The organism is Nitrogeniibacter aestuarii (assembly GCF_017309585.1).
In the GTDB taxonomy this organism is placed as follows: domain Bacteria; phylum Pseudomonadota; class Gammaproteobacteria; order Burkholderiales; family Rhodocyclaceae; genus Nitrogeniibacter; species Nitrogeniibacter aestuarii.
On the sequence record NZ_CP071321.1, the window covers coordinates 2,466,124 to 2,580,665 of the forward strand.

Here is a 114,542-nt window from a genome sequence, read left to right on the forward strand (position 1 = left end):
AACTACACCAATCAACGTCTTGAAGCGCCGACAACGAACGATCCCATCGCGCGGGTTGAGCGTGAGCGCGTGCTGGGCGCGTCACCGCGCTATCAGGTCGGGTTGAGATCATCGATGAATGTCGCCAGCGGGCAGAAATTCGACCTGCTGCTACGTCATGTCGCTAAGTTACGCCACGGCGACATTCCCGCGTACACAGCGGTGGACGCTGCCTATCACGTGGCCGTCAGCGAGGAACTTGAACTGAGCGTCATTGGCAAGAACCTGTTCGATGACCGTCATCCGGAGTTCAAGAATTCGGTGCCGGACACACCGACCGCGGAAATCGAACGCAGCGTTCACCTCATCGCCACGCTGTGCTTCTGAGCGCCCGCCGGAACCAATCGGCGCTCACCGCGATCACAACGGTAAAATCAGGCCCAGCCTGAATTGAAACCGGAGTCCGGATGCCCTCTTTCCTGAAGCAGATCTTTCAAGCCGTGACCGATCGGGAGTCGGCCGATTCAGCCCGCGAACTCAATCTGCAACTGGCAACGGCTGCTCTGCTTGTCGAGATGGTCCACGCCGATCACACGGTCGCGCCCGAGGAAGAAGCCGCCTTGCGAGGCGCCCTGGCCCATGAATTCGATCTGGACCAGACGGCGCTGGATTCACTCATTCGCGAAGCGGAGCGCGCCGCGAAAAACGCCCCGGGATTTTTCGCCTTTACCAAGGAAATCAACGCCACCTTGCCCATTGAGGACAAGGTTCGCATCATGGAATACCTGTGGCGGATTGCCCTGGCCGACGGTACCGTCGCCGCGCACGAAAATCATCTGATGCGCAAGCTGGCGGATCTGATTCACGTCGGTCATGGCGACTATCACGCCGCCAAGACGCGCGCCGCCGAGCACCTGGCGCGGCGCTGAGGCCTTGTCGCGACCGTCACACCGCCGGGCTTTCGACCAGCACGCGCCTGACCGGCGCATCCTTGGCACGGCAGACCGTATTGCGCCCGCTGTCCTTGGCTTCGTACAGCGCCTTGTCGGCACGATTGATGAGCGCATGCGCATCTTCTTCGTGATTCCACTCGGCGACGCCGAAGCTCGCGCTGACGGTACCGACCTGTTCGAAGGGGATGTCCGCGATCTTTGCCCGGACGGCCTCGGCAACCGCCATCGCCGCGTCGATGGGCGTCTCGCGCAGCAGAATCATGAATTCCTCACCGCCGAAGCGGGCGGCGCAGTCCGAACGGCGCAAGAGCTCACGAACGCGGATCGCCGTGTGCTTGAGCACCAGATCACCACTGTCGTGGCCGAAGGTGTCGTTGATGCGCTTGAAGAAGTCGATGTCGAACATCACCACTGAAAGACTGGTGTTGTGCACCCGGGCATCGGACATTTCGGATCCGAGTCGCTCAAAGAAGCGGCGGCGATTGACCAGATCGGTCAGGAAGTCCCGGGTGGCCAGATCTTCAAGCCGCCGGTTCAGGCGCGCCATGGGCTCGATCACCAGCGCGGACAAGGCAATATTCAGCCCCAGAAACATGAGACCGAAGATGATCAGCAGCGAGATCATGAAGGTATTGAAGGTGCTGCGTGCCTTTTCAAGCGGATACAGCATCGGCACCTTGACCACCTGCATGCCGATCGTCTGGCCGATGTTCCATCCGAAACCACCGGTCTTGCCGTAGAGCTTGACCATGCTGGCCGGCGCTGACTCGGGGCTGCCATGGCAACTGAGGCATGCCGGGTTCTGAATGGTGATGGGCCGGGCCACATACATGGAGCGCTTGATCCCGTCACCGACCGTCCCGGTGGCTTCGACCTGATCGTCGGTGCCGCTTTTCTGCAATGCCGTCAAGCGTTCGATGACGCCCCGCTCCCAGCCATTGGCGCGGTTTCGCGGGTTGGTCGGATCCAGTGTGGCCTCACGATATTCGTAGCCGGGATAGCGTTCGGAGAGCCGGCGCAGTGTCTCGACGGCGGCAAATGCCGGCACGGTCTGCGGCAGAAAACGATCGACGTTCAGTGGATCGAGGTGCGGTTTGACCTGGTCGGTGGTGTAGCCCCGGATCGCCAGCGCCGTCTCCATGAGCACCTCGGAATCGCGCCTCACATCATCGATGGCGCCTTTTTCCAGGAAACCGTAGTAATACACCCCGGCGCCAAGGAGACTGATGAGGAAAATCGAAATCAGAATGACGTTGAACTTCAGGCGCAGCGGAATGCCGACACAGGAATCGGACAAACTCATGGTCGTTGATCTCGTTGGTAGCGTCGCCCGATGGGGCGGCGACAGTTGTCGAGATGCTCTGACCGCCCCCGACACACTTTATTTAATTTTGCCGGGGATTCTCGCACGTCGTCAGCGATCAGCCAACGCGTTTTTCATAGCGTCGAGTTCGGGTCGGTCACACGCCAGTTCTCGGTCATCGTCAAGGTGGCCACGAAATGATGCAGGGTCACCGGCTCCGGCGCCCCCAGGTAGAAACCCTGACCGCGCGTTATCCCGGCACTGCTGACCCAGGCCGCAGTCTGCGCATCCTCGATCCACTCGGCCACGGTATCGATGCCGTAGGTCTGTGCAACCTGGACCACGGCACGCACGATGTTCTGGGCACCCTCGTCCTGCGCAACGCCGCGCACATAGGCACCATCGAGTTTGACGATGTCGACCGGCAGACGCCTCAGGCTGGCGAAACTGGCCACGCCGCTGCCCAGATCATCCAGGGCGATCAGAAAACCTGCGCCCCTCAGCTTGTCCATGAGCGACAGTGCCAGCTCGTGATCCGCCACGGCGGCCGTCTCGGTCAGCTCGATGCACACCTGATGCGGATTCACGCAGGCGCGGTCGAAACAGTCGATGATCCACTCGACCAGAGACGGATCCGAGATGGAACGGCCGGAAATATTGACCGAGGCATATCGGCCGCCACGGACGACGTCCTCGAAATGCAGGGCCACCTGCTCGATGATGTGGCGGTCCAGCCGGCCAATCAGGTCGTAGCGCTCTGCGGGCGGAATGAACTCACCTGCCCCCACGAGGCCGCCGGCCTCGTCACGCATGCGCGCCAGCACCTCGTAGCCACGACCGCGTGTCGCCTGCAGATCCACGATGGGCTGACGCCACAGTTCGATCCGGTTCTCTTCGATCGCGCGTTCAATGCGGTGGGCCCAGTGCGCGTCCGACGAGTGCCCCATGGCGTCGGGGCTGTGGTCGAACACCACGATACGGTTCTTGCCGGAGCGCTTGGCGCTGTACATCGCCGCATCGGCATCGGCCCGAACACGCTGCAGAGCGTCGCCTTCCGCGTAGGCGGAAACACCGATGGAGGCGCTGATCCGGAACGTTTCTCCGGTTTCGTTGAGATAGGCGTAGTCGGCAATGGCCATGCGTATCGCCTCGGCAATGCGCATGGCAATGTCCTCTGGGCAGTTGGGCAAGGCCACGAAGAATTCATCGCCCCCGATTCGAGCCAGAATGTCGGCGCGACGTACCTGCCGCCGCATGATGCTTGCCACCGCGGTCAGCACCTCGTCGCCTGCCGCGTGTCCGCAGGTGTCGTTGATGATCTTGAAGCGATCAAGATCAATACAGATCATCTGGCCGCCGCCCGAGTGATGGGACAGGGCCCGCTCGAATCCGGCACGATTGTGCAGCCCGGTGAGCGTGTCGTGCGTCGCCTCCCATTCGGCGCGGCGCATGTGTTCGATCTCGTGGCTCACGTCGTGCAGAACCAGCACCAGCGTATCGTCCGTGGCGCCCGCGCTCGTTGCTCCATCGAGACGCACGCAGGACCCCTTGACCATGGTGAGCGATTCCCGACGGGGCAGCTCGCAGGTGATCGGATCGATGCACACGGTCTGATCATGCTTGACCAGATCTGCCCACGACACCGGCTCGCCTCCGTTGGTGGTGAGCACCAGCAATTCGTTGAGCGCGATACCCGGCATGACCGATTCATCGACACCCGTCAGCAGCGCTGCCGCCGCATTGCCCTGGATCACCTCCAGGCTTGCTTCCGAGACGATCAGCACCGCATCCGACATGGCACGGACAACTTCGGCGTAGAGCTTGTCGCGTTGCTGCGCCAGGCGGGTATCGTCCGCCGCATTCATGATGTTGCCAATCCAGTTAGCGACGGCATTGATCATCACGGGTGCGAGCGTCTCCCGGTCAGAGCGGATGCCATCGACGATCAGCATTCGGCTCATTTCGGGCAAGCCACACGGAAGCGGGTACACCATGGTGACGGCTCGGCCCGCATTGACCTCGGCGGGACAGACCGTCTGTACCAGCTTGTCGAAGTCAAGCGCGTCCCGCATGGCCTCAAAGCGCTCGCCAAGCTCGGCACTGACGAGACCGAAAGGCCCCACCGGCATGGCACCATTGATGACGCGACATTGATCGGCCAGACACTCGACAATCATCACGTGCGATGCTGACACGTACCGCACGAGCATTTCGAGGCAACCATTGATCCGCTTGATCTGCGGCAACGGTGCAGAAACGATGTCGGCCAGATCGGCTCGCCACCGCGCCAGTTCGAGGCGGCGGAATTCATCATCCGCGCTTTCGACCAGCAAGCCCGCCAGAAAGACACCGTAGTCGTCAGCCGGAATCAGGACGACATTGTCGACCTCATGCGCTTCGCGCCCGAGCACGGTTCGACCGATCCGCCTCGGCTCACCGCGCGAGGCCACGTCACGCACATGCTCAGCAAGGGCCGGGTTGTGCGGCCACAGCTGTGCCGCGTCGCTCAGCGATGGATTCGTTTCGCGAAATACCGGGCTGGCATCGACCACCCGTCCGGCCTTGATGTGGCACCAGTACGGATACATGCCGGCCATGCGCCGCGCAAGTACCGACATCTCAGTACATCCTCACCAGATCAAGCAGTTCGTCTTTGCGCCGCTTGGCCTCATCCATGAGGCCCCGCATGGCGTCACACATGGCACGCTGTCTGAAGCGATCAAGCTCATGGGTGGTCGACACGCAGCCGTGCGCTGTCCGGATCGCATCAGCGGCATCGCTGTAACCGTTGATGCCGTCGAGCTGGACGAGATCGGCCACGAACGTGTCGGGTACGCCCAGTTCTCGCGCCAGCTGTGCTGCTGTCGGCGCCGTGAAATTCGATGCTGCTGCCTGGATCGATTGCTCGTTTGCGAACGCCGTCGGGTTTGTCCGTGCGCTGTTGAGAAAGGCGAACACCGGCAGATCATGAAGCAACCCGAGCGTGTGGCAGTAGTCGGAGCGCAATCCGTGGCCGCGTCCGATCTGTTCAGCCAGACACGCGACCTCGACGGAATGCTCCCACACGCGCTCGGCCACGCTTCTGGCGGCGGCCGTCGGCAAGCCCTCGACGAGTTGGCGCATCACTACCTGTATGGCCACAACCCGTACCTGCGCGGTACCGATCATGGCGATCGCACGGTCCAGCTCGACGACCGGCTCATCGTGCATCAAGGCGGCTCCATTGGCCATGCGCAACAGCGCAGCACTGACCTCGGGCTCCACACGGATGGCGTTCGTGAGCGTCGACAAGTGCAGGGCCGGATCCATCAGCAGCTCTCGCACGACCTCCGCGACGCGAAGGCTCGTCACGAGCACGGGCGACTGATCAAGCGTTGTGTCCATCGGGTGTGGGGTGTCGTTATTATCATGAGCCTCTATCGGTCATTCGTCATATTTCTTTACATCAAATATGCCATTTACCCTACCCGGCTGACGCCGGATCACGGCGCAGCGTCCCTCAGGCGAGCCGGGCCCAATTTTCACGCATGCCCGTAAAGTCGGAACGGTTTGAGCCGTAATCTGAAAGACTGACCATTCACGGGGCGAACCATGGCCAACGGCAACGCCAAGCTCAGCATCTCCTTCGACTTCGACCTGACCGTCCCTGCAGGATTTTCGGAGGCAACTGAGGAACAGTTGCTCGCAAAACTGAAGGAGGCACTTGGCCCGACCGTGTTCGGCGGCATGCCGACCGTGACCAAGAAACAACTGGCAAAAGCAGGGATTGCGCTGGAGGGGCATTCGAGTCGCTGCCTCGTGACCAAGACCGGCGTCTGCGTACCGCCCGAGATGATCGCCAAAGCAGCCCCCCACCTGACCGACGAAGAACTGTCCAGAGTTGCTCAGCTGGCTGCGGCAAAGTTTCCACAGAAGCCGGCTGAACAAATGGCGCATCTGCGGCGTGTCGCACTCAAGTTTGCGAACGATTATCGCCTCGTTGACTGCCAGCTCACGCCGGAGCAAAGCATTGGCGGTCGGGTCGAGATGACCGCGCACCTGAACCTCACCAATGGTGGCGTGCTGGTCGATGACGCATTCAAGAAAATCAAGCTGAAGACGGATCAGGGCCCGATTGCAATCCGGGTGGCCGACACGGACGTGACATTGAATGCAACGCTTGGCGGCCACACGCTGGGTGGCCCGCTACTCGAAGTGAGCATCAACGACATTGCCGCGAACCGCACCCGCTTGATCGGGCGCTGGCAGACTGCACACGCCTGACAGGCCCTGCGGAATCACTGGCGCAGTGTGCCCGCCTTATTTCAGCCCGAAGCCTCGGTTGCGCAACGCCTCGACCAGTCGATCACGCCCCGAAAGCGTTTCGGGACCCGCAATCCGTTTGCTTGAATGCACGGCCCAAGTGCCTTTCACATGCATCTGCTGGGCTGTGTAGAAGCGGGCCATTGCCGCGTTATAGCGTTCGATCGCGGCGGCCTGGCCGTCCAGATCGTATCGCTCCTTGTGGAGCACCACGGCCTGCGGCGGACGCGGCTTGACGCTGGCCGGTTTCGAAACGTCTTCGATGCCCACACACATACCGAACACCGCCACCACCTTCGGCGGCAGCCCCAGCAGTTCAGCCACGGCTTCGGGCTTGTTGCGCATGCCACCGATGTAGACCGTTGACAGCCCCAGCGATTCGGCGGCGACCACGGCGTTCTGCGCCGCCAGTGCGGCATCGATCACCCCCACCAGAAACATCTCGGTGTAATCGAGCGCCTCATGGGGGCGGTCCAGTTGTTTTGCCAAGGATTCGAGCCGGGCCAGGTCGGCAAGCCACACCAGCTGAAGAGGCGCCTTGCGCACATGTGCCTGCCCGCCGGCGCACTCGGCGAGCGCGTCGCGTGTGGCCTGGTCGCGTACGGCAACCACACTCCATGCCTGCAGGTTGGATGAACTGGCCGCCGACTGGGCCGCGGCGATCATGGCGTCGAGCTGGGCGTCGGTAACTGGCGTATCGGTGTATGCCCGAACGGATTTGTGCGTCAGCAGCTGTTCAATGATCGCGTTCTGGCTCGCACCAACATCCATGCTCGCTTCACCGTACCGCGCCCGGTATTTGCCCTCGAATTCACTCATGATCTGCTCCAATGCTCAACGCGGCCATTCTACTCAAGCCATTCAATCCTTGACCGGAATCGGCGTGGCGCGATCGACCGTCACGGCAGTGACCGAATTCTTGGCGCTGCCACTGATGATCTTGTCGGTGTAGGTGAGATATACGAGCGTGTTGCGCTTGCGATCGACCATGCGAACCACATGGAGCGTCTTGAAGATGATCGAGCGTCGTTCGCTGAACGCGTCTTCCTGCAGGGGCACTGACTCCTTGAAGCGGATCGGCCCGACCTGGCGACAGGCAATCGACACATCCGAGACCTCCTCGGCCACGCCAAAGGCGCCCGCGATTCCGCCGCGCTCGGGCTTGCCCACAAAGCACGCCACACCTTCGACTTTCGGATCATCGAAGGCCTCGACCACCAGCTTGTGGGAGCCGGTGAGCTTCCATTCGGTATTCACCGAGCCGATCTCCTCGGCGTGGCTCGTCGCGGCCAGCGCGCACAGAAGACCAAGAGCAATAAAAAGATGTTTCATTGAATGCAGACCTGGGACATGGGTTCATGAATACTTGGGGGCGCTTGCACAGGATACAAGCCGACACGCACCCGGGGTGCGCCCGCGCAATCTCATGGGATACTTGGCGAACCCGAGTTCACCACGGCAACCATGAAGACCGAAACCAGAACGCTGAGTGTTGAATCCCTGCTGGACCGTCTGCTCGAGGCCGGCCAGATCACCAAGGCGGATCGCGACGAGGCCGCGACAACCCTGCGTATGCGCGGACGGAGCGAGTTGCATCCGCTGGCTGCCGTGGGCGAACGGCGCCTCAAACGCGCGGTACCGCCGCACGACACCTTGAATGTGGAAGCAGTCACCGAATGGCTGGCGGGCGAAGTCGACATGCCCTACTTCCACATCGATCCACTCAAGATCGATGTCACCGCCGTGTGCAACGTGGTCTCCCACGCTTACGCCACCCGTTTTCGCATCCTGCCGGTGGCAGTGCATGCCGACGAAGTGACCATCGCCACCTCGGAGCCGTACGACGCCGAGTGGCAGGACGTGCTGGAACAGGCCTTGCGGATCCGTATCAAGCGCGTGCTCGCCAACCCGACCGACATCATTCGCTATCTGGCGGAGTTCTACAGCCTCTCGCGCTCACTCAAGCAGGCGCTGGACCAGCACGAGGGCATGCAATCGGGCATTGGCAACTTCGAGCAGCTCGTCAAACTCGGTTCCAACAAGTCGCTCGACGCCAACGATCAGGCCGTCATCCACATCGTCGATTGGCTGCTGCAGTACGCCTTCGACCAGCGCGCCAGTGACATTCACATCGAACCGCGCCGCGAAGTATGCAATGTGCGCTTTCGCATCGATGGCGTGATGCATCTGGTGTATCAGACACCCGTTCCTGTCATGGCCGCGATCACCAACCGCATCAAACTCATGGGCCGTATGGATGTGGTGGAAAAGCGCCGCCCCCAGGACGGGCGCATCAAGACCCAGTCATCGAGCGGCGAGGAGATCGAACTTCGCTTGTCGACCATGCCGACTGCCTTCGGTGAAAAGCTGGTGCTCCGGATTTTCAATCCGGACGTGTTGCTCAAATCCTTCGGCGACCTGGGCTTTTCACGGGAAGAAGAAGGCCGCTGGCGCCGGCTCTTCGAGCAACCCAACGGGATCATCCTGGTGACGGGCCCCACTGGTTCGGGCAAGACCACAACGCTCTATTCGACACTCAAGGAGCTGGCCAAACCTGAAATCAACGTGTGCACTGTCGAAGATCCGATCGAGATGGTGTATCCGCACCTGAACCAGATGCAGGTACAGCCCAACATCGGGCTCGATTTTGCCTCCGGCGTGCGCACCCTCCTCCGCCAGGACCCGGACGTGATCATGGTGGGCGAGATCCGTGACCTGGAAACCGCGCAGATGGCCATCCAGGCCGCGCTGACCGGGCACCTGGTACTTTCCACCCTGCACACCAACGATGCGCCGTCCGCGCTCACACGACTGATGGATCTTGGTGTGCCCCCCTACCTCATCCGCTCAACGCTGCTGGGTGTGCTCGCGCAGCGTCTGGTACGCACCCTGTGCCCCCACTGCAAGAAACCCACCGAGATCGACGCCGGCGACTGGAAGGATCTGCTGACGCCCTGGAACTCCAGCGTGCCGCAGCACGCACATCGCCCGGAAGGGTGTCTTGAATGCCGGATGACCGGCTTCCAGGGTCGGGTAGGCCTCTACGAGATGATGGTCATGAACAGCGATTTGCGCGAACGGGTACGCCCCGACATGGACGGCACCCAGTTTCGCACGGTCGCCGTCAAGGAGGGCATGCAACCGCTCAGACTCGCCGGCGCCCGACACATCGCCGCGGGCATGACCACACTGGAAGAAGTCGCCCGGGCGACGCCGCCGGCCTCGGGTGAAGCAAGCGACTGACCGAAGGCTTTTTCAGGCGCCTTTGCGACTGACGCGCAAAACCCGGCCGCCGCCCTCGTCGAGCAGGTAGATGGCCCCATCGGGTCCATTGACCACGTCGCGGATACGTTGGGTGACCCCGTCGAGCAGGCGCTCTTCCTTGACGACGCGCTCGCCCTCCACGTCGAGGCGCACCAGCACGCCGAACTTGAGCGAGCCGACAAACAGATCGCCCTGCCATTCGGGAAACACGTCGCCGGTGTAGAACGCCATGCCCGACGGCGCGATCGAAGGCACCCAGTAATGCACCGGCAGCACGACGTCGTCGCGCACTTCACCTTCACCGATACGGAACCCGGTCACGTACTCACGCCCGTAGGTGATATCCGGCCAGCCATGATTGCGCCCCGGCGCCGGTATGTTGACCTCATCGCCACCTTGCGGCCCGTGCTCGTGCGCCCACAGTTTTCCGGATTGAGGATGAATTGCCGCGCCTTGCACGTTGCGATGCCCCCATGACCAGATTTCGCGGGCAAAACCGTCAGCCGTTGCAAACGGGTTGTCGGACGGGACCGAGCCGTCCGGTTTGATACGCACAATCTTGCCCAGGTGCGACTTGGGATACTGAGCATGCTCACGGTAGGCGTAGCGATCACCGAGCGTGACGAACAATGTGCCGTCGGGGGCAAAGGCCAGGCGCCCGCCGAAGTGTCCGCCCCCCGGTGGATCTTCGTTCTGCGCGAAGATCACCGTCACCTCGTCCAGGCGCATCGCCTCCCGATCGAGGCGTGCGCGCGCCACCGCGGTACGCGCGCCAGATTCAGTTGGCTGGGCGAATGCAAAATAGATGAGTGAGTCGGTACCGAAGGTCGGACTCAAGGAGACGCCCAGCAAGCCCCCCTGCCCTTGCGCGTGCACGTCGGGCAGGCCCGCGAGCGATGCACTGACCTCCCCGGTGGTAGTGACGATACGCATCCGGCCGGGGCGCTCGGTCACCAGCATGTCGCCCCCGGGGAGAAACGCCAGCGACCACGGCACATCAAGGCCACGAGCGACTTCACTCACCTCCAGGGCCGGCTCGGCTCGCGCCATTCCTGCCAGGCCGGCAACGAGTGTGACAATCATCAAGCATGAACGAAACAAAGAAGGTCGCACGCCAGATCTCCATGCAATCAATGGGTTTACGACTGACCCGCATCCGGACGAAGGGTTCGCGTTCGATGATCAAGGCGGCGATGGAGTAAGATCGGGGTCCTATACGCGTCCGGTCAATTCGCTTTGCCTTATACCGCTTCCCTGTCCGACCTCCTCGCCAACGCCTTGGCACATCGCAGCACGTTGCTCAGCCAGCTCGAGCTGGAACAGACTGACTGCTACCGTCTTTTTCACGGTAGCGTCGAAGGCGTCGCTGGACTGACCATCGACCGCTATGGCGATCTGATCCTGGTTCAGAGCTTTCACAAGCCCCTGACTGACGAAATCCTGACGATCATTCGCCGTTTCTACGCCGATGTGCACCCAAGGTTCGACCTCATCTACAACGACCGCTCGGCGAGAAATTCACGCATCACCAACCCCTTGCCGGATGACCAGGTCGCCGCCGCTTCAATGCCCAGAGTCGCCCTCGAAACAGGGGTCGCCTTTCGCATCCAGGCCCGCCACAGCGGCCAGGACCCATGGCTCTTTCTCGACCTGCGTGCAGCACGCCGTCGCGTCACGCAACTGGCCTCCGGGCGCAGCGTACTGAATCTGTTTGCCTGTACCTGTGGCGTCGGTATCGCCGCCGCGCACGCGGGTGCAACGTTTGTCATGAACGTGGATTTCGCGCAATCGAGCCTCGATGTGGGCAAGGAAAACGCCAAGCTCAACGCCTTGGGCATTCGCCCGCGATTCATCCAGAGTGACGTATTTCCGGCCATCCGCCAGCTGTCCGGGCTCGGGCAGGCCCAACGTGTCCGCGGGCGGCGCTTGCCGCCCTTTCCGACACTGGAGGCTCGACAGTTTGATCTGGTTTTCCTCGATCCACCCCGGTACGCCAAGAGTGCCTTTGGTGTGGTGGATCTGATCAACGACTATCCCGCCCTGTTCAAGCCCTCGCTGCTGGCGACGCGGCCGGGCGGCACGCTGATGTGCTGCAACAATGTGGCACAGGTCGAAGGCACTGCCTGGCTCGCTCAGCTGGAACGCAGTGCAGCCAAGGCAGGCCGACCGATCCGGGACGCCCAGTGGATTCGCCCCGATGCCGACTTCCCCAGCTTTGACGATAACCCGCCCCTCAAGGTACTTGAGCTGAGCGTCTGATCACGCCGCGGCACGCGGCGCAATGGGGGCAATCCAGTTGCACTTCGGGTAGCTGGAGCACCCCCAGTAGTCGCCATGGGTGCCATTGGCATGGACCATTTTCGATCCGCAGATGGGACAGGTGGGCGACTCGAAGTCACCCACGGTCGCCTCCTCGAGCAGTTGAGCTTGCTGGTCCTCCGGCAGGCGCTGAATCATGGCCAGCAGGACCCGTGCGTCGACGAGCACGATCTTGTGATGATGCCCCAGCACTTTGGCCTCGGGGGTGAACACCCCATTGGTCATGAAGAACGCGCGCTCGATGCGCTCGTGGGACATCACCCCAAGCAATTCGCGCACGCCCTGCACGCCAGTCGCCAGCGGACCGCGTGTGCGCACATGCACCACGGCCGTTGCTCGACGTACGCGCTCCTTGTCCTGGAACAGGTAGATGTCCATGCCACCGTTGGCCGCCAACGGAATGGCCACATGCTGGATGTCCTTGGCGCGATAGTAGCTGGTGCACAGCTGCTCGAACCGGCGCCATTCGAGCGACTGGAGCAGATCCAGCGTCCATGAGCGCTGCACCGGCCTCACCTGGGGGATGACGGGTAGCGGCTCATCCGACAGGACCGTATCGAGCGCACCCTCGCCGGCCTCATCGAACTGGGTGGGCGCCGAATGTGTCGTTGGCGGCACCTCTGACAGGCGAAGCTCGGTCAGCGAGGCCATCCCGTCGAATTCTTCGCGCGGCGCGGGCGCCCCGCGCACCAGCAGACCTGCCGCATACGCCCCGAGAATCACCGCCGCACCACCGCCGACGATCTGCGCCATGAGAACCGCCGGCTCGGTACCGCTCGATCCACCCAGCAATTGCGGAATGGCGTAGAGCCCGATGACGCCAAACAGAATGGCCAGCCAGAGCATGGCCTTCCATCCCAGCATCGTCCTGTCACTCGGGGCTTGCGCGGCGTAACTCATGGGCTGATCGTCCGGTGGAAGGCCAACCCGAACCCGGTTAGCCTTTGATTTGATGTGATTTCCGGAATCATGTCATACGACTTTAGGCGTGACAATCGCAAGATGACGATGTTCTAAAAAGGCGTGCGACTTTTCGCACGCCGTCAGGAAACTTGATCACCGATCTGCGCAATTCCCGACACCTTCTTTGCCTGCGCTGACCCAAACAGCGACAATGCAGGCTCGAAGTGAACTGTGCACGAGAAACGCCTCATGAAACTCGCGATGTCCATCGCCGCCCTGATCATTGCGGCTCTGGTACTCCCCATCTTTTTCATTCCAGACAGCGCCGACATGAGCAAGCGGCTGGAACTGCTTCCATGGAATATCGAAACGCGTGACGATGGCCATGCACGGGTGATGGGAATCACGCTGGGGCAAACGCCGCTCGAAGAGGCACGCCAGCTCTATGGTCCCGACATGGACGTGGCCATCGTTACGGCGCCTGACGAACCCGGCGCCATCGAAGCCTATGTGGCCAGTGCCAGGGCGGGCTACATCACGGGCAAACTCGTGATCGTGGTCGATGCGACACCTGAGATGGTGGCGGCGATGCGTGAACGCGCCAAGAAAACCGAGTACATGGAATCGACCACCCGGAAAGCAACACCGCTGCCCGCCGATCTGGCCACCATCTTCTCGTTGCCGGTGCGCTCTCTGGCCTTCATTCCGACCATAAATCTCGACCAGGACGCCATCGCCGAGCGCTTTGGCCCCGCCGCCGAGCGTATCCAGACCAATGATCACCAGACCCACCTGCTCTACCCGGAGAAGGGTCTCGACGTCATTCTCGACACCAAGGGCAAGGAGCTGCTGCAATACGTTTCGCCCAAGGATTTCGCGGTACTGACCGCCCCCCTCCATGCGCGTCGGGAAACACCCGAAGCCGCTCAGTAATGAGGCGGAATTTCGTCCTCAAGGCGCCGCTGCTGTTCGGGCATTCGTGACATGACCATGGATTTGAGCGCGGCCAGCTCCCGCTCGAGCCGTTCGATGCGTTGCTGCTGCCTGAATACCGTGCGGTTCAATTCATCCAGTTGATCCTCTGCATCCATCAATTTGCACTCAAGCGATTCCAGACGCGCTTCCAAATGACACCTCGTGTGTTTGAGCGAAATGCGAACACGCCTCTGTGTCCGAGACATGGTCTGCCCGAAGGGCGATTTACAAGAACAATGTCACATCAACACGCCACAGGCCGTTGAATCCACCATGGCATTGGTTAATATGGCGCCATTCCCTCGTCATTAATGACCCATGAAAACTTTCAAACTCGTTTTTTCAGGTGACATTCTGCCCGGTCACGAGCCCGAGCGGGTCAAAACGCAACTGGCCGCCATGCTCAAGGTGCCGCCTGAAAAATCAGCGCGACTTTTCTCAGGGAAGGATGTCATTCTCAAGACCGGCCTGGACGAAACACGCGTCGACGCCTATCGGCGAAAACTCGCCACGATGGGCGTGGGTGTCCGGGCGGTTGCCGAAACGGCACCTGAAAGCGCGGTCAAGACAGAAGCAAGCGCTCTCGTATCCCGTCCGGCTGACTCGGCCCCTGCAGCATCAACCATGGCGCTGTCGCCTGTGGCGCACGAGACGACGGACGCCGCCGCGTCTCCGCTTCAAGTCGAGCCGGTCAGTGAGCCCGTTCCTGAAACCCAGTGCCCGGAATGCGGCCACACCCAACCCAAGCGCACCCTGTGCGTGCAGTGCGGTGCCGACATGCCGCGCATTCGAGCCGCCCAGGCAGCTGCTGCTGAAGAAGCACGTCGGCCGCCTGTCCCCGGCCGTGGTATCCAAGAACCGGAATCGGACACCTCCCAGGAAGTCGAACGCCCCGGCTACCTTGGCTTGAGTTTCGAAGGTCGATTCGGCCGCCGCAGCTACTTCGTGGGCAACTTCCTCGTCATGCTGGTCGTCGCTCTACTGGGTTTTGCAAGCGCTCTCGCCGGAGGCGGCATCGGCTTTCTGCTCATGATCCCGGCGATCATCGTCGGGTTCATACTGATCCTGCGCGTCTCGGTACTGCGCTTTCACGATTTCAACTGGAGTGGTTGGTGGTCACTGCTGTTGTTCGTCCCCGGCGTCGGCGCCGTTGCCAGTCTGCTGTTGCTGTTCATGCCGGGCTCGACGAGCTCGAATGATTATGGCTACCGCCCATCGCCGACCCCATGGTTACACGCGGGTCTGCTCATCCTCGCAATGGTGGTGGCCACCGCCATGATGCTGCCGGTTGCCCACAAGTCTTACGCCACATACGTCGAGCGCGCCCAACAGGCGCAGTCCGCCGTACGCTGATCCCGACTCGTGGGAGCAGTCCAAACGGATTTCAATGATCGCCTTCAGCGTTTGACTGCTTCCAGATGCGCCAAAATGGGCTGCAGCATGGCGGCGCCCAGCCGCTTGCTGCGCGCGCCATTCCATCCGACCTGACCGTCCGGCATCAATGCGTTGTCCTTGAAGGGCATTTCGAGGGTCAGCGATACGCAGCCGAACCGGTGCGCCACCCACTTGGACGCCAGCGTCAGCATTTCTTCGCCAAAACGATCGGGTGAGTAGCCGTGCTCTCGCTGAAAATCGGGGCTCGCTGCCGCAAACACATCGAGAAAGGCTGCCTCCTGAGCGAGTGTCCCGGCGGGGAAGCCTGGAATCATCCCGGCACCATCCGTAAAAACGTAAGGCAAGGACTCGTCACCATGGATGTCGAGGAATAGCTCGCAACCGTGGGCTTCCATGGCATTGCGCACCCAATACACCTCGGGGCTGCGCGCCACACTCGGGTTCATCCATTCTCGATTGAGGTTGGCGCCGGCCGCGTTGGTGCGCAGATTGCCGAGGCTGGCGCCGTCCGGATTCATGCTCGGCACGACGTTCACGCATGCGCGCTCGCGAATGCGCCGCGCCACCGGGTCGGCCGCGTCAAGCAAGCGATCGAGCAACCCCTCGACGAACCACTCCGCCATGGATTCCCCGGGGTGCTGACGGGCAATGATCCAGACCGGTACCCGGTCATCCCGCACGCGCCCGACGCGCACCATATCGACTTCACGTCCCTGCAGCGTTGCCCCCAGCGAGCACACCTCGGCATACGGAGACAACTCGACACGCCCGAGCAGATCGAGGTGCCGCTCATGCGAGTAAGGCTCGAAGTAGGCGTAGTAGATGCTGTTGCGCTCAGGCGTGTGTTCGATCACCAGCTGCCCCGCGTCATACCGAGTGCCGTTGACCCGAAACCAGTGCTTGCGATCATAGGAAGCGACGGCGCGATAATCTGGCCAGCCGTCCGGATAGGCGGCCTCGGCGGCGTTCTCGAACACCATTTTCAAGGGCTGACCGGCCGCACCATGAACGCGGAAGTGAAACCACTGGCAGAACGTTGAGGCGTTGTCCGGCTTCAAGCGCAAGCGCACATGCGACGGATCACTTGCGTCCACCACATCGATGCTGCCGCTGTCGAAGCCGTGACTGATCTTGATTCCCATGAACCCTGCCCCGTCGGTCTTATTAATGGACTGATGAACCCGCTCAGGCGGATTTCCGTCGAAACACCCAGCGATCGCCGTCCGATGCGCCGTTGTCGAACTGGTAGCCGTCGACATCGAAATCCTTCAGTTCATCGACGGTGCGGGCCTTGCGGTCAATCGCATAGCGAACCATCAGACCCCGCGCCCGCTTGGCGTGGAAACTGATGATCTTGTATTGCCCGTTCTTCCAGTCTTCGAACACCGGGGTGACGATACGAGCCTTGAGTTCCGCAGGCTTGACGACCTTGAAGTACTCTTCCGAAGCCAGATTGACCAGCACGGGTGGCGTGTGATCGCTCAACACCTTGTTGAGCGCATCAGTGGGCGTCGAACCCCAGAACTCGTAGAGGTTCTTCCCCTTCGCATTATCGACGCGGGTCCCCATTTCGAGGCGGTACGCCTGCATCAGGTCCAGCGGCTTGAGCACACCATACAGTCCCGACAGGATGCGCAAGTGCTCCTGGGTATAGGCAATTCCGTCTTCGTCCAGCGACCCGGCGTCGAGCCCGTCATAGACATCACCATTGAAGGCAAACACGCAGGCTTTGGCATTTTTCCTGTTGAACGGACGCGACCATTCCTCGAACCGGGCAACGTTCAAGGCCGCGAGTTTGTCGGAAATCTTCATCAACTTGCCCAGCTGTGCGGGGGCGAACTGGCGCATCCTCTCGACCAGTTCGGCCGACTGATCGAGAAACGCAGGTTGAGTGGCCTTGTCCGTGGGCGCGGGGGTGTCGTAGTCAAGCGATTTGGCAGGTGAAATCACGAACAGCATGAGTCGGGCTCGCGGTTGGATTGAATGCCGACGATCTTAGCAAAAATGCCGGTGTCGACTTGCCCGTGCGCACGCGTCGCGCCGGTTTGACAGTCAGCCCGGCTTCCCGGACCATTGCCGGGTTCCATGCCACAAGCGTTCGAGAATCATGTCCGGCAAACCCCTGTTGGAGCGATCCCGCCAGGCCGTCTGGCATCCGTGCACCCAGATGAAATCGCACGAACAACTGCCCTTGGTCCCACTCAGTCGTGGCGAGGGCATCTGGCTCTATGACGAACACGGACGACGCCTCCTCGATGGGGTGAGTTCCTGGTGGGTCAATCTGTTCGGCCACTGCAATCCGCGCATCAACGACGCGATCAGCGAACAGCTCGAGACCCTTGAACACGCCATGCTCGCCGGCTTTACCCACGAGCCAGTGGTGCAGCTCTCGGAGCGTCTCTCCGCCCTCACCGGCCGCGCCCTGGGGCATGCGTTCTACGCCTCCGATGGTGCGTCGGCGACCGAAATCGCGCTCAAGATGAGCATGCACGCCTGGCGCAACCAGGGGCGCAGTGGCAAGACCCGATTCCTGAGTCTCAGTGGCAGTTATCACGGCGAGACGGTCGGCGCACTTGCCGTGACCGATGTTGCGCTGTTTCGGGATGCCTACGCTCCCCTAATTCAAGCCGGCGCGACCGTCATGTCGCCCGACGCCCGAGCCGCCGAAGAAGGCGAGAGTGCCGCAGATGTCGCGGAACGCGCGGCGCTCGAGCTTGAGCACTATCTCGACGAGCATCATGACGACATTGCCGCCTTCATCGTCGAGCCGCTGGTTCAGGGCGCCTGCGGCATGGCCATGTACGATCCGCACTATCTTCAACGAGTCCGCGAGTTGTGTAATCGCTATGAGGTGCATCTGATCGCCGACGAGATTGCGGTGGGTTGCGGCCGCACGGGCACTTTCTTTGCCTGCGAACAGGCCGATATCTGGCCTGATTTCATTTGCCTGTCCAAAGGCATTTCGGGGGGCTATCTGCCCTTGTCGCTGGTCCTGACAACCGACGACATCTACACCTGTTTCTACGATGACGACGTGCGCCGGGGCTTCCTGCACTCGCACTCTTACACCGGCAATGCCCTGGCGTGCCGCGCCGCCCTGGCCACCCTCGATATCTTCGACAAAGACAGCGTACTTGAGGCCAATCGCAGACGCGCCACCCTGCTTGGCAATGCCAGCCATGTAGCCTTTGCCAAGCATCCGCGGGTACGCCACCTCCGCCAGCGCGGCATGATCGTCGCCTTCGATGTGGCGGACGCCGACGCCGGGTTTTCAACCCGCTATTTCCAGAACGCCCTTGATCGCGAACTGCTGCTGAGGCCGCTGGGCAATACGGTGTATTTCATGCCGCCCTACATCGTCGAGAGCGATGACATTACGCACCTTGTCGATGGCGCGCTCAAGGCCCTGGACGCCACCCTCACCTCATGAACCAGCTCGACACCATCCGCGCCGCGCTCGCCGAGCGCGAGGCGCAATCGCTCCTGCGGGTGCGTCGCATCATCGAGACGCCTTGCGCGCCCCGGGTAACGGTCGATGGGCAAGCGATGCTGGCCTTCTGCAGCAACGATTATCTCGGTCTGGCCAGCGAGCCTGCCCTCGCCGCAGCTCTCGAAGCCGGCGCGCGCCGTTGGGGCACCGGCGCGGGCGCCTCCCATCTGGTCAGCGGCCACTATGCTGTACATGAGGCGCTCGAAGCGCGACTGGCGTCTTTCCTGGGGGTCGAAGCGGCGCTCTCGTTTTCGACGGGTTACATGGTCAATGCTGGCATTGCCGCCGCACTGGCTGGCCGGGGCGATGCCATTTTCGCCGACCGGCTCAATCACGCATCCTTGGTCGATGGCGCCATGCTTTCCCGCGCCGAGCATCACCGGTACGCCCATGGCGACGTTGCTGCGCTCGAGCGCCTGCTGAAAAGCAGCAATGCCAAGCGCAAAGTGATTCTCACCGACAGCGTTTTCAGCATGGATGGCGACATCGCGCCGCTCGAAGCCCTGCTGAACCTCGCCGAGGCGCACGATGCCTGGCTGGTGGTGGACGACGCCCACGGTTTTGGCGTGCTCGGCCCACAGGGACGCGGTGCGCTTGCCGAAGCCGGCCTCCAGAGCTGGCGTCTGATCTGCATTGGCACGCTGGGCAAAGCCGCTGGCGTTTCCGGCGCCTTTGCTGCGGGGCAGCGCGACGTGATCGAATTTCTGATGCAGCACATGCGCACCTACATCTTCACCACCGCCGCTTCACCTGCGATTGCACATGCCCTGCTCACCGCCATCGACCTGATCGAGTCGGGCGATGCCCGTCGCGCTCGCCTGCTCGACCTCGAAGCACAGCTGGCTGAAGGCCTCGGCGACAGCCGCTGGACACTGATGCCCTCGCGCACGCCGATCCAGCCCGTGCTGCTCGGCGACAACGACACCGCGCTTGGCGTGGCGAAACACCTGTGGTCTCAACAGATATGGGTCCCGGCGATTCGGCCGCCGACGGTCCCCAAAGACACCGCAAGACTGCGTGTCAGCCTTTGCGCCAAGCACACCGACGCAGACGTCGATCAATTGCTCGCGGCACTGAACACCATTCAGGTGCCGCAATGAACAGGCCACTGACCCTGATTCACGGCTGGGGCATGTCTCCAGCCGTCTGGACGTCGCTTCGCGCCGGTTTCGCAGCGACACGCGAGGTTTTCACACCGGCACTGCCCGGACACGACGCGCACGGCGATCGCGCCATCGATGAGGGCGATTGGGTCGCCAAGCTGGCTGACGCCATTCCCGACCAAAGCGCCGTCATCGGCTGGTCGCTCGGCGGACAACTGGCCATGCGGATCGCGATCGATCATCCGCACAAGGTGTCGCGACTCGTGCTCGTGGGCACCACCCCCTGTTTCGTGCAGCAGCCGGGATGGACCCACGCCCTGGACGCTGACACCGTCACCGGTTTCAGGAATGAGTTCGCGACTGATCCCTCGCAGACACTGAAGCGATTTGTCGCGCTCCAGGCCATGGGTGAGGCCGACCGCAAAGGCCTCTCCCGAGAACTCGGGAAGGCGCTAATTCCAGTGGATTCGGACAACGCCGGAACACTGGCCCGTGGACTCGATCTGCTCAGTACGATCGATCTGCGCAGCGAACTTTCGCGCATCGGCTGTCCGGTTCGCATCTTCCATGGATCGAAGGATGCCCTGATGCCGGAGGGCGCCGCTCATTGGCTGGCTGACCATATCGAAAGCGCTCAGCTGACCTGCTTCGACGACGCCGGTCACGCGCCTTTCCTTTCCCGACCCGAAGAATTCCGCCGCCTCGTTCGCCGTTTTCTCGATGGTTGACCCCACTCACCAGGCGCTGGTACGCGCCGCGTTCGATCGTGCGGCCACGACTTATGACGCTGCCGCGCAGGTCCAGCAGATCATCTGCGACGATTTGCTCGACGTCGCCCGCCAGGATCTGCCGCGTGTCACCCCGGCCTTCCTCGACGCGGGATGTGGCACCGGCCGTGGGGCCAACCGGATCGTCGCCGCCTTGAAACCACAACAGCACCTGGCGCTCGATTTCGCGCCCGGCATGCTCGCCACCATTGCCCCCGGCGGCGCCTGCCATCGTCTCTGTGCGGATATGCAGCGACTGCCCCTGGCCTCGCGCAGCATCAATGTCATCTGGTCCTCCCTGGCGATCCAGTGGTGTGAGCCGGCGCTCGCCCTCAAGGAATTCGCCCGGGTGATGGCGCCCGGTGCGCGCGCATGGATTGCGACCCTGGGCCCGCGTACCCTGTTCGAACTCAAGGCCGCCTTCGGTCAGGTCGATACGGCACGGCACGTCATTGAATTCCACGCCATGGACCACTGGCTGGCAACCGCCCGCCATGCGGGGCTGGAGGTGGTCATGGCCCGACAAGTCGACCGTGCCGCGACTGCGCCGACCCTGCGCACCCTGCTCAAGGACATCAAGGCCATCGGCGCCCACGCCGTGGGGGGCGGCCGTCGGACGACTCCCTTGGGCAAACGGGCATGGCGCGCGCTCGAAGCAGCCTACGAGACCCATCGACGGGCCGATGGCACACTGCCGGCCACCTACGATGCCCTGCTCCTTTCCTTGAGGAAATCGACATGACGCGAAGCTGGTTTGTTGCCGGTACCGATACCGAGATCGGCAAGACCTTTTGCACCGCCGCCCTCATTCACACTGCACGACGCCATGGCCTGGTCACGCTCGGCATGAAACCCATTGCCGCAGGTGCCGACATGATCGCCGGGGAACGTATCAATGAGGATGCCGCCAGTCTTCGCCGCGCCGGCAGCTTCGATCCGGGCCTGGAACTGCTCAACCCCATCTGCCTTTCATCCCCGATCGCACCGCACATCGCTGCAGCAGAAGAAGGCGTCGCAATCGATGAGGCGCTTGTCCTGAATGCGTACGCACAGTTGTGTTCGCGCGCCGACGCCGTCTTCGTGGAAGGTGTCGGGGGATTCCGGGTCCCCCTCGGACCGACACGGGATACGGCTGACCTGGCGGTTTCCTTCGGCCTGCCGGTGATTCTTGTTGTCGGAATGCGACTCGGCTGCATCAACCATGCCTTGCTGACCGCGGAAGCCATCCGCGCACGCGGACTCACGCTCGCCGGCTGGATCGCCAACCAGATCGATCCTCACATGCTGCGTTTTGATCAGAACGTGCAGGCCATCGAAACACGCATCGGGGCGCCACTGCTCGGCACGGTCGTGTTCCAGGCAGACGGCAATCCGGCATCTGTCGAGAGTCTCAGCATCCCCGATTGAGCACACGCGCCGGGCGTAATCCTCACTCAACTGTTTGAATCGGTGCTACTATTTGTGCAAAGCACAATTTTTCAACAAAACCCCAGCACTGATCGCCCGCGCTGATTGCGCATCGCAGCACCTTCCAAAGGAACTCCATCGCTGTTGTTTCGGCAGCCTGCCTTGCCAGGACGCGTTCGTGCCCGATCAACGGAGTTGCCCGTGTCACCCACGCTCACGCCTCAACAGATCAAGACCAACCTGCTCAGCGGCCTCACTGTCGCGCTTGCACTGGTGCCCGAAGCCATCGCCTTTGCGTTCGTCGCCGGCGTCCACCCCCTCACCGGGCTCTATGCTGCTTTCATGATGGGGCTCATTACTGCAGCCATCGGTGGTCGCCCGGGCATGATATCGGGCGCCACTGGCGCACTGGCCGTCGTGATGGTTGCGCTCGTGACCACCCATGGCGTGGAGTACCTGTTTGCCACGGTCGTGCTCATGGGCTGTCTCCAGATTGCCTTCGGCGCGCTCAAGCTGGGTAAATTCATCCGAATGGTGCCCCACCCTGTCATGCTTGGTTTCGTGAACGGGCTGGCCATCGTGATTTTCCTGGCGCAGTTCGGACACTTCCGGGTCGTGGCCGAAGACGGCACCAGTCAATGGCTTCAGGGCGACGCACTGATTATCATGGGCACACTCATCGTGATCACCATGGCAATCATCTACCTGTTGCCACGGCTGACAAAAGCCGTGCCTTCATCGCTTGCGGGCATCGTTGCCGTCTCGCTCGCCGTGATCTTTCTGGACATCGACACGCGCACGGTCGGTGACCTGGCATCGATTGAGGGCGGCTTGCCGAGTTTCCACCTGCCCATGGTGCCGTTGAACCTCGAAACGCTTCAGATTATTCTGCCCTACAGCGCCATTCTTGCGGCCATCGGCCTGATCGAATCGCTGCTCACGCTCAACCTGATCGACGAAATCACCGACACCCGCGGGCAACCGAACCGGGAGTGCGTCGGTCAGGGGGTCGCCAACGTTGTCACCGGCTTCTTCGGTGGCATGGGGGGCTGCGCCATGATTGGTCAGAGCATGATCAACATCAGCAATGGCGCACGCAGCAGGCTGTCCGGGATCGCAGCAGCCCTGTTTCTGCTCAGCTTCATCCTGTTCGCGTCGCCGCTGATCGAACAGATTCCGCTGGCCGCGCTGATTGCACTGATGTTCGTGGTGTCTGAAAAGACCTTCGAATGGGCCAGCTTGCGTGTCCTGCACAAGGTGCCGAAGCATGACGCCTTCGTCATCATTGCGGTCACCGTCGTGACGGTACTGACCGACCTGGCGATTGCCGTCCTTGTCGGGGTCATCATCTCGGCGCTGGCGTTCGCCTGGCAACACGCCAAAACGATCTACGCGAACACACGCACCGAAACCAACGGATGGAAGACCTACGATCTGCACGGATCGGTCTTCTTCGCCTCCACACAGAATTTCATGGCCTTGTTTTCGCCGCTCAGCGATCCGGACGACGTGATCGTCGATTTTGCCCATGCCCGCGTGATGGACCATTCCGGCCTTGAAGCCATCGACAGTCTTGCAGAGCGCTATCGTGCCGCCGGCAAACGGCTGCATCTACGCCACCTCAGCCCGGACTGTCTCGAGTTGCTGGGCAAGGCACGCGACATGGTGGAGGTCAACCTCATGGAAGACCCCCACTACCATCTCGCCGACAATCGCCTGGGCTGAGGCCCAAGCGATCTGGGTGCGTCAGATCACATCAAGGAGTTGTTTGGTCAGGTCCGGCAGACGCTTTTCTGCCTGACGCGACTCGTGCATACACCGCAGCCAGTCGGCGTAATGCTCGCGCAGTTCGGAGTGCGTGCTGCACGCTTTGACCGAGCGCATCAGATCCATCTTGGTGTATTGACCGTGGAAGTGCACCAGGGTGTTGATGATGAAGTTCTTCGCTTTCTCCAGATCGGCTGAATCACGATCGACCGGCAGGGACGCGAAGGGATCGGCTTGTGCTTCAGCTTCGGGCGCGCCCGCAGACTCGAGAGGAGCTTCAGCCGCACCGGCCAACTCAACCTTCTTGATGAAGCCCTGAGAGGTCAGATCGTCGAGCATTTTTTCGAGGCCCTCGAAGCTGAGCATCGATTTGAGTGACTCGAATGTGCGACGGCCGTCAATCAGGATGAGCACCCGGCGCAGCTTGGGGGACAAGCCGAAAGAACGGGATTCGATTTCCGCGAAGCCTTTGTCGGCTTTGGCGTAAGCAAGCATATGTCTTCTCCATCGGTGCTGTTTTTGTACCCGACGTTTGCGAACTCTTACGGTTCGTCTCCCTCGTCGGTAGGCCCTGTATCGAGCCCACACCGCTAATGTCCTCAAGACACGCCACTGCTTCGCGGAACTATGTCACACGTTTGATTTTATTGTGATTGTTTATGTCAGATGATGCGCACTGCGCTACGTTGATCAGCAGCTAAGGCGCTGGCGAACTTGCTCGAAGAGACACACCGCGGCAGCGGCGGCGACATTCAGTGATTCGATTCCGCCCGGCATCGGGATGGTCAACCGCCGGGTTGCCCGCGCGAGCAGCACGGGCGACAAGCCTGCCCCTTCGGCACCAAACAACCAGACCCCCTGCGGCGTGAGGTCGGCGTTGAACAGATCAGCTGCCCCTGCCCCCAGACACGTTGCGAACACTTCACCCTCGTAGGCGCTCAGCCATGCGTCCGCATCCAGGCCCTCGTGAATTTCGCACACGAAATGCGCTCCCATGGCGGCGCGAAGTGTCTTGGGCGACCAGGCCTGCGCACATCCTGGCGTGAGCAACACATGACGTATCCCTGCTGCCGTGGCACTGCGCATGAGTGTGCCGAGATTACCTGCATCCTGCACCTGGTCGAGCAAGATCGCGTCGCCACTGTCTGGCGGTAAAGAAGCCTCTGGCATCGGAACGATCGCCAATACACCGGCCGTGCTTGCGACAGGGCTGATCTGGTCCAGCAATGCAGCCGGCACCACCGACACCGGGCAATCCGTTTCGGCCCGCTCGACCACTGCTGCGATCGCAGGTCGAAGCAGGCCCTGATCAGAGACCACCACAGCCTCCGGCACACGGCCAGCTGCCAGCGCCGCACTCAGCAGATGATCACCGTCGAGTACGGTCTGACCAAACTTCTTGCGGTCACGGGTGCTGTTGGACAAGGCACGAATTCGCTTGATTAGCGGATTCTCGCGCGACGAGATCTGCTTCATCAGTACGGTTACTCGTCAAACAATGACGGGTTTTCCCAGATCGCGCGAACCGGGCCGAAACTCTTTCGGTAGAACGGTGCGATCCCGTGCACGCGGATTGCCGCCAGATGCGCGGCGGTCGGATAACCCTTGTGCCCTGCCAGCCCATACTGTGGAAAATCCCGATCCAGTGCACGCATCTGAGCATCCCGCTCGGTTTTGGCGAGAATTGATGCGGCCGAAATCGCCGGTTCGAGCAAATCGCCCTTCACCATGGCAGTGACCGGCAAAGCGATATCCGGACAGCGATTGCCATCCACCACCACACGATCCGGGCGCATCGACAGCGCTTCGACCGCTCGCTTCATCGCCAACATCGAGGCGTGCAGAATGTTGAGCTTATCGATTTCCTCGACCGTCGCCTCGGCAATCGCCCAGGAGAGCGCGCGCTCGCGAATGATGAGGGCCAGGTGCTCGCGTCGCTTCTCGGAGAGTTTCTTCGAGTCTGTCAGGCCCTCGATCGGACTGTCCGGATTCAGAATGACCGCGGCCGCAACCACGGACCCGCACAGAGGGCCACGCCCTGCCTCATCGACACCGCACAACAGCTCAGGATGCATCGTTCTCAACCCCGAGCAGGGGCAGCACGGCGTCAGCCGCCTTGCTTGCCGTGTCCTGACGCAGCATCTGGTGCAGATTCATGAAGCGCACCTCAAGCGTTTCCCGAGCCGCTTTGTCTTCCATCCACTGCACCACAGCATCGGCCAGACGCTCAGGCGTTGCATCGTCCTGTAGCAACTCGGGCACAAGCGTCTCATTGCATAGAATGTTCGGCAACCCGACCCACGGCAGATAAGCGAGCCGCTTCATCAGGCGGTACTGCAGCCCGCCCATCCGGTAGCTGATCACCATCGGTCTTTTGAGCAATGCAGCTTCAAGCGAAGCCGTGCCGCTGGCCACCACCACCACGTCAGCGGCAGTCATGGCATCGACCGCATGGCCGAAGAGCACATGCAGGTGTAATTCGGTTGCCTCGGCATCACGCAGGCACTGTTCAAAGATTTCCCGCGTCGTTCGGGTCGCAAGGGGAACAAGGAAGCGGGATTCTGGAAAGCGCTCCGCGATCAGTTTGGCGGCCGCAATGAAAAGCGGGGCCAGGTTGCGCACTTCGGAATCGCGACTGCCGGGCAACAACGCGAACACAGGCACCTGTTCCGGCTGACGCAGCCGCAAGCGTGCTGCCTCCCGGTCCGGATGCAGCGGAAATTCGTCGGCGAGCGGATGCCCGACGTAGGTGGCGGGCACCCCGGCACCATCGTAGATCGGCTTTTCGAAGGGAAACAGGCAGAGCATATGATCGACCGCCTGTTTGATCTTCTTGATACGACCGCCACGCCAGGCCCAGATTGACGGGCTGACAAAATGAACCGTCTTGATCCCCTTCTCGCGCAGCCGCTTTTCGAGCCAGAGACTGAAATCAGGCGCGTCGATACCGATGAAGAGGTCGGGGGGATCGGCGAGCAGGCGCTTGAGCAGGGTTCGCCGAATGGCGGACAGTTCTCGATAGCGCTTAAGTGCATCAACGTAGCCATGCACGGCCAGTCGATCGAATGGCCACCAGGCCTCGAATCCGCATTTCTCCATCTTGGGGCCGCCGATGCCATAACAGGCGAACTCCGGCAGACGGGATTTCAGCGCGGTCATCAGGTGGCTCGCCAGCATGTCGCCGGAGGCTTCGCCGGCGACCATGGCGATGCGAATGGGCTTCATGAACGCTTAGCGGACGAGTCCGCGATCGGTCTTGCTGATGAATTCGGAAAACAGGACGACGGCCGAATCCACCTGCGCGGCCTCGGCAATCGCGACTCGCGCGTCTTCGAGACTGAGCCCGTCACGGTAGAGACGCTTGTAGGCACGCTTGATGGCGCGGATATCGTCACCCGAAAAACCCCGGCGCTTGAGCCCTTCGCTATTGATACCCCGGGGACTGGCCGGGTTGCCTGAAACCGTGACGTAAGGAGGCAGATCCTGTAACAGTACGGTACCAACACCGCAGAACGAATGCGCGCCAACGCGTACGAACTGGTGAACGCCCGTAAAGCCCCCCAGAATCGCCCAGTCGCCGACGTGGACGTGACCGGCCAGCGTGGCATTGTTCGCGAAGATCGTGTTGTTGCCGACCTGGCAATCATGGGCCACGTGCACGTAGGCCATGATCCAGTTGTCGTTCCCGACCCGCGTGACTCCGGCGTCTTGCGACGTACCAACGTTGAAAGAACAGAATTCGCGAATCGTGTTTCGATCGCCGATCTCCAGACGCGTGTTTTCCCGATCGTATTTCTTGTCCTGCGGCTGGGCGCCAATCGAGCAGAACTGGAAAATCTCGTTGTCGCGTCCGATGCGGGTATGCCCTTCGATGACTACATGCGGGCCAACACGCGTTCCGGTGCCGATTTCAACATCGGGGCCGATGATGGAATAGGCCCCGACCTCGACGCCTGCCTCCAGACGCGCGGCCGGATCTACGATGGCAGTCGGATGAATCATCACAGGGACTTGAGCGCGCACATGAGATCAGCTTCAGCCGCCACTTCACCATCGACGCGTGCGACTCCATGGAACTTGTAGATGTTCCGTTTGTTGTTGGTAATTTCGACTTCCATCACCAATTGATCGCCCGGCGTCACCGGTCGCTTGAAGCGCACGTTGTCGATGCCCGCGAAATAGACCACCTGATCATCGTTGGGCATCACCCCCATGCTCTTGAATGAGAGGACAGCGGCTGCCTGTGCCATTGCTTCGACGATGAGGACGCCCGGCATGACCGGATGATGCGGGAAGTGACCGGGAAAAAACGGCTCGTTCATGGTCACGTTCTTGATCGCGACCACCCGCTTGTTGAGCTCCATCTCAAGGACACGATCGACCAGCAAGAACGGGTACCGGTGAGGCAGATATTTTGAAATTTCGTTGATATTCATGACGGTCACGACTCGTGTTCTCCCTTGTCAAGCCGTTTTTCGAGTTCCTTGAGGCTGTGTGCCATCGCATCCAGATGTCGCAGCCGAGAAAAATTACGCACCCAGTCCGCATGCGACTGAAGCGGTAGATTGGCGGTATACACCCCCGCCTTGGTGATGGATTTGGTGACCAACGTGCCCGCAGAGATCACCACATCATCGCCGATGGTCAGATGCCCAATGATGCCGGCCTGACCGCCTATCATGCAACGCTTGCCGATTTTCGTGCTGCCCGCGATGCCGACGCATCCGGCGATGGCGGTGTGATCACCGATTTCAACGTTGTGCCCGATCTGGATCTGGTTGTCGATCTTCACACCATTACCGATGATGGTGTCGCTCAGCGCGCCGCGGTCAATCGTCGTGTTCGCACCGATCTCCACATCGTCCCCGATGCTTACCGACCCGACCTGCGGAAACTTTTCCCAGGCATGATCATTCGTTCTGGCAAAACCGAACCCGTCCGCACCAATCACGACACCGGCGTGAACAAGGCATCGCCTGCCCAGACGGCAGCCGTCGTAGACGACCACATTGGCAACCAACCGGGAATGAGCCCCTACTAGCGCGCCCCGGCCTATAACGCAATTCGGCCCGATGACGGCCCCCGCCTCAACGACGGCGCCAATATCGACCACTGCGCCGGGACCAACGTACGCATCGGGATGAACATCTCCGGATACCACAGCTGAACTGCTGATCGACGCGGAGACTTCAGGCGCGGGATGAAGCAGGGCAACGGCTCGGGCGAAGTACAGATAGGGGTTGTCCGTACGAATAACCGTCAGACTCCCCGGCACTTCCGTGTGCTCATCCACGATCACTGCAGAAGCAGAAGTCGCTTGCAACGCGGGTCGGTACTTCGGATTCGCGAGAAAACTCAGGTCTCCTGACTGAGCATCTTCCAACGTAGCAACATGGCGGATTTCGATCGAGCCGTCCCCAGAGAAACGCCCGCCAAGGCGGGCGACGATTCTCTCGACAGTGAGGCGGGCCTCAGCGACCTGATCGTTACTTGCTGCCACCGAGTTCCTTGATCACCTTGTCGGTGATATCGATCGCCGGGCTGGCGTAAACGGCTTCCTGAAAAATGATGTCGTACTTCTCCCGCTCCGCGATCGTCTTGACCGCCTTGTTTGCGCGGTCAAGCACTGCGGCAAGTTCTTCATTGCGGCGCTGGTTGAGGTCTTCACGGAACTCACGCTGGCGCCGCTGAAAATCGCGATTCAGATCGCCGAAATCACGTTCTTTCTTGCGGCGGTCAGCTTCCGACATGGTCAGACCATTCTTCTCCAGATCCGACTGAATGGCCTGCAATTCCTTGGCCATGCTTTGCAACTCACTGTCGCGCCCTGCGAATTCCTTCTCGAGTCGACCCTGCGCCTGCACCGCAGCTGGCGCCTCACGCATGACACGATCCGAATTCACGAATCCGATCTTGCTCTCTGCGCACACGCCGGTCGAAATCAGTGCCAAGACGACGCCAAACGCCGAAGCGAAACTCGAAAACTTCACTCGAACCTCCGAAACCATGTGTGTTAAATCAGAACATCGTACCCAGCTGGAACTGGATTTTCTGTGTTTTGTCATCTTCTTCTTTCTTGAGCGGCTTAGCCACGCTCAACTTCAGCGGCCCGACTGGTGAGCTCCAGGCAAACCCGAGCCCGAAGCTGTAACGGAGTTCCGAAAATGCGAACGTCTTGTACCGCCCCTTGTAATCGTCATCTCCCCAGACCTGACCAGCGTCAAGGAAGGTTGACAGCCGGAAGGACTTGTCCTTGCCAGTCCCCGGGAACGGGAAGAAATATTCGGCATTCAACAATAGCCGACGATCACCACCGATGGAACTGATATCTCCGTCAGACGGGTCCACGACTTCCGGTCCGAGTGAGCTCTGTTCGAAACCACGAATGGTGCCAATCCCGCCAGCATAGAAGTTCTTGTAGAACGGAACCGTCTTGCCACCATAACCCTTCGCCCAACCGATTTCACCATTGAGCATCAACGCGGAGAGATCCCCGACCGGGAACCACTTCTGGTGCTGGTAAATCGCTTTGGCATAGCGCATTTCTGCTGGTGGGAGGGCAAATTCCAAGAAGGCCCGCTGGTAGGAGCCACTTCGTGGATAGAGCAGACTGTCCCTACTGTCACGTGACCAGGACACGGTGCCCAGCAGCGCGGTAGCACTGTTACCGAAGCGCTCTACGAAGCTGTTGTATTGCGGTGGAGAGTTTTCGTAGAGGGTGACCTTCGTCCGATCAAGTGCCAGCCCAAGATTGATCTGATCGAATTCAGAAATGGGGACACCGAATCGAATCCCCGCGCCGGTCGAAGACGTCTTGTAACGGGAGACGTCAAGGGAATTCGCGTCGTAGGTCCGATGATAGAGGTCGAAGCCCCGCGAAACACCATCGATGGTCCAGAACGGCTCTGTGTAGGACATCGAAATCGTACGGTTTGTCTTACTCGTGTTGATCCCGACGGACAACGCGTTTCCAGAGCCGAAGAGATTCTGCTGTGTGACCGACGCCGACAGCACAACGCTTTCTGAACTCGAAAAGCCAACACCCAGCGCCAAGTTACCCGTCTGACGCTCTTTGACCGTGTAGTTCACGTCAACCTGATCGGTCGTACCGGGGACCGCTGGCGTCTGGACAGCCACTTCATCAAAGAAACCCAATCGATCGAGCCGGACCTTTGAACGGTTGATTTTCGAACCGTCATACCAGGCGCCTTCCATCTGGCGCATTTCACGCCGAATGACTTCATCCCTGGTCCGATCATTCCCGGCCACGTTGATCCTGCGTACATACACACGTTTGCCAGGATCGACAAAGATATTGAACGCAACTTCGTGCTTGTCGCGATCAACTTCAGGTGCAGCGTTGACGTTGGCAAACGCATAACCGTCGTCCCCCAGCCTTTCTGTAATCGCCTTGTTGGATTCCGTCACCTTTTCGCGAGAGAAGATGTCACCGACCTTGAACTTCACCAGTTCGCGATAGGTTTCATCAGGCAGAATCAGATCACCTGTCAGGCGCACGCCCGAGATCTTGTAAATCTCACCTTCAGTGATGCTGATGGTGATATAGATGTCCCGCTTGTCAGGCGAGATCGATACCTGAGTCGAATCGATGCTGAAATCCAGGTAGCCCTGATTGAGGTAGAACGATCGCAGTGCTTCAAGATCGCCCGACAGCTTTTGGCGGGAATACTGGTCTGTTTTCGTATACCAGGTGAACCAGCCTGGGGTTGACTGCTCAAAGAGGTCAATCAACTCGTCCTGATCGAACGCTGAATTGCCAACAATCTTGATCTGCTGAATCTTCGCGGCATCCCCTTCCTGCACATCGAATCTAATCGCGACACGATTGCGTTCAAGCGGCGTGACCGTCGTCTGAACCGTTGCCGCGTATTTTCCGCGCGTGAGGTACTGCCGCTTGAGTTCCTGCTCGGCTTGCTCAAGCAAGGAGCGATCAAAGATCCGGGATTCGGCCAGCCCAAGCTCTTTGAGGGCCGCCTTCAGGTTGTCGGACTCGAACTCCTTGATACCCTGGAAATCGATCTGCGCAATCGCGGGACGCTCGTCAACGAAAACAACGAGCACATCGCCCTCGCTCTCGATTCTGACGTCATCAAAAAAACCCGTTCCGAACAGTGCTCTGATGGCTTCCTGCGCTTGCGCTTCGGTAAATCGGTCACCGACCTTCACCGGCAGATAATTGAACACGGTGCCGGCCTCGGTACGCTGGATACCTTCAACACGGATGTCCTTGACGACAAAGGGTTCAAATGCGAACACGGGCGAGGCTGCAAAAAGGGCAGCCAAAAACCCGGAAATCAGGGAACGTTTCATTGAGAATTAGCCGGAAATCAGGCGGTTGATATCGTTATAAAAGGCAAATGCCATGAGCATGACCAGCAACGCGAGGCCAACTTGCTGACCAATCTCCATCACGCGTTCGGGCACCGGTCCACCCCGGATGATTTCGATCACATAATACAGTAAATGCCCACCGTCCAGCACCGGGATGGGCAGCAGGTTCAGCACCCCCAGACTGATGCTGATCAGCGCGAGAAACTTGATGTAGTGATCAAGCCCCATCTTGGCAGACTGCCCCGCGTAGTCGGCAATCGTGACAGGGCCGCTGAGATTTTTCCAGGACAGATCCCCGGTGATCATCCGACCGATCATCTTGAGACTGAAAATACTCATATCCCAAGTCTGGACGGCCGCGAGCGACAAGGCCTCCAGGGGGGGATGGGTGACGACCACAAACATTGAGTCGGCACCTTCCTCGGTTCGCTGAACTCCGACGCCAATGCGGCCGACCATCTCGTCGTCGACCATCTCCGGACGCGGCGTGATGTCCAGCTCATGAACGCTTCCATCGCGTACCAGTTCGAAACGCATGCGCTCATCCGGGGATGCACTGACTTTCTGAACCAGTGTCATGAAATCATCGACGGTCTCTCCGTTGATTCGAAGCACCTCGTCGCCAGGCTGGACGCCTGCGATGGCCGCGGGTCCATCGTCCAGCACACTGCCAATGACCGGAGGAATTCTCGGCCTGAAAGGCCGAACGCCGATCTGGACCATCGGATCATCGCGGCCTTCATCCACAACCACCGACTGGAGAGGCAGCGACCGGACGACCGTCGAACCATCTTCGGTCCGCACCCGCACTTCCGCCTCGCCAGTATCCATGGTCGCCTTCAGCACGGCCCAGCGCCAGTCCTGCCAGGATCTGACTGCAACGCCATCGACGGAAAGGATTTCGTCCCGATCCTGAAATCCGGCCTGCGCAGCAACGGAATCTGGCGCAATGACGGCGACACGTGCTTTGAGCTCGTCGACGCCGGCAACAAAGACCACCCAATACAGCACAACGGCAAGCAAAAGGTTGGCAAGCGGTCCGGCAGCGACAATGGCGAACCGGCGCCAGACACTCTGGGTGTTGAAAGCTCGATGACGCAGCGCGGCGGGCACATCCCCTTCACGCTCGTCGAGCATCTTCACGTAGCCACCAAGCGGGAAGATTGCGAGCACCCACTCGGTCCGATCCTTACCCATTGTCCACTTGATCAGTGGCTTCCCGAATCCGACCGAGAAGCGCTGCACCTTGACGTTGCACCAGCGCGCAACCGAGTAGTGACCCAGCTCGTGAATGAGGATCAGCAGGCCGAGCCCGAAGACAAAAGGAATGAGGTAATCAAATAGCGCCATCAGGCGGCCTCCCGCTCCCGAATGAGCGCTTGCGACAGAACACGTGCTTCGGCATCGACTTGTTCGATTTGTTCCAGCGTTGTGTCCGTCGCGTCGTGCATCTTGTTCATCACCGACTCAATAAGCGTCGGAATGGTGAGGTATGGAATTCTGCCTGTCAGGAACGCATCAACCGCAACTTCGTTCGCTGCGTTCAGCACGGCGGGCAAGCCCCGGCCTGCGCGCAGCGCGTCAAAGGCGAGTTTGAGACAAGGAAACCGCCGGAAATCGGGTGCTTCAAAGTCAAGATGCGCGATCTTGAACATATCGAGTGGCGCGACGCCCGATTCGATCCGTGCCGGATAGGCCAGCGCGTGAGCGATGGGCGTTCGCATGTCCGGATTACCCAGCTGAGCCAGGACCGACCCGTCAGTGTATGCCACCATGGAATGGATGACACTCTGCTTGTGAACGACCACTTCGATCTGATCGGCCGAGACGCCGAACAACCAATGCGCCTCGATCACTTCAAGGCCCTTGTTCATCATCGTTGCGGAGTCCACAGAGATCTTCCGCCCCATTGACCAATTGGGGTGTGCGCACGCCTCTTCCGGCGTCACCGCATGCAGTGTCTCGGGAGCTCGGTCGCGAAACGGACCGCCGGATGCGGTGAGCAGTATCCGCGTCACGCCGTGCGCACCAGGATTCCGGTCGTAAGACGGTGGCAGTGCCTGAAAAACGGCATTGTGCTCGCTGTCGATCGGGAGCAGCGTCGCACCGTGATCACGGACCGCCGACATGAAAAGCGCACCGGACATGACAAGTGCCTCTTTGTTGGCAAGCAACACGCGCTTCCCGGCCCGGGCTGCAGCCAGGGTCGGTCGCATACCCGCAGCACCGACGATGGCGGCCATGACTGTATCGACATCGCCGGCCTCACTGACATCAATCAGGCCTTGTTCACCGACCAGAATCTCGAGCTCACCGCACTTGCCGTTCAGGCAACTCCGCAACTGACTGGCCGCCTCGGCATCCGCCACCACCGCGTATCGCGGGCTGAACACCCGGCATTGTTCTGCGAGACGTTCGATACGCGTGCGGCCGGTGAGCGCAAAAACGCGATAAAGATCGGGGTGCCGCGCCACGACATCGAGCGTGCTCTCGCCGATGGACCCTGTCGAACCAAGCACCGTGATATTTTGAATTTCGGACATGTCTTGTTGAAAGCTGCCGGGAGTCATGGCTCAAAGATCAGCACATGTTAGCGCTCGAATGGACGGTCGCCTAACGTACCAGAAAGACGAACAGGGCGACCATCGGCAAAGTGGACGTCAAGCTGTCTATACGGTCCAGAAAACCGCCGTGGCCGGGTAGCAGCTGGCTGCTATCCTTGATGCCAGCCTGCCGTTTGAGGAGAGACTCAAAAAGGTCTCCGGCCACGCTGATGCCGGTCAGAAGCAGCAGGGCAAAAACAATCAGCCCCCAGATCATGGGACTGAAGCGCGCCCCTGCCAGAACCAGCGTCGCCAGACCGTATATCACCACGGCAATCAGCGCACCGTAAACACCTTCCCAGCTCTTTCCCGGGCTGATGGAAGGGGCAAGCTTGCGTCGGCCGAAGGCCCGACCAGAAAAATACGCGGCAATATCGGCGATCGAGACAATCGCCATGGCGCCGAGCAACCACCAAGGGTCGATGCCACGAAGAAACATCATCGACAGCGAAGTCGGTAACAGCACGACCAATCCAACGATCATGCCCACACCGCCGCGCCCGAGACGCCATCCACGGGATAGCCAGAGAAATCCGATCAGCAGCCAGAAAGCGGCGGAGACGGCGAACGCCGCCAGGAATATCCAACGCCCAGACGCCACGTCATTGAGTGTGAGCGCACCGAGACCGAAGGAAAGCAAACCGCCAAGCATGCCGAAGGCAAGCCGCCCGCGCCGAGTCCAGCCGCACAGGCCGCCCCACTCCCACGCTGCAATCCCCATGACGAGGGAGACGAAAGCCGCCCAGCCGAGCGGCGGAAAGGTAAAGAGTGCGCTCGCAAATACCGCGAGCATGATTAACGCCGTAATGATGCGTGTTCTAAGCATGGCCCTTGTGCGAGCCAGCTCGCGCGCGCTCTTCAGGAGACAACTGTTCGCTTGTTCGGCCGAAGCGGCGTTCGCGGTCCGAGAACGAAGCCAAGGCCTTGTCAAAGGCGGTCTCGTCAAAGTCGGGCCACAATGTGTCCGTGAAGTACAACTCGGTGTACGCAAGCTGCCAGAGAAGGAAATTGCTGATGCGCTTTTCTCCACCTGTCCGAACAAAGAGATCGGGCTCGGGGGCAAAAGCCATCGACAAGAACGGCTGCAGAGTTTCTTCCGTCACCGGGCCATCGAGATCGCCCGACGCAATCAGAGCATTGGTCGCCTGCAGGATATCCCAGCGCCCGCCGTAGTTGGCAGCGATGGTCAGCTCCAACGCGGTGTTCCCGGCCGTCATCGCTTCGGCATCCCGAATCATGCGTACCAAGGCTTCGTCGAATCGACTCAGATCACCAATAACACGGAAGCGAATTCCATTCTCATGCATGCGTGCGATCTCTTTCTTGAGAGACCGCATGAACAACTGCATCAGGAAACCGACTTCGTCCGCGGGCCGACGCCAGTTTTCAGAGCTGAAGGCGAACAGCGTTAGATAGCCAACACCACGTTCGATACAGCGCGTGATGATCTTGCGTACAGACTCGACACCACGGGAATGCCCCGCGACACGTGGCATGAAGCGTTTGCGTGCCCAGCGGCCGTTGCCATCCATAATGATGGCCACGTGACGGGGCACGGTTCCGCCTGCAGGCACGTCGCAGGTCGAGCTGGTGAATTTTTGATCGGACATCGAGCCGACGCGTTCTGGCGCAGCGCGCTCAGACCTGCATCAGTTCCTGCTCCTTCTGTTCAAGGAGCTTGTCGATTTCTGCGATGAAACGGTCGGTCAACTTCTGGACATCTTCCTGAGCACGACGCTCGTCGTCCTCGGAGATTTCCTTGTCCTTGACAGCGTCTTTGAGCGAACTATTGGCGTCGCGGCGGTGGTTTCGAATCGCCACGCGGGCGCTTTCACCTTCCTGCTTGACGATCTTGGTCAGATCACGACGACGCTCTTCGGTCAGCGCAGGCATGGGAACACGAATCAACTCGCCCACTGACGCCGGATTCAGCCCCAGATCGGAGTCACGAATGGCCTTTTCGACCTTGCCAGCCATCGGCTTTTCCCACGGCTGGACGCCGATGGTTCGAGCGTCGATAAGGGTAATGTTGGCGACCTGGTTGATCGGCACCATGCTGCCGTAGTACTCAACCTCAACGTGATCGAGAATACCCGTGTGGGCCCGGCCCGTACGAATCTTCGCCAGGTCGGTTTTCAGCGCGTCGACGGAACGCTGCATCTTGCCTTCGGTCGTCTTCTTCAACTCGGGAATCATTCAGGGCATCTCCTCAGCAGTAGACCAGCGTGCCTTCATCTTCACCCATCACGACACGCTTGAGTGCGCCGGGCTTGAAGATGCTGAACACGTTGATCGGCAATTTCTGATCGCGACACAGCGCAAACGCAGTCGCATCGAGCACTTTGAGATCACGAGAGATGGCTTCATCAAAGCTGATCTTCGCAAATCGCTCTGCGGACGGATCCTTCTTCGGGTCCGCCGTATAGACGCCATCGACCTTTGTCGCCTTCAACACGATCTGGGCACCGATCTCGGCGCCGCGCAGGGCTGCGGCGGTATCGGTCGTAAAGAACGGGTTACCCGTCCCTGCGCCAAAAACCACAACGCGTCCTTCTTCAAGGTAGCGAATGGATTTTCCGCGAATGTAAGGCTCGACAACCTGATCGATACGCAGAGCGGACTGCACGCGAGCGTTGAGACCCGCCGCACGCATCGCATCAGCGAGCGCCATGGCGTTCATCACTGTTGCGAGCATACCCATGTAGTCCGCGGTCGCACGATCCATTCCGGAGGCAGCACCTGCCATCCCCCGGAAGATATTGCCACCACCAATGACCACGCCGACCTGCACCCCCAGACGGCTGACTTCGGCCACTTCGGCCACGATGCGGGCGACCACATCCTGGTTGATCCCATAGGCGTCGTCGCCCATGAGTGCTTCACCGGAGAGCTTGAGGAGAATGCGTTGATAAGCAGCGGTGGTCATGGTGATGGCTCCGCGTCGAATTACTTCTTGGCGGCAGCGGCCTGAGCGGCCACTTCTGCTGCAAAGTCATCCACCTTCTTCTCGATACCCTCACCCACGATGTAGAGCACGAAACGGGCGACAGACGCGCCCTTGGACTTGAGCAGGGCCTCGACGGTCTGCTTGTCGTCCTTCACGAAGGGCTGACCCAGCAGGGTGACTTCCTTCAGGAACTTGTTAACCGAACCGGTCACCATCTTTTCGACGATATCGGCCGGCTTGCCGGACTCGGCAGCCTTCTCAGTCGCCACGCGGCGCTCGGACTCGATCAGCTCTGCCGGCACCTGGTCGGCAGACAGCGCCTTGGGCTTGGAAGCGGCAATGTGCATGGCCAGGTCACGACCCAGCTCGTCATCGCCCCCCACCAGATCCACGAGCACACCGATCTTTGCGCCGCCGTGGATGTAGCTGTAGACCTGCCCCTGGGCTTCGATACGATCGAAACGGCGGATGGACATGTTCTCACCGATCTTGCCGACCAGCTCGGTACGCACCGCCTCAACCGTCTTGCCACCCAGCTCGAGGTCCGCCAACGCAGCAACATCGGCCGGGTTTTTGGTCGCGATCAGTTCAGCTGCGCTGGCACCCAGTGCCAGGAAGTCGTCGTTCTTGGCCACGAAATCGGTTTCGCAGTTGAGTTCAACCATCGAAGCCAGCTTGCCGTCGCCAGAAATATAGATGGCCACAACGCCTTCGGCCGTCACACGGGCAGCGGCCTTGGAGGCCTTGTTACCCAGCTTGACGCGAAGAATCTCTTCCGCCTTACCCAGATCGCCGTCAGCCTCGGTCAGCGCCTTCTTGCATTCCATCATGGGCGCATCGGTCTTCTCGCGCAGTTCCTTGACCATTCCTGCGGTAATTGCCGCCATGGTTACTCCTGAATTCTTGATTGATGACTAAAGTGGATCAGGCTTCGCCCTGCTCGGCTTCGCCGGCAACCTCTTCCTCGACTTCGACGAACTCGTCGGAACCGGCGGCCACGATTTCCTGGATGCTCTGGCTACGACCCTCGACAACCGCATCGGCCACGCCACGGGCGTACAGGCGAATCGCGCGACTGGAATCATCGTTGCCCGGGATCACGAAATCCACACCTTCGGGCGAGTGGTTGGTATCGACCACACCCACAACCGGAATACCCAGCTTCTTGGCTTCGGTCAGGGCAATCTTGTGATAGCCGACATCGATCACGAAGATCGCGTCCGGCAGGCCACCCATGTCCTTGATGCCGCCGATGCTCTTGGAGAGCTTTTCGATCTCGCGGGTGGTCATGAGGGCTTCTTTCTTGGACAGACGCTCGATGGAGCCGTCTTCGACCATGGCTTCCAGATCCTTGAGGCGCTTGATGGACTGCTTGACGGTCTTGAAGTTGGTCAGCATGCCGCCGAGCCAGCGCTCGTCAACAAAAGGCATACCGGCACGACGGGCTTCTTCGGCGATGATTTCGCGCGACTGGCGCTTGGTACCAACGAACATGACGGTGCCTTTGTTGGCCGCCAGCTTGCGCACGTAGTCCATGGCTTCGTGGTACTTCACCATCGTCTTTTCGAGGTTGACGATGTGAATCTTGTTACGCTGGCCAAAGATGTACTGGGCCATACGCGGGTTCCAGAAACGGGTCTGGTGACCAAAGTGAACGCCTGCTTCGAGCATCTGGCGCATCGTGACTTGAGACATGGTTTTCTCCTGAAAGGGTTAAGCCTCCGTCCGGCGCGATGAATCACCGCTTAACTACTCCCCCAAGGGAGCAGACCCTTTGTCTGAGCGCCGCACATGGCTTCAAATGCGCTCTTACAACGCTCGCACCTGGAAAGGCGCGATCCCGGACGTGTGGATTTACAAATCAAACAAAACTTGCCGATCACTCGATCAGGCAAGCTCGCGATTATAGCAGCGCAACATGACGAGCCTCAAGCCTTGGTTGGCAACCCGGATTGCTGTTCGACTGTCCATGCGATAGCCTTTCGCCTTTACCCCAACGGTCAAAAAGAAAAAGTGCAATGAGTATCAACCTGAAAACCCCGGAAGAGATTGAAGGTATGCGTGTGGCCGGCAAGCTCGCCAGCGAAGTGCTCGACTACATCACTCCCTTCGTCAAACCCGGCGTCACGACCGAAGAACTCGACAAGCTGTGCCATGACTACATGGTGGATCAGCAAGGTTGCATCCCTGCACCCCTGAACTACGCCCCGCCGGGCTACAGCCCATACCCCAAGTCGATCTGCACCTCGATCAATCATCAGGTTTGTCATGGTGTCCCCAGCGACAAGACGCTGAAGAACGGCGACATCGTCAACCTGGACATCACGGTCATCAAGGATGGTTTTCACGGCGATACGAGCCGAATGTTCCAGGTCGGCAACAAGGTTTCCATCCTTGCCAAGCGCCTTTGCCAGATCACATACGAGTGCATGTGGCTGGGCATTCACACTGTCAAACCGGGTGCCCGCCTTGGCGATATCGGCGCGGTCATACAGAAACACGCCGAAAGCAACGGTTTTTCAGTGGTACGGGAATTCTGCGGTCACGGGATCGGTCGAAACTTCCATGAAGATCCGCAAGTGCTCCATTATGGGCGCGCCGGGACCGGCATGATTCTCGAGCCGGGCATGACCTTTACGATCGAACCGATGATCAACGCCGGCAAGGCCGCCATTTCGGAATTACCGGATGGCTGGACGATCATCACCAAGGACCGCAGCCTTTCCGCGCAGTGGGAACATACGATTCTCGTCACTGACACCGGCTACGAGATCATGACCCAGTCCGACGGCACGCCCGAACGCCCCGCCATTATTGTCTGAACTCAGCCAGCCCCCTATGTCCGACACTTTTCGCCAAGACGTCAAGGCGATTCGAGAAGCGCTCAAGGCACGCGAAGCCACGCTGGCCAAAAGCTACGAAGCCCGCCCACTGACCCGCAATTATCTGCGAGGACGCGTCAAGGCGGTCGATGAAGCCATCGTTCGCCTGTGGCGCGCGTGTGCCCTCGACGATCGCTGCGCCCTTGTGGCCACCGGGGGGTATGGGCGTGGCGAGCTGTTTCCGCACTCCGATATCGATCTGCTCATATTGCTCCCCGCCCGGGGCAGCGGCGATTTCGACGCAGCCCTGACCCAGTTCGTCGGCGCGTTGTGGGACATCGGGCTGCATATCGGCCACAGTGTGCGCACAGTCGAAGAATGTGTATCGGTCGCTGCCGACGACATCACCATACAGACCAATCTGCTCGAAACCCGACTGCTATGCGGTGAAAACGATCTGCTCAAGGAAATGAGCACCCGCGTCCGGCTTGCCATGGACGTTGAACGTTTCTACCAGGCCAAGAAGCTTGAGCAGGAACAGCGGTACGCGCGCTACAACGACAGCCCGTATGCACTCGAGCCGAACTGCAAGGAAAGCCCGGGCGGTTTGCGCGACCTGCAGTTCATGGGCTGGATCAGCCGCTCGGCCGGTCTTGGCACCAGCTGGCGCGACCTGGCGCACCACCGTCTGATCACCGCCAATGAGGCCGGCGAACTTCGCGAAGCCGAGCGCTTCTTGCAGCATGTGCGGATTCGTCTGCACCTGCTTGTGGGTCGCGCCGAGGATCGGCTGCTGTTCGATCACCAGGAACGCCTGGCCAGCGCCTTCGGTGTCGAGCCAACGGCCGGCAAGCGGGCCTCGGAAGTGCTCATGCAGCGCTTCTATCTGTCGGCCAAGAAGGTCATGCAGCTCACGAGCATCCTGACCAAGAGTTACCGGACCGAATTTTCCAGCGAAAACAAGGCCGCGGCCATTGTCATCAATGACCGGTTCCAGACCGTGCGGGATCTGCTCGATATTCGGGAAGACAACCTGTTCAAGACGCACCCGGAGGCCATGTTCGAGGCCTTTCTGATCATGCAGGAGCGCTCTGAACTCACCGGCTTTACCGCACGCACCATGCGGTCGATGTGGATGAACCGTCGTCGCATCAACGCAGCGTTCCGTGCCGACGGCGTGAACAAGCAACGCTTCCTTCAGCTGCTTCAGGCCAAGCGCGGCATCGTGTCGACGTTCCGCCGCATGAACCAGTACGGCCTGCTGTCGAACTACCTCCCGCCCTGGCGGAAGATCTCGTGCCAGATGCAGCACGACCTCTTCCATGTGTACACGGTCGACTCGCATACGCTCATGGTGCTTCGCAATCTGCGTCGATTCACCATGGGAGAGCATGCCCACGAATACCCGCTCATGACACAACTCATGATGGGCATGGACAAACACTGGCTGCTCTACGTCGCCGCCCTGTATCACGACATTGCCAAGGGTCGGGGTGGAGATCACTCTAAGCTTGGCATGGTCGATGCACGCAAATTCTGCGAACAGCATGAGATGGAAGCGGCCGACACCGACCTGGTCGAGTGGCTGGTGGAAAACCATCTGGTCATGTCCCACGTCGCACAGAAAGAAGATATTTCAGATCCTGCCGTGGTTCAGCGCTTTGCCGACCAGATGGGTACGGAACGTCGGCTGACCGCCTTGTACCTGCTCTCCCATGCCGATATTCGCGGCACCAGCCCGAAGGTATGGAACGGCTGGAAGGCGCGCCTGCTCGAAGACCTGTTTCACGCGACCCGGCGCCTGCTGCGTGGCGCATCGCCCGAAGAGGCACTCGGGCTGGAAGATCGCCGTACGGACGCACAGAGGCTGCTGCGGTATTACGGGCTGCGTCCCGACGTGGAAAAGGCGCTCTGGAATACGCTCGACTCGGTCTATTTCATGCGCCATTCCGCCGAGGAGATCGCCTGGCATGCACGCCACCTCTATCACCGCCCCGAAAGCGTCGCGCCGGTTGTCCGCGCTCGCCTGAGCGAAGGTGGTGAGGGTATTCAGGTGATGGTGTTCGCGCGCGACCAGAAAGACCTGTTCATGCGCTTGTGCGGTTTCTTCGGCCGGCTTGGCTACAGCATTCTCGATGCCAAGATTCACACCACGCGACACGGGTACGCGCTGGATAGCTTCATGGTCCAGTACCCTGGCGAGGACACGCATTACCGCGAACACATCGCGCTCATCGAGCACGAGCTGCCGAAATTACTTGAATCCGAAGCACAGACCGACCGTCCGCCGGAGCCGCGCCTGTCTCGCCACGTCAAACACTTCCCCGTGCGCCCCGCAGTACGACTGCGAGCTGACGAAAGCGGCAAGCAATACATCCTGACGCTCACGGCAGCCGACCGCCCGGGACTCCTCTACGATGTAGCCAAGACACTGGCCAGTTTCAACGTCCAGCTGCATACCGCGAAGATCGCCACCCTCGGCGAACGCGTGGAGGATGCGTTTCTGGTCACCGGGCGCGGGCTGTCAAGTGACAGCCACGTGCTGCAGATCGAACGAGAGCTACTGAAAGAATTGCAGATCTGATCAAAAAAGGCGGCCGCTTGGCCGCCTTTCTCATTTCCCGCCGCACAACCCGTTCAGCAACACCCGCACGCGCGTCATCGATTCTTGCAGCACCAGTTCAATGCTGTCGAAGCTGATGCCGTGTTCGCTCGACGCGCGCCCTGCACCGAAATTGGCCACCACATTGATCGCCGCGTAGGGCAGATCGAGTTCTCGTGCCAGCGACGCTTCAGGCATCCCGGTCATCCCGACCACATCGGCGCCATCGCGCTCGAATCGATCGATTTCGGCCGCAGTCTCCAGCCGGGGGCCCTGCGTCGTTGCATACGTCCCGCCATCAAACAGCGCTTCACCGACGGCTTTTCCGGCCGCCAACAGGCGCTTGCGGAGTTTTTCATCGTACGGATGGGTGAAATCCACGTGGCGCACCGGACGATCGCCACCATCGAAGTAGGTGCTCTCGCGACCCCAGGTGTAATCCAGGATCTGATCGGGAACGAGCAGCGTCCCCGGGCCGAAATCCGCCCGGATTCCCCCCACGGAAGCCACGGAAATCACGCCTTCTGCGCCCACATGCTTGAGGGCCCACATGTTCGCCCTGTAATTCACCAGATGAGGCGGAATGGTGTGCCCATAGCCGTGACGAGCCATGAAGACGACATCCTGCTCACAGATGCGCCCGAAGGTCAGCGCGCCGGAAGGCTCACCGTAAGGGGTCCGAACCACCTCACGGCGCGTGACATCCAGCGAGGCCAGTTGGGTCAGCCCACTTCCACCGACGATGGCGAGCATGCAATTTCTCCAAGAATACCGTGCAAAAAGGCCGCCGATTTTATCACGCGGGCGACCAACAACTGGTCGGACGACATGTTGCAACGCGGGATCGCATGTTAGAATCCGCCCCTTTTCAAATACTTCCGGCGCATTCCATGTCTCGCTCCATTCGCAACATCGCCATCATCGCCCACGTCGACCACGGCAAGACGACCCTGGTTGACCAGCTACTTCGCCAGTCCGGCACCTTCCGTGACAACCAGCAGGTGGACGAACGCGTGATGGATTCGAACGATCTTGAAAAGGAGCGTGGCATCACGATTCTTTCCAAGAACTGTGCCATCCAGTACGGGGACACCCACATCAACGTGGTAGACACCCCGGGACACGCCGACTTCGGTGGCGAAGTGGAACGCGTGCTCTCCATGGTCGACGGCGTGCTGCTGCTCGTCGATGCCGTGGAAGGCCCGATGCCCCAGACGCGCTTCGTGACCCGCAAGGCGCTGGCAATGGGCCTCAAGCCGATCGTGGTGGTCAACAAGATTGATCGTCCTGGCTCGCGTCCGGACTGGGTGATCAACCAGACCTTCGACCTCTTCGACAAGCTCGGCGCGACCGAAGAGCAGCTCGATTTCCCGGTGGTGTTCGCCTCCGCGCTCAACGGTTTCGCGATGCTCGACGCCGACAAGCCGGGCACCGACATGAAGCCGCTTTACGATGCGATCATCGAGCACGTGCCGGCACCCGACGTCGACGAAAACGCGCCGCTCCAGTTCCAGATCTGCTCACTTGACTACTCCACCTACGTGGGCCAGTTGGGCATCGGCCGCATTCGTCGCGGCAAGATCAAGCCGAACCAGGAAGTCGTCGTCATGTACGGCGACGAAAACAAGGGCAAGGCCAAGATCGGTCAGATCCTCACGTTCACGGGCCTCGAGCGCAGTCAGGCCGAATCGGCCATGGCGGGTGACATCGTGCTTGTCTCGGGTATCGACCAGATCGGTATCGGTGTGACCCTGTGCGACCCCGAGAACCTCGACCCGATCAAGCCGATCGCGGTGGACGAACCGACCCTGACCATGAACTTCATGGTCAACACCTCGCCTCTGGCCGGACGCGAGGGCAAGTTCGTGACCAGCCGTCAGATTCGCGAGCGCCTTGAAAAAGAGCTGCTCAAGAACGTCGCACTGCGTGTGAACTACACCAGCGATTCGGAAACCTTCGAGGTCTCCGGCCGTGGCGAACTGCACCTGACCATTCTGCTCGAGAACATGCGCCGTGAAGGCTACGAGCTTGCGGTCGGCCGCCCGCGCGTCGTGTTCAAGGAAATCGATGGTCAGAAGTGCGAGCCGTACGAAATGCTGACGGTCGACGTGGAAGAAGACCACCAGGGCAGCGTCATGGAAGAACTGGGCCGCCGCCGCGGTGAGCTTCAGGACATGGCTCCGGATGGCAAAGGCCGTGTTCGCCTGGAATACCGTATCCCCGCCCGCGGCCTGATCGGCTTCCAGGGCGAATTTCTGACCATGACCCGCGGTACCGGTCTGGCCAGCCATGTGTTCGACGACTACGGCCCCATGGCCGGCGCCATGGCCGAACGTCGCAACGGTGTGCTGATCTCCCAGAACGACGGTGCCGCCGTGGCCTACGCCCTGTGGAACCTGCAGGACCGCGGCCGCATGTTCGTGAGCCCGGGTGAAGCCCTTTACGAGGGGATGATCATCGGTATTCACACCCGGGATAACGATCTGGTCGTGAATCCGATCAAGGGTAAGCAACTGACCAACGTGCGCGCCTCCGGCACCGATGAAGCCGTGCGCCTCGTCCCGCCGATCAAGCTCACCCTGGAGTCGGCCATCGAGTTCATTGCCGATGATGAAGTGGTGGAGATCACCCCGCAGTCCATCCGCCTGCGCAAACGCCTGCTCAAAGAGCACGAGCGCAAGCGTGCAGGTCGCGAAGGCAGTTAAGAAAACGGCGCCCTCGGGCGCCGTTTCTACATCTGCAAGCCGCCGAATATCATTCGGAGTCCGGATTGCTCTCCAATGAGCGTGCAGCCAGATATTCGGCAAACCCGTGCGCCACTTCAGCGTGACGCAGACCGAATTCGACGGTGGCCTTGAGGTACCCGAGCTTCGAGCCGCAGTCGTAGCGCACCCCCTCGTACTGATGCGCAAGCACAGCCTCTTCCTTGAGAAGTGAGGCAATGGCATCGGTCAGCTGAAGTTCGTTGCCCGCGCCCGGCTTCAGCTTGCGCAGGTGATCGAAGATACGGTGCGTGAGGATGTAACGCCCGACCACAGCCTGGGTGGTTGGTGCCTTGGCGGGCTCGGGTTTTTCCACGATCCCCGTCATGCGCTGCACCTTGCCCTCCTGACTCTCGGTACTGACAATGCCGTAGGCCTTGGTCTCTTCGCGCGGCACGTTCATCGTGCCCAGCACCGAACAGCGGTGGTAGTTGTAGACCTGCACCATCTGCTTGAGAACCGGATCGCCATCGCCGTTATCGAGCAGGTCATCCGCAAGCATGATGGCAAAGGGTTCTTCCCCGATGACCGGAGCCGCGCACAACACCGCATGCCCCAGGCCGAGGGCTTCGGGCTGGCGGATGTAGATGCAGTTCACATTCTTCGGGACGGTATTTCGAACAAGATCGAGCATGGCTGACTTGCCTCGTGCTTCGAGTTCGCTTTCAAGTTCATAGGCCTTGTCGAAGTGGTCCTCGATCGAGCGCTTGGTCCGGCCGGTAATGAAGATCAGGTCCGTGACACCCGCGGCCACGGCCTCTTCAACCGCGTACTGGATCAACGGCTTATCCACGATCGGCAACATTTCCTTCGGACTGGCCTTGGTCGCGGGCAGGAATCGGGTGCCCATGCCTGCAACAGGGAAGACCACCTTGGTCACGGATTTCATTCGTTTCTCCTCAAAACAGGTTTTTCTGGGGCGGGGCTTCATCGCTGGTGGCGTCGGTACTCACAGCATCCGAGACGAGCGCGCGAAGCCCCGCTTCGTCGAGAATGGTCACACCCAGTTGTTGCGCCTTGTCGAGCTTGCTGCCAGCGGCTTCGCCAGCGATCAGGTAGTCCGTCTTCTTTGAAACCGAACCGGCCACCTTGCCGCCCGCCGCTTCAATCATGGCCTTGGCATCGTCACGGGTCATGGCGGGCAGCGTTCCAGTCACAACAAGTGTCTTGCCAACCAGCGGCCCGTCCGGCGCCTGCGCCGGCTCATGCTCGGGCCAATCGACACCGGCGGCCCGCAACTGCTCGATCACCTCGCGGTTGTGGGGCTCGGCGAAAAAATCGTGGATGCTCTGCGCCACCACCGGTCCCACGTCGGGCACGGCCTGCAAGGCATCGAGTTCTGCCGTCATCACCGCATCCATGCTGCCGAAGTAGCGCGCCAGATCGCGCGCTGTCGCTTCACCCACGTTGCGGATGCCAAGTGCGAAGATGAAGCGCTGCAAGGTGGTGTGGCGGCTCTTCTCGATGGCAGCGACCACATTCGCCGCCGACTTTTCCGCCATGCGCTCCAGGCCGGCCAGCCCGAGCACGCCGAGCTTGTACAGATCGGCGGGCGTCTTGACGATGGCGTTGTCGACGAGCTGCTCGATCAACTTGTCGCCGAGCCCCTCGATATCCATCGCCTTGCGCCCCGCGAAGTGGATCAAGGCCTGCTTGCGCTGCGCCGGACAGAACAGGCCGCCCGAACAACGGGTGACCGCCTCGTCCTCGCCACGCACGGCATGCGAGCCGCAGATCGGGCATTCGGTGGGCATCACGAACTCGCACTCGCTTCCGTCGCGACGATCAGGCACGGAAGACACCACCTCCGGAATCACGTCGCCCGCCCGGCGCACGATCACCCAGTCGCCGATACGCACATCCTTGCGGCGTACCTCGTCCTCGTTGTGCAGGGTCGCGTTGGTGACGGTGACGCCGCCGACGAACACCGGCTGGAGACGTGCGACCGGTGTCAATGCGCCGGTGCGGCCCACCTGGATGTCGACGTCGAGCACACGGGTCATCTCTTCCTGGGCCGGATACTTGTGGGCGACTGCCCAGCGAGGCTCCCGGCTGACAAAGCCCAGTTCCTCCTGCAAGGCGAAATCGTTGACCTTGTACACCACCCCGTCGATGTCATAGGGCAAATCAGGGCGCAAGGCTTCAATCTTCGCGTGAAAGGCGATCAGCCCTTCGGGCCCTTCGGTCACGCATCGATGGGTGCATACGGGGAAACCGAAGCCTGCCAGGGCATCGAGCATGGCGGCATGACTGGACGGGCGTGTCCAGCCCTGGCTCTCACCAAGCCCGTACGCGAAGAACGAGAGCGGACGCTGGCGCGCGATGGTCGGATCCAGCTGACGAATTGCCCCGGCGGCCGTGTTGCGCGGGTTGACGAAGGTTTTGGCCCCCATGGATCGCTGACGCGCATTGAGACGCTCAAAGGCGTCTCGACGCATGTAGATTTCGCCGCGAACTTCGATCACCGGTGGCGAGTTGCCGAGGAGACGCAGTGGAATCTGATCAATGGTGCGCACGTTGTGCGTCACATCTTCGCCCGTCTGTCCGTCCCCGCGTGTCGCGGCCTGGACAAGCAGGCCGTGCTCATAGCGCAGGTTGATGGCCAGCCCGTCGAATTTCAGCTCTGCCGCGTACTCGACGGGCGGGTCGCTCTCATCCAGCCCGAGACTGCGACGGACACGCGCATCGAATGACAGTGCGCCCTGCGCGCTCTTGTCGGTCTCGGTGTTGATCGACAGCATCGGTACGCGATGCGTCACCGGCGACAGTTCGGACAACGCAGCGCCACCCACTCGCTGCGTGGGCGAATCGGGCGTCAACAGCTGCGGGTATTCGGCTTCCAGCGCCTGCAATTCCTGGAAGAGGCGATCGTACTCGGCGTCCGGCACGCTGGGCGCATCCAGCACGTAGTACTCACGGTTGTATCGGTCGAGCGTCTCGCGCAGGGCCTGAGCACGCTGCGCCTTATCCTGCGGCACATCCATGATCATGCGGTAAACAGGCGCAAGGCTAGCGGCGAGCCGGCCGGCATGCCGCACTCCTGCATTTGTCCCTGAAAATGTTTGATCTGCTGACGAATGAGCGCCGCGGCTTCAGGACCGAACGGCTGACGGTTATCGTCCACCACATGCGCGCCCAGTGCACTGGCCAGCTGCTTTGCCACCAACATCATGCGATCGAAGACCTGCGCACCGTTGGCGACGCGCGGCACATCAACGATCATGGTCAGCCCCTGGGTCTGCATATCGCGCAGACTTTCGGGCGAGAACAGGGTCGGCTCGAGATTCCCCAGGACAAACAGGCTGTTCCCGTTGTCGTCTTCGGCATGGAAAAGACCATCGGCGCGCAGGGCCAGCCCCTGGGCCTCGACCAGCCCCCGGAGCTTCGTGCCCAGGAAGGGCTCGGCACCGCTGACGAGATTCACGCCGATCTGCACGTCCACGCTGGCGCAGAACTGATCGAGCTGCCCTGCCCGTTCAATGGATTCTGCCCGCGCGGGCGCGGCGGTCGGAATCGCCATGAACTGATCCGCCGTGCGCCCGACGCCATCGACGAACCGGGAGAAGTCCGCATCGTTGATCGGGCCACGACGATCCACCAACTGCATGGCAGAACAGAACCAGTGGTAACGCTCGCCCGAATGCGGGCTGATCGGACGCCACTGATTCACAGACTCGTCAAGCGCGAACCATGCGACGGGCTTGGACAGCCCCTCCAGATGCTCCCGTTGCGTCTGCCACAATTGGCCAGCCAGGATCGGCTCGATGGATTCGAGCCGGATCACACAGTCGACGCGCTCGTCCACCTCGGGTGGAAGCGGCGGTGCCTTGCGACCGGCTTCTTCGGCAACTGCGCTGGGTGCAATCTCCGTGGGAATGTCGTCGGGCAACTGGGTGGGCAGCGCTTCCGGGATGTCGTCGTAGGCGCTCTCTCCTGGACGCTCGCTGGTCCCCGGCTCGAGCAGCACGTCGCGATGGTCGGAGCGAAACGTCTTCTCCGCATGCTTTTGCGCCTTGCGCTCCTGCCACTTGTTGTACGCGAGTACGCCGACGACGGCGATTGCGCCGGCACCGATCAAACCCATCTGCAATTCACTGATTGCCATCTTTACCTTGCTCTGTGATCACGCGGGGGCATTGTCCGCCATCCGCAGTGCCTCTTCCATGTCCACTTCCACCACGCGAGAAACGCCCTGCTCCTGCATGGTCACCCCGACAAGCTGCCGGGCAATCTCCATGGTGATCTTGTTATGACTGATGAACAGGAACTGGGTCTGCGATGACATTCGCTTGACCATTTCGCAGAATCGTCCCGTGTTCGTATCGTCCAATGGTGCATCCACCTCGTCAAGCATACAGAAGGGCGCCGGATTGAGCTGGAACAGCGAAAAAACCAGTGCAATCGCCGTCAGCGCCTTTTCCCCGCCCGACAACAGGTGAATGGATGCGTTCTTCTTGCCCGGTGGTTGAGCCACGATCTGGATGCCCGCATCGAGAATCTCCTCACCGGTCAGTTCAAGCTTGGCCTGCCCCCCGCCGAACAGCTGCGGGAACAGTGTCGAGAACTGACGACTGACCGTGTCGTATGTCGCTTGCAGTTGCTCGCGCGTTTCGCGATCAATGCGGCGAATCGCGTCTTCGAGCGTGCCGATGGCCTCGGTCAGGTCCTGATGCTGGGCATCAAGATAGCCCTTGCGCTCCTCGGCTTCTTTCAGTTCGTCGAGTGCCGCCAGGTTCACCGCGCCCAGCGAAGCGATGGCGCGCCCGAGTCGGGTCACGTCATGCTGCAGTGTCGATTCGCTGACGCCGTCGAGCAGCGGCGTCAGTGTGTCCTCATGGGCCTGCGCTTCATCGAGGCGCTCTTGCTGCTGAGATTCAGCCAACTCTGCCGCTTGCACGGCAAGGCGTAACTCGCCCACCCGGTCGCGCAGCGGTGCGGCACCCTGCTCGACCCGCAGACGCTGCTCTTCAATCGCCTTGAGGTTGGCAGTGGCCTCTGCCAAGGCATCACGACGGGCCGCCAAGGCCGCCTCCCGGGCGCCGCGCAGTTCAAGCGCCTCGTGCAGTGCGCTTTGTCCCGCCTCGGGATCGACCGCCGACAGTTCGGCGCGTCGCGCCTCCTGTTCAACCCGCAGACGCGCGGTCTGGTCAGTGGCCATGCTCAGGTTGCGCGCGATGTCGTCCAGCTTGCCCTGACACTCCCGCACCGAAAAGGTGGCCTCTTGCGCCTCTCGCGACAAGGTCTGAACCTGAGACTGAGCTTCGCGCAGCGCGGCCTCTCGCTCGCCGCGCACCTGGGTCGCGTGTTCGGCGCGCTCGCGCAACGCCTCGATCAGCGCCTCGCAACGGTCCAGTTCGGCTCCTGCTTCGGCCAGATGGTCCTTCTCGGTCGCCTCGTTCTTCAGCAGCTCTTCAAGGTCACCCGAGATGCGCGCCTGTTGCTCAAGCGCGCGCTCCTGGGCCTGGGTGAGCTTCAGCAAGGCCAGCTGCTGGTCATGCAACGCACTCTGGCGGGCCTGATGTTCACGTCGAATGTCAGTGAGTGCGCTCTGCCGTTCGCCCAGCAGGGCCTCTAGCCCCTCGACCTGACCGTGCGCAGTATCGAACCGCTCATCAAGGGCCGCGATCTGCGTCTCCAGTGCTTCGATTTCAGCCGCGCGCTCCATCACCCCCTGGGTTCGGGCATCACCACTCACATGCGCGAAACATTCGCGCGTCAGGCATTGCCCGAGCCGGTTGTACAGGCGCACCTGCGCGGGAAGTCGTTCGTGTTGATCCAGCCAGGGCGCCAGATCTTCAACCACATAGGCATGTTTCAGCCAGGCATGGACCGTCCCTTGCCAGGGCGATGCCACACTCACCTGATCGATCATCCGCGTCAGGCCGTCAAAAGAACTGGGGGCTTCATCGTTCGTGACCGGCCAGGCCAGAACCACGCTCGCCGGTGGCGGCGCATCCAGCGCTCTGCGCACGGCGTCACCTTCCACACCGGTCAATGCCGCCAGTTGCTCGCGCAAGGCGGACTCAAGTGCGGCACTCCAGCCATCGGCCACGCTGATCGATGCCCAAATGGGCTTCAGGCTGGCCAGCCCCTGGGTTTCGAGCCATTTGCCCAGTTCGCCTTGCTGCTGCACCTTGTGCTGCAACTGAACCAGCGCCTGCCGGCGAGCACGCAGTTCGGTCAGCTCGCGCTGAGCATCCCGCTCGACACTGATCGCGGCCTTGAGTTGCTCCTGCAGTGTCGGCACCGCCGCCTGAGCCTCGGCCAGCTGATCGGCGAGTGCGTTGAGGGCCTCTTCCTGCGCAGCGACTGCCATTTCAAGCTCGGCAAGCTTGTCCGCTTCCGGCGCGACGATGTTCCCGCCCTCACGCGTCAGTCGCTCGCGACGCTGGGTCAGCGCGTCCAGCGCACGTCGTGCACTGGCACATCGGGCCTCTTCCACCCGTGCCTGCTGTTCGGTCTGCGCCAACTCGCGCCGAGCCGCCGCCGCGGTGGCGTCAGCCGCCCTGAATTGTGCTTCTGCGTCCGGCACCTGATCGCTGGCGGCCTCCTGACGGGCCTGAGCCTGAGCCAGACGCAGCTCCGCGGCTTCCTGCAGATCGTGCCAGCGTGAGCGCTCGGTATTGAGCTCGACTTCCCGTGCCAGCCAGTGCGCCATTTCGGCATCAAGCTGTTCGATCCGGCTCGCCAGCCGCTGCTGATTTTCGACCAGATGTCTTGACTCAGCTTCGAGGCGACTGACTTCGGCCGCTGCGGCATACAGATCGTTCTGCGACACGTGCACATCGTCGGATGCCTTCAGATGTGCGTCGCGCGCCGCTTCAATCGATTCAGCCAGGCTTTGCAGCCGCGCGCTGTCCATCTCGAGCTGCCGGGTGGCTTCATTCAGGGCCTCGGCCGCCCGGCGCTTCTGCTCACGGGCCACATTGCGCTTGGACAACCACAGCAATTGCTGCTTTTGCTCATGCTCGTCATGCAGACTGCGATAACGCTCGGCAACCCGCGCCTGCTTCTCGAGCCGCGCAATGCGGTCACCCAACTCCATGGTGATGTCGTCGAGGCGCAGCAGGTTTTCACGTGCGTCCGACAGGCGCCCCTCCGTCTCCTTGCGCCGCTCGCGATATTTCGTCACACCGGCCGCTTCTTCGAGGAAGCCACGCACCTCTTCCGGTCGCGCCTCGATGATGCGGGAGATCATGCCCTGTTCGATGATGGCGTAGGCGCGTGGGCCGAGGCCGGTGCCCAGGAACAGATCCACCACGTCCTTGCGACGCACCAGCACGTTGTTGATGTAGTAGGAGGAGTTGCCGGTGCGGTCAAGAACGCGCTTGACCGAGATTTCCGCATACTGCCGCCATTGGCCGGCAGCCTTGCCCTCGGCGTTGTCGAACACCAGCTCGACGCTGGCGCGGGACACGGGCTTGCGTGTGGTGGAGCCGTTGAAGATCACGTCCTGCATAGACGCACCGCGCAGCGCAGAGGCGCGCGTTTCACCGAGCACCCAGCGCACGGCATCGATCACGTTCGACTTGCCGCAACCGTTCGGACCCACGATACCGACCAGGTCGCCCGGACACAGCACGGTTGTCGGATCGACAAAGGTCTTGAAACCGGCGAGTTTGAGTCGGGACAGTCTCACTTGAGCGCGATTCTGGTGGGTCTGAAATGTCCGGGGTGGTCACCGCAGAGGGCTCGCCTGACAGACGGCATCCGGTGCCAGCCATCCGGGCCGGAACAAGCGGGCTATGATAGCATCTTCGCCCATTCCAACCGCTGCCCTGCGCTGCAAGTCATTGCAACAAGACGTGGGGCCGAAGACGCCGTATTTCGCCGTGAATCCGTATCTCGACCGACTCCAGCCCTACCCGTTCGAAAAGCTGCGCGTGCTTTTCGAGGGGATTGAACCGCACCCCGAATTCAAGCCGATTCGCCTGTCGATTGGCGAGCCGCGCCATGCGACACCACAGATCGTACTGGATGCCATGGCAAACAATCTTGACGGCCTGGCGGTCTATCCCCCCACCGCAGGTTCAGACGCCCTGCGCCAGACCATCGCTGACTGGCTCAAGCGGCGCTACGGACTGGGCGCTGTGGACGCTGCCACCCAGGTTTTACCCGTCAACGGCTCACGGGAGGCGCTGTTCGCTTTCGGTCAATGTGTCGTCGACGGCACCCGGCCCGGCGCCAAGGTACTGAGCCCGAACCCCTTCTATCAGATCTACGAGGGTGCGGCGCTGCTAGCCGGCGCCGAACCGGTGTTTATCAACACGGTCGAGTCGAACAACTTTGCTTTCGATGTATCGAGCCTTGACACCGCAACCCTCGATGCCGTGCAACTGGTCTTTGTCTGTTCCCCCAGCAATCCGACCGGCCATGTGATGGATCAGGCGGAATGGAACCGGTTGTTCGAGTTGTCCGACAAGCACGAGTTCGTGATCGCTGCCGACGAGTGTTACTCCGAAATCTATTTCGACGAGGCCAACCCGCCCCTGGGTGCGCTTGAGGCTGCCTGGGCTGCAGGTCGCACGGATTTTCGCAATGTGGTGACGTTTTCGAGCCTCTCGAAGCGCTCCAATGTGCCGGGGCTGCGCTCCGGCTTCGTCGCCGGTGACGCCCGCGTGCTCAAGCAGTTCCTGCGCTATCGCACCTACCACGGCTGCGCCATGGGCCCCACCATGCAAATGGCGTCTATTGCCGCCTGGCAGGATGAAGCCCATGTGCAGGAAAACCGGCGGCTGTACCGTGAGAAGTTCGATCGCATCGTCCCGATGCTCTCACCCTGGCTTGGCATCCGGAAGCCAGACGCCGGCTTCTACCTGTGGGCACGCACGCCCGGGAGCGACACCGAGTTCGCCCGGGGCCTGCAGGCCGAATATAATGTGACTGTTTTGCCCGGCTCGTACCTGGCACGCGACACCACCAGCGGCAACCCGGGCGCCGGATTTGTCCGCATTGCGCTGGTGGCAGAACCCCAGGAATGCATCGAAGCGGCCGAGCGCATCGTTGCCTTCTGCAAGCAATCGACCTGATTTCCCATTCAAATAAAGAGACACTCCTCATGCAAGAGCTTCAGCAAATCATCGACGACGCCTTTGAGAACCGCGCCAGCCTGTCGCCCAGCGATGCGCCCGCACACATCCGCGACGCAGTTGAAAAGGTCATCGCCGGCCTCGACAACGGCAGCCTTCGCGTGGCCGAAAAGAAGGATGGCCAATGGGTCGTCAATCAGTGGATCAAGAAGGCCGTTCTGATTTCCTTCCGCCTGCGCGACAACAGCATCATGGCCGGTGGTGCCACCAACTACTACGACAAGGTCGCCACCAAGTTCGGCGACTACACCCCGGAACAGTTCCAGCAAGGCGGCTTCCGTGTGGTGCCGCCGGCAACGGCACGCAAGGGCAGCTTCATCGGCAAGAACGTGGTGCTGATGCCCTCTTACGTGAATATCGGCGCCTATGTCGATGACGGCACTATGGTCGACACCTGGGCCACCGTTGGCTCCTGCGCCCAGATCGGCAAGAACGTTCATCTCTCCGGTGGCGTCGGCATCGGTGGCGTGCTCGAACCGGTCCAGGCCGGCCCGGTGATCATCGAGGACAACGTCTTCGTGGGTGCCCGTTCAGAAATCGTGGAAGGCGTCGTTGTTGAAGAGAACGCTGTCATTTCCATGGGCGTCTATATCGGCATGAGCACCAAGATCTATGACCGGGAAACCGGCGAGGTCACCTACGGCCGCGTGCCGTCGGGCGCCGTGGTCGTGCCGGGCAGCCTGCCCTCCGCCGATGGGAAGTACAGCCTGTACTGCGCGGTCATCGTCAAACGCGTCGATGCGCAGACGCGCGCGAAAACAGGTATCAACGAGCTGCTGCGCGGCGCTTGATCGCACCATCTTTTCCGCGAACGAGCCTGCGACCAGCAGGCTCTTTTTCAAGGAGCTGAGGTCAGTGGAATCCAAGCCGATGATTCTGGACAAGTTGTTCACCCTGATGGCCGAGAAGAAAGCCTCGGACATCTTCATCACTGCCGGTGTGCCGATACACATCAAGATCGAGGGTGAATCCGTCCCGATCAACCAGCAGTCGATGGACCCGGCCATGATCCAGCGCATGGCGTTCGAGATCATGACGCCGGATCAGATCGCCCGATTCCAGCGCGACAAGGAGATGAACCTCTCCTTCGGTCGTCGTGACCTGGGCAACTTCCGGGTCAACCTCTTCTGGCAACGCAACAGCGTGGCCATCGTGGTGCGTTTCATCCAGGGCGTGATTCCGACACTCGAATCGCTGAGCCTGCCGATGGAACTGGGCAACGTGATCATGGAAAAACGGGGGCTTGTGCTGGTCGTCGGTGCCACCGGCTCGGGCAAGTCCACCACCCTGGCCTCGATGATCGATCACCGGAACCGACACCGCTCCGGCCATATCCTGACCATCGAAGATCCGATCGAATACCTCTTCAAGCACAAGAAGTCGATCATCAATCAGCGCGAAATCGGTATCGATACGCTGGACTGGCATCAGGCCCTGAAAAACGCCATGCGTCAGGCGCCCGATTGCATCCTGATCGGCGAGATTCGCGATCAGGAAACCATGCAGGCCGCCCTCGCGTACGCCCAGACCGGCCACCTCTGCCTCGGCACGCTGCACGCCAACAATGCCTACCATGCGCTGAACCGTATCGTGAATTTCTTCCCGATGGAAAACCGGCCGCTGCTCTATCTCGATCTGGCCGTTGCGCTCAAGACCATCATTTCGCAGCGTCTCGTGCGCCGCCCCGACGGGTCTCGCATGCCCACGGTCGAGCTGCTCATGAACACACGACATGTGGCCGAATTGATCGAGCGCGGAGAAATTTCCGCCATCAAGGAAGCCATGGAGCAATCGCTCGCCCCGGGCTCGCAAACCTTCGAACAGGATCTGTTCCGCCTCTATCGCGAAAAGATCATCACGCTGGAAGAGGCGCTGGCAAACGCAGATTCGCCGACGAACCTGTCCTGGCTCATCAATAACTCCAAGATGAGCAAACCGGGGAACGACAAGTCCATTGAAAAGAAGTCCTCCGACATCGTCGATTTCGAATCGACGCAGCCGGATGGGGCTTCATTCAGCGAATTCACGCTCAACCTCGACGACAACTGAGTCACGCCATACATGCCCCAACAAGCAGCATCCACCCAGGCGCTTGCAGAAGCACTGATTCGCCGCCAATCCGTTACGCCCGAAGATGCCGGCTGCCTCGATCTGATCGCTGAGCGACTGGCACCACTGGGTTTCACGTGCGAACGTATCGACCGCAACCAGACCTGCAACCTCTGGGCAGTTCGGGGTCAAAACGGCCCGATCGTCACCTTTGCCGGACACACCGACGTCGTCCCCACCGGCCCGGTGGAGCGCTGGCAATCCCCGCCGTTCGAGCCGAGCATCCGCGATGGTCACCTTTATGGACGCGGCGCAGCAGACATGAAGACCTCGCTCGCCGCCTTTGTGACAGCCATCGAAGCGTTCGTGGCTGCCCATCCAGATCACCCCGGGCGGATAGCACTATTGCTCACCTCCGACGAAGAAGGTGATGCGACGGACGGCACCATTGCCGTTGTCGAGGCCTTGAAGTCCCGTGGCCAGCGCCTCAACTACTGCATCGTTGGCGAGCCGACCTCGGTCGAGCGTCTGGGCGACATGGTCAAGAACGGACGTCGTGGCAGTCTTTCAGGCACGCTGACCGTCAAGGGCCAGCAAGGACACATCGCCTACCCGCACCTGGCTAAGAACCCGATTCATCTCGCCGCGCCCGCGCTGGCCGAGCTGGCCGTCACCCGCTGGGACGATGGCAACGAATATTTCCCGCCCACGAGTTGGCAGATGTCAAACATCCACGCGGGAACCGGTGCCAATAACGTCATCCCCGGCACCATGGAAGTAATGTTCAATTTCCGCTTCTCGTCAGAATGGACGGAAACCGGGCTGCGTGACCGCGTCCATGAACTGCTCGACCGCCACAAGCTCGACTACGACATCGATTGGCGCCTTTCCGGAAATCCCTATCTCACGCCGCGAGGCACTCTGGTTGAGGCAATCAGCCTGGCCATCGACAGCACCTGCGGCATGCGCCCGGAGATCTCCACCACCGGTGGCACCTCCGACGGCCGCTTCATCGCTGCCATCTGTGACGAAGTGGTCGAATTCGGGCCCGTCAACGCCACCATCCACAAGATTGATGAACGCATTGCGCTCGACGCCATCGAGCCGCTCAGCGCTGTCTATCGTCGTACCCTCGAAAACCTTTTGCTGGGCTGATCCATGAGCGAGCATCACCAGGACCATGACGGTCATCACGAACACGACGACCATGACCACAGTGGTCCACTCGTCGAACTGGTCACTCTGCGTGACTGGCTGCGGTACGCGGTGACCCAGTTCAATCGCAACCAGTTGTTTTTCGGGCATGGCAGCGACAACGCCTGGGACGAAGCTGTCTATCTGCTGCTTCATACCCTTTCACTGCCGCTCGATCGGCTCGAACCGTTTCTCGATGCCTGCATTCCGATCGAGGAGCGCATCGAACTGCTCGACATCATCGAAAAGCGCGTCAACACCCGTCAGCCGGCCGCTTACCTGACAGGTGAAGCGTGGCTGGGCCCCTATCGCTTCAAAGTCGATCCACGCGTCATCGTGCCTCGATCCTATTTTGCGAACATGCTCATGGACCGCCTTGCACCGTGGGTGGACGATCCGCTGGCCATCTTGCACGCAGCGGACATCTGCACAGGGTCGGGATGCCTTGCAATCCTGATGGCCGAGGCCTTCCCGCTGGCCAGCATCGACGCAGTGGACCTCTCCCACGAAGCCCTCGAAGTTGCGCAGGAAAACGTCGCGGACTACGGCATGGAGACACAGATTGCACTTCATCATGGCGACGCGCTTGAGCCACTCGCCGGACAGAAATACGATCTCATCCTGAGCAATCCGCCTTACGTGACGGATGCCGACATGGCATGCCTCCCGGACGAATACCACCACGAGCCGACCATGTCGCTCGGTGCCGGCAAGGATGGTCTCGACGTCGTACACAAACTCATCAGCAAGGCGAAACAGCATCTGACCACAAATGGCATGCTGCTCGTTGAAGTCGGCCACAACCGTCACCTGGTTGAGCAAGCCTATCCTGACCTGGCGATGACCTGGATCACCGACGAACACGCAGAAGACAAAATCTTCCTCGTGCACGCACGCGATCTGCCCTGACCGTAAACCCTGACCGCCGACGCAAGCTGTTGCAAAACAGCCCAAGCTTTTCTTGCCGGGCAACTTGGCACAGTGTATTTTCGTCAAAGGGCTCTGTTACAAATTGGACGAATGAGATCCAGCGACAGGGCTCGCTGAACGCGTGCCTCGAATACGCGTCAAGCAAGAGGTCACCGGCAGGCACAGAAAGAAATCGGGTCGATTCGACTCAATGACACCGAAGTTCTGCCGATAATAAAAATTCAGGCATATCGCCTTTGGTCAGGAACACTCCAACATGGCATCCGAGCGCCCGATTCTGCTCGTCGAAGATAATCCCGACGACGAAGCGCTGACACTGCGCGCGTTCAGCAAGAACGACATACCCAATCCCGTGATCGTCGCTCGCGATGGCGTCGAAGCGCTCGATTACCTCTTCGGTACCGGCACCCACGAAAAACGTGACATGAGTATCATGCCCGCCGTGGTGCTTCTCGACCTCAAGCTACCGCGCATTGATGGCCTGGAGGTTCTCAAACGCATCCGCGCCCACGAGCGTACCGCCCTGCTCCCGGTCGTTGTCCTGACGACATCGAAAGAGCAGCAGGACATCCTCGAAGCCTATCGACTCGGCGCCAACAGCTACATCCGGAAACCGGTTGATTTCGAGCGGTTCATCCAGGCAGTCGGCCAGCTGGGCGTCTATTGGCTTTCGCTCAACGAGCCTTCTGACCCTATCGCCAGCCTGCCTGACTGATCGATCCGGCATGTCCACGAAAAAGGCGCCTCGAAGGCGCCTTTTTTCATGCCAGTCGGTCGGGATTCAGCCGACCTCGTCGATCCAGGCCTGCTGAATGGCCTCAAGAATGCGCTCACCACATCGATCAGGATCATCATCAAATTCCGGTAATGCCTTCACCCAGTTCATGAGATCCACGAAATTGACGCGCGTCGGATCCACATCTTCATGGACATCGGCCAGCTGGATAGCGATTTCCTCAACGTCGGTCCACTTCATCAGTGCTTACCCTCACTCACCATGTTGATCGTGTATTTCGGAATTTCGACCACGAGCGGCTCCTCAGTCACCACCGCCTGACAGGACAGACGCGAGTTGGGCTCAAGCCCCCATGCCTTATCGAGCAGGTCTTCCTCGTCGTCAGTCGCCTCGTCAAGAGACGCAAAACCTTCGCGCACCACGACATGGCAGGTCGTGCACGCACAACTCTTCTCACAAGCGTGTTCTATCTCGATGTCGTTACGCAACAGCGCATCGCAGATCGTCTCGCCCGGATTGGCTTCAATCACAGCGCCATCAGGGCAAAGCTCCACGTGCGGCAGCACCACAATCTGAGTCATTTCAAACCTTTAGATCATTAACTTTCTGTCCGGCGAGTGCCGTCCGAATACTTTTGTCCATACGCCGCGCCGCAAACAGGTCCGTCTCGCGCCCCAGCTGATCGAGACATCGACGCAGCTCCTTGCCGTCGGTCTGCACCACTGCCGCCGCCAGCTCGGACATGGCACGATCTACGGTGGCGCGCTCGGTGTCAGTCAGCAACTCGCCGTCCGTCTGGAGCGCCTGACCAACAACTTCCAGCATCCGCTCGCCCTCGACCTGAAGCTCTCGTACAGCACGGGCTTGAGCATCTTCACCGGCGTGTTCAAAGCCCGCCTTCAACATGTCTGACACTTCCTCATCAGACAGTCCATAGGACGGTTTGACGGTGACGTGCGATTCCACACCAGACGACATTTCGCGAGCAGAGACGGCAAGCAAGCCATCCGCATCGACCTGAAACGTCACGCGAATACGTGCAGCCCCTGCCGTCATTGGCGGTATACCGCGCAGTTCGAACCGCGCCAGTGACCGACAATCGGAGACCAGTTCCCGCTCGCCCTGAACGACGTGAATCGCCATGGCCGTCTGTCCATCCTTGAAGGTGGTGAACTCCTGCGCTTTGGCGATTGGAATCGTCGAATTGCGCGGGATGACTTTCTCGACGAGCCCACCCATGGTTTCCAGGCCCAGCGACAGCGGAATCACATCCAGCAGCAGCCAGTCGTCGTCGGCGCTGCGATTGCCTGCCAGCACGTTCGCCTGCATGGCAGCCCCCAGGGCGACCACCTTGTCCGGATCGAGGTTGGTCAACGGGGTTTGACCGAAGTACTCGCCCACCGCACGCTGAACACTGAGCATGCGTGTGGAACCGCCCACCATGACCACCCCCTTGACGTCTTCGGGGCTCAGGTCGGCATCACGCAAGGCCTTGCGAACGGGCGCAAGCGTCTTGCCGACAAGCGTCTTGGTGATGTCATCAAACACATCACGCGTAAGTACAACGCTGACCTCTTCGCCGCTCTTGAGCGTCGCTTCGATCCTGGTCTGCTCATCGACACTGAGCTTCTCCTTGGCGCTCCGCGCCAGACTCAGAAGATGTCGGGCATCGGTGTCGGACAAAGGCGCAAGTTTTGACTGTTCGAGAATCCAGCAAAAGACGCGATGATCGAAGTCATCACCACCGAGCGATGCGTCACCGTTGGTGGCCATCACTTCGAACACGCCCTTGGTGAGCCGCAAGATCGAAATATCGAACGTGCCACCACCGAGATCGTAGATGGCGTAAACACCTTCGGCGGCGTTGTCCAAGCCATAGGCCACTGCTGCGGCAGTCGGTTCGTTCAGCAGTCGCAGCACATTGAGGCCCGCCAGACGTGCTGCATCCTTCGTGGCCTGTCGCTGTGCGTCATCAAAATAGGCCGGCACGGTGATCACGGCGCCGACCAGATCACCGCCAAGGCTCTCTTCAGCCCTCTCACGCAGGGACTTCAGAATCTCCGCGGAGATCTCGACGGGCGATTTTTCACCGGCGACCGTGCGCAACCGCAACATGCCTTCGCCATCTTTGAAGTCGTAGGGCATGGATTCGATGTGGGCCACATCCTTGATGCCCCGACCCATGAAGCGCTTGACCGAAACGATCGTGTTCTTCGGGTCGCTGAGCTGATGCGTCTGTGCCGCGCGCCCGACAAGGACCTGTCGGTCCGAACCGTAGTGCACCACCGAGGGCAGCATCGATCGACCATCGTGATCACTCAGGCAAACCGTCATGCCATTGCGCACGGTGGCCACAAGCGAGTTCGTGGTGCCCAGGTCGATGCCAACCGCGAGCCGATGCTCATGCGGCTCGGCCGACATGCCGGGTTCTGCAATTTGGAGTAATGCCATCAGTCTTCCAACGCGTCGATTGCGTCGTCGATATCCTGCTGAAGTTTTTCAATGAACATGAGCCGGCGCACGGTATCGGAGGCGCCATCGAGATCGCCCGGATCGCCGTCGAGCTGGCGTGCAAGCTCTTCGTTGACCTCGCGTGCATGCACGCTGAGACGACGATGAAGTTGTTCGAGTTCGGTCAGATCAGCCCCGATCCTTGCCTCCTCGACCGCCTCCCGCCATTCCATTTGCTCCATGAGGAACTCAGGTGCCATGACGGTGTTGGTCTCGGCGCCCACATCCTTGCCCGCAAGCTCGAGCATGTAACGTGCCCGGGCCATGGGTTTGCACAAGGTGCGATAGGCCTCGTTGACACGAGTGGCCCACTGCATGGCAATCCTTTTCTCCGAGTCCGAACGATGGGCATGGCGATCAGGATGCACCTGAGACTGGCGATCCAGATATGCCTGCTCAAGTCGCTCCATCTCGATGCCGAAGCGTCGTGGCAGACCGAACAGGGCAAAAAAGTCTTGCTGCAGCTCGCTGCCGACGCCCGACAGATCACTCATACGTTGAAACTCTCGCCGCAACCACACTCGTCCTTGACGTTCGGGTTGTTGAACTTGAAGCCCTCGTTGAGACCTTCGCGAACGAAATCGAGCTCGGTGCCATCGAGGTAAGGCAGGCTCTTCGGGTCGATAAGCACCTTAAGTCCATGGCTCTCGAACACGATGTCGTCGTCTTCCGCACTATCAGCGAACTCGAGCTTGTACGCCATGCCCGAGCAGCCAGACGTTCTCACGCCCAGACGAATACCGATACCCTTGCCGCGCTTCTCGATATAACGGGAAACGTGACCGGCGGCAGAATCAGACAGGGTGATAGCCATGATGCAACTCCTTACTCGCCTTCGCCTGAACGCTTCTTGTAGTCGGCGACAGCCGCCTTGATTGCGTCTTCGGCAAGGATGGAACAGTGAATTTTCACCGGCGGCAACGCCAGTTCTTCGGCGATGGCAGTGTTCTTGATTTCCAGCGCCTGGTCCAGGGTCTTGCCCTTGACCCATTCGGTCACCAGGGAGCTGGATGCAATCGCCGAACCGCAGCCATAGGTCTTGAACTTGGCGTCTTCAATCACGCCGTCCTTGCCGACCTTGATCTGCAGTTTCATCACGTCACCACAGGCCGGGGCGCCGACCATACCGGTGGCTACACCCTCTTCTTCCTTGTCAAAGGAACCCACGTTGCGCGGATTTTCGTAGTGGTCCAGAACTTTATCGCTATATGCCATGACTTTGACTCCTTGCTATCAGTGGGCGGCCCACTGAACCGTATTCAGATCGATGCCTTCCTGCACCATTTCCCAGAGCGGCGAGAGCTCACGCAGCTTGCCGATCTTCTGGTGCAGCAGCTCGATGGTGAAATCGACTTCCTCTTCCGTGGTAAAGCGGCCGATCGAAAAGCGGATGGAACTGTGCGCCAACTCGTCATTCCGCCCCAGCGCACGCAGCACATAGGACGGCTCGAGACTGGCTGATGTACAGGCCGAACCACTCGAAACGGCAATGTCCTTGATCGCCATGATCAGGGATTCACCTTCCACGTAATTGAAAGAGATATTCAGGTTGTGAGGCACACGGTGTTCGACATCACCATTGATGTAGGTTTCCTCGATTTCCGTCAGCCCGTTCATGAGACGGTCGCGAAGCATGCGCACACGCTCGTTCTCCACCGCCATTTCCTCGCGAGCAATGCGGAAGGCCTCACCCATGCCCACGATCTGATGCGTTGCCAGCGTACCTGAGCGCATCCCACGCTCATGACCACCGCCGTGCATCTGGGCGATCAGGCGCACACGCGGCTTGCGCCGAACATAGAGCGCACCGATGCCTTTCGGCCCGTACGTCTTGTGGGCGGAGAACGACATGAGATCAACCTTCAGTTTCTGGAGATCGATCTCCACCTTGCCGGTCGCCTGCGCAGCATCCACATGGAACACGATGCCACGTTCGCGACATAGCTCACCGATCTCTTCGATCGGCTGGATCACGCCGATTTCGTTATTCACGAACATCACCGAGATGACGGTGGTATCGGGGCGAATCGCTGCCTTGAGCGCGTCCATGTCGATCAGACCGTCTTCCTTGACATCCAGGTAGGTTGCTTCGAAGCCTTGGCGTTCGAGCTCCCGCACCGTATCGAGCACAGCCTTGTGCTCGGTCTTGACGGTGATGATGTGCTGGCCCTTGCTCTGATAGAACTGCGCAGCCCCCTTGATCGCCAGGTTGTTCGACTCGGTCGCACCGGAGGTCCAGACGATTTCCTTCGGATCGGCATTGACCAGGGCCGCAACTTCAGCCCGCGCCTCCTCGACCGCCTTGTCCGCCTCCCAGCCGTAGGCGTGCGAGCGACTCGCCGGATTGCCGAAGTGCTCCACGAGGTAGGGAATCATCTTGTCGGCAACGCGCGGGTCGACCGGCGTCGTGGCCGAGTAGTCGAGGTAAATCGGAAACTTCATCTTTTTCTCTCCAAAACGGCACCACCGGGCGCCCGTCAATTCATCAATTCTATTCAACCGTGACCGCTCTTAGGCCCCGAAGTGCATCCACTTGCACGCGCAGCACGTCGATAAAACGTGTCATGTCCGACCGAGTCGTACTCATGCCGGTACTCACCCGCACCGCGTTACGCGCCGTATTGGGCTCAACACCCATGGCAAGCAGCGTTTTCGACGGCTCAGGATCGGCACTCGAACAGGCAGACCCGCTCGCACATGCAAAACCCTCCCGATCCAGCTTGCCGACCAGGGTTTCACCGTCGATACCGGCAAAAGCAAAAAAAGTCGTCCCCGCAAGTCGAGGTGCAGCGCGACCGAAAATCGTAGCCCCGAGTGACGCGAGCGCATTGTCCAGTTCATCCCGAAGCACAGCCTGTCGCTGCATCTCGCTGTCGCGACGTGCCACGGCGAGTTCGCAGGCCTTGCCGAATCCAACGATGGCCGCCACGTTCTCGGTCCCTGAACGCAAACCCCGCTCCTGACCACCACCCGCGATCAACGGCGCCAGATCGACCCGCTTGTCCACAATCAGCGCGCCCGCACCCAGCGGCCCGTAAATCTTGTGGGCCGAGATGCTCATCGCATTCACACCCAGAGCACGAAAATCAACCGGCAACTTGCCGAGTGCCTGGACGGCGTCGGTATGCATCCATACGCCTGCTGCTCGTGCCGCAGCGGCAATCTCGTCAACCGGTTGAATCACACCCGTTTCATTGTTGGCGAGCATGACCGACACCATCCGCGGACCGGTGGCCAGTGCCCGCTCGACGTCAGACATATTGATGACACCCTGAGCGTCTACACCCACGGTTTCCATCGCCCAACCGGCTCTTGTCAGTTGTCGGGCCGGCTCGCGCACACAGGGGTGCTCAAGTCGGGAAATCACGACCACACCAGGTTTCGTCGTTGCAGCCACACCCTTCAGAAAAAGGTTGTTCGCCTCTGAGCCGCCACTGGTAAAAACGACTTCTGTCTTGTGAGCACCAACCGCCGCTGCCACCTGAGCGCGGGCAGCCTCAATGGCAGAGCGAGCCTGACGCCCGTACTCGTGACGGCTCGACGCATTGCCGAAGCGTCCATCCAGGTAAGGCAGCATCACTTCACGCACCGCAGGATCGAGCGGCGTCGTCGCGTTGTGATCGAGGTAGGTCGGCGCAAACACGAGCAATCCCTCAGGCGGCCACGGAAGCCCCGTCGGCACGGCTCTCACGCTTGTCCTTGAGGACAGCGATCTTCGAAGCCCGAGCATGCTGCTGCTCGACCAGACCCTTCAACGTCACTGAGTCGAGATACTCGAACATGCGCTTGTTCAGGTTGGTCCAAAGATCGTGCGTCATGCACACATGTTCGTCGTGGCAGTTGCCTTTGCCGCCGCACTGTGTGGCATCAAGTGGCTCATCCACCGCCACGATGATGTCGGCGACCGTGATGTCCGTCATACCCCGAGCCAGCGTGTAGCCACCACCCGGGCCGCGTACGCTTGACACAAGCTCATGGCGGCGCAGCTTGCCGAACAACTGCTCCAGGTAAGACAGGGAGATGCTCTGACGCTCTGCGATACCTGCCAAGGTCACGGGACCACCGTCTTGCCTGAGCGCAAGATCGATCATCGCTGTCACTGCAAAACGGCCTTTCGTGGTCAGTCTCATCGAGTACCCTCTCGTCAATACCTGAACAATTGACTCAACTATATAGTACCCGACTAAAGCAATCAACTATTCGCGTGATTGCGTGAGTCAATCCACCATCTTGCTCAGGCGCTCGGCATCAAGGTTGTCACAGCGCTTCTCTTCGTCATCAAGCGAAATGCCCGCCGCCTCAAGGCGACACAGCAATGCCTCAAGACGGCGATCGGTATCAACGGCATGATCGAGCAGACCGTGGAATGCCTTGGCCAGTGGATCATCCATGTCGCGCGTGACACCGTAGGCCGAGAACCCCATCTGCTCGGCTCTCTGGGCGCGCTCGTCATCTTTCGAACGATCCAGAACCCGCGCCGGGTTGCCCACCGCAGTGGCCCCTTCCGGCACCGGTTTGACCACCACGGCATTTGATCCCACCTTGGCACCGTCACCGACAGTGAAGCCCCCCAGCACCTTGGCGCCCGCGCCGATCACGACCCCACGCCCCAGCGTCGGATGGCGCTTTTCACCCCGATAGAGTGAAGTACCCCCCAGGGTTACCCCCTGGTAGATCGTGCAATCGTCCCCGACTTCTGCCGTCTCCCCGATCACGACACCAAAACCGTGGTCGATGAAAACACGCCGACCGATCACCGCACCCGGGTGAATCTCGATACCGGTGAGAAACCGGCTGACATGACTGATGAACCGACCGAGCCAGAACCAGCCGCGAGTCCATGCACCGTGGGCAAAGCGATGAAAGAAGAGCGCATGGATGCCTGGATAACAGGTGAGCACCTCCAGGGTCGAACGGGCGGCGGGGTCGCGGCTTCGAACACTGGCGATATCTTCACGCAAACGGCTGAACATTGAGGGCTCCGTATCGTTGTTCTTGTCCGGCACACGGCGGCCGGATAATTTCCGACTATTTTAATCGACTTTTTTATCCAGCGCACTGAGGATGCCGCGCAGAATCCCTACCTCTTCGCGCTCGAGTCGAACCCGTCCGAAGAGCCGCCGGATGCGCGTCATGAGCTTGCGCGGGTTGGCTGGATCATGGAAACCGCTGCGAACCATCGCAGCCTCCAGATGACCATAGAACCCTTCAACATCGTCAAAGCTTGCAGGCTGACCCAAACCATCGGGCGCTTCACCTCGTGAAGACAGCGCCATGCGCATCTCGTAGCACAGGATCTGAACGGCCGAAGCGAGATTCAGCGAGCTGTATTCCGGGTTGGTCGGAATCATCACCGGCAGGTGACACAAGGCCAGTTCTTCATTCGACAAGCCACTCGTTTCATTTCCGAATACGAGGGCAACATCACCGTGCTGTGCGTACTGCCCAACCTCGACAGCCGCCTCTCTGGACCACTGCATCGGAAGAGAAAGCTCTCGCCGGCGCGCGGTCATGGCAGCGGCAAAGACAGTGCCCTCGAGCGCCTCTTCAAGCGTTTCGACGACACGAGCGTTTTCGAGTACATCCGTCGCACCTGACGCCCGTGCGGTGGCAACTTCACTCGGGAAGGCATGAGGAGAGACCAACACCAGCTGACTCAGGCCCATAGTTTTCATGGCGCGGGCTGCGCCCCCGATATTGCCTGGATGGCTGGTGCGGGTCAGCACCACGCGAACGCGATCAAGCACAGTGGGGCCTTTCATATTAGAATTCGAGGTTTTCATTTTTCAGCGAACAGGCATGTCATCCTGTCGCATCGGACTGCAATGCACCCCACGCTCTCCATTGCCATCAAGGCAGCGCGCCGCGCCGGCAACACCATCAACCGCAACGCCAATGACGTGGACCGGATTCGCGTCGAGGCCAAAGCGGCCAACGACTTCGTCACCGAGGTGGATCGCGCCGCAGAAGCCGCGATCATCGAGACCTTACTCGACGCCTATCCGGGGCACGGCATTCTAGCAGAAGAGTCGGGCATCTCCGCCGGCAACCCGGACAGCGAATTCCAGTGGATTATCGACCCGCTCGATGGCACGACCAACTTCATCCACGGGTTTCCTCAGTACGCCGTGTCGATCGCGCTGACAAAAAACGGCGTGCTTGATCAGGCAGTGGTTTACGACCCCACGCGCAACGAGTTGTTCACCGCCTCGAAAGGCGCAGGGGCAACGCTCAACGAACGTCGCATTCGCGTCTCGCGCCGTACGAAACTCGCCGAGTCGCTGATCGCCACTGGCTTCCCGTTCCGCGAATTCGACCACGTGGACGCTTACCTGGCCATGTTCAAGGACATCTGTCAGAAAACGGCCGGCATTCGCCGTCCGGGCTCTGCCGCACTCGACCTGTGCTATGTCGCCTGCGGCCGTGTGGACGGCTTCTGGGAAATGGGCCTGTCGCCCTGGGACATGGCAGCGGGCGCGCTGATCATTCAGGAAGCGGGCGGACTGATCAGCGATCTTGCGGGCGAGTCGGACTACCTCAAGACCGGTAACTTGGTCGCCGGGACACCCAAGGTCTTCGGTCAGATGCTCCCCATCATCCAGTCGCACCGGCCCGAAGGCGTCACGGCCTGATTCTCGCCCGCTTATGACGAAATCCACCCTCCGACCACTCGATGGGCACACGCCCATGATGCAGCAGTACATCACGCTCAAGAACGAGTATCCAGAACTGCTGCTGTTCTACCGGATGGGCGATTTCTACGAACTGTTTTTTGAAGACGCCGAAAAAGCCGCACGCCTGCTCGACATCACGCTGACAACCCGCGGCAAGTCCGCTGGCGAACCGATCAAGATGGCCGGGGTGCCGCACCATGCTATCGAGCAGCACTTGGCGCGCTTGGTCAAGCTCGGCGAATCCGTCGTGATTGCTGAGCAAGTCGGCGAACCTGGTGCCACCAAAGGCCCCATGGAAAGGGCCGTTTCGCGCATCGTCACTCCCGGCACGCTCACCGACGCCGCCCTGCTCGACGACCGTCGCGATGCATTGCTGCTTGCGCTCCACCTCAATCGGGGCCGTCTCGGGCTGGCGTGGCTGAATCTGGCCAATGGCGATTTGCGCGCGCTCGAATGCGCCCCGGAGCAACTCCAGGCTCAAATTGAACGACTGCGACCGGCAGAAGTCCTGATTTCCGACGCCCTCAAGCTCCCGCTGATTCACACGCTCGCGCCGGCAACAAAAAAGTTGCCTGACTGGCAGTTCGACACCGACAACGGACGGCGCCAGCTGACCGAACACTTTGGCACGCGCGACCTGAGTGGCTTCAATGCCGACGAAATGACGGTGGCCCTGGCCGCACTCGACGCCCTGTATGGCTACGCGAGCAGCACCCAGCAGCAAAGCCTTGGCCATGTCACCGGGCTGCGTGTCGAGTCGGAGTCCGAGTTCATTCGTATCGACGCCGCCACCCGCCGCAATCTTGAGTTGACCGAGACACTTCGCGGCGAGGCCTCACCGACCCTGCTCTCCAGCCTCGACACCTGCGTGACCAGCATGGGTTCGCGCTGGTTGCGCCACGCCATTCACCATCCGCTGCGCAACCGTCAGCACGTGTCAGACCGCCACGCTGCGGTTGCGGAACTCCTGGGTGACGCGGGCGATGGAGTCGGCGGTGTCATCCGGTCGCACATGCGTGGCATCGCCGATGTCGAACGGATTACCGCTCGTATCGCACTGCGTTCGGCACGCCCGAGAGATCTGTCCTCGTTGCGCGATACGCTCAACACAGTGCCCCGGATCGTCGCCGAACTCGAACTGGCACAGGCCCCGCTGCTGGTGCAGCTTCGGGAAGCACTCATACCCCCCGCCGAGAGCATGTCGCTTCTGACGCGTGCCATTGCGCCCGAGCCGTCGACTGTCCTGCGCGACGGTGGCGTAATTGCAGAAGGCTACGACGAAGAACTCGACGAATTACGCAACATCCAGGCGAACTGCGGCGAATTCCTCATGGCGCTCGAGACCCGTGAGCGCGAGCGTACGGGGATCGCGACGCTGAAGGTCGAGTACAACCGGGTGCACGGCTTTTACATCGAGATCGGCAAGACCCATTCCGAGAAAGTACCGGACGACTACCGCCGACGTCAGACACTCAAGAACGCCGAGCGCTACATCACCCCGGAACTCAAGAGTTTCGAAGACAAAGCGCTATCAGCGCAGGAACGTGCCTTGAGCCGCGAGAAGCTGCTCTATGAGCAGATTCTCGACGTACTCGGCGCTGAGATTCCGCCACTCCAGCAAGTGGCGCGCGCACTGGCCACCCTCGACGGTCTTGCCGCGCTCAGCGAAGTAGCCGCGCGTCACGACTACCGATGCCCGGTACTTTCCGACCAGCCGGGCATTCGCATCGAAGGGGGTCGCCATCCGGTGGTCGAACGCCAGGTGGACGAGTTCATCGCCAACGGCTGCCGCCTCTCGCCAACCCGGCGCATGCTGATGATCACCGGCCCGAACATGGGCGGTAAATCGACCTTCATGCGCCAGGTGGCCCTGATTACGCTGATGGCCCACATCGGCAGTTTCGTCCCGGCCGATGAGGCTCACATCGGGCCGATCGACGCCATCTTCACCCGCATCGGCGCGTCCGACGACCTGGCCTCGGGCCGCTCGACCTTCATGGTCGAGATGACCGAAGCGGCGGCCATCCTCAACGGTGCCACCGAAAACTCGCTGGTGCTCATGGACGAAATCGGCCGTGGCACCTCGACGTTCGATGGTCTCGCACTGGCCTTTGCCATTGCGCGCCACCTGCTCGAAAAGACCCGCAGCCTGACGCTGTTCGCCACCCACTACTTCGAACTGACACGCCTGAACGGCGACTACCCCGAATGCGCAAACGTCCATCTCGATGCCGTCGAGCATGGCCATCGCATCGTGTTTCTGCATGCACTTGAAGAGGGCCCTGCCAGTCAGAGCTACGGGATCGAAGTGGCGGCACTCGCCGGCATCCCGGCTGCGGTTGTTCGCGATGCTCGCCGCCGTCTTCGTGCCCTGGAAAATCGCGAGGTCGGCAGCGACTCCCAGCCTGATCTGTTTGCAGCACTGCCCGTCGAAGAGCCTGAGGCACCTGCCCACCCGGCCGTTGCTGCCCTGGCCGACCTGGACCCGGATGACATGAGCCCGCGCGAAGCGCTTGAGCAACTGTACGCGCTCAAGCGTCTCGTCAAGATGTAATGGGCCGCGCGCTCTTTCTTGCCGTTGTCACCTGCTGGACCCTGACGGCCAATGCGTGGCATTTCGATCTCATCGGCGACACGCCCTACTCCGACTTCGAACGCACACACCTGCCGTCGATGCTCGCCGAGATCAGCGCCGATGACCCCGCGTTTGTCGTTCATGTGGGCGATATCAAGGCCGGTAGCGCGCGCTGTGACACTTCATTGTTCGAAGACCGGCGATCACTCTTCGACACGCTCAACCGCCCTTTAATCTATCTGCCCGGTGACAACGACTGGACCGACTGCCGTCGCAAGAACAACGGGGCCTACGACCCGATGGAGCGCCTTGAGGTTTTACGCCACATCTTCTTCGACGCATCACGCCCGCTTGGCGGTCAAACCCTCAATGCCGAGTCTCAACAGGGCTTTCCAGAGAACCGCCGCTGGCAGAAGGACGGCATCGTGTTTGTCACGGTGCATCTGGTGGGCAGTTACGACAACTATGACTCACCTCGAGAACACCGCAAGCGGAGCAACGCCGGCCGCACCTGGCTGAACGCGGCGGCAACACTCGCCAATGACCGGCAGGCGCGGGCTCTGGTCATTTTTGCCCATGGCGACCCGCACTTCAAAGCGTACGCCGCCGGGAAGGCCAACAAAGCCTATCTCCCGTTTCTGAACCTGCTGCGCGCCATCGCCGGGCAGGCCAGCCATCAGGTGATCTTCGTGCATGGCGACAGCCACAACCAGATGATTGACCAACCGCTGCTCCGCGCCGACGGTACCCCGATCGACAACTTCACCCGGGTGCAAAGCTTCGGCTACCCATTCATGGGCTGGGTGCGATTCTCGGTCACGGATGATCCCGCGCACCCCCTGCAGATCGAGCCTCGCGTGTGGGCACCCGACGACGATTTCTGAACTGAGATTTATGGACAACCCCATCGACATTCGCGAAGAAGGTGGCGTGCGCTACCTGCATTTCGGCACTGACTGGGTGCAGGGCGCGATGCGCATTCGCACGCCATTCGCGCTCGAACTGGCTTATACCCGCGAAATGCTCACGGCACTCTTGCTGCATGATGGCCCATGGCCCCGCCGCATTCTGTCGATCGGCCTCGGCGCCGGATCACTGGCGAAATTCATCTACCGCAAACTGCCCGATTCACATCACACCATCGTCGAAATCGAACCACGGGTCGCCGCAATTGCGCAAAGCTGTTTCAATCTGCCACGCCCGGACAGCCGCATGGCACTGGAGATCGAGGACGGCCTCGCGTTCATGGAACACACCACCGATCAGTGGGATCTGGTGCTTCTCGACGCCTACGATCACGACGTCAAGACAGGACCATTTACGTCGATTGATTTCTACCGCACAGTGAAATCCAGGCTGAGTGACCAGGGCGTCTTGTCGATCAACCTGTTCAACCGGGCGCGGCGCTATGAAAGCACCACGTCCCGACTGGGTTACGCGTTCGATGACCGGGCCATTCATTTTCCCTCCACCGACGAAGGAAACTACATCGGCCTGGCGTTCAACGGCGAACGGGTGCAGAGCGACGAAGCCACCCTTCGGACGCGCGCCGAGGTGCTCAAGGAAGACACCGGACTGGATCTGCGCCCGGTGATTGCGCGCCTGCTCAGTGCCGGCAACGCGCGCCACGGAAAACTGGATCTGTAGACTATTCGGCGGGAGCCTCTGCAGGCTCCGGGAGTAACCACATGCACGCCCCTTTTGTGGCCTTGGCGATCTCGGACAGCACGTCGTTGTGTGCCTGCAATTCGTCATCCGACGCACGAACGACGCGCAAGGGCGCACGATTACTCAGATCGACACCACCGGCCACGTTGTCGGCCGGACCGTCATCGTCATCAAGCCCGATGATGAGACTCTCCTGCCCGCGCGTCATCGCCAGATAGACTTCCGCCAGCAACTCGGCATCGAGCAAAGCGCCGTGTAGCGTACGCCGCGCATTGTCGATTTCGTAGCGATCGCACAAGGCGTCGAGGGTGGCCTTTTTACCCGGGTTCATCTCCTTGGCCATCTTGAGCGTATCGATCACCCCGCCACAAATGACGTTCAGTCGATCGCGATTGAGCAGCCCAAGCTCGTTATCAAGAAAACCCACGTCAAAGGCCGCGTTGTGGATCACCAACTCGCCATCGCGAACGAAATCCTCAAACTCCGCCACGACATCCTTGAAGCGCGGTTTGTCTGCGAGAAATTCGTTGGTGATGCCATGCACCTCGATCGCGCCAATGTCGATTTCGCGATCCGGGTTGATGTAGACGTGATAGTGGCGCCCGGTCAGCTTGCGATCGACCAGCTCCACACAGCCGATCTCGATGACGCGATCACCATTGCGCCACTCCAGCCCCGTCGTTTCCGTATCCAGTACGATTTGTCTCATTGCAGCCTGTCCAATCCTTTTCAGGCGCGCGACTTTGCGCGAATGTCATCGACGCCCTGACGCGCCAGCGCGTCGGCGCGCTCGTTTTCCACATGTCCGGCGTGGCCCTTGACCCAGACCCACTCCACTTCGTGAGCCGCCTGAGCCTCATCCAGTGCTTTCCACAGATCGGCATTCTTCACCGGTTTTCTGGCCGCCGTCATCCAGCCCTTTTTCTTCCAGCCGTGAATCCACTCGGAAATCCCTTTTTGCACGTACTGGCTGTCGGTATGGACACGTGCCTTTACCGGTCGTTTGAGCGTCTCGAGCGCGCGGATGACCGCGAGCAGTTCCATGCGGTTGTTGGTGGTATCGGGCTCGCCACCGTACAAGGTCTTTTCATGTTCGCCCGAACGCAGGATCGCCCCCCAGCCCCCCGGACCGGGATTGCCGCTGCACGCACCATCGGTAAATATTTCGACCAGTTCAGTCATTCATGTTCCTGTAACCATTGACGACCCGGCGCCCTCGCTGGGTCACGGGCGCAAGCGCCTTGACGGCCGCCTTCTTCGTTCGCCACTTGGGCTGTATGAGTCGCATTCCATGCACGCGCTTGATGGCGTGCATCATGTAAACACCGCCACATACCGGCCACCATCGTTGCCCGGCCTTGTCCATGAAGCGGAATCGTTCAATCCACTTGGCCTGCGCCATGGGCGGCGCATAGACGCCAAAACGTCCACTTCGTGCGTCGAAGCTCAACAACTCGAGCCAATCCTTGAGCCGCCCCACCGACAGGTAATGCCCGCGCCATGGAAAGTGAATGCGCTGACGTTTGGTGAGTCGGCGCAAGCCCCACAGGCTCGCCGGATTGAAACCAGAGATGATCAGCTGCCCTTCAGGCACCAGTATTCGCTCGACCTCACGCAACACCTGATGCGGATTGGCCGAAAAACCGAGCACATGCGGCAACAGAACCAGATCCACACTGCCGGACTCGAAAGGAAGTGCTTCGGGCAAGGCAAAAACGTCGCCTTCCTTGGCCGCACCGTGCCCGGGCGCCGCACACATGTGATGGGCCGGGATGCGATTGTTGCGCAGAAAATCGAATTGGGTCATGCCCACCTGCACGGCGTGGTAACCGAACATATCGGATACCATGTCGTCAAAACACGCGGCCTCCCAGCCCATGACGTACTGGCCGACAGGCGATTCGAGCCATCGGTCGAGGTCCTGGACTTGCTCGGCAGGTGTCAGTGGACGTTTTTGAGGAGACATGATGATGCAGATAGTTCCGATCCCGGCTTTCAACGACAACTATATCTGGTTGATGCACGATGGACGCAACGCGCTCATGGTCGATCCGGGCGACGCGAAGCCCGTGCAGGATTTTATCGTGCAAAACGATCTGACGCTCCGCGCAATTCTCATCACCCATCATCACATGGACCACACCGGTGGATTGCCGGCGTTCGCACAACAGTGCCCGGTGTTCGGCCCAAGCACCGAAATGATCACCGGCGTCACGCAACCGGTTCATGAAGGTGATGAAATCCGGATACCTCACATGGAGGTCACATTCAGGGTACTCGACATGCCCGGACATACGCTCGGTCACGTGGCGTACGTCGGGCCGGATCTGGTGTTCTGTGGCGACACGCTTTTCAGTGCCGGCTGCGGGCGCCTATTCGAAGGGTCTCCCGCCCAGATGCGCGACTCGCTCACCAAACTGGCACAGCTGCCGCCGTCGACGCGAGTGTTCTGCACCCATGAATACACCCTGGCCAATCTCGCCTTTTCGCAAGCGGCCGAACCGGATAACCCGGACAGGGACGAATGGCTTGCCCGGTGCCAGCGGCTCAGAGCGGAAGGCAAACCGACCCTGCCGACAACAATCGGCCTTGAGCGCAAGATCAATCCGTTCCTGCGCGTCCAGGAGCCGAGCCTGATCGAAGGCCTCAGCGGCTATGTCGGCCACGTGCCGAAAGATCCGGCTCATGCCTTTGCCGCGCTGAGGGAATGGAAAAACAATTTCTGAACGACCGTTGAGCGCCGGCAGAGGTTTGATAACCCTCGGGCACCCGCCCCGTTTCAGCGATCGGCGCTCTTGATTGCAAACTGCGCGGCCGGTTTGAGCTGCGCCACGCTGATCCGGTTGCGACCACCCTTCTTCGCTTCATACAGGGCCTGGTCGGCGCAATCGAGCAGCCAGCCTTCGCTCAACTCATCGTCTTCTGGCCCGGGGTAAGCCGTCGCCACACCCACGCTGACGGTCAGCACCTCATGACCATTCGAATAGGCATGAGGGAGCGCTAACGACTCGATGCCGGCACGCATGGCTTCCGCGACACGGAAAGCACCAACCGCGTTGGTCTCCGGCAGCACAACGACAAACTCCTCACCGCCAAACCGCGCCACCAGATCGCCTGGGCGCTTGATCTGCTCCTCAAGCGCCTTGGCCACCGTGATGAGACATTCATCACCGGCCTGATGACCATAACCGTCGTTGTACTGCTTGAAGCAGTCCACATCGATCATCATGACGGACAAGGGCAGCCGATTGCGGCGCGCACGCTGCCACTCGCGCTTGGTGGTCTCATCGAAACTGCGGCGATTGGCAATGCCCGTCAGACCGTCAACCGAGGTCAGCCGCGTGAGCTCCCGATTGGCTTCGTCGAGACGACGCGTGAGCACCACCAGTGAATACCGCATCTGGGCCAGTCGCTGCATGGCCCGCACCTTGGCTGCCAGCACGACTTCGGAGACCGGTTTGATCAGGTAATCGTCGCCGCCCACCTCGATACCGTGCTCGAGATCCTTGTCACCGGTCTTGGCGGTCAGAAAGATGATGGGCGTCCATTCACCGTCCCGTTCAAGCTGACGAATGCGACGCGCCACGGCAAAGCCGTCGAGCCCCGGCATGATCACGTCCAGCAGGATCATGTCCGGCTTCCAGCTCTTGAACTCTTTGAGACCCGCCTCACCGTCGGTCACATGACGCGTCTCCAGCCCGAGTTTATCGAGTTGGTGTAGCACCACCGTGGCGCTTGTCATCGTGTCTTCGATCAGTAGAACTTTCATCGGCCGGGGCGTTGTTCTCGAATTGGCGCCATTATTGCACCGATCCGAAACCATGTCGGTGGAAATAGGCGTCTAATTACCAACCAATCCGCGCGTTTGACCCAACTGAGCGACCCACCTAGAATCGCCCGCCAGATGCCAAGCATAAGAGTTCGTCATTTCCTGTTGATCGGCCTCACCTATATCGTGAGTCATATTCCGACTCCCGCCTGGGCACAGTCGGGTGGTCAGGGACTGAGCATGAGCTCTCCCCGTGTGGTCCAAATGGAGCCGCCCGACGATTCGGTGGTCACCGTGGATCTGACCCACAAGGCTGCAGATCTCTGGGATCGTATCCGCCGCGGCTTCGGCATGCCCGACCTGGTCGCTGACGAAGTCACCAACCGACAGATTCAGTACCTTGCACATCCCGCGGCCTTGTCGCGCCTCTTTCATCGCAGTTATCGCTACCTGTATCACATCGTCGACGAGCTCGAAGCACGCGGCCTGCCCACCGAAATTGCGCTCCTGCCACTGGTCGAAAGCGGCTTCGATCCCATGGCCTACTCGTCATCGCGAGCGGCCGGGCTCTGGCAATTCATTCCATCGACCGGACGCTATTTCAATCTGCGTCAGAACGAATGGATCGACGAGCGCCGCGACATCATTGCCTCGACCGATGCCGCTCTGGATTACCTGGAGCGGATCTACGACATGCACGGCGACTGGCACCTCGCGCTCGCCTCCTACAACGCCGGCGAAGGCACAGTGCTCAGGGCGCGCAAAGCGAACGAAGCCAAAGGATTGCCGACCGACTACCTCAGCCTCGATCTGCGCAAGGAAACCCGAGACTACATTCCAAAGCTCCAGGCGCTGAAGAACATCATTGCCCGTCCCGAGCTGTTCGGCATCGAGCTACCGCACGTACCGAACCGGATCTACTTCGACATGATCGACACGCCTCCCGGGGTCGATCTGGCACTGGTTGCCCGCCTGACTGAAACGCCGCTGGACGAACTGGTCGCACTCAACCCCGCCTACCGGAAACCGGTCATCCCCGAAGGCAAACACCAGTTGATTCTGCCCGCAGACAAGGTCGAGGTCTTCAAAGCCCGGCTGGACGAAGCACAGCCGCGGTGGAAGACCTATCAGCTTCAGCGGAAAGACTCGCTTCAGGTAATCGCCAAACGCTTCGGCCTGACGCTCACCCAGCTGTTGCAGATCAACGGACTGGATTCAAGCCGAAAGGCGAAGCCGGGCATGACGCTGCTGGTGCCCGCCGGGGCCGACGTAAGCGAAGTCCTGCCGCTGAGCGAGCTGATCCCGGACATGCCCACCGAAGAAGACATCCGCAATGCCGGCAAGGGCAAAAAACGGCGCTGACTAGGCGCCGTCGAGCTGCTCCCGGACGCGATGGCAGCGCACATAGCCGCCTTCGGGTAATGGCGTCTCGTCCGGATAGGTCTGCCGACACAACTCGTCCGCCATGCTGCAGCGCGGATGAAAATGGCACCCGGATGGCGGGTGGATCGGCGACGGCAGTTCCACAACCCGAGCCACCGGATTGCCAATGGTCTCGGGCCCCGCAGCATCGGTCGTCAACACCGCGTCGAGCAGCATGCGAGTGTAGGGATGCTGTGCATTTCGCAGAACCTGCTCGGTACTCCCGTACTCGACGATTCGCCCCAGGTACATCACCGCGACGTCATGAGCCAGAAAATCAACCACCGCGATGTTGTGCGTAATGAACAGATAGGCGATGCCTTGAGCCTGTTGCAACTCACGCATGAGATTGAGAATCTGCGCTTGCACGGAAACGTCGAGCGCACTGGTCGGCTCGTCACAGACGATGACTGCCGGCGACACGGACAGCGCCCGAGCCAACGCGATACGCTGCCGTTGACCGCCCGAAAAGGCATGGGGAAAACGCTCACGCATCTGCGGCGACAACCCGACCCGCTGCAATAGCGTATCAAAGTAATCGCGTCGCTCGGCAGGCGTTTGCTTGATACCCAGGGCGCTCATGCCTTCGGCAATGATGTCGCCGACGCGCATGCGAGGGTTCAAAGAAGCGAACGGGTCCTGAAAAACCATCTGCACCTGACGGCGCAACGGTCGCAAGGCCGCGCCACGGCGATGCACTTGCTCTTCTCCATCGAGGCGGACCGAGCCACCCGTGGGTCGTATGAGTTGCATCAAAGCCTTGCCCGCGGTCGTCTTTCCGCAGCCAGACTCTCCCACCAGCGCCAGCGTACGCGCCGCCTTGAGCGTGAGAGAAACGCCGTCAACCGCTCTGACATGGCCGACCACTCGCTTGAGCACGCCCTTCCGGACCGGAAAATGGACCTTGAGCCCCTCAACGACCAACTCGGCTCTCTGCCCTGTTTCTCTCGACGGTTCCGTCGGCAGAACGGTTTGAACATTCGCCGTTGGCTCACCCCGAGGCGCACCCTCTGCATAGAGGTGGCACCGCACACGACGCGCTTCTACCTGATGCCACTGCGGCAGCTGAGTGTCGCAATGAGCCATGCGCGACGGACAGCGATCAGCGAACCGGCACCCTGAGAAGGAACGATCCAGCGTCGGAACGATCCCGGGTAGCGTCTCCAGTGCCTGGCCCCGGCGCGAAGCATCGGGAACTGCCGCGAACAGCTTCTTGGAATACGGATGGAGCGGCGCGTCAAAAAATGCGTCGCGCCGCCCGGTCTCGACGAGCTCCCCCGCATACATGACCCCCACCTCATGCGCCATGCGCGCCACCACGCCGAGATCGTGCGTAATCAGCAGCATCGACATGCCCCGATCGCGCTGAAGTGCGACCAGCAAATCGAGGACCTGCGCCTGCAAGGTCACATCAAGCGCAGTCGTGGGCTCGTCGGCGATCAACACGTCCGGCTCGCCGGCCAGCGCCATCGCAATCATCACCCGTTGTTTCATGCCACCGGAGAACTGGAACGGATAATCGTCCAGTCGGGCATCGGCATCCGGAATGCCGACGGCAGCCAGCAAACGTGACGCCTCCTGGCGAGCCGCGCGGCCGGTCAGACCGCGATGGCGCGAGAGGACCTCGGCAATCTGCGAGAAAACCGTCATCACCGGATTCAGACTGGTTGCAGGCTCCTGAAAGATCATGCCCATACGACCACCGCGCACCGCGCGCATTCGGGCTTCCGACTGGGACAGCACGTCCAGGGAGCCCAGTGCGATCGACGACCCGCCGCAGATGCGTCCACTCGCAGGCAATAGCCGCATTAAGGCGAGCGCTGTCATCGACTTTCCGCATCCGGACTCACCCAGCAAGGCCATGGTTTCGCCGGCGCGCACATCGAAGCTCACATCGTCGACAGGGCGAATCGGTCGTTCAGCCGAGATATCGACCGTGAGATTGCGAACGGTCAGCGCATGCGTTTGCGACGATGGCATGAGATCGGATGGTGGTTGTTCATGTCTGTGAGCTTAAAACAAAACGGGCCGCTGACGCGGCCCGCTTCGATACGGAAGATGAAATCTCAGTGATGGTGACCACCGGGGCCATGCACGTGACCATGAGAGAGCTCTTCGGCAGTGGCATCGCGCACATCGTCGATGGTCAGATCAAAGATTAGCGCCACGCCTGCCAGCGGATGGTTGCCATCCACAACGACTTTTCCATCGGCGATGTCGGTAATCCGGTACAGGATTTCGTCCTCACCATCTTCGGTGACACGCTCGAAGCTCATGCCGACTTCGATGTTCTCGGGAAACAAGGTGCGGTCTTCGATCAGAACCATGTTTTCGTCGTAGTCGCCGAAAGCATCTTCAGGCTGCAGCTTCAGGGTCAGGTTCTCACCCTTGTTCTTGCCATGCAGCGCCTCTTCGATCGCCGAGAAGATGCCATCGTAACCACCGTGCAGATAGACCAGCGGGTGATGGCCGTCATCGACCACGTTCCCATCCGGATCCTTGACGGAGTACTTAAGCGTTACGACGGTGTTTTTTGCGATTTGCATTGGCTTTTTCCGGTTCCATTTCCCTGACAAGGGCAAGCACTTCAGCAACATGCCCCTTGGGCGTCACGTCGTAGAGCGCGTGACGGATCTGCCCGTCCTTGTCGATGATGAATGTCGAACGTAACACACCCTTGCGCTTGACGCCATCGACCTCTTTTTCACGCCAGACACCATACAGGCTGCACACTTCAGCCTCGATATCGGCCAGCAATCGAATTGACAGTCCGTGCTCAGCGGCAAACTCCGCGTGGGTCATGCAGTCGTCCGGGCTGATACCCAGGACGATGCAATCGAGCTTGTTGAATTCATATTCGTGATCGCTGAACTCCTCGGCCTGTCGAGTGCAGGTCGGGGCATTGTCACGCGGATAGAAAAACAGCACGACATGGCGGTTTCCGCGAACCGTTTGCATGTCGAAATCTTCCATGTCGCCGTCGGGCAACGTAAACAGGGGTGCGGTATCTCCGCTGCGCAGCATGGGCTCACCCTCAAGAGCAAACGAAACGAGTTGGGATGCGGCGCGAACTGTACTTCCAGCAGAGTCTTTCGGCAACAACATTTTCGCTCCTTTCATCAATGTCCGAAATGGCCCGTCCAGACGGCATTACTGAACGAATAGACCAATGAAGTTCTGACCTCAAGCGATGAGACGAAAAACTTGCCAAAACGTTCTTTCAATCCGGTGACAGGTGCACAAGAACCCTGCCTGAGGCGTGAAAATGCCGTCCGCTTGCGCGCAACAGGAATATGTACAAAAATACAGATATACACGGAGCGAGCCCGAATGACTGAAAAACTCACATCCCGCCAGCAGGAAATTCTGGATTTCATTCGCCTGACCCAGCAAGAAGAAGGCAGGCCTCCCACGCGGGCAGAAATCTGCACAGCATTCGGGTTCCGATCACCCAACGCCGCTGAGACGCACTTGCGGGCACTGGCAAATAAAGGCGTGATTACGGTCGAAAACGGCCGTGCGCGCGGCATTCGCCTCACCGAGGCGTCCGGCCTGCCACTGATCGGTCGCGTCGCAGCCGGCAGCCCTCTACTTGCCCAGGAACACATCGAGAAACACCATCCGATCAATCCGGATCTGTTTTTCCCGCGGGCAGACTACCTGCTCAGGGTTCGCGGCTTGAGCATGCGCGATATCGGCATTCTGGATGGTGACCTGCTTGCCGTCCATCGCACCAGCGAGGCTCGTAACGGCCAGATCGTGGTTGTGCGTATCGACGATGAGGTCACCGTGAAGCGGTACAAGCGCACCGGCGACCGCGTCGAGTTGATTGCCGAAAACCCGGACTTTTCACCGATTCAGGTCAATCCAGAGGCGCAGGAATTTCACATTGAGGGACTGGCCGTCGGACTCATACGCAATGAAGGCATTTTCTGACTGAGCGCTGACTGCGCCCAGCCCGTACCAGGAGCAGGCTCAACCACGGGCCAACAAGGCGAGCCGCGGATGTGTCGGGCGGTGCAAGGTGACACGTCCGACAATCGTTCTTCCGAACCGGGCGCAAAGTCACGCCCCGAGTATTCGAAGTGTGGCCGAGAAAGTACGAACGAAAAAACGGGAGCTCATTGAGCTCCCGTTTTGATTTTGGCGGAGTGGACGGGACTCGAACCCGCGACCCCCGGCGTGACAGGCCGGTATTCTAACCAACTGAACTACCACTCCACACCTTTCGGTGCGTGACCAGCGCCAACTGGCCAAATGAATGGCTGCCGATCGTCTCCGGCAGCCATCAACGCGTCTGGCGTCCCTACGGGGATTCGAACCCCGGTTGCCGCCGTGAAAGGGCGGTGTCCTAGGCCTCTAGACGATAGGGACCTTTCCTTGGTGGAGGTAAGCGGGATCGAACCGCTGACCTCTTGCATGCCATGCAAGCGCTCTCCCAGCTGAGCTATACCCCCGAAAGAGCGCGCATTATAGCAAACAATTTTCGCTTTACAAGACAGCCAGAAAATAATTTCCAACTCGTCTCGATCGGCCCGCCGACCAAGCTCGGCGGAGGCAAAACTACTGGCGGAGTGGACGGGACTCGAACCCGCGACCCCCGGCGTGACAGGCCGGTATTCTAACCAACTGAACTACCACTCCGCACCAATCGGTGCAAGGCCGGTGCCAACCCGGCCAAACAAATGGCTGCCGATCGTCTCCGGCAGCCATCAAAACATCTGGCGTCCCTACGGGGATTCGAACCCCGGTTGCCGCCGTGAAAGGGCGGTGTCCTAGGCCTCTAGACGATAGGGACCTTTCTTTGGTGGAGGTAAGCGGGATCGAACCGCTGACCTCTTGCATGCCATGCAAGCGCTCTCCCAGCTGAGCTATACCCCCGAAAGAGCGCGCATTATAGAAAGCCTTGCCGCCCCTGTAAAGCGTTTTGTGCAACGCAATCGTCACATCCGGGATGTATGCCGTTGACCGGCGACCACCTTGCCCGGATTGAGCAGACCATGGGGGTCTAGAAGATCCTTGATTTTGGAAAGCATTTCCAGTTCGAGCGGGCTCTTGTATCGCTTGATCTCTTCAACCTTCAGTTGTCCCAGACCATGCTCTGCCGAAATTGAACCATCACAGGCGTACACCACATCATGCACCGCACGGTTCAGGGCAGGCGTCGCCTCAATGAGGCGTCGGTTATCGTCAGGATCGACACAAGAGAGGTTGTAATGGAGATTGCCATCGCCCATGTGGCCAAATGCCACAATGCGCACACCTTCAGCAGCGGCAGCCACCGCAGATTCAGCACGCGCAAGAAACTCCGGAATGCGGCTCACGGGCACCGAAATATCATGCTTGATGCTGAAGCCTTCAATTCGTTGTGCTTCTGATATGTTTTCTCTCAGTCCCCATAGGGCCGCCTCCTGCGCCCCGCTCGCCGCGACGATCATGTCTGTCATGAGACCCTGGTCATACGCGCTCATAAGCACATCTTCGAGCCTCTCAGCAAGCGGCGCATCCGGATCAACGTCGGCAACCTCAAGCAGGACAGACCATTCGGTTCTTGATTCGAGGGGCGCCCGTGCACCGGGTATGTGGCGCAGAACCACATCGAGCGCAGCACCACCAATCAACTCAAAGGCGGAAATCCGTTCTCCAAAGCGCCGGCGCAGTGCATCGAGCAATGAAAGCGCAGCGTCCGGCGAAGGCATCTGGGCCCAGGCGACCGCACGAACGGCCGGCCGTGGAACCATCTTGAGCACGGCAGCCGTCACGATGCCAAGCGTACCTTCTGCACCAATAAACAGGTGCTTGAGATCGTAGCCCGTATTGTCCTTGTGAAGTCGGCGCAAACCATCCCAAACACGACCGTCTGCCAGCACCACTTCGAGCCCGAGGACCAACTGACGCGTGTTGCCATAACGCAGCACGTGAACACCGCCAGCATTGGTCGATATATTGCCGCCGATCTGACAGCTACCCTCCGAGGCCAGCGACAAAGGGAAAAGGCAGTCGTGGTCTTCGGCTGCCGCCTGGACCTCGGCGAGCGTGCAACCAGCCTCGACAGTAATCGTTCGATCAAGCGGGTCCACATGGCGGATTCGTCTCATGCGCTTGAGGCTGAGCACGATCGACCCGTCACTCGAAACAGGGGTTGCACCACCGCACAGCCCGGTGTTTCCACCCTGCGGCACAACGGTGACGCCATGATCCGCGCACAGCGCAAGCACGGCGGAGACCTCTGCCGTGCTTGCGGGCAAGACGACAGCAACACCGTCGCCCCGGTAGCGGCCGCGCCAATCCTCGCAGTACGCCGCCATTTCGTGATGACTCGTAAGCACATGCGACGAACCCACCACCTGCGTCAGCGCTTCAATAAACAGCTTATTCGTGCTCATCACCCTGCTCCCGTCCCAAGGCATAGCGGATGGCTGGCATGACGCGCGCGACAGCCGCCTCACCCTCGGCAATGGCCTCTGCGGCTCGGTGATAGTCCATCGGACCAAGCTGCCCAACCCTGGGACATATGTTGACGTCAGACGGATCACCCGCCATGCGGCTGCGTGCGATCCGCACCTGCATGACATTGATCGTCGTATTGAGCACATCGATCATCGACGGAAGGGGTTGAACCTCCTCCTTCGCACCGTTCTTGAGACCAAGTCGCTCAAGAAGCCGGTCTGCCCAGCTTTTCTCCGCTTCTTCTTCACTCAGATCAGTGATCGGTTTGTGGAGTCGCCTGCGCGCCCGGCCCACAATGTCCGAGCCCAGATCAACGGACAACACGACATCGGCGCCCATGGCACGACACAAAGAGACAGGCACCGGGTTGACCAGCCCACCGTCGACAAGGACACGCCCATCCCGAATCACCGGCGCAAACAGGCCGGGCAAGGCAATCGAGGCGCGCACTGCCTTCGCGACACTACCCTCGCGAAACCAGATCTCTCGCCCTGTCTGAAGTTCGGTAGCAACACAACCAAAAGGCAGCAGGGTCTCAGAAAAATCCATGTCGACGAATTCGCGTTCGAAATGGGCGATGATTTTATCCCCCTTGATCAATCCCCCACGAAAGCTCACATCGAGAAACGACACTACCGTTTGCCAACCCAGCTTTTCAATCCAGGCACTGAGCTTGTCGAAGTTGCCTGTCGCGAGTGCTGCGCCGACAAAGGCGCCAATTGAGCAACCGGCGACGACATCCGGCTTGATCCCCTCGTCGCGCAACGCTCGGATCACACCGATGTGCGCCCAGCCTCGAGCCGCTCCGCTGCCCAGCGCAAGCCCGATCTTCATTCCATCGCCGCTGCCTTTAGGCGAGATTTCGTGCATATCGCAATTCCAAAATAAAAACGGATGGCGGGTTGCCCCTGCCATCCGTGATGATCGCACAGCGCGACAACCCGTCAGACTCTGTCGTCAATCAGCTCTGCGTACAAATCGTGAACGTCGCAATCAGTGACGCGAACGCGAGCGAACTCACCGATTTCAAGTGATTGCCCGCCCGGAATGATGACCAACCCGTCAATATCGGGTGCATCACCTTCTGAACGCGCAACCGCCCCGTCCTCGTCGATGTCATCAACCAGCACGGTAAGCTCTTGACCAATCTTCCTTTCCAGGCGTTGGGTGCTGATGTCTTCCTGAAAGGCCATCAGACGAGCGCGACGATTTTCCCGCACTTCGTCCGGCACCGCCTCGGCCAGCGTATTGGCGACAGCGCCATCGACCGGCGAATACGCAAACGCGCCCACGCGGTCCAGCTCTGCCTGCTCAAGGAAACGAAGTAGAGCTTCGAAATCGCCCTCCGTCTCCCCCGGGAATCCGGTGATGAAGGTTGATCGAATCGTCAGTTCCGGACAAATGCTGCGCCACTTTCGAACACGCTCGAGCACGTTCTCGGCGCTCGCAGGCCGCTTCATCATCTTGAGAATGCGGGGACTCGCATGCTGAAAAGGAACATCAAGGTACGGCAGGATCTTGCCTTCTGCCATCAACGGAATCAGATCGTCCACACTCGGGTACGGATACACGTAGTGCAGCCGGACCCAGATACCCAGTTCTCCGAGCGCCTTCGACAGTTCGAGCAGACGGGTCTTGACCGGCTTGCCTCCCCAGAATCCGGTGCGATACTTGACATCGACACCGTAGGCGCTCGTATCTTGAGACACGACCAATAGTTCTTTGACGCCGGCGTCCGCCAGCTTTTCAGCCTCAGCCATGATGTCCCCGATCGGACGACTGACCAGGTCGCCACGCATCGAGGGAATGATGCAGAAAGTGCACCGATGGTTGCAGCCTTCAGAGATCTTCAGATACGCGTAGTGTCGCGGCGTCAGGCGAATGCCCTGCGGCGGGACGAGATCAGTGAAGGGGTCGTGAGGCTTTGGCACATGGGTATGAATTGCGCCCATGACTTCGTCCGTCGCGTGAGGGCCAGTGACGGCAAGCACGTCCGGATACGCTTCGCGAATCATGTCGGCTTTGGCGCCAAGACAGCCGGTCACGACAACGCGCCCGTTTTCTGCCATGGCCTCGCCAATCGCATCGAGTGACTCCTCGACAGCGTCATCGACGAAACCGCAGGTGTTGATCACGACAAGATCAGCACCATCGTATTCAGGGGAAATTTCGTATCCCTCAGCACGCAGGCGCGTGAGGATGTGCTCGGAATCAACGGTTGCTTTGGGGCACCCCAGCGACACGAACCCCACTTTTGGTGCGCTGCTCTGATTCATTTGCAGCACACCAAAAGATTAAACATGCTTGTCACTTCTTGCCGGACCCCTGTTTGTCGGTTGTATCCATCGCCCCGTAATTGGGGAACTGAAATCCGGAGAACAGATTACGGGTCTGACTTTCCATCTGATCCTGCATCTGTGTGAGCATCTTTTTGCTCTGTTCCATGTAGGCACCCATCATGCTCTGCATGGCAGGCCCCTGGAAATTCAGGAACTGCGCCCACAGATCCTGACTGATCGGGCTGTTCTCACCGTAGATGGAACGCGCCTGATCCTGCAGCTTCTGCTGCATGTCGGTGAACGCCTTGATGTTGTTTTCCAGATACTTGCCCATCATGCCCTGCATGGCATTGCCATAGAACCGGATCATATGAGCCAGGAGGTCGCTGGTGAACATCGGCGCGCCGCCTGCTTCTTCTTCCAGGATGATCTGCAGCAGAATGCTGCGGGTCAGGTCTTCGCCGGATTTGGCGTCCACGACCTGAAACTCGTCGTTAGCCAACACAAGGTCTTTGACGTCGGCCAGCGTGATGTACGAACTGGTGCGGGTGTCATACAGCCGTCGGTTCGGGTACTTCTTGATGAGTCTTGCTTGATCGGGCATTACCTTGGTCTCCACAAGGCGGATAGAGCTTCCGCTTCGTATTGCATTGTACCGCAGTGCGCAAAGAAAAACCCCGTCTAATGACGGGGCTTTTTCGTGATCGATTTCGCAGCGCGAGGTAGATCACTGCATGTACAGACCACCGTTGATGTTGATCGTGGCACCTGTGATGTAACCGGCCAGATCAGATGCAAGATACGCGCAGAGGCCGCCGATCTCTTCCGGCTTGCCCAGACGCTTCATGGGCACCGTATCGGTAATGGCTTGGCGAATGTCGTCACGAATGGCCATCACCATGTCAGTGGCAATGTAACCCGGGGCAATTGCGTTGACCGTCACGCCCTTGGTCGCCAGTTCCTGGGCCAGAGCCTTGGTAAAACCAATCACGCCTGCTTTGGCTGCAGAGTAGTTGGTCTGGCCTGCCTGCCCCTTCACGCCATTGACTGACGAGATGTTGATGATGCGACCAAAACCGCGCTCAGCCATCTTGGCCGAGACTTGATGGGTCACATTAAAGAGGCTGTCCATATTGGTGGCCATGACAGCTTTCCATTGAGCCACTTCCATCTTCGGAAAGAATTTGTCGCGAGTGATGCCGGCATTGTTCACCAGAATGTCGATCGGACCGACTTCGGCTTCGGCCTTTTCAACCATGGCCTTGCAGGACTCATAGTCGGAAACGTCGCCCTCGGCAGCCATGAACTTGAAACCCAGCTCTTCTTGCTTGGCGAGCCACTCGTCTTTCTGCTCGAAACCCGGCAGACAGTTGGCCAGTACGGTGTAGCCGTCCTTGGCGAAGGCCTGGCAAATCGCAGTACCCAGACCGCCCATGGCGCCCGTGACCAGTGCAACTTTAGTCGTCATTGTCGATACCTCTCAAAGTTTCCTCAGGGATCCACAGCACGCTCTTGCCGTATCAGACAGGCAATAGGCGACTGAGGTTGATGTTTGCCGACCAAACCCTGGGCCATCTTCCCCCCTTAGATCGCCGGCTAACAGCTCATTGACGGAGCCGGAATTCGCAGCTGTTTGCGGCAGCGCACGCAACTCCACGTCAGATTATAAGGGTACTTTGGCACAATTTATTGCGTTGCAGCAAATCAGGTCAAAAAAAACGGCGCACCAAAGTGCGCCGTTTTCTGTCCGTATGACGATCAGAACATGTGTTGCCCGCCGTTGATGGAGATGTTGGCCCCCGTCACGAACGCTGCCTCTTCAGAGGACAGGTAAGCAACCAGACCCGCAATCTCTTCAGGCTTGCCAAGACGATTGACCGGAATCTGAGGCAGGATCTTGCTATCAAGAATTTCCTGCGGGATCGCCATGACCATCTTTGTACCGATGTATCCCGGCGAGATGGTATTGACAGTCACCCCACTGCGGGCGACTTCAAGCGCCAACGCCTTGGTGAAACCGTGCATGCCAGCCTTCGCGGCAGAGTAATTGGTCTGACCGAAAGCACCTTTCTGACCGTTCACCGATGACACGTTGATGATCCGACCCCACTTGCGCTCGACCATGCCATCCACAACCTGCTTGGTCATGTTGAACACGCTATCGAGGTTGGTACTGATCACGGCATCCCAGTCCGCCTTGGTCATCTTCTTGAACGTCATGTCACGCGTGATACCAGCGTTATTGACGAGCACATCAACAGGACCTGCCGAGCTTTCGACTTCCTTGACACATTCCGCAGCGGAATCGAAATCAGACACGTCGCACGGTACACCTTTGAAACCGTAGCCCATGTTGTTCATGGTTTGCAGCCAGTCATCGGCCTTGCTGTTACCGGGCGAATGAGTCGTGATGACCTTGTACCCCAGCGCCGCCAGCTTGATGCAGATGGCCTCCCCCAGGCCACCCATACCACCAGTCACGAGTGCAATTCTTGCCATTGTCTTCTCCTCTCTCCTCGTCTTTGAGGGTGCTTGATAGCCCTGCCGGCCCCCTCAAGCCAGCAGGCCCGAAATCATGACTTTCCCGCCCTCTCCTTCACGTAGCGACCGGGTGCCGGCTCGGTCGGCTCATACGTTGTACTACCAAGCCGACCACGCGCAGCGATGGCTTTGCCAGAGCGCGGTTTGAGCCACTCGATCCAGTCCAGCCACCAGCTGCCCGGACGCTCTTCTGCCGTTTCGAGCCACTCCTCCGCATGCGACGGATTGGCAGTGGACACCCAATAGCTACGTCGATTCTTGCTCGCCGGATTGATTGCCCCGGCAATATGGCCGCTGGCACCAAGCACGAAGGTGGTTTCGCCGCCGAGCAAGCGGCGTGCAAGATAGGCGCTTTCCCAGGGAACAATGTGGTCTTCGCGTGTGGCAAGCAAATATGCGGGCATGTCGACCTTGCCCAGATCGACTTTCTGCCCGAGCATTTTCAGCCGCCCCGGAATCCGCAGGTTGTTCTCCAGGTACATGTTGCGAAGGTACCAGCACAGGAACGGACCCGGCAGGTTGGTACTGTCGGAATTCCAGTACAGCAGGTCAAACGCCGCTGGTTTGTCACCCTTCAGGTAATTCCCCACGACGTATTGCCAGACGAGGTCATTCGCCCTGAGCGCAGAAAAGGTGTTGGCCAGCTCTTGCCCCGGAAGCAAGCCACCTTTGCCGATGGTCGCCTCGCGAGTGGCAACGCTTGTTTCGTCGACGAGGCACCCGAGCTCACCCGCGTCCGAGAAATCGAGCAATGTGGTCATGAGCGTGAGGCTTTCGACCGGATCTTCGCCTCGCGCCCTGGCCACTGCGAGCGCCGAGGTCAGAAGCGTTCCGCCCACACAGAAACCCAGCACATTGAGCTTCTTCACACGGGTGACACTTCGAACGATCTCAAGCGCTGTCAGTGGCCCCTTATCGAGGTAATCGTCCCAGGTCGTCTTGGATTCGCTTTGCTGCGGGTTCTTCCAGGAGACCAGGAAAACCGTGACACCCTGCTCGACAATGAACCGAACCAGGGAGTTATGCGCCTGCAAGTCCATGATGTAGAACTTGTTGATGCACGGCGGAACGATCAGCAGCGGCTTTTGCGCCACCTTGTCTGTCAGTGGCGCGTACTGGATGAGCTGCATCAGCTCGTTTTCATAGATGACCGCACCCGGGGTGGTCGCCAGGTTGCGGCCCACCTCAAAGGCATCGTCGTCGGTCATTGAAATGCGGCCCTTCTCCAGATCCTTGAGGAGGTTCTGGATTCCGCGGGTAATGCTTTCGCCTTTGGTATCGAGCGCGGTCTTGATGAATTCGGGATTCGTGGCCGCGAAGTTGCTCGGCGACAGGGCATCAATATACTGACGCGTGAGGAACTGCACTCGCGCTTTCATACGCCCGTCTTCGAGTGGCGCTTCGCTCGCAACGCGGTTCATGAATTCTGCGTTGAGCAGGTAGGCCTGACGAAGATAGTCGTACACCGGACTCTCAGCCCAGGCATCGTCGTTGAAACGTCGATCTCCTCTTTGAGGAGCCACCAAGGGCTCGCCCTTGGTATCGTTTCGCTGCAACATGTGAGACCAGAGCTCGGCGTGCCGTTGCGCGTATTCCCGCTGCAGTTCGACGAGCGTGCCACCATCAGGCACGGGCGCTGCCGCGCCCTGCTGCATGCCGGCCGCCTGCTTGCCGACAAACTCAAAAAACTGACGGGTGAATTGCTCACCCATCTGCATCAGTTCCTGCGCTCCCGGGAACGCAGCCCCGTTGTGATCCGACATCCCTGCTCCTCGTCAGCCGCCATCCTCCGGTGACCCGCCGTCAGCGGTACCATAGCGCCATGTACATCATTGCAGTTGCCTGGCTCTATGTCGCACTTCTGGCGGCCGTCACCGACGAGACCATCGTCGGTGGCGTGCTGACCTTTGTTTTCTATGGCTTGTTTCCGCTCGCCCTGTTTCTTTGGTTGTTCGGCACCCCGGCACGTCACCGCCGCCGGAAGGCACTGGAAAGCGAAATCAGCAAACAGGATGGCGACAATTCAGACAAGAATCAATAGGCATCAGCCTCTCGTGGCCTCGGCCAGCCAGATCATCGCCACCATCCGCCCTGTGGCGCCATCACGTCGATAAGAGTAAAACCGCTCAGGCTCACTGTACGTGCAAAGCCCGCCGCCGTAGATGGATCGCACGCCGACGCGACTCAAGCGCGAGTGGGCAATGGCATACAGATCGGCCATCCATTTCCCCTCCTTCGGCCCGCTCCTGAACGCAGACGCGATGTCGGGATCACGCCCCACAAACGCAGATCGCACGTCGTCACCCACCTCGAAGGCCGCCGGCCCGATCGCCGCGCCAAGCCACGCAATGACCTGATCGGCAGACACGCCCATCGCCTTCACGGTGGATTCGAGCACACCATCGCACAAACCCCGCCAGCCAGCATGGGCGGCGGCAACCACCTCGCCACTGGAAGTGGTCAGCAGTACAGGCAGACAGTCGGCGGTCATCACGGCGCATGCCAGCTTCGGCGTCCGACTCACGGCAGCATCGGCGATCACCCCATCCGTTGATGTTTCGGCATCGACAACCTCGACACCGTGCACCTGCTTGAGCCATCGCGGTCGTGCGTCGGTGGCACTCGCCAACAGCGCTCGATTGTTCGCGACCGCGTCGGGATTGTCACCCACGTGATCACCCACGTTAAACCCGTCGTATGGCGCAGACGACGCCCCGCCGACGCGCGTAGTCATGAGCGCCCGGACGTGCGCTGGCGCCGGCCAATCAGGAATGATGGCGTCAACCTGCATTGAAGGTATTGCCCGAGTCGAGCAAACGAAGCAACTGGGCAAAATCCTCCGGCACGTCGGCTGACCAGCTCATGCTTTGCTCGCTGAGGGGATGATTCAGGCCGAGACGGCGCGCGTGAAGCGCCTGACGGGGAAAGTTCATGAGTACCTCATTTGAACAGCGCCGCTTGCCATAGACCTGGTCGCCAATCAGCGGGTGCCCCAAATGCGCCATATGAACGCGAATCTGGTGCGTGCGTCCGGTCTCCAGGCGACAGGTAAGCAAGGTACATTCAACGTAGTGACGATCGACGAAATAATGCGTCACAGCCTCTCGCCCCGACGGAATGACAGCCATTTTTGTTCGCTGAGACGGGTGCCGTCCGATGGGAGCATCAACAACGCCGTCCGTCACCACATCACCGTGCGCCAGGGCGGCATACTCGCGACTGACCGTACGCGCCTGAAGCTGGCGTACCAGATGGGTCTGTGCCGACAGGGTGCGCGCAACCACCATGAGGCCACTCGTCTCCTTATCGAGCCGATGAACGATACCCGCGCGAGGCACGCCCGCCAGCGCTGGGTCGTGATGAAGCAAGCCGTTGAGCAAGGTGCCCGACCAGTTGCCACTGGCCGGATGCACCACAAGCCCCGCCGGCTTGTTGATGACGATGATCGCTTCATCCTCGAACACGACGTCGAGCGGAATGTTCTCTGCCTCGTAGGGCATCTGGTCGGGGTCGGGCGACATGTCGAGCCGCAATCGCTCCCCACCGAGCACCTTGTGTTTTGGTACGACAGTCTGACCGTCGACCAGCACGCGACCGGACTTGATCCAGCCTTGAAGCCGGTTTCGAGACAGATCCGGATAGAGTTGAGCCAGCACCTGATCGAGACGCTTGCCGGCCAGCACATCCGGTACGATTGCCTCTTCATCAAAGTCTGCCTCGGCAGCCTCTGCGCTATAATCCGCGCGATCGATCACGGAACCTCACAATGGCAAAAATCATCGCACGTAGTTTAGCTGCATTCGCAATCGCCCTGCTGGTCGGCTGCAGCAGCACTCCTTCGGATTACGACGAAACCGCAGGCTGGAGCGCTCAGCGCATCTACAGCGAAGCGAAGGATGAACTTGCCGGCGGCGCCTTTGAGCGGGCCATTCAGCTGTTCGAAAAGCTCGAAGCACGCTATCCCTATGGCCGCTATGCGCAGCAGGCTCAGCTCGATGTCGCCTACGCCTACTACAAGTCGAGCGAACCCGCGTCAGCGATCGCGGCGTGTGATCGCTTCATCAAGCTGCACCCGAATCACCCCAACGTCGACTACGCCTACTATTTGAAGGGGCTGGTGTACTTCAATGAAGATCTCGGGCTGGTCGGGACGCTGGCCAATCAGGATCTGAGCGAACGCGATCCCAAAGCGTCCCAGCAGGCATTCGACACTTTTCGCGAGCTGGTGACACGCTATCCTGAAAGCCGCTATGCGGAGGACAGTCAGCAGCGCTTGCGCTATCTGTTCAACTCACTGGCCGCCCATGAGGTTCATGTCGCCCGCTTCTATTTCAAGCGTGGCGCCTTTCTCGCTTCGGCAAACCGTGCTCAATCCGCAATTACCAACTACCCGGGCGCACCTGCAACCGAAGAAGCGCTCTACCTGCTTGGTCAAGCCTATGACGCGCTCGACATGAAGCCGCTGGCGGACGATGCCCGCCGGGTGCTCAAGACCACCTTCCCCCAGAGCACCTATCTGGCCGGCAACGCGGACGAGGATAATGATCCCTGGTGGCGCTTGTGGTAAGTGTGAGTCTCACCACCGTATCGAATCGGCATGGATGAAATCGTCCAGGCCGCAATGAAAAAATGGCCGGATGTCCCGGCCGTTTTTCATTGGCTATCGCTCGACGGCAGAGGTCGATGGCGCCTGAAAGGTGAGGTCGTTTCGAACCCCACCATGATTGCGTTTCTCAACCGCAACTACGACCATGACGGAAACGGTCGCTGGTTCGTACAAAACGGGCCACAGCGCGTGTTTGTCTCGCTGGAAGCCGCACCATGGATCGTTCATATTGAAGATGCTTTGCTGGTGACACAAACCGGCAAAACCGTTCAGCCGCGGAAGTTCCTGATCGACGAAGACGGTCATCTCTACGCTGACACTGCGTCAGGGCTGGCGAAAATCGATGATCGAGAGCTCTCCCGCCTGTCCGACTCGATATTTGAGACAGCCCCTGATCGACTCGCCCTCCGATTCTCGGGGTATCAATGGCCAATCGAGACGGTCTCGCGCAGGGACCTCCCGCGCGTGTTCGGCTTCGATCCAGATCCCTGCACCGAAGCCCCGGAGGCTTAATCAGCCGCGTCCATAAGTGTCCTCGAATCGGACGATGTCATCTTCACCAAGATATCCCCCGGACTGGACCTCGATCATCTCGAGCGGCAACTTGCCCGGATTCTCAAGACGATGGACTGTCCCGAGCGGGATATACGTTGACTGATTTTCGGACAACATCAGCGTTTCTTCGCCGCGGGTCACCATTGCGGTACCACTCACCACAATCCAGTGCTCAGCTCGATGGTGATGCATCTGGAGACTCAGCGACGCGCCCGGATTGACCACAATACGCTTGACCTGGAATCGTGGGCCGGCATCGATGGAGTCGTAATAACCCCAAGGGCGATAGATCTTGCGGTGCGCCGACGCTTCGCTACGTGCGCCTTGTTTCAGACGACTGACCAGCTTTTTCACATCCTGCGTGCAGCGCTTGTCAGCGACCATGACCGCGTCGGGTGTCTCAACCACAACGACGTCCTTGATACCAAGGCACGTTACCAACCGGTCACTGGCAAAAACCAGGTTGCCTTCAGCCCCTTCAAACATCACGTCACCACGGGCGACGTTGCCGTTCTCGTCCTTCTCGGCCACATCCCAGAGCGCATCCCATGCACCCAGATCAGACCACCCTGCCGAAAGCGGCACCACCACCCCGGCGATGCCCAAGTCACGCCTTTCCGCCAGATGCTCCATCACGGCGTAGTCAATAGAATCGGATGGACACGCGTCGAACGCCACCCGGTCAATACGCACAAAATCCGCGTCGCGGGAGGTTTCTGCAACCGCGTTGCGGCAACTATCGGCCATCTCTGGCTGAAGCATTGCGATTGCCTTCAACCAGACCGTCGCGCGGACCATGAAGATGCCGCTGTTCCAGAGATAGTCCCCGCTATCCACATAGCGCTGGGCTGTATCAGCGTCCGGCTTTTCGACAAACGCAGCAATCTCCCGAACCCCGGGCGCCGCTTCGCCACCACAACGGATATAGCCATAACCCGTTTCAGGCCGTTCAGGCACGATACCAAACGTCACCATGGCGCCATCAGCCGCCATGGCAGCGCCCGTCGTAACCGCCGCCTGAAATGCCCCACGGTCGCGAATGACGTGATCGGCGGGCATGACGAGCAAGATCGGATCCGCATCTTCAGCCATCAAGGCTGCAAGGGTGAGTGCTGGTGCGGTGTTGCGGCCAAAAGGCTCCAGAACGATACGATCACCCGGTACACCACAAGTGCGCATCTGCTCAGCCGTTATGAAACGGTATTCCTCGTTGCAGACGACCACGGGCGCTGTCACCTCCCCATCAAACTCGGCCATACGCTTTGCGGTGCATTGCAACATGGTCTCGTCACCGTCCAGTGCAAGCAACTGTTTAGGATATTGCTCGCGGGAAAGCGGCCACAGCCGCGTGCCGGAACCGCCGGAAAGAATGACCGGTTGAATCGCCATAAGTGACTCCAGTGTAGATTTCAGGAGCACCTTAACGGTGCACTGCAAAAATGATAACGGATTATCGATGAAGGCGCTGTGACCGCACTGATTCACCAAGTTTCTCAGGTTCGCACCAACGACGCCATGACGTCTTCGGCGAACCCAAAGAAAAAGGGATCGCAATTGCGATCCCTTTTTTGACTGGCGCGCTCGGCAGGATTCGAACCCACGACCCCCTGGTTCGTAGCCAGGTACTCTATCCAACTGAGCTACGAGCGCTTTGACCACGACCTCCGCTTTTTAGAGCGAAGATCAAAAAAAGCCGCGCAAAAATCGCGACTTTTCGTAATGCTGTTGGCGCGCTCGGCAGGATTCGAACCCACGACCCCCTGGTTCGTAGCCAGGTACTCTATCCAACTGAGCTACGAGCGCAACCTAAACAACGATTATAGCTTTTTTATTACATTCAGCAAAGCCCTAATCGCTGGTATGTGGCGGAGACGGAGGGATTCGAACCCTCGATACCGGTTTTGCCGGTATGCTCCCTTAGCAGGGGAGTGCCTTCGACCTCTCGGCCACGTCTCCGTACCACAGGGCCGCGATAATACTGATTTCGCGCCCCTTGGTCAAACCCTATCAAGCAGCTTGTTCATCAAGGCCGAAAGCCTTGTGCAGAACACGTACAGCCAACTCGAGATACTTCTCGTCAATAACGACGGAAATCTTGATTTCCGAGGTCGAGATCATCTGGATATTGATCCCCTCCTCAGCCAGGGTTCTGAACATCTTCGAGGCGACACCCGGGTGCGAGCGCATGCCCACACCAACGATCGACACCTTTGCCATGCTCTTGTCGCCTTCGATGCTGCGCGCGCCGATGTGCTCGCGAGAGGACTCGAGAACAGCGACCGCCTTGTCGTAATCGCCTCGGCTGACGGTGCAGGAAAAGTCCGTCAGGCCATCATGACCAACGTTCTGGATGATCATGTCGACGTCGATATTCGCATCCGCAATCGGCCCCAGAATCTGGTAGGCGATTCCGGGCTTGTCGGGCACACCCAGCACGGTGAGCTTGGCTTCGTCACGATTGAAGGCGATGCCGGAGATGATCGGCTGTTCCATAGTGTCTTCTTCCTCAACGGTAATCAGTGTGCCCTCACCGCCATCCTCGAAACTGGACAGCACGCGGAGCTTGACCTTGTATTTGCCTGCGAATTCGACGGAGCGGATCTGCAAGACCTTAGACCCCAGGCTCGCCATTTCGAGCATTTCCTCGAAGGTCACCTTGTCCAGCTTGCGCGCCTCCGGCACGACACGCGGGTCCGTCGTGTAGACACCATCAACATCGGTGTAGATCTGGCATTCATCCGCCTGCAGTGCAGCGGCCAGCGCAACGGCGGTGGTATCGGAACCACCACGTCCCAGCGTCGTGATGTTGCCGCTTTCATCCACCCCCTGAAAACCCGCAACAACGACCACATTGCCGGCATCGAGATCACGGCGCATGTTCGCCTCATCAATACTGAGGATGCGTGCCTTCGTATGCGAGCTGTCCGTCAGGATGCGCACCTGCCCGCCGGTATAACTTTTGGCACCCACACTGGCTTCGTGAAGTGCCATGCAAAGCAGACCGATCGTGACTTGCTCTCCGGTGGAGACAACAACGTCGAGCTCTCGTGGTGTCGGGTTGGCGGAGATCTCTTTGGTCAAACCGATAAGTCGGTTGGTTTCCCCGCTCATGGCGGAAACCACGACCACGACTTGATGCCCCTGCTCCCGGAAGCGGGCGATGCGGCTGGCCACGTTCTTGATACGCTCGGGCGTACCGACTGAGGTGCCACCATATTTCTGGACTATGAGTGCCATAGGTATTCCTGATGATCTTGTCCGACGAACGGCGTGTAAAACCGGCTATTGTACCGAAACCCGCACGGTTGATGGCGGTCTCAGAAAGTGGTGCGGGAAAACCCTCACCACATATTTATTGCAGGTAAGTGAACGATCGTGAAAAAATGCTTGTGTTATTTCAAATGACTTGCATATACTTTGATCACGGTATGACCAAAGTTATATACCTTCAAGAAAAGTCAGGACTTGAGCATACCCTCGTAAGATAAGCAATGCGGAGAGGAAATCAGCATGAAAAGCACCGATAAGAAGGTTGACGTTCGAGAGATTCGTCGCAAGCTGGGTCTGAATCAGTCCCAATTCTGGTCCCAGATCGGCGTAACCCAAAGTGGTGGTTCGCGTTACGAGAGTGGCCGCAACATCCCACGCCCCGTTCAGGCTCTGCTGCGTCTGGTTCATATCGAACAGGTCGACATCAGCAAGGTCAAGCGCGAGGACATTGAAGTATCCGAGTATCTGAAAAAGAACGATCCGGATATGTTCAAAGCACTAAAGAAGGAAGCACGCGCTTCACGCAAGACGAGCAAGTAATATCGCTCTCCGTGTTGAGCGCGCAATCAGGGGCTGACGCGAACCGTCAGCCCTTGTTCTTTGATGCGGTCGCCATATTCCTGCAGTTGCGCCTCAGACAGCGGCGTCACCCGCTCAGCCTCCGGTTGCATTGATTCCCGCGCGACACCATAGAGCAACACGCCGCTCAGGCGATCCACACCGGCCGCATCAAGACAGCGCAGATAGGCATCGATCTGAGCCTCCGTCGGCGGCACACCATCCCAGGCGAACAAACAGGTCTGAACCCACGTCGGACAGAGTTCGGCGCACCGGGCCAGCGAACGACTGACTTTGTCAGCGTCGAGCGATACGCCGTTGATGCGTTCGATGTCGTCAGCGCGCCCTGCATCGACCTTGAACCAAACCTCCCCGCCCGCTTTTGCCAATACCTTGAGCCCATGCTGGACTGCGGGCCTGTGAACCAGACTGCCATTGGTGATGAGACGTACAGGCAGATTGTGCAATCCAGCCTCATCGCGCAACCGGACAACACGCTCGACAATGCGATCGAAATGCGGCGCACTTGTCGGCTCCCCGTTACCCGAAAAGGCAATATCCTGAATGCGGCGCAAGCCTTCCGGTACGTGGCGCTCCAGATAGTCGCCTGTCGTCAAGGCGAGAAGGAAGGATTGCAATTCCTCTTCCAGCAGGACTTCATCAATCTCGGGAGCCGCCCCCCGCGTCAGATTCGGCACCTGGCAATACACGCAATGCCAGTTACATGCGTTGTTCGGATTCAGATTGATGCCGATCGACACGCCACCGGCCCGTCGCGAGAGTACGGGATAGACATAGGTCATCCCGGCGAAGTCCCGCCGATGATCCGTCACTTTCAATACCTTCATTGCTCCACTCTCTGTTGCGCCGGCCCGCTGTGAGTCGGGAACCGGATGATATAATCCGCCTCCCTTCAATCGAGACGCCCCGATGCGCATCACCCGTCGACTCGAATTCGATGCTGGACACCGGATTCCCGATCATGCCAGCCAATGCAAACATCTGCATGGCCATCGGTACGTGCTTGAAATATCCCTGACCGGCGACATCATCCAGAAGGCCGGCGACCCGGCCAACGGCATGGTGATGGATTTTGGCGAGATCAAGCACATTGCCAAGCGTGAGCTCGTCGACCACTGGGATCATGCATTCCTCGCGTACCGGCACGACACCCCCATCGTCAACTTTCTGGCAAGTCTGCCTGATCATAAGACCGTATTGCTCGACGCAGTTCCGACAGCAGAAAATCTGGCGCTCATCGCGTTCCGCATTCTCGACGCGCACTACACCGATTCTTTCGGCAACCATCTCCGGCTCGAACGGGTACGCCTGTTCGAGACGCCCAACTGCTGGGCAGACTTCACCCGGGACATGCTTTAAGGCACGCACCGTTTACACGCGCGTCCGCAGAGCCGCCCGCACCAAAATGGGGCAATTCTGCCCCTAATTTCTCCTGCAGCATGATCAAAAGATGCTTCCGCCACGATTCCGACCTGGCACGGAGCATGCGTAAGCCTTGTCGGGCGAAGCAATATCGCCCTCGGGAACTTCAAGACCCCGAATACAGCAATTCGAACAAGGCAGAGAAACCATGGGCGCATCTTTCTACAACGAAATGCACGCGGCCGACGGCAGCGTAAGACCGCATTACGACTGTTTTGCCAATTGGCTCAAGAGCACGCCGAGCGAGCGAATCGACCGCCGACGCGCAGAGGCCGACATGGCCTTCCACCGGGTGGGAATTACCTTCGCCGTCTATGGAGAAGATGAAGGCACCGAACGGTTGATTCCGTTCGACATCGTGCCGCGCATCATTCCATCGGCAGAATGGAAAGCCCTCGCGGCGGGATTGAAGCAGCGCGTGAAGGCACTCAACGCTTTCCTTCATGACATCTACCATGATCAGGCCATACTTGCGGAAGGACGCATTCCCGCAGATCAGGTACTCAAGAACGGTCAGTTCAGACCCGAAATGCTGGGTGTCGACGTCCCGGGCGGCATCTACGCCCACATCGCCGGTGTCGATGTGGTTCGCGCGGGCGAAGGTGAGTTCTATGTTCTGGAAGACAACCTGAGAGTCCCCTCCGGGGTGTCTTACATGATCGAAGACCGCAAGATGATGATGCGGCTCTTTCCGGAATTGTTCGCACGGCACAAGATTGCACCCGTACTGCATTATCCAGACCTGCTTTTCGACAGCCTCAATTCGGTGGCACCACTTGGCGTCGAAAACCCGACCGTGGCCGTCCTGACGCCGGGCGCACTGAACAGCGCCTACTTCGAACACACCTATCTGGCGCAACAGATGGGCGTTCAGTTGGTCGAGGGCCGAGACCTGTTCGTCCACGACGACACCGTCTGGATGCGCACCACCCAGGGACCGAAGCGCGTCGATGTCATCTATCGCCGAGTGGATGACGATTTCCTCGATCCACGGGCTTTCCGCAAGGACTCGATGCTTGGCGTCCCCGGACTGCTCGATGCCTACAAAGCCGGTCGCGTGACGCTCGCCAACGCGATTGGCACCGGCGTGGCCGACGACAAGTCGATCTACCCGTTCGTCCCCGACATGATCCGCTTCTATCTGGGTGAGGAGCCGCTGCTCAGCAATGTGCCGACCTATGTCTGCCGCGAACCCGATGACCTGGCCTACACGCTCGCTCACCTGCCCGAACTCGTGGTGAAAGAGGTTCATGGCGCCGGCGGTTACGGCATGCTCGTCGGCCCGGCATCCACCAAGGCCGAAATCGAAGCGTTCCGCAAACAGTTGCAGGCCCATCCCGAACGCTACATTGCCCAGCCCACGCTCTCGTTGTCCAACTGCCCCACCTTTGTTGAATCCGGTATTGCACCTCGGCATATTGATCTGCGGCCTTTCGTTCTCTCGGGCGAGGAGGTTCGCATGGTGCCGGGCGGCCTGACCCGAGTGGCCCTGCGCGAAGGCTCGCTGGTGGTCAATTCGTCCCAGGGCGGTGGTACCAAGGACACCTGGGTCCTCGAAGACTGAGCAACCATTCGACTACGCAGAAAGGATCAATATGCTGAGCCGCACAGCCGACCATCTGTACTGGATGGCCCGCTATATCGAACGCGCCGAATGTCTGGCACGCTTGCTCGACGTGACATGGCAAATGTCGCTTGTCCCCCAATCCACCGAAGTGGCCGACCAGAACTGGCGGGCCATCATTTCGCTCAATAGTCTGGAAGAGCCGTTTTTCGAGCGCTTCGACGAAGCCAACGCAAACAGCGTTCTGAGGTTCATGCTCACCGACATGAGCAACCCCGCGTCGGTCTACAACTGCCTTCGAATGTGCAGGGAAAACGCCCGCGCCGTGCGCGACACCATCACCGCAGACATGTGGGAGACCTTCAACACGTCCTGGCTCGAGCTTCAGACCCACCGATTCGATTCGGTGCTGTCAGACCCGGCCGAGTTTTTCGAATGGGTCAAACTGCGCTCGTCGCTGGTTCGTGGCGCCACGCTGGGCACCATGCTCCAGGACGAGGCCTACAACTTCATCCGTCTGGGTACGGTGCTCGAGCGCGCCGACAATACAGCCCGAATACTGGACGTCAAATACCACGGGATGCAACCCGGGCAGCGCGAAGGAACCACCGATTTCTACCAATGGGGCGCCCTGCTCCGGTCGGTGTCTGCCTTCGAGGTGTATCGCAAGACGTATCGCTCGGTCATCAGCCCTTCGAAGATCGCTGAATTACTGATTCTTCACCCGAGCATGCCCCGCTCACTCAACTTCTGCATGCGTGCCGTTGTCAAAAGTCTTGAACTGGTGGCAAATGAACAGTCAGGTGAGACACAGCGACGCGCCGGCAAGCTGTACAGTGAGGTCAGATATGGCCGCATCGACGACATTCTGAGCCGGGGCCTGCACGTTTTTCTGACCGACTTCATGTCGCGAATCGAAGATCTCGGTGACCGAATTCACTGCGACTTCCTTGAAACCTCTATCGCCGCATGAGGCTCTGATGCCGGGTTTTTCCGGATGTCGATCACGTTCGTCATCAACTCGGCGTTAGAATCCATGCTGTACCGCACCATATCCTTCCGGAGCTTATCGTGTCGATCCACGTCGCCCTCAATCACGTTACCGAGTACAGCTACGACCGACTGGTTGAACTCGGCCCTCAGGTTGTCCGCCTACGGCCCTGCCCCCATTCGCGCACGCCGATCCGCTCCTACAGTCTGAAAGTCACACCGGGCAACCACTTCATCAACTGGCAGCAGGATCCCCAGGCCAACTGGCTGGCGCGCCTGGCTTTCCCTGAGAAGACCGACAAGCTGCGCATCGAGGTGGATCTGGTCGCCGAAATGTCGGTGATCAACCCGTTCGATTTCTTCCTGGATGAATACGCAGACAAGATTCCCTTCGAGTACGAGGCATGGCAGCGTCACGAACTGACGCCCTACATGTACAAGCTGCCCCTGCTCGATGGCAGCGCGCCACTATTCGAGGCCTACCTCAAGGGCATTGATCTCACACCCAAGCGCAGCGTCGATTTCCTGGTCGAACTCAACCAGCGTCTGGAACAGCACATCGACTACACGATCCGCATGGAACCGGGCGTTCAGACGCCCGAAGAAACGCTGAAGAAGCGCAGCGGTTCGTGCCGCGACACGTCCTGGCTGCTGGTGCAACTGTGCCGCCATATCGGCCTTGCTGCCCGTTTTGTTTCAGGCTACCTGATCCAGCTCACAGCCGATGTAAAGGCACTTGATGGCCCCCAGGGGACTGACCACGACTTTACCGACCTGCATGCATGGTGCGAGGTGTACCTCCCGGGTGCCGGCTGGGTCGGGCTGGACCCCACCTCCGGCCTGTTTGCGGGCGAAGGCCACATTCCGCTGGCGTGCACGCCCGAGCCGGCCTCTGCCGCCCCGATCACCGGCGGCGTCAGCAAGAGTGAGGTCGAATTCGGCCACGCCATGTCGGTCACCCGTATCTTCGAAGCGCCGCGCGTCACCAAGCCATACTCCGATGAGCAATGGGCCGACATCGAGGCCCTGGGTCATCAGGTGGACGCCGACCTCAATGCCATGGACGTGCGCCTCACCATGGGGGGCGAGCCTACCTTCGTGGCGTCGGATGACCCCGACGGCGCCGAATGGAATACCGAAGCGATGGGTCCGACCAAGCGTCTGCGCGCAGCAGACCTTTACCATCGCCTCAAGGACAAGTACGCCCCCTTCGGTCTGGCTCACTTCGGCCAGGGCAAATGGTATCCGGGCGAGCAACTGCCACGCTGGGCACTGAACTGCTTCTGGCGACACGACGGCGAACCGATGTGGAAAAACCCGGCGCTACTCGCGGACGAAAAGAAAGACTACGGCGTGACCGAAGCCGATGCCGACAGGTTGCTGCAACGCATTGCGCAGTTCCTCGGCCTTGATCCGCAGTTTGTCTTCGCCGGCTACGAAGACGTCTTCTATTACATGTGGCGCGAGCGCCGCCTGCCCGGCAACGTCGATCCGTTCGACTCGCGGGTGGACGATCCGCTCGAACGCAAGCGCCTGATGAAGGTGTTCGATCAGGGTTTCAAGAACCCGACCGGCCATATCTTCCCGATCATGAAGAACGCCGCCGGCCAGTGGGAGACCGGCCCGTGGTTCCTGCGTGCCGAACGCTGCTACCTCATCCCGGGCGATTCGCCACTGGGCTACCGTCTCCCGCTCGACTCCCAGCCGTGGGTCACTGAAGGCGAATACCCCTGGATTCATCAACCCGACCCCATGGACAGCCCGAAGCCGCTGGCATCTCACGCTCAGATCCGGGCCCAGTTGCGCGACGATTTCGGCGCCGAGTATTACGCGCCGGCCGGCATGCCCGACAGCGCGGGCTCCGGCATGTCCGGTATGCATGGCCAGGAGGCCAACGCACTCAAACGTGGCGAGGCCGAAGGCATGGGCAGCGCGCAGCACCTCTCGGCCGCCCGTCCGGCGCCGGGCCAGTCGGCTCACTGGATTACCCGCTACGCCATCTGCGCCGAGTCACGCAAGGGCGTGATGTATGTCTTCATGCCGCCGACGGGCAGCCTGGATGATTATCTGGAACTGGTCGCTGCGGTGGAAGCTGCGGCAGAAGATCTGGACATTCCGGTCATCCTCGAGGGCTACGCACCACCGAGCGACCCGCGCATCAACCACTTCAGCGTCACACCGGATCCGGGCGTGATCGAGGTCAACATCCACCCCTCCTCCCGCTGGGACGAGCTCGTCGACAAGACCACCCACCTGTATGAGTCGGCCCACATGTGCCGCCTGACGAGCGAAAAATTCATGCTTGACGGGCGTCACTCCGGCACCGGCGGCGGTAACCATTTCGTGCTTGGCGGACGCACGCCGGCGGATTCACCCTTCCTGCGTCGCCCCGATCTGCTCGCCAGCCTGATTACCTACTGGCACAACCATCCGAGTCTGTCGTACCTGTTCTCCGGTCTGTTCATCGGGCCGTCCAGCCAGGCGCCACGGGTGGATGAGGCGCGCAATGACACCCTCTACGAGCTCGAAATCGCCATGCGCCAGATGCCGGAACCCGGCAGCTACGCGCCGCCCTGGCAGATCGACCGCTTGCTGCGAAACCTGCTCATCGACATGACCGGCAATACGCACCGGGCCGAGTTCTGTATCGACAAGCTGTACTCTCCCGACGGCCCGGCAGGTCGCCATGGCCTTGTGGAGCTGCGGGCGTTTGAAATGCCGCCGCATTCGCGCATGAGTCTCGCTCAGCAACTGCTGCTGCGGGCCATGGTCGCGCGTTTCTGGGACACACCCTATCGTCCAGAGCGCCTGGCGCGATGGGGTACCGAACTGCACGATCGCTTCATGTTGCCGCATCACGTTGAGCAGGACTTCCGCGACGTCATCGAAGAACTCAACGCCTTTGGCTACCCGTTCGAATTCGAGTGGTTCGCGCCGCACTTCGCCTTCCGCTTCCCGATCCACGGCGAGTTCATCAGCCGCGGCATCAAGGTGGAACTGCGCAATGCGCTTGAACCCTGGCATGTCATGGGTGAAGAAGGCGCCATCGGCGGCACCGTGCGCTATGTGGATTCGTCACTCGAGCGCCTTGAAGTCAAGGTCACCGGCATGGCCCCGGACCGTTATCAGCTCACCTGCAACGGCGTCCCGGTGCCGCTCCAGCCGACCGGTGTGGTTGGTGAATTCGTCGCCGGGGTGCGCTACCGCGCCTGGCAACCGGCTTCATGCCTCCAGCCCCTCATCGGCGTCCATGTCCCGCTGGTGTTCGATCTGGTGGACACCTGGTCGAGTCGCTCGCTCGGCGGCGCGCAATATCATGTTGCCCACCCCGGCGGCGTGAATTTCGAGCGCTTCCCGGTCAATGCCTACGAGGCCGAGAGCCGCCGCCGCTCGCGCTTCTTCAACTTCGGCCACACACCGGGTCGGGTGACACCTGCCAAGGTGACGGTGAACAAGGAGCATCCCTTCACCCTCGACCTGCGCCGACCGTAATCAAGCCGTGTCGAGATCGAAATATCGATCCCGACACGGCTGATTGCACTGGTTCAAGGTAACATCTATTCCCCTGCGCCCAATGGTGGGCCCGGGGGAATCCCCTCCGCGCAGGCAAATGGCAAGAACGCTTCTCTCGATATATTCGCATCCGCCCAATCGTTTCGACGAAATGATGGCGCCGGATGGTGTCATTCGTCCCCAGTGGAGGGAGCTGTTCGATCATCTCGACACGGCCTCACCCGAGGGCATGCGTCAGCGTATCGAATTCGCCGAACGCTGCATCCTGGAGGACGGGGTCGCCTACAACGTCTATGGTGATCCGGACGGCCAGGACCGCCCCTGGGCGCTCGACCCGATTCCCTACGTCATGTCCGCGGACGAATGGCGTTATCTCGAAGCCGGCATCGCTCAGCGCGCACGCGTGCTCAATGCCCTGCTCGCCGATCTTTATGGTGAGCAAAAGCTCCTCGCCAAAGGCCTGATCCCGCCGGCGCTGGTCTTCGGCCAGCATGGCTATCTCTGGCCGTGTCTCGGCACCCAACCGCCGGGGGGGGTCTTCCTGCACCAGTATGCGGTCGATCTGGCGCGGTCTCCCGACGGTCAATGGTGGGTCATTGCCGATCGCACGCAGACCCCGACCGGATCCGGCTACGCGCTGGAGAATCGTGTCATTGTCTCGCGTGTTTTCCCGCGCCTGTTCCGGGACATGCGAGTTCACCGGCTGGCGAGCTTCTTTGCCGAATTGCAATCAGGCCTGGAACGGCTGGCGCCCGTCGACCCGGGCGAGCGGCCACTGGTCGTGGTGCTCACCCCCGGCCCCTTCAACGCCACCTTCTTCGAGCACGCCTATCTTTCGCGGTATCTGGGCTTCCCCCTCGTCGAGGGACAAGACCTCACGGTGCGTGGCGACACGGTCTACCTCAAGACACTCAACGGTTTGCAACGGGTGCATGCGATCATGCGCCGGGTCAACGACGACTACTGCGATCCGATGGAATTGCGCGGGGATTCCGCCCTCGGCGTCCCCGGGCTCATGGGCGCGGTTCGCGCAGGGCGCGTCTTTCTGAGCAACGCGCTGGGCTCCGGCCTGCTGGGCTCTTCGGCCATGATGGGTTTCCTGCCGGCCGTGGCCAAGGACATGCTGGGAGAAGAACTCTCGCTGCCTTCCGTGGCTACCTGGTGGTGTGGCGAAGCTCCGGCCCTCGACTACGCCATGGAAAATCTGGATGCGCTGGTGCTCAAGCCGGCCTATCCCACGATGCGCATGGAGCCCGTTTTCGGTCATGCCCTTCGCGGCAAGGAGCGTGCAGAGATGGAAGCCCGCGTGCGTTCGCGGCCTCACGCCTACGTGGCTCAGGAGTGGGTGCGACTGTCACAGACACCGGTCTGGAGTCGGGCCCACGAGCGCCGCCTGCTCGCCCGCAACGTCGGCTTGCGCATGTACGCTGTGGCCACGCCCGATGGCTACAAGGTCATGCCGGGCGGCCTGGCGCGTGTGGCCGGCAGCTCCAATGCGCTGGTGCTGTCGATGCAGCGCGGCGGTTCGGCCAAGGACATCTGGGTCCGCGCCGAGGGCGCTGTCGACCCGTTCAGCCTCCTCAAGAAAACGGTCACGGTCAGCGATCTGGTGCGCAGCGGCAGCAACCTGTCCTCGCGCGTGGTCGAGAACCTGTTCTGGCTGGCCCGCTACAGCGAACGGATCGATCTCACGGCACGTGTGCTGCGCGTGTGCGTCTCCCAGCACATTGAAAACGGCGGCGACATTACCCCGTCGCAGGAAGCCCTGCTCGATATTGCACGGCGAGTGCGCATCCTGCCAACACACGACCCCGAACAGAACGACACCAACGCAAGCATTGAAGCTGACCTGATGGGCGGCGTGTATGGGCCCGATACCGACAACAGCGTCGCCGACATTTCGCGTCGCCTTCAGTGGTCGGCCGCTCAAGTGCGCGAGCGCCTGTCGCTCGACCATTGGCACTCGCTCAACCGCTTGCAGCGCGATGTCAATATCCGGCGCCCGGTGCGACCGGAACTGGGCGACATGGTCAGCCTGCTGGATCGGGTGCTCCAGGTGTCCTCCTCGCTCACCGGCTTCTCGCTCGACAACATGACGCGCGATTCGGGCTGGCGCTTCCACGTCATTGGCCGTCGTATCGAGCGTCTGGCGTTCCTGTGCGAGGCACTCGGCAGCTTCCTGAGCCAGCATCTTGAACGGGACAGCGACAATCTCGAGTGGCTGCTGCAGGTCACCGACAGCATCATCACCTATCGCTCCCGCTACGCGCGCACGCCAGAGGTCTTGTCCGTGGTGGATCTGGTGATCATGGACGAGAGCAACCCGCACGGCGTAATTTTTCAGGTCGTCGAAGTCCTCTCCGACCTGGCCGCGCTGGATGACGAACTGGGTGATCTGCCGATCATGGATCTGCGACGCGTCGCTCATGCCTTGCGCACCTTCGACCTTAGCCGCTTCGAGTCGCGCCCGCGACAGGCAGCAACACAGATGGCCGAAGTGCTGAGCACCCTCACAAGCGAAGCCCACCTGCTGTCCGACCGTATTGCCAGCCGCTTCTTCACGCATACCGATGGCGTCAGTCACCTGATGCTTGCGAGTTGATCATGGCGCGCTATCACGTTCTGCACGAAACCTTCTACGACTACGGCGGCGCGGTCTCCCTGTCGCAGCAAATGCTCCACTTGAGCCCACGTGCCTTCGAGTGGCAGAAGACCCTGCGTCATGAGCTCGTCATCGATCCGGAGCCCTCCTGGCATCGCAGTGGTGAAGACGCTTTCGGCAACCCGGTGGATTGGTTTGCCTGCTACCAACCGCACGACTCACTTCACGTCAGATCGGAAATGGAGCTGGAAGTGCTTCCGCGCGGCAGGATCGACCTATCCGAAAGCCTGCCTTGGGATGCGCTCGTGAAGCGGCTGACCTACCACGGCAACACGGCCCCCCTTCCGGATGACCTGGCCGCCAAGCGTTTCCTGTTCGAATCGCCCAACGTGCGTGTCAAGAACGAGCTGCGCGAATACGCCTCATGCTGTTTCCCGGCTGGCCGGCCGGTGCTCGAAGGCGTACAGGCCTTGATGGAAAAGATCTTCGACGAGTTCACCTTTGATCCGGAAGCCACCACGGTGAGCACGCCGGTGCTTGAGGTGCTCGCCAAGAAGCGGGGGGTCTGTCAGGACTACGCCCACTTCATGATCGCAGCCCTGCGTGCCATGGGCCTGCCCGCTCGCTACATGAGCGGCTACCTGCTCACCCACCCGCCACCGGGCAAGCCGCGCATGATCGGTGCGGATGCTTCACATGCCTGGATTTCGGTTTACGCGCCGGAGACGGCGCTGGGCTGGGTGGAATTCGACCCGACCAACAACCTTCGACCGGACACCGAGCACATCACCATCGGCTGGGGGCGGGATTTCAGTGATATTTCGCCGCTTCGCGGCATCATCCTGGGCGGCGCTGCCCACGAGCCGCGGGTCGAGGTCACCGTCACGCCCTTCGAGGGCGCCGTTCAGGAGTGACGCGGCGGCCACGCGCCGCTAGAATCGATGCGTTTGCCCGGCTTTGCCGGGCACAGCCACCTGAAACAGTCCCCGGGCCGACTCTTTAAGCATGAACAAGCAGCTGCAACTGTTCATCAAGGCGCTGATCGACAGCGCCCGTGATCTTGCCCCCATCGTGATCGTCATCGCCTTCTTTCAGTTGGCGGTTCTGCAACAGCCCATTCCCAACCTGGGGGAAATCTTCCTCGGCACCATCATGGTGGTGCTGGGCCTGACCTTCTTCGTTCGCGGTCTGGAAATGGGCCTGTTCCCCATTGGGGAAAAAATGGCGCATGCCTTTGCGCGCAAGGGCTCTGTCCTGTGGCTCCTGGTGTTTGCATTCGCGCTCGGTTTTGGTACCACCGTGGCCGAACCGGCGCTGATCGCGGTCGCGGCTGAGGCGGCAGAAATCGCAGCCCAGGGCGGCGTGATCGACAACAGCAAGAACGCCATGGCCGATTACGCGTCGGGCCTGCGTTATACGGTCGCGCTATCCGTCGGTTTCGCCATCATGCTGGGGGTGATTCGCATCATCAAAGGCTGGCCGATCCAGTACCTGATCATTGGCGGCTATCTCGGCGTCGTCACCATGACCATGTTTGCCCCCCCAGAGATCGTTGGCATTGCCTACGACTCGGGCGGCGTCACGACATCGACCATCACGGTCCCGCTGGTCACCGCACTGGGCGTCGGACTGGCCTCATCCATCCGGGGGAGGAATCCGATGGTCGACGGTTTCGGCCTGATCGCATTTGCCTCCCTCACCCCCATGATCTTCGTCATGGGCTACGGCATGGTGGTGTGATGACCGACTGGCTCCTGAGTTTCGCTCACACCCTTGCCCTCACGTCGCTCGACGTCTTTCCCATCGCGGCGATCATCTTCGGGTTCCAGTTGTTCGTCATTCGCAAGCCGGTTCCTCAACTGAGAAACGTGCTGACCGGATTCATCTACGTGCTGATCGGACTGACCCTATTTCTTCAGGGTCTTGAACAGGCCCTGTTTCCGCTCGGCAAACTCATGGCCCAACAACTGACCGCGCCCGAATTCCTGTTCGGCACTCTGGACGCAGTGCCCGACCAGGTGCACTGGAACCACTACCTGTGGGTGTATCTGTTCGCGTTCGCCATCGGTTTTTCGACGACGATTGCAGAACCCTCATTGATTGCCGTGGCACTGAAAGCCGAGTCCGTATCGGGCGGCACGATCAGTGTCTGGGGGCTCCGGGTTGCCGTCGCCATTGGCGTGGCGATCGGCATCGCGCTGGGCGCCTACCGTATCGTCACGGGCACGCCCTTGCACTGGTACATCATGGCCGGCTACGTCGTCGTCATCTTGCAGACGACACGAGCCCCCAGAATGATCATTGCCCTGGCCTACGATTCGGGAGGCGTCACCACGTCAACGGTGACCGTCCCTCTGGTCACGGCACTCGGGCTCGGGCTGGCCGGCACCGTCCCGGGCCGCAGCGTACTGCTCGACGGCTTCGGCCTCATTGCCTTTGCCAGCCTGTTTCCCATCATGTCCGTTATGGGCTATGCCCAGCTGTCCGAATGGCATGCACGACGCACTGCCGCACGTGACGCAGAAGAAAGGAGAACCTGACCATGCACTTCAAGCTGCTCATCGCCCTTGTTGAAGATGACAAGACCGACAAGGTCATGGCGGCCGCTCGCGAATCGGGCGCCACCGGCTGCACCGTCATCAATCAGGCACGGGGGGAAGGTATCCAGAAAACCAAGACCTTCTTCGGCCTGTCGTTTGAAACCCAGCGCGACATGCTGCTGTTCCTGGTTGAAGAACACTTGAGCCGGAACATTCTCGAAAAGATCGCCGAGGTAGGAGAATTCGAAGCCACGCCCGGCACTGGCATCGCTTTCCAGATCGACGTCGAAGACGCTGTGGGCGTCACACGCCAGGTCAAGGAGCTGGAAAGTACCGTGGAGGAGGAAATATGAGCACCAAGCAGATGATCCGCGTCCGTGATGTCATGGAAGCGAACTTCCACACCATCGACGGTATGGCCACCATCACCGATGCCCTTCAGGCAATGAAGAAACTGGGTGCTCAGGGGCTCATCGTGGACAAACGCCACGACGACGACGAGTACGGCATGCTGCTCGTTTCGGACATAGCCCGCCATGTGCTTGGCAAGGACCGGGCGCCAGACCGGGTCAACGTCTATGAAGTGATGGCCAAACCCGTAATCACCGTCGATCCGGAAATGGACATCCGCTATTGCGCGCGGCTGTTTACCCGATTCGAACTCTCGCGAGCACCGGTTGTGGAAAACAGCCGGGTCGTGGGCATCGTGAGCTTTTCAGATCTGGTGCTCGAAGGCCTCTACCGACACATCTGAGCCACGACACCGCAACAAAAAAGCGCCCGTCAGGGCGCTTTTTCATGTTCTGGCGGAGGCGGTGAGATTCGAACTCACGAAGGGCGCAAACCCTTGCCGGTTTTCAAGACCGGTGCATTCAACCGCTCTGCCACACCTCCAGTACGCATGATGAATCATCAGCGCGGGCGCGAGTATAACCCAAGCGACGCACTTGCGTCAGTCCCGTTCAAACAAGGCGATCGATTCCACGTGCGACGTCTGGGGGAACATGTTGGCAATACCCGCCCCTTCGAGCGCGTATCCCTTCTCGTGGACCAGCACGCCCGTGTCACGTGCCAGGGTAGCCGGGTTACACGACACGTAAACGATGCGCCGCGGCGACTGTGCCCCCAGCGCCTTGACGACCGCCACGGCGCCCTCCCGGGGTGGGTCGATCAGCATCTTGTCGAGCGGCCCCAGTACATCCAGGCTGTCTTCGGTTGCTTCGAACAGGTTGGCAGCATAGAACTCGCTGCTCTCTTGCAGGCCGTTGGCTTGCGCATTGGCGGCAGCGCGCTCGACAAGCGCCTCGCTCCCTTCGATCCCAATGACGTGAGCACCCCGCCGGGCGATCGGCAGACTGAAATTCCCCAGCCCGCAGAACAGATCCGCAATACGCTCACCGGGTCGGGGATCAAGGAGCTGCATTGCCCGCCGCAGCAGCAAACGATTGATGTGGAAATTCACCTGGGTGAAATCATTGGGGCGGAAGTCATACCGAAGATCGAACTCGGGCGCCGTGTAGGTCAGCGCGGGCGCGTCCTCCGGATACAGCCTGTAGGCCGAGTCAGGGCCTGACGGTTGCAGCCAGATCTGGATGTCGTGTGCGTCCGAAAAATCCCGGAAGCGCTGCTCGTCCTCGCTTGAAAGCGGCGCCAGAATTCGAAAGACCAGAATGGTGACGCCATCCCCAATGGCCAGCTCGATCTGCGGCATGCGCTCGGCGACCGAGCTACGGTTGATCAGCGTCCGCAATGCCGGCAACAGCGCCGAGATCCGCTTTGGCAGCACCTCACACGAGGTCATGTCCGCGATGTAACTGCTGCGCCGTTCGTGAAAGCCCACCAGCACACCGCCAAGCCGCTCAACCCAACGGACGCTCAGCCGCGCACGGTAGCGGTAGGCCCAGGCTGGACCGAGGATCGCGGGATAGATGACGCCCGGCTTGACCCGGGCCTGGTGCCACAACGCGTCTTCAAGCACGCGCTGCTTGATGGCGGCCTGAGCATTCGAATCGAGATGCTGCATGCTGCATCCGCCACAGTGTCCGAAAAACGTGCATCGCGGCTCGACCCGCAAGCCACTGCGCCGGATCACTCGCGTGGCAAAACCCTTGGCGAATCTCGGCTTTTCGCGCGTGAGTTCATACTCCACGGTTTCCCCTGGCAAGGCGCCCTCGATGAACAGGGTTTTTCCCTCATCGGTTCGACTGACGCCCTGACCTTCGTGATCAAGGGCATGGATGACGGCGATCGGCATGAAACGGCAGTCCGCGAAAAAGGCGGTATTTTAGCTCGATGTTGACGCCGCGCATCACACTGGGCCCACGCGACGCGCTAACATTCCGCCCATGAAAAATATCCTGTTGGGCGGCATCTCGCCCGAGCAATTCCTGGCCGAATATTGGCAGAAAAAGCCGCTGCTGATCCGCCAGGCCATCCCCGGGTTTTCTGGCACCATCGAGCGCGACGCCCTGCTCGACATGGCGCGCGATCCGGACGTCGAGTCACGCCTTGTTCGCCAGACGCGAGCGGGCTGGGAGGTTCTGCACGGTCCTCAACGGGCATCCGACCTCAAGCGAAAGTCAGACCCCTGGACCGTGCTCGTTCAAGGGGTCAACCTGTGGGACAGCGCAACCGACGCGCTCATGCGCCGATTCAACTTCATACCGCAATCCCGTCTTGACGACCTGATGATCAGCTATGCGGTCGACGGCGGCGGGGTCGGCCCTCATTTCGACGACTATGACGTGTTTTTGCTTCAGGGCCTCGGCCAGCGCCGATGGCAAATCAGCCACCAGAGCGACCGGGCCTTCGTTGAAGACGCCCCGCTGAAAATCCTGCAGCGCTTCAAGCCCGAATTCGACTGGGTCCTCGAGCCCGGTGACATGCTGTATCTTCCGCCGGAATGGGCACACAACGGGGTCGCCATCGGTGAGTGCATGACCTACTCCATTGGGTTCAGATCACCCCGCGCCGATGAACTGGTGAGCGAATTTCTGGCC

108 protein-coding genes and 10 tRNA genes (2 of these 118 only partly in view) are annotated in these 114,542 nt (G+C 60.2%); 45 read left to right on the forward strand and 73 right to left on the reverse strand.

Annotated elements, in window-relative coordinates; genetic code table 11:
• Together J0W34_RS11295 and J0W34_RS11300 are read left to right on the forward strand one after the other, a co-directional pair.
• Positions 1-366, forward strand: the final stretch of a protein-coding gene (locus J0W34_RS11295) for a TonB-dependent receptor plug domain-containing protein (RefSeq protein WP_269144616.1). It extends 1,629 nt beyond the left edge of the window; only the last 366 of its 1,995 coding nucleotides appear in the window; its start codon lies off the left edge, out of view; it ends in the stop codon at positions 364-366.
• An 80-nt stretch (positions 367-446) separates the two neighbouring features.
• Positions 447-908 carry a tellurite resistance TerB family protein gene (locus tag J0W34_RS11300; protein WP_230968869.1) on the forward strand — a complete coding sequence of 154 codons (462 nt, stop codon included), beginning with the start codon at positions 447-449 and terminating at the stop codon, positions 906-908.
• Positions 909-924: 16 nt separating this feature from the next.
• On the opposite strand, the gene J0W34_RS11305 is transcribed toward J0W34_RS11300, so the two are convergent.
• The 3 genes from J0W34_RS11305 to J0W34_RS11315 form a co-directional block, all read right to left on the reverse strand.
• The gene (locus tag J0W34_RS11305) at positions 925-2,235 is read right to left on the reverse strand and encodes a diguanylate cyclase (protein ID WP_230968870.1); all 1,311 of its coding nucleotides are present in this window, start codon (positions 2,233-2,235) and stop codon (positions 925-927) included.
• A 134-nt stretch (positions 2,236-2,369) separates the two neighbouring features.
• Complete coding sequence (locus J0W34_RS11310; RefSeq protein ID WP_227814421.1) at positions 2,370-4,853, reverse strand: putative bifunctional diguanylate cyclase/phosphodiesterase; 2,484 nt, start codon at positions 4,851-4,853, stop codon at positions 2,370-2,372.
• A 1-nt stretch (position 4,854) separates the two neighbouring features.
• Entirely contained in the window at positions 4,855-5,619 is a 765-nt protein-coding gene (locus J0W34_RS11315) for an HDOD domain-containing protein (RefSeq protein WP_230968871.1), read from the reverse strand.
• 207 nt (positions 5,620-5,826) lie between these two features.
• Between J0W34_RS11315 and J0W34_RS11320 the strand changes: the two genes are divergently transcribed.
• Complete coding sequence (locus tag J0W34_RS11320; RefSeq protein ID WP_230968872.1) at positions 5,827-6,498, forward strand: hypothetical protein; 672 nt, start codon at positions 5,827-5,829, stop codon at positions 6,496-6,498.
• Positions 6,499-6,534: 36 nt separating this feature from the next.
• On the opposite strand, the gene J0W34_RS11325 is transcribed toward J0W34_RS11320, so the two are convergent.
• Together J0W34_RS11325 and J0W34_RS11330 are read right to left on the reverse strand one after the other, a co-directional pair.
• Positions 6,535-7,356: an NADPH-dependent oxidoreductase gene (locus J0W34_RS11325; RefSeq protein WP_230968873.1), complete on the reverse strand. Its 822-nt coding sequence runs from the start codon at positions 7,354-7,356 to the stop codon at positions 6,535-6,537.
• 42 nt (positions 7,357-7,398) lie between these two features.
• A complete protein-coding gene (locus J0W34_RS11330) occupies positions 7,399-7,869 on the reverse strand; it encodes a CreA family protein (protein WP_230968874.1) in 471 nt (156 codons plus the stop codon).
• Between the two features lie 132 nt (positions 7,870-8,001).
• Between J0W34_RS11330 and J0W34_RS11335 the strand changes: the two genes are divergently transcribed.
• Positions 8,002-9,780, forward strand: coding sequence for a GspE/PulE family protein (locus J0W34_RS11335; RefSeq protein WP_230968875.1), 1,779 nt, complete (start codon positions 8,002-8,004; stop codon positions 9,778-9,780).
• 12 nt (positions 9,781-9,792) lie between these two features.
• Here J0W34_RS11335 and J0W34_RS11340 read toward each other — a convergent pair whose 3' ends face one another.
• Complete coding sequence (locus tag J0W34_RS11340; protein WP_230968876.1) at positions 9,793-10,884, reverse strand: PQQ-dependent sugar dehydrogenase; 1,092 nt, start codon at positions 10,882-10,884, stop codon at positions 9,793-9,795.
• Positions 10,885-11,037: 153 nt separating this feature from the next.
• On the opposite strand from J0W34_RS11340, the gene J0W34_RS11345 reads away from it, so the two are divergent.
• A complete protein-coding gene (locus J0W34_RS11345; protein ID WP_230968877.1) occupies positions 11,038-12,060 on the forward strand; it encodes a class I SAM-dependent rRNA methyltransferase in 1,023 nt (340 codons plus the stop codon).
• Here the strand turns inward: J0W34_RS11345 and J0W34_RS11350 are convergent, their stop codons facing one another.
• On the reverse strand, positions 12,061-13,020 hold the full coding sequence (locus J0W34_RS11350; protein WP_230968878.1) for a restriction endonuclease: 960 nt from the start codon (positions 13,018-13,020) through the stop codon (positions 12,061-12,063). It abuts the gene before it with no gap.
• Between the two features lie 252 nt (positions 13,021-13,272).
• Between J0W34_RS11350 and J0W34_RS11355 the strand changes: the two genes are divergently transcribed.
• Positions 13,273-13,956: a type 1 periplasmic-binding domain-containing protein gene (locus J0W34_RS11355; RefSeq protein ID WP_227814412.1), complete on the forward strand. Its 684-nt coding sequence runs from the start codon at positions 13,273-13,275 to the stop codon at positions 13,954-13,956.
• On the opposite strand, the gene J0W34_RS11360 is transcribed toward J0W34_RS11355, so the two are convergent.
• Positions 13,950-14,114: a SlyX family protein gene (locus tag J0W34_RS11360; protein WP_321573642.1), complete on the reverse strand. Its 165-nt coding sequence runs from the start codon at positions 14,112-14,114 to the stop codon at positions 13,950-13,952. The genes J0W34_RS11355 and J0W34_RS11360 overlap by 7 nt on opposite strands.
• Before the next feature lie 202 nt (positions 14,115-14,316).
• On the opposite strand from J0W34_RS11360, the gene J0W34_RS11365 reads away from it, so the two are divergent.
• Positions 14,317-15,351: a DUF805 domain-containing protein gene (locus tag J0W34_RS11365; protein WP_230968879.1), complete on the forward strand. Its 1,035-nt coding sequence runs from the start codon at positions 14,317-14,319 to the stop codon at positions 15,349-15,351.
• A 44-nt stretch (positions 15,352-15,395) separates the two neighbouring features.
• Here the strand turns inward: J0W34_RS11365 and J0W34_RS11370 are convergent, their stop codons facing one another.
• Both J0W34_RS11370 and yaaA read right to left on the reverse strand, forming a co-directional pair.
• Positions 15,396-16,529, reverse strand: a complete 1,134-nt coding sequence (locus J0W34_RS11370; RefSeq protein ID WP_230971666.1) for a M14 family metallopeptidase — start codon at positions 16,527-16,529, stop codon at positions 15,396-15,398.
• A 49-nt stretch (positions 16,530-16,578) separates the two neighbouring features.
• A complete protein-coding gene (gene yaaA / locus J0W34_RS11375; RefSeq protein ID WP_230968880.1) occupies positions 16,579-17,352 on the reverse strand; it encodes a peroxide stress protein YaaA in 774 nt (257 codons plus the stop codon).
• 148 nt (positions 17,353-17,500) lie between these two features.
• On the opposite strand from yaaA, the gene bioA reads away from it, so the two are divergent.
• The 6 genes from bioA to J0W34_RS11405 all read left to right on the forward strand — a co-directional run bounded on the left by bioA (position 17,501) and on the right by J0W34_RS11405 (position 23,885).
• The gene (gene bioA, locus J0W34_RS11380; protein ID WP_230968881.1) at positions 17,501-18,823 is read left to right on the forward strand and encodes an adenosylmethionine--8-amino-7-oxononanoate transaminase; all 1,323 of its coding nucleotides are present in this window, start codon (positions 17,501-17,503) and stop codon (positions 18,821-18,823) included.
• A complete protein-coding gene (bioF, locus tag J0W34_RS11385) occupies positions 18,820-19,983 on the forward strand; it encodes an 8-amino-7-oxononanoate synthase (protein ID WP_230968882.1) in 1,164 nt (387 codons plus the stop codon). The genes bioA and bioF overlap by 4 nt, the downstream gene beginning before the upstream one ends.
• Positions 19,980-20,714: an alpha/beta fold hydrolase gene (locus tag J0W34_RS11390; protein ID WP_230968883.1), complete on the forward strand. Its 735-nt coding sequence runs from the start codon at positions 19,980-19,982 to the stop codon at positions 20,712-20,714. Before bioF ends, J0W34_RS11390 begins: the two co-directional genes overlap by 4 nt.
• Complete coding sequence (locus tag J0W34_RS11395; protein WP_230968884.1) at positions 20,707-21,495, forward strand: methyltransferase domain-containing protein; 789 nt, start codon at positions 20,707-20,709, stop codon at positions 21,493-21,495. Before J0W34_RS11390 ends, J0W34_RS11395 begins: the two co-directional genes overlap by 8 nt.
• Positions 21,492-22,160 carry a dethiobiotin synthase gene (bioD, locus tag J0W34_RS11400; RefSeq protein WP_230968885.1) on the forward strand — a complete coding sequence of 223 codons (669 nt, stop codon included), beginning with the start codon at positions 21,492-21,494 and terminating at the stop codon, positions 22,158-22,160. The genes J0W34_RS11395 and bioD overlap by 4 nt, the downstream gene beginning before the upstream one ends.
• 201 nt (positions 22,161-22,361) lie before the next feature.
• Positions 22,362-23,885: a SulP family inorganic anion transporter gene (locus tag J0W34_RS11405; RefSeq protein WP_230968886.1), complete on the forward strand. Its 1,524-nt coding sequence runs from the start codon at positions 22,362-22,364 to the stop codon at positions 23,883-23,885.
• A gap of 21 nt (positions 23,886-23,906) precedes the next feature.
• On the opposite strand, the gene J0W34_RS11410 is transcribed toward J0W34_RS11405, so the two are convergent.
• The 17 genes from J0W34_RS11410 to rpsB form a co-directional block, all read right to left on the reverse strand.
• On the reverse strand, positions 23,907-24,422 hold the full coding sequence (locus J0W34_RS11410) for a hypothetical protein (protein ID WP_227814402.1): 516 nt from the start codon (positions 24,420-24,422) through the stop codon (positions 23,907-23,909).
• Between the two features lie 195 nt (positions 24,423-24,617).
• Complete coding sequence (locus J0W34_RS11415; RefSeq protein WP_230968887.1) at positions 24,618-25,403, reverse strand: TrmH family RNA methyltransferase; 786 nt, start codon at positions 25,401-25,403, stop codon at positions 24,618-24,620.
• Positions 25,404-25,411: 8 nt separating this feature from the next.
• Positions 25,412-26,002, reverse strand: coding sequence for a ribonuclease HII (gene rnhB, locus J0W34_RS11420; protein ID WP_230968888.1), 591 nt, complete (start codon positions 26,000-26,002; stop codon positions 25,412-25,414).
• On the reverse strand, positions 25,992-27,152 hold the full coding sequence (gene lpxB, locus J0W34_RS11425; protein WP_230968889.1) for a lipid-A-disaccharide synthase: 1,161 nt from the start codon (positions 27,150-27,152) through the stop codon (positions 25,992-25,994). The genes rnhB and lpxB overlap by 11 nt, the downstream gene beginning before the upstream one ends.
• A gap of 6 nt (positions 27,153-27,158) precedes the next feature.
• Positions 27,159-27,929, reverse strand: a complete 771-nt coding sequence (gene lpxA, locus J0W34_RS11430; RefSeq protein WP_230968890.1) for an acyl-ACP--UDP-N-acetylglucosamine O-acyltransferase — start codon at positions 27,927-27,929, stop codon at positions 27,159-27,161.
• Positions 27,929-28,363: a 3-hydroxyacyl-ACP dehydratase FabZ gene (gene fabZ, locus J0W34_RS11435; protein ID WP_227814397.1), complete on the reverse strand. Its 435-nt coding sequence runs from the start codon at positions 28,361-28,363 to the stop codon at positions 27,929-27,931. The genes lpxA and fabZ overlap by 1 nt, the downstream gene beginning before the upstream one ends.
• A 5-nt stretch (positions 28,364-28,368) precedes the next feature.
• Positions 28,369-29,427 carry a UDP-3-O-(3-hydroxymyristoyl)glucosamine N-acyltransferase gene (gene lpxD, locus J0W34_RS11440; RefSeq protein WP_230968891.1) on the reverse strand — a complete coding sequence of 353 codons (1,059 nt, stop codon included), beginning with the start codon at positions 29,425-29,427 and terminating at the stop codon, positions 28,369-28,371.
• The gene (locus tag J0W34_RS11445; protein WP_407941171.1) at positions 29,414-29,878 is read right to left on the reverse strand and encodes an OmpH family outer membrane protein; all 465 of its coding nucleotides are present in this window, start codon (positions 29,876-29,878) and stop codon (positions 29,414-29,416) included. Before J0W34_RS11445 ends, lpxD begins: the two co-directional genes overlap by 14 nt.
• A gap of 67 nt (positions 29,879-29,945) precedes the next feature.
• On the reverse strand, positions 29,946-32,258 hold the full coding sequence (gene bamA / locus J0W34_RS11450) for an outer membrane protein assembly factor BamA (RefSeq protein ID WP_227814395.1): 2,313 nt from the start codon (positions 32,256-32,258) through the stop codon (positions 29,946-29,948).
• A 6-nt stretch (positions 32,259-32,264) separates the two neighbouring features.
• Positions 32,265-33,629, reverse strand: a complete 1,365-nt coding sequence (rseP, locus tag J0W34_RS11455; protein WP_230968893.1) for an RIP metalloprotease RseP — start codon at positions 33,627-33,629, stop codon at positions 32,265-32,267.
• Positions 33,629-34,849 (reverse strand): 1-deoxy-D-xylulose-5-phosphate reductoisomerase, encoded by a 1,221-nt coding sequence (gene ispC / locus J0W34_RS11460; RefSeq protein ID WP_227814393.1) that lies wholly within the window; start codon positions 34,847-34,849, stop codon positions 33,629-33,631. Before ispC ends, rseP begins: the two co-directional genes overlap by 1 nt.
• Before the next feature lie 43 nt (positions 34,850-34,892).
• Entirely contained in the window at positions 34,893-35,708 is an 816-nt protein-coding gene (locus J0W34_RS11465; protein ID WP_227814392.1) for a phosphatidate cytidylyltransferase, read from the reverse strand.
• Complete coding sequence (gene uppS, locus J0W34_RS11470; protein WP_227814391.1) at positions 35,701-36,492, reverse strand: polyprenyl diphosphate synthase; 792 nt, start codon at positions 36,490-36,492, stop codon at positions 35,701-35,703. Before uppS ends, J0W34_RS11465 begins: the two co-directional genes overlap by 8 nt.
• Positions 36,493-36,520: 28 nt before the next feature.
• The gene (gene frr, locus J0W34_RS11475; RefSeq protein WP_227814390.1) at positions 36,521-37,078 is read right to left on the reverse strand and encodes a ribosome recycling factor; all 558 of its coding nucleotides are present in this window, start codon (positions 37,076-37,078) and stop codon (positions 36,521-36,523) included.
• 13 nt (positions 37,079-37,091) lie between these two features.
• Positions 37,092-37,808, reverse strand: coding sequence for a UMP kinase (pyrH, locus tag J0W34_RS11480; RefSeq protein ID WP_227814389.1), 717 nt, complete (start codon positions 37,806-37,808; stop codon positions 37,092-37,094).
• Positions 37,809-37,828: 20 nt separating this feature from the next.
• Positions 37,829-38,716 (reverse strand): translation elongation factor Ts, encoded by an 888-nt coding sequence (gene tsf, locus J0W34_RS11485; protein ID WP_230968894.1) that lies wholly within the window; start codon positions 38,714-38,716, stop codon positions 37,829-37,831.
• 37 nt (positions 38,717-38,753) lie between these two features.
• On the reverse strand, positions 38,754-39,524 hold the full coding sequence (rpsB, locus tag J0W34_RS11490; RefSeq protein WP_227814387.1) for a 30S ribosomal protein S2: 771 nt from the start codon (positions 39,522-39,524) through the stop codon (positions 38,754-38,756).
• Between the two features lie 96 nt (positions 39,525-39,620).
• Between rpsB and J0W34_RS11495 the strand changes: the two genes are divergently transcribed.
• Genes J0W34_RS11495 through J0W34_RS11505 form a run of 3 tightly spaced genes read left to right on the forward strand, consistent with a single transcriptional unit; the run spans position 39,621 to position 43,235 of the window.
• Complete coding sequence (locus J0W34_RS11495; protein WP_227815115.1) at positions 39,621-39,851, forward strand: hypothetical protein; 231 nt, start codon at positions 39,621-39,623, stop codon at positions 39,849-39,851.
• Complete coding sequence (gene map, locus J0W34_RS11500) at positions 39,848-40,651, forward strand: type I methionyl aminopeptidase (protein WP_230971667.1); 804 nt, start codon at positions 39,848-39,850, stop codon at positions 40,649-40,651. The genes J0W34_RS11495 and map overlap by 4 nt, the downstream gene beginning before the upstream one ends.
• Positions 40,652-40,667: 16 nt before the next feature.
• Positions 40,668-43,235, forward strand: a complete 2,568-nt coding sequence (locus tag J0W34_RS11505) for a [protein-PII] uridylyltransferase (RefSeq protein WP_230968895.1) — start codon at positions 40,668-40,670, stop codon at positions 43,233-43,235.
• Between the two features lie 30 nt (positions 43,236-43,265).
• Here the strand turns inward: J0W34_RS11505 and J0W34_RS11510 are convergent, their stop codons facing one another.
• Complete coding sequence (locus J0W34_RS11510; RefSeq protein ID WP_230968896.1) at positions 43,266-44,006, reverse strand: S-methyl-5'-thioinosine phosphorylase; 741 nt, start codon at positions 44,004-44,006, stop codon at positions 43,266-43,268.
• A gap of 137 nt (positions 44,007-44,143) precedes the next feature.
• Between J0W34_RS11510 and typA the strand changes: the two genes are divergently transcribed.
• Complete coding sequence (gene typA / locus J0W34_RS11515) at positions 44,144-45,958, forward strand: translational GTPase TypA (RefSeq protein WP_227814383.1); 1,815 nt, start codon at positions 44,144-44,146, stop codon at positions 45,956-45,958.
• A gap of 49 nt (positions 45,959-46,007) precedes the next feature.
• Here the strand turns inward: typA and galU are convergent, their stop codons facing one another.
• From galU to smc, 4 genes are read right to left on the reverse strand one after another with little or no spacing between them, the layout of a single operon-like run.
• Positions 46,008-46,904 carry a UTP--glucose-1-phosphate uridylyltransferase GalU gene (galU, locus tag J0W34_RS11520; protein ID WP_230968897.1) on the reverse strand — a complete coding sequence of 299 codons (897 nt, stop codon included), beginning with the start codon at positions 46,902-46,904 and terminating at the stop codon, positions 46,008-46,010.
• Between the two features lie 10 nt (positions 46,905-46,914).
• Entirely contained in the window at positions 46,915-49,005 is a 2,091-nt protein-coding gene (ligA, locus tag J0W34_RS11525; RefSeq protein ID WP_407941092.1) for an NAD-dependent DNA ligase LigA, read from the reverse strand.
• Positions 49,002-50,120 carry a cell division protein ZipA gene (locus J0W34_RS11530; protein ID WP_230968898.1) on the reverse strand — a complete coding sequence of 373 codons (1,119 nt, stop codon included), beginning with the start codon at positions 50,118-50,120 and terminating at the stop codon, positions 49,002-49,004. Before J0W34_RS11530 ends, ligA begins: the two co-directional genes overlap by 4 nt.
• Before the next feature lie 18 nt (positions 50,121-50,138).
• Positions 50,139-53,654, reverse strand: coding sequence for a chromosome segregation protein SMC (smc, locus tag J0W34_RS11535; protein ID WP_230968899.1), 3,516 nt, complete (start codon positions 53,652-53,654; stop codon positions 50,139-50,141).
• A 193-nt stretch (positions 53,655-53,847) separates the two neighbouring features.
• Between smc and dapC the strand changes: the two genes are divergently transcribed.
• From dapC to J0W34_RS11565, 6 genes are all read left to right on the forward strand, one after another.
• On the forward strand, positions 53,848-55,044 hold the full coding sequence (gene dapC, locus J0W34_RS11540; protein ID WP_230971669.1) for a succinyldiaminopimelate transaminase: 1,197 nt from the start codon (positions 53,848-53,850) through the stop codon (positions 55,042-55,044).
• A gap of 29 nt (positions 55,045-55,073) precedes the next feature.
• Entirely contained in the window at positions 55,074-55,895 is an 822-nt protein-coding gene (dapD, locus tag J0W34_RS11545) for a 2,3,4,5-tetrahydropyridine-2,6-dicarboxylate N-succinyltransferase (RefSeq protein WP_230968900.1), read from the forward strand.
• A gap of 79 nt (positions 55,896-55,974) precedes the next feature.
• A complete protein-coding gene (locus J0W34_RS11550; RefSeq protein WP_230971670.1) occupies positions 55,975-57,153 on the forward strand; it encodes a PilT/PilU family type 4a pilus ATPase in 1,179 nt (392 codons plus the stop codon).
• Positions 57,154-57,165: 12 nt separating this feature from the next.
• Positions 57,166-58,308, forward strand: a complete 1,143-nt coding sequence (gene dapE, locus J0W34_RS11555) for a succinyl-diaminopimelate desuccinylase (protein ID WP_230968901.1) — start codon at positions 57,166-57,168, stop codon at positions 58,306-58,308.
• A gap of 3 nt (positions 58,309-58,311) precedes the next feature.
• A complete protein-coding gene (gene prmB, locus J0W34_RS11560) occupies positions 58,312-59,256 on the forward strand; it encodes a 50S ribosomal protein L3 N(5)-glutamine methyltransferase (RefSeq protein ID WP_230968902.1) in 945 nt (314 codons plus the stop codon).
• A 277-nt stretch (positions 59,257-59,533) separates the two neighbouring features.
• Positions 59,534-59,992, forward strand: a complete 459-nt coding sequence (locus J0W34_RS11565) for a response regulator (RefSeq protein WP_227814375.1) — start codon at positions 59,534-59,536, stop codon at positions 59,990-59,992.
• A gap of 66 nt (positions 59,993-60,058) precedes the next feature.
• On the opposite strand, the gene iscX is transcribed toward J0W34_RS11565, so the two are convergent.
• From iscX to J0W34_RS11620, 11 genes are all read right to left on the reverse strand, one after another.
• Positions 60,059-60,253 carry a Fe-S cluster assembly protein IscX gene (gene iscX / locus J0W34_RS11570; protein ID WP_227814374.1) on the reverse strand — a complete coding sequence of 65 codons (195 nt, stop codon included), beginning with the start codon at positions 60,251-60,253 and terminating at the stop codon, positions 60,059-60,061.
• Positions 60,253-60,594 (reverse strand): ISC system 2Fe-2S type ferredoxin, encoded by a 342-nt coding sequence (fdx, locus tag J0W34_RS11575; RefSeq protein ID WP_227814373.1) that lies wholly within the window; start codon positions 60,592-60,594, stop codon positions 60,253-60,255. The genes iscX and fdx overlap by 1 nt, the downstream gene beginning before the upstream one ends.
• Position 60,595: 1 nt before the next feature.
• Complete coding sequence (hscA, locus tag J0W34_RS11580) at positions 60,596-62,464, reverse strand: Fe-S protein assembly chaperone HscA (protein WP_230968903.1); 1,869 nt, start codon at positions 62,462-62,464, stop codon at positions 60,596-60,598.
• Positions 62,464-63,018: a Fe-S protein assembly co-chaperone HscB gene (gene hscB, locus J0W34_RS11585; RefSeq protein ID WP_230968904.1), complete on the reverse strand. Its 555-nt coding sequence runs from the start codon at positions 63,016-63,018 to the stop codon at positions 62,464-62,466. Before hscB ends, hscA begins: the two co-directional genes overlap by 1 nt.
• Positions 63,015-63,338, reverse strand: a complete 324-nt coding sequence (gene iscA, locus J0W34_RS11590) for an iron-sulfur cluster assembly protein IscA (RefSeq protein ID WP_227814370.1) — start codon at positions 63,336-63,338, stop codon at positions 63,015-63,017. The genes hscB and iscA overlap by 4 nt, the downstream gene beginning before the upstream one ends.
• Before the next feature lie 11 nt (positions 63,339-63,349).
• Positions 63,350-63,739, reverse strand: coding sequence for a Fe-S cluster assembly scaffold IscU (gene iscU, locus J0W34_RS11595; protein ID WP_230968905.1), 390 nt, complete (start codon positions 63,737-63,739; stop codon positions 63,350-63,352).
• 18 nt (positions 63,740-63,757) lie between these two features.
• Positions 63,758-64,966 carry an IscS subfamily cysteine desulfurase gene (locus tag J0W34_RS11600; protein WP_230968906.1) on the reverse strand — a complete coding sequence of 403 codons (1,209 nt, stop codon included), beginning with the start codon at positions 64,964-64,966 and terminating at the stop codon, positions 63,758-63,760.
• A gap of 49 nt (positions 64,967-65,015) precedes the next feature.
• Positions 65,016-66,167: a cysteine desulfurase family protein gene (locus tag J0W34_RS11605; protein ID WP_230968907.1), complete on the reverse strand. Its 1,152-nt coding sequence runs from the start codon at positions 66,165-66,167 to the stop codon at positions 65,016-65,018.
• Positions 66,168-66,177: 10 nt separating this feature from the next.
• Positions 66,178-66,654 (reverse strand): Fe-S cluster assembly transcriptional regulator IscR, encoded by a 477-nt coding sequence (gene iscR, locus J0W34_RS11610; protein WP_227814367.1) that lies wholly within the window; start codon positions 66,652-66,654, stop codon positions 66,178-66,180.
• Between the two features lie 87 nt (positions 66,655-66,741).
• Complete coding sequence (cysE, locus tag J0W34_RS11615; protein WP_269144617.1) at positions 66,742-67,530, reverse strand: serine O-acetyltransferase; 789 nt, start codon at positions 67,528-67,530, stop codon at positions 66,742-66,744.
• 27 nt (positions 67,531-67,557) lie between these two features.
• On the reverse strand, positions 67,558-68,286 hold the full coding sequence (locus J0W34_RS11620; RefSeq protein WP_230968908.1) for an RNA methyltransferase: 729 nt from the start codon (positions 68,284-68,286) through the stop codon (positions 67,558-67,560).
• A 63-nt stretch (positions 68,287-68,349) separates the two neighbouring features.
• Between J0W34_RS11620 and J0W34_RS11625 the strand changes: the two genes are divergently transcribed.
• Genes J0W34_RS11625 through J0W34_RS11640 form a run of 4 tightly spaced genes read left to right on the forward strand, consistent with a single transcriptional unit; the run spans position 68,350 to position 73,420 of the window.
• Positions 68,350-69,156, forward strand: a complete 807-nt coding sequence (locus J0W34_RS11625) for an inositol monophosphatase family protein (protein ID WP_230968909.1) — start codon at positions 68,350-68,352, stop codon at positions 69,154-69,156.
• A 13-nt stretch (positions 69,157-69,169) separates the two neighbouring features.
• Positions 69,170-71,752, forward strand: coding sequence for a DNA mismatch repair protein MutS (gene mutS / locus J0W34_RS11630; RefSeq protein WP_230968910.1), 2,583 nt, complete (start codon positions 69,170-69,172; stop codon positions 71,750-71,752).
• A complete protein-coding gene (locus J0W34_RS11635; protein ID WP_230968911.1) occupies positions 71,752-72,657 on the forward strand; it encodes a hypothetical protein in 906 nt (301 codons plus the stop codon). The genes mutS and J0W34_RS11635 overlap by 1 nt, the downstream gene beginning before the upstream one ends.
• A gap of 10 nt (positions 72,658-72,667) precedes the next feature.
• Positions 72,668-73,420, forward strand: coding sequence for a fused MFS/spermidine synthase (locus J0W34_RS11640; RefSeq protein WP_230968912.1), 753 nt, complete (start codon positions 72,668-72,670; stop codon positions 73,418-73,420).
• A gap of 1 nt (position 73,421) precedes the next feature.
• Here J0W34_RS11640 and dnaQ read toward each other — a convergent pair whose 3' ends face one another.
• The 3 genes from dnaQ to J0W34_RS11655 are packed head-to-tail and all read right to left on the reverse strand — an operon-like array spanning position 73,422 to position 75,407.
• Entirely contained in the window at positions 73,422-74,150 is a 729-nt protein-coding gene (gene dnaQ, locus J0W34_RS11645; protein WP_230968913.1) for a DNA polymerase III subunit epsilon, read from the reverse strand.
• A gap of 20 nt (positions 74,151-74,170) precedes the next feature.
• Entirely contained in the window at positions 74,171-74,623 is a 453-nt protein-coding gene (gene rnhA, locus J0W34_RS11650; protein ID WP_227814360.1) for a ribonuclease HI, read from the reverse strand.
• Positions 74,616-75,407, reverse strand: coding sequence for a class I SAM-dependent methyltransferase (locus J0W34_RS11655; protein WP_230968914.1), 792 nt, complete (start codon positions 75,405-75,407; stop codon positions 74,616-74,618). Before J0W34_RS11655 ends, rnhA begins: the two co-directional genes overlap by 8 nt.
• A gap of 4 nt (positions 75,408-75,411) precedes the next feature.
• On the opposite strand from J0W34_RS11655, the gene gloB reads away from it, so the two are divergent.
• On the forward strand, positions 75,412-76,167 hold the full coding sequence (gene gloB / locus J0W34_RS11660; RefSeq protein ID WP_230971671.1) for a hydroxyacylglutathione hydrolase: 756 nt from the start codon (positions 75,412-75,414) through the stop codon (positions 76,165-76,167).
• A gap of 53 nt (positions 76,168-76,220) precedes the next feature.
• Here gloB and J0W34_RS11665 read toward each other — a convergent pair whose 3' ends face one another.
• A complete protein-coding gene (locus J0W34_RS11665; protein ID WP_230968915.1) occupies positions 76,221-77,210 on the reverse strand; it encodes a GGDEF domain-containing response regulator in 990 nt (329 codons plus the stop codon).
• A 240-nt stretch (positions 77,211-77,450) separates the two neighbouring features.
• Here J0W34_RS11665 and J0W34_RS11670 point away from each other — a divergent pair, with 240 nt between their 5' ends.
• Entirely contained in the window at positions 77,451-78,572 is a 1,122-nt protein-coding gene (locus J0W34_RS11670; RefSeq protein WP_230968916.1) for a transglycosylase SLT domain-containing protein, read from the forward strand.
• Here the strand turns inward: J0W34_RS11670 and J0W34_RS11675 are convergent, their stop codons facing one another.
• The 3 genes from J0W34_RS11675 to J0W34_RS11685 form a co-directional block, all read right to left on the reverse strand.
• Positions 78,573-80,612, reverse strand: a complete 2,040-nt coding sequence (locus tag J0W34_RS11675) for an ABC transporter ATP-binding protein (RefSeq protein ID WP_230968917.1) — start codon at positions 80,610-80,612, stop codon at positions 78,573-78,575.
• Positions 80,613-80,698: 86 nt separating this feature from the next.
• Positions 80,699-81,178 (reverse strand): FKBP-type peptidyl-prolyl cis-trans isomerase, encoded by a 480-nt coding sequence (locus J0W34_RS11680; RefSeq protein ID WP_227814355.1) that lies wholly within the window; start codon positions 81,176-81,178, stop codon positions 80,699-80,701.
• On the reverse strand, positions 81,144-81,656 hold the full coding sequence (locus tag J0W34_RS11685; protein ID WP_227815083.1) for a peroxiredoxin: 513 nt from the start codon (positions 81,654-81,656) through the stop codon (positions 81,144-81,146). The genes J0W34_RS11680 and J0W34_RS11685 overlap by 35 nt, the downstream gene beginning before the upstream one ends.
• Positions 81,657-81,962: 306 nt before the next feature.
• Here J0W34_RS11685 and lexA point away from each other — a divergent pair, with 306 nt between their 5' ends.
• Positions 81,963-82,568 (forward strand): transcriptional repressor LexA, encoded by a 606-nt coding sequence (gene lexA / locus J0W34_RS11690; protein ID WP_230971672.1) that lies wholly within the window; start codon positions 81,963-81,965, stop codon positions 82,566-82,568.
• Positions 82,569-82,776: 208 nt separating this feature from the next.
• Here lexA and J0W34_RS11695 read toward each other — a convergent pair.
• The 13 genes from J0W34_RS11695 to J0W34_RS11755 all read right to left on the reverse strand — a co-directional run bounded on the left by J0W34_RS11695 (position 82,777) and on the right by J0W34_RS11755 (position 91,665).
• Positions 82,777-82,853: transfer RNA gene (locus tag J0W34_RS11695), tRNA-Asp, on the reverse strand.
• A 77-nt stretch (positions 82,854-82,930) separates the two neighbouring features.
• Positions 82,931-83,006: transfer RNA gene (locus J0W34_RS11700), tRNA-Glu, on the reverse strand.
• A 7-nt stretch (positions 83,007-83,013) separates the two neighbouring features.
• A tRNA-Ala gene (locus J0W34_RS11705) sits at positions 83,014-83,089 on the reverse strand.
• Positions 83,090-83,199: 110 nt separating this feature from the next.
• Positions 83,200-83,276 (reverse strand) — tRNA-Asp (locus J0W34_RS11710).
• 78 nt (positions 83,277-83,354) lie between these two features.
• Positions 83,355-83,430, reverse strand: a tRNA-Glu gene (locus J0W34_RS11715).
• A 7-nt stretch (positions 83,431-83,437) separates the two neighbouring features.
• Positions 83,438-83,513 (reverse strand) — tRNA-Ala (locus J0W34_RS11720).
• Between the two features lie 62 nt (positions 83,514-83,575).
• Complete coding sequence (locus J0W34_RS11725; protein WP_230968918.1) at positions 83,576-85,018, reverse strand: FAD-binding oxidoreductase; 1,443 nt, start codon at positions 85,016-85,018, stop codon at positions 83,576-83,578.
• A complete protein-coding gene (gene rssA, locus J0W34_RS11730) occupies positions 85,005-85,952 on the reverse strand; it encodes a patatin-like phospholipase RssA (protein ID WP_230968919.1) in 948 nt (315 codons plus the stop codon). The genes J0W34_RS11725 and rssA overlap by 14 nt, the downstream gene beginning before the upstream one ends.
• Positions 85,953-86,026: 74 nt before the next feature.
• On the reverse strand, positions 86,027-87,358 hold the full coding sequence (rimO, locus tag J0W34_RS11735; protein WP_230968920.1) for a 30S ribosomal protein S12 methylthiotransferase RimO: 1,332 nt from the start codon (positions 87,356-87,358) through the stop codon (positions 86,027-86,029).
• Positions 87,359-87,389: 31 nt separating this feature from the next.
• Positions 87,390-87,965 carry a polyhydroxyalkanoate synthesis repressor PhaR gene (phaR, locus tag J0W34_RS11740; protein ID WP_227814351.1) on the reverse strand — a complete coding sequence of 192 codons (576 nt, stop codon included), beginning with the start codon at positions 87,963-87,965 and terminating at the stop codon, positions 87,390-87,392.
• A 123-nt stretch (positions 87,966-88,088) separates the two neighbouring features.
• Entirely contained in the window at positions 88,089-88,829 is a 741-nt protein-coding gene (gene phbB / locus J0W34_RS11745) for a beta-ketoacyl-ACP reductase (RefSeq protein ID WP_227814350.1), read from the reverse strand.
• 290 nt (positions 88,830-89,119) lie between these two features.
• Positions 89,120-89,860, reverse strand: coding sequence for an acetoacetyl-CoA reductase (phbB, locus tag J0W34_RS11750; RefSeq protein WP_227814349.1), 741 nt, complete (start codon positions 89,858-89,860; stop codon positions 89,120-89,122).
• A gap of 74 nt (positions 89,861-89,934) precedes the next feature.
• Positions 89,935-91,665: a PHA/PHB synthase family protein gene (locus J0W34_RS11755; protein ID WP_230968921.1), complete on the reverse strand. Its 1,731-nt coding sequence runs from the start codon at positions 91,663-91,665 to the stop codon at positions 89,935-89,937.
• Between the two features lie 59 nt (positions 91,666-91,724).
• On the opposite strand from J0W34_RS11755, the gene J0W34_RS11760 reads away from it, so the two are divergent.
• Entirely contained in the window at positions 91,725-91,943 is a 219-nt protein-coding gene (locus J0W34_RS11760; protein ID WP_227814347.1) for a hypothetical protein, read from the forward strand.
• A gap of 3 nt (positions 91,944-91,946) precedes the next feature.
• Here the strand turns inward: J0W34_RS11760 and pgeF are convergent, their stop codons facing one another.
• Positions 91,947-92,636, reverse strand: a complete 690-nt coding sequence (pgeF, locus tag J0W34_RS11765) for a peptidoglycan editing factor PgeF (protein WP_230968922.1) — start codon at positions 92,634-92,636, stop codon at positions 91,947-91,949.
• A 46-nt stretch (positions 92,637-92,682) separates the two neighbouring features.
• Positions 92,683-93,657, reverse strand: a complete 975-nt coding sequence (gene rluD / locus J0W34_RS11770; RefSeq protein ID WP_407941093.1) for a 23S rRNA pseudouridine(1911/1915/1917) synthase RluD — start codon at positions 93,655-93,657, stop codon at positions 92,683-92,685.
• 11 nt (positions 93,658-93,668) lie between these two features.
• On the opposite strand from rluD, the gene J0W34_RS11775 reads away from it, so the two are divergent.
• Positions 93,669-94,469, forward strand: coding sequence for an outer membrane protein assembly factor BamD (locus J0W34_RS11775; RefSeq protein ID WP_227814345.1), 801 nt, complete (start codon positions 93,669-93,671; stop codon positions 94,467-94,469).
• Positions 94,470-94,499: 30 nt separating this feature from the next.
• Entirely contained in the window at positions 94,500-95,021 is a 522-nt protein-coding gene (locus tag J0W34_RS11780; RefSeq protein WP_230968923.1) for a DUF2946 family protein, read from the forward strand.
• Here the strand turns inward: J0W34_RS11780 and J0W34_RS11785 are convergent, their stop codons facing one another.
• The 5 genes from J0W34_RS11785 to J0W34_RS11805 form a co-directional block, all read right to left on the reverse strand.
• Complete coding sequence (locus tag J0W34_RS11785) at positions 95,022-96,452, reverse strand: mannose-1-phosphate guanylyltransferase/mannose-6-phosphate isomerase (RefSeq protein ID WP_230968924.1); 1,431 nt, start codon at positions 96,450-96,452, stop codon at positions 95,022-95,024. It abuts the gene before it with no gap.
• Between the two features lie 184 nt (positions 96,453-96,636).
• Positions 96,637-96,713: transfer RNA gene (locus J0W34_RS11790), tRNA-Arg, on the reverse strand.
• A gap of 76 nt (positions 96,714-96,789) precedes the next feature.
• Positions 96,790-96,866, reverse strand: a tRNA-Arg gene (locus tag J0W34_RS11795).
• 60 nt (positions 96,867-96,926) lie between these two features.
• Positions 96,927-97,019, reverse strand: a tRNA-Ser gene (locus tag J0W34_RS11800).
• Positions 97,020-97,070: 51 nt separating this feature from the next.
• On the reverse strand, positions 97,071-98,300 hold the full coding sequence (locus J0W34_RS11805; protein WP_230968925.1) for an aspartate kinase: 1,230 nt from the start codon (positions 98,298-98,300) through the stop codon (positions 97,071-97,073).
• Between the two features lie 273 nt (positions 98,301-98,573).
• On the opposite strand from J0W34_RS11805, the gene J0W34_RS11810 reads away from it, so the two are divergent.
• Entirely contained in the window at positions 98,574-98,873 is a 300-nt protein-coding gene (locus tag J0W34_RS11810) for a helix-turn-helix domain-containing protein (protein ID WP_227814341.1), read from the forward strand.
• Positions 98,874-98,899: 26 nt separating this feature from the next.
• Here the strand turns inward: J0W34_RS11810 and J0W34_RS11815 are convergent, their stop codons facing one another.
• On the reverse strand, positions 98,900-99,739 hold the full coding sequence (locus J0W34_RS11815) for a radical SAM protein (RefSeq protein WP_230968926.1): 840 nt from the start codon (positions 99,737-99,739) through the stop codon (positions 98,900-98,902).
• Between the two features lie 82 nt (positions 99,740-99,821).
• Between J0W34_RS11815 and queD the strand changes: the two genes are divergently transcribed.
• The 10 genes from queD to J0W34_RS11865 all read left to right on the forward strand — a co-directional run bounded on the left by queD (position 99,822) and on the right by J0W34_RS11865 (position 112,297).
• Entirely contained in the window at positions 99,822-100,271 is a 450-nt protein-coding gene (gene queD, locus J0W34_RS11820) for a 6-carboxytetrahydropterin synthase QueD (protein WP_230968927.1), read from the forward strand.
• Positions 100,272-100,482: 211 nt separating this feature from the next.
• A complete protein-coding gene (locus J0W34_RS11825) occupies positions 100,483-101,898 on the forward strand; it encodes a circularly permuted type 2 ATP-grasp protein (protein ID WP_230968928.1) in 1,416 nt (471 codons plus the stop codon).
• 31 nt (positions 101,899-101,929) lie between these two features.
• Entirely contained in the window at positions 101,930-102,871 is a 942-nt protein-coding gene (locus J0W34_RS11830; RefSeq protein WP_227814338.1) for an alpha-E domain-containing protein, read from the forward strand.
• Positions 102,872-102,969: 98 nt separating this feature from the next.
• On the forward strand, positions 102,970-106,380 hold the full coding sequence (locus tag J0W34_RS11835; protein WP_230968929.1) for a transglutaminase family protein: 3,411 nt from the start codon (positions 102,970-102,972) through the stop codon (positions 106,378-106,380).
• A 118-nt stretch (positions 106,381-106,498) separates the two neighbouring features.
• Entirely contained in the window at positions 106,499-109,003 is a 2,505-nt protein-coding gene (locus J0W34_RS11840) for a circularly permuted type 2 ATP-grasp protein (RefSeq protein ID WP_230968930.1), read from the forward strand.
• Between the two features lie 2 nt (positions 109,004-109,005).
• Entirely contained in the window at positions 109,006-109,917 is a 912-nt protein-coding gene (locus tag J0W34_RS11845) for a transglutaminase family protein (protein WP_227814335.1), read from the forward strand.
• Positions 109,918-110,008: 91 nt separating this feature from the next.
• Positions 110,009-110,743, forward strand: coding sequence for a DUF1538 domain-containing protein (locus J0W34_RS11850; protein ID WP_227814334.1), 735 nt, complete (start codon positions 110,009-110,011; stop codon positions 110,741-110,743).
• Positions 110,743-111,543, forward strand: a complete 801-nt coding sequence (locus tag J0W34_RS11855) for a DUF1538 domain-containing protein (protein ID WP_227814333.1) — start codon at positions 110,743-110,745, stop codon at positions 111,541-111,543. The genes J0W34_RS11850 and J0W34_RS11855 overlap by 1 nt, the downstream gene beginning before the upstream one ends.
• A gap of 2 nt (positions 111,544-111,545) precedes the next feature.
• On the forward strand, positions 111,546-111,896 hold the full coding sequence (locus J0W34_RS11860) for a P-II family nitrogen regulator (protein ID WP_230968931.1): 351 nt from the start codon (positions 111,546-111,548) through the stop codon (positions 111,894-111,896).
• Positions 111,893-112,297 (forward strand): CBS domain-containing protein, encoded by a 405-nt coding sequence (locus J0W34_RS11865; protein WP_230968932.1) that lies wholly within the window; start codon positions 111,893-111,895, stop codon positions 112,295-112,297. Before J0W34_RS11860 ends, J0W34_RS11865 begins: the two co-directional genes overlap by 4 nt.
• 50 nt (positions 112,298-112,347) lie before the next feature.
• Here the strand turns inward: J0W34_RS11865 and J0W34_RS11870 are convergent.
• A tRNA-Ser gene (locus tag J0W34_RS11870) sits at positions 112,348-112,437 on the reverse strand.
• Between the two features lie 58 nt (positions 112,438-112,495).
• Positions 112,496-113,797: a 23S rRNA (uracil(1939)-C(5))-methyltransferase RlmD gene (gene rlmD / locus J0W34_RS11875; protein ID WP_230968933.1), complete on the reverse strand. Its 1,302-nt coding sequence runs from the start codon at positions 113,795-113,797 to the stop codon at positions 112,496-112,498.
• 91 nt (positions 113,798-113,888) lie between these two features.
• Between rlmD and J0W34_RS11880 the strand changes: the two genes are divergently transcribed.
• Positions 113,889-114,542, forward strand: partial view of a cupin domain-containing protein gene (locus tag J0W34_RS11880; RefSeq protein ID WP_230968934.1) — the 5' portion only. The gene runs 480 nt beyond the window's last position; the window shows 654 of its 1,134 coding nt (coding positions 1-654); the start codon lies at positions 113,889-113,891; its stop codon lies off the right edge, out of view.

Bases quoted from the DNA above. Each gene is read 5' to 3' on its own strand.
- bioF (WP_230968882.1), top strand. From the start codon at position 18,820: ATGAACCAGCTCGACACCATCCGCGCCGCGCTCGCCGAGCGCGAGGCG.
- J0W34_RS11410 (WP_227814402.1), bottom strand. From the start codon at position 24,422: ATGCTTGCTTACGCCAAAGCCGACAAAGGCTTCGCGGAAATCGAATCC.
- J0W34_RS11320 (WP_230968872.1), top strand. From the start codon at position 5,827: ATGGCCAACGGCAACGCCAAGCTCAGCATCTCCTTCGACTTCGACCTG.
- rimO (WP_230968920.1), bottom strand. From the start codon at position 87,358: ATGAATCAGAGCAGCGCACCAAAAGTGGGGTTCGTGTCGCTGGGGTGC.
- J0W34_RS11680 (WP_227814355.1), bottom strand. From the start codon at position 81,178: ATGCAAATCGCAAAAAACACCGTCGTAACGCTTAAGTACTCCGTCAAG.
- dapE (WP_230968901.1), top strand. From the start codon at position 57,166: ATGCCCCAACAAGCAGCATCCACCCAGGCGCTTGCAGAAGCACTGATT.
- rpsB (WP_227814387.1), bottom strand. From the start codon at position 39,524: ATGTCTCAAGTCACGATGCGCCAGATGCTCGAAGCAGGCGTTCACTTT.
- J0W34_RS11665 (WP_230968915.1), bottom strand. From the start codon at position 77,210: ATGAAAGTTCTACTGATCGAAGACACGATGACAAGCGCCACGGTGGTG.
- queD (WP_230968927.1), top strand. From the start codon at position 99,822: ATGCGCATCACCCGTCGACTCGAATTCGATGCTGGACACCGGATTCCC.
- iscX (WP_227814374.1), bottom strand. From the start codon at position 60,253: ATGAAGTGGACCGACGTTGAGGAAATCGCTATCCAGCTGGCCGATGTC.
- J0W34_RS11300 (WP_230968869.1), top strand. From the start codon at position 447: ATGCCCTCTTTCCTGAAGCAGATCTTTCAAGCCGTGACCGATCGGGAG.
- J0W34_RS11495 (WP_227815115.1), top strand. From the start codon at position 39,621: ATGGCTTCAAATGCGCTCTTACAACGCTCGCACCTGGAAAGGCGCGAT.
- J0W34_RS11325 (WP_230968873.1), bottom strand. From the start codon at position 7,356: ATGAGTGAATTCGAGGGCAAATACCGGGCGCGGTACGGTGAAGCGAGC.
- J0W34_RS11865 (WP_230968932.1), top strand. From the start codon at position 111,893: ATGAGCACCAAGCAGATGATCCGCGTCCGTGATGTCATGGAAGCGAAC.
- uppS (WP_227814391.1), bottom strand. From the start codon at position 36,492: ATGTCCGATCAAAAATTCACCAGCTCGACCTGCGACGTGCCTGCAGGC.
- bioD (WP_230968885.1), top strand. From the start codon at position 21,492: ATGACGCGAAGCTGGTTTGTTGCCGGTACCGATACCGAGATCGGCAAG.
- phbB (WP_227814350.1), bottom strand. From the start codon at position 88,829: ATGACGACTAAAGTTGCACTGGTCACGGGCGCCATGGGCGGTCTGGGT.
- rnhA (WP_227814360.1), bottom strand. From the start codon at position 74,623: ATGACTGAACTGGTCGAAATATTTACCGATGGTGCGTGCAGCGGCAAT.
- rlmD (WP_230968933.1), bottom strand. From the start codon at position 113,797: ATGCCGATCGCCGTCATCCATGCCCTTGATCACGAAGGTCAGGGCGTC.
- rssA (WP_230968919.1), bottom strand. From the start codon at position 85,952: ATGCACGAAATCTCGCCTAAAGGCAGCGGCGATGGAATGAAGATCGGG.
- J0W34_RS11620 (WP_230968908.1), bottom strand. From the start codon at position 68,286: ATGAAAGGCCCCACTGTGCTTGATCGCGTTCGCGTGGTGCTGACCCGC.
- lpxB (WP_230968889.1), bottom strand. From the start codon at position 27,152: ATGAAGCCCATTCGCATCGCCATGGTCGCCGGCGAAGCCTCCGGCGAC.
- lexA (WP_230971672.1), top strand. From the start codon at position 81,963: ATGACTGAAAAACTCACATCCCGCCAGCAGGAAATTCTGGATTTCATT.
- rnhB (WP_230968888.1), bottom strand. From the start codon at position 26,002: ATGCATCCTGAGCTGTTGTGCGGTGTCGATGAGGCAGGGCGTGGCCCT.
- hscA (WP_230968903.1), bottom strand. From the start codon at position 62,464: ATGGCATTACTCCAAATTGCAGAACCCGGCATGTCGGCCGAGCCGCAT.
- fabZ (WP_227814397.1), bottom strand. From the start codon at position 28,363: ATGAATATCAACGAAATTTCAAAATATCTGCCTCACCGGTACCCGTTC.
- pgeF (WP_230968922.1), bottom strand. From the start codon at position 92,636: ATGACTACGCGCGTCGGCGGGGCGTCGTCTGCGCCATACGACGGGTTT.
- J0W34_RS11465 (WP_227814392.1), bottom strand. From the start codon at position 35,708: ATGCTTAGAACACGCATCATTACGGCGTTAATCATGCTCGCGGTATTT.
- iscU (WP_230968905.1), bottom strand. From the start codon at position 63,739: ATGGCATATAGCGATAAAGTTCTGGACCACTACGAAAATCCGCGCAAC.
- J0W34_RS11415 (WP_230968887.1), bottom strand. From the start codon at position 25,403: ATGAAGCAGATCTCGTCGCGCGAGAATCCGCTAATCAAGCGAATTCGT.
- lpxA (WP_230968890.1), bottom strand. From the start codon at position 27,929: ATGATTCATCCGACTGCCATCGTAGATCCGGCCGCGCGTCTGGAGGCA.
- dnaQ (WP_230968913.1), bottom strand. From the start codon at position 74,150: ATGAGACAAATCGTACTGGATACGGAAACGACGGGGCTGGAGTGGCGC.
- prmB (WP_230968902.1), top strand. From the start codon at position 58,312: ATGAGCGAGCATCACCAGGACCATGACGGTCATCACGAACACGACGAC.
- yaaA (WP_230968880.1), bottom strand. From the start codon at position 17,352: ATGCTGTTCGTGATTTCACCTGCCAAATCGCTTGACTACGACACCCCC.
- J0W34_RS11350 (WP_230968878.1), bottom strand. From the start codon at position 13,020: ATGAGTTACGCCGCGCAAGCCCCGAGTGACAGGACGATGCTGGGATGG.
- J0W34_RS11550 (WP_230971670.1), top strand. From the start codon at position 55,975: ATGATTCTGGACAAGTTGTTCACCCTGATGGCCGAGAAGAAAGCCTCG.
- galU (WP_230968897.1), bottom strand. From the start codon at position 46,904: ATGAAATCCGTGACCAAGGTGGTCTTCCCTGTTGCAGGCATGGGCACC.
- phbB (WP_227814349.1), bottom strand. From the start codon at position 89,860: ATGGCAAGAATTGCACTCGTGACTGGTGGTATGGGTGGCCTGGGGGAG.
- J0W34_RS11845 (WP_227814335.1), top strand. From the start codon at position 109,006: ATGGCGCGCTATCACGTTCTGCACGAAACCTTCTACGACTACGGCGGC.
- J0W34_RS11510 (WP_230968896.1), bottom strand. From the start codon at position 44,006: ATGCTCGCCATCGTCGGTGGAAGTGGGCTGACCCAACTGGCCTCGCTG.
- J0W34_RS11315 (WP_230968871.1), bottom strand. From the start codon at position 5,619: ATGGACACAACGCTTGATCAGTCGCCCGTGCTCGTGACGAGCCTTCGC.
- ispC (WP_227814393.1), bottom strand. From the start codon at position 34,849: ATGACTCCCGGCAGCTTTCAACAAGACATGTCCGAAATTCAAAATATC.
- phaR (WP_227814351.1), bottom strand. From the start codon at position 87,965: ATGCCCGATCAAGCAAGACTCATCAAGAAGTACCCGAACCGACGGCTG.
- bioA (WP_230968881.1), top strand. From the start codon at position 17,501: ATGTCCGGCAAACCCCTGTTGGAGCGATCCCGCCAGGCCGTCTGGCAT.
- J0W34_RS11360 (WP_321573642.1), bottom strand. From the start codon at position 14,114: ATGGATGCAGAGGATCAACTGGATGAATTGAACCGCACGGTATTCAGG.
- J0W34_RS11390 (WP_230968883.1), top strand. From the start codon at position 19,980: ATGAACAGGCCACTGACCCTGATTCACGGCTGGGGCATGTCTCCAGCC.
- J0W34_RS11340 (WP_230968876.1), bottom strand. From the start codon at position 10,884: ATGATTGTCACACTCGTTGCCGGCCTGGCAGGAATGGCGCGAGCCGAG.
- gloB (WP_230971671.1), top strand. From the start codon at position 75,412: ATGCAGATAGTTCCGATCCCGGCTTTCAACGACAACTATATCTGGTTG.
- fdx (WP_227814373.1), bottom strand. From the start codon at position 60,594: ATGACTCAGATTGTGGTGCTGCCGCACGTGGAGCTTTGCCCTGATGGC.
- J0W34_RS11850 (WP_227814334.1), top strand. From the start codon at position 110,009: ATGAACAAGCAGCTGCAACTGTTCATCAAGGCGCTGATCGACAGCGCC.
- J0W34_RS11855 (WP_227814333.1), top strand. From the start codon at position 110,743: ATGACCGACTGGCTCCTGAGTTTCGCTCACACCCTTGCCCTCACGTCG.
- J0W34_RS11780 (WP_230968923.1), top strand. From the start codon at position 94,500: ATGGATGAAATCGTCCAGGCCGCAATGAAAAAATGGCCGGATGTCCCG.
- J0W34_RS11600 (WP_230968906.1), bottom strand. From the start codon at position 64,966: ATGAAGTTTCCGATTTACCTCGACTACTCGGCCACGACGCCGGTCGAC.
- iscR (WP_227814367.1), bottom strand. From the start codon at position 66,654: ATGAGACTGACCACGAAAGGCCGTTTTGCAGTGACAGCGATGATCGAT.
- J0W34_RS11775 (WP_227814345.1), top strand. From the start codon at position 93,669: ATGGCAAAAATCATCGCACGTAGTTTAGCTGCATTCGCAATCGCCCTG.
- map (WP_230971667.1), top strand. From the start codon at position 39,848: ATGAGTATCAACCTGAAAACCCCGGAAGAGATTGAAGGTATGCGTGTG.
- J0W34_RS11305 (WP_230968870.1), bottom strand. From the start codon at position 2,235: ATGAGTTTGTCCGATTCCTGTGTCGGCATTCCGCTGCGCCTGAAGTTC.
- iscA (WP_227814370.1), bottom strand. From the start codon at position 63,338: ATGGCTATCACCCTGTCTGATTCTGCCGCCGGTCACGTTTCCCGTTAT.
- ligA (WP_407941092.1), bottom strand. From the start codon at position 49,005: ATGATCATGGATGTGCCGCAGGATAAGGCGCAGCGTGCTCAGGCCCTG.
- J0W34_RS11785 (WP_230968924.1), bottom strand. From the start codon at position 96,452: ATGGCGATTCAACCGGTCATTCTTTCCGGCGGTTCCGGCACGCGGCTG.
- J0W34_RS11365 (WP_230968879.1), top strand. From the start codon at position 14,317: ATGAAAACTTTCAAACTCGTTTTTTCAGGTGACATTCTGCCCGGTCAC.
- J0W34_RS11860 (WP_230968931.1), top strand. From the start codon at position 111,546: ATGCACTTCAAGCTGCTCATCGCCCTTGTTGAAGATGACAAGACCGAC.
- J0W34_RS11355 (WP_227814412.1), top strand. From the start codon at position 13,273: ATGAAACTCGCGATGTCCATCGCCGCCCTGATCATTGCGGCTCTGGTA.
- J0W34_RS11760 (WP_227814347.1), top strand. From the start codon at position 91,725: ATGTACATCATTGCAGTTGCCTGGCTCTATGTCGCACTTCTGGCGGCC.
- J0W34_RS11395 (WP_230968884.1), top strand. From the start codon at position 20,707: ATGGTTGACCCCACTCACCAGGCGCTGGTACGCGCCGCGTTCGATCGT.
- J0W34_RS11675 (WP_230968917.1), bottom strand. From the start codon at position 80,612: ATGCCATCGTCGCAAACGCATGCGCTGACCGTTCGCAATCTCACGGTC.
- J0W34_RS11840 (WP_230968930.1), top strand. From the start codon at position 106,499: ATGGCAAGAACGCTTCTCTCGATATATTCGCATCCGCCCAATCGTTTC.
- J0W34_RS11505 (WP_230968895.1), top strand. From the start codon at position 40,668: ATGTCCGACACTTTTCGCCAAGACGTCAAGGCGATTCGAGAAGCGCTC.
- J0W34_RS11825 (WP_230968928.1), top strand. From the start codon at position 100,483: ATGGGCGCATCTTTCTACAACGAAATGCACGCGGCCGACGGCAGCGTA.
- bamA (WP_227814395.1), bottom strand. From the start codon at position 32,258: ATGAAACGTTCCCTGATTTCCGGGTTTTTGGCTGCCCTTTTTGCAGCC.
- frr (WP_227814390.1), bottom strand. From the start codon at position 37,078: ATGATTCCCGAGTTGAAGAAGACGACCGAAGGCAAGATGCAGCGTTCC.
- dapD (WP_230968900.1), top strand. From the start codon at position 55,074: ATGCAAGAGCTTCAGCAAATCATCGACGACGCCTTTGAGAACCGCGCC.
- J0W34_RS11685 (WP_227815083.1), bottom strand. From the start codon at position 81,656: ATGCTGCGCAGCGGAGATACCGCACCCCTGTTTACGTTGCCCGACGGC.
- J0W34_RS11310 (WP_227814421.1), bottom strand. From the start codon at position 4,853: ATGTCGGTACTTGCGCGGCGCATGGCCGGCATGTATCCGTACTGGTGC.
- mutS (WP_230968910.1), top strand. From the start codon at position 69,170: ATGACGAAATCCACCCTCCGACCACTCGATGGGCACACGCCCATGATG.
- hscB (WP_230968904.1), bottom strand. From the start codon at position 63,018: ATGAGTGATCTGTCGGGCGTCGGCAGCGAGCTGCAGCAAGACTTTTTT.
- J0W34_RS11830 (WP_227814338.1), top strand. From the start codon at position 101,930: ATGCTGAGCCGCACAGCCGACCATCTGTACTGGATGGCCCGCTATATC.
- J0W34_RS11565 (WP_227814375.1), top strand. From the start codon at position 59,534: ATGGCATCCGAGCGCCCGATTCTGCTCGTCGAAGATAATCCCGACGAC.
- J0W34_RS11335 (WP_230968875.1), top strand. From the start codon at position 8,002: ATGAAGACCGAAACCAGAACGCTGAGTGTTGAATCCCTGCTGGACCGT.
- pyrH (WP_227814389.1), bottom strand. From the start codon at position 37,808: ATGACCACCGCTGCTTATCAACGCATTCTCCTCAAGCTCTCCGGTGAA.
- J0W34_RS11330 (WP_230968874.1), bottom strand. From the start codon at position 7,869: ATGAAACATCTTTTTATTGCTCTTGGTCTTCTGTGCGCGCTGGCCGCG.
- J0W34_RS11670 (WP_230968916.1), top strand. From the start codon at position 77,451: ATGAGCTCTCCCCGTGTGGTCCAAATGGAGCCGCCCGACGATTCGGTG.
- J0W34_RS11625 (WP_230968909.1), top strand. From the start codon at position 68,350: ATGCACCCCACGCTCTCCATTGCCATCAAGGCAGCGCGCCGCGCCGGC.
- J0W34_RS11655 (WP_230968914.1), bottom strand. From the start codon at position 75,407: ATGTCTCCTCAAAAACGTCCACTGACACCTGCCGAGCAAGTCCAGGAC.
- J0W34_RS11810 (WP_227814341.1), top strand. From the start codon at position 98,574: ATGAAAAGCACCGATAAGAAGGTTGACGTTCGAGAGATTCGTCGCAAG.
- J0W34_RS11725 (WP_230968918.1), bottom strand. From the start codon at position 85,018: ATGAGCACGAATAAGCTGTTTATTGAAGCGCTGACGCAGGTGGTGGGT.
- J0W34_RS11635 (WP_230968911.1), top strand. From the start codon at position 71,752: ATGGGCCGCGCGCTCTTTCTTGCCGTTGTCACCTGCTGGACCCTGACG.
- J0W34_RS11755 (WP_230968921.1), bottom strand. From the start codon at position 91,665: ATGTCGGATCACAACGGGGCTGCGTTCCCGGGAGCGCAGGAACTGATG.
- J0W34_RS11815 (WP_230968926.1), bottom strand. From the start codon at position 99,739: ATGAAGGTATTGAAAGTGACGGATCATCGGCGGGACTTCGCCGGGATG.
- typA (WP_227814383.1), top strand. From the start codon at position 44,144: ATGTCTCGCTCCATTCGCAACATCGCCATCATCGCCCACGTCGACCAC.
- J0W34_RS11805 (WP_230968925.1), bottom strand. From the start codon at position 98,300: ATGGCACTCATAGTCCAGAAATATGGTGGCACCTCAGTCGGTACGCCC.
- tsf (WP_230968894.1), bottom strand. From the start codon at position 38,716: ATGGCGGCAATTACCGCAGGAATGGTCAAGGAACTGCGCGAGAAGACC.
- J0W34_RS11530 (WP_230968898.1), bottom strand. From the start codon at position 50,120: ATGGCAATCAGTGAATTGCAGATGGGTTTGATCGGTGCCGGCGCAATC.
- J0W34_RS11640 (WP_230968912.1), top strand. From the start codon at position 72,668: ATGGACAACCCCATCGACATTCGCGAAGAAGGTGGCGTGCGCTACCTG.
- rseP (WP_230968893.1), bottom strand. From the start codon at position 33,629: ATGGCGCTATTTGATTACCTCATTCCTTTTGTCTTCGGGCTCGGCCTG.